At 48.2% G+C, this 115,343-nt stretch carries 97 protein-coding genes, 1 pseudogene and 1 other annotated feature (2 of these 99 only partly in view); of the genes and pseudogenes, 31 read left to right on the top strand and 67 right to left on the bottom strand.

The window, feature by feature from the left end; genetic code table 11:
- From srfAB to hxlR, 3 genes are all read right to left on the bottom strand, one after another.
- Positions 1–520: the 5' end (the start) of a surfactin non-ribosomal peptide synthetase SrfAB gene (gene srfAB, locus J6600_RS19475; protein ID WP_209387869.1), read on the bottom strand. The gene continues 10,241 nt to the left of window position 1, outside the view; 520 of the gene's 10,761 nt are visible here — the first part of the coding sequence; the start codon lies at positions 518–520; the stop codon falls past the left edge of the window.
- 21 nt (positions 521–541) lie between these two features.
- Positions 542–11,296 carry a surfactin non-ribosomal peptide synthetase SrfAA gene (gene srfAA, locus J6600_RS01775; protein ID WP_209387868.1) on the bottom strand — a complete coding sequence of 3,585 codons (10,755 nt, stop codon included), beginning with the start codon at positions 11,294–11,296 and terminating at the stop codon, positions 542–544.
- A gap of 591 nt (positions 11,297–11,887) precedes the next feature.
- Positions 11,888–12,250: a transcriptional activator HxlR gene (gene hxlR, locus J6600_RS01770; protein ID WP_007409352.1), complete on the bottom strand. Its 363-nt coding sequence runs from the start codon at positions 12,248–12,250 to the stop codon at positions 11,888–11,890.
- Positions 12,251–12,481: 231 nt separating this feature from the next.
- On the opposite strand from hxlR, the gene hxlA reads away from it, so the two are divergent.
- From hxlA to comJ, 4 genes are all read left to right on the top strand, one after another.
- Positions 12,482–13,117: a 3-hexulose-6-phosphate synthase gene (hxlA, locus tag J6600_RS01765; RefSeq protein WP_014416875.1), complete on the top strand. Its 636-nt coding sequence runs from the start codon at positions 12,482–12,484 to the stop codon at positions 13,115–13,117.
- Positions 13,114–13,671: a 6-phospho-3-hexuloisomerase gene (gene hxlB / locus J6600_RS01760; RefSeq protein WP_209387867.1), complete on the top strand. Its 558-nt coding sequence runs from the start codon at positions 13,114–13,116 to the stop codon at positions 13,669–13,671. Before hxlA ends, hxlB begins: the two co-directional genes overlap by 4 nt.
- 330 nt (positions 13,672–14,001) lie before the next feature.
- Positions 14,002–14,439, top strand: a complete 438-nt coding sequence (locus J6600_RS01755) for a NucA/NucB deoxyribonuclease domain-containing protein (RefSeq protein WP_003156588.1) — start codon at positions 14,002–14,004, stop codon at positions 14,437–14,439.
- Between the two features lie 20 nt (positions 14,440–14,459).
- Entirely contained in the window at positions 14,460–14,858 is a 399-nt protein-coding gene (gene comJ, locus J6600_RS01750) for a competence protein ComJ (RefSeq protein WP_007609299.1), read from the top strand.
- Between the two features lie 40 nt (positions 14,859–14,898).
- Here the strand turns inward: comJ and J6600_RS01745 are convergent, their stop codons facing one another.
- The 6 genes from J6600_RS01745 to J6600_RS01720 all read right to left on the bottom strand — a co-directional run bounded on the left by J6600_RS01745 (position 14,899) and on the right by J6600_RS01720 (position 21,080).
- The gene (locus J6600_RS01745) at positions 14,899–16,335 is read right to left on the bottom strand and encodes a glycoside hydrolase family 1 protein (RefSeq protein WP_209387866.1); all 1,437 of its coding nucleotides are present in this window, start codon (positions 16,333–16,335) and stop codon (positions 14,899–14,901) included.
- 103 nt (positions 16,336–16,438) lie between these two features.
- Positions 16,439–16,717, bottom strand: coding sequence for a YckD family protein (locus J6600_RS01740; RefSeq protein WP_263612330.1), 279 nt, complete (start codon positions 16,715–16,717; stop codon positions 16,439–16,441).
- A gap of 116 nt (positions 16,718–16,833) precedes the next feature.
- On the bottom strand, positions 16,834–17,268 hold the full coding sequence (locus J6600_RS01735) for an RDD family protein (RefSeq protein WP_021494203.1): 435 nt from the start codon (positions 17,266–17,268) through the stop codon (positions 16,834–16,836).
- Between the two features lie 14 nt (positions 17,269–17,282).
- Positions 17,283–18,419 carry a zinc-dependent alcohol dehydrogenase gene (locus tag J6600_RS01730; protein WP_209387865.1) on the bottom strand — a complete coding sequence of 379 codons (1,137 nt, stop codon included), beginning with the start codon at positions 18,417–18,419 and terminating at the stop codon, positions 17,283–17,285.
- 64 nt (positions 18,420–18,483) lie between these two features.
- A complete protein-coding gene (locus J6600_RS01725; RefSeq protein WP_209387864.1) occupies positions 18,484–19,686 on the bottom strand; it encodes a GTP-binding protein in 1,203 nt (400 codons plus the stop codon).
- 188 nt (positions 19,687–19,874) lie between these two features.
- Entirely contained in the window at positions 19,875–21,080 is a 1,206-nt protein-coding gene (locus J6600_RS01720; RefSeq protein WP_014416869.1) for an MFS transporter, read from the bottom strand.
- 181 nt (positions 21,081–21,261) lie between these two features.
- Here J6600_RS01720 and nirB point away from each other — a divergent pair, with 181 nt between their 5' ends.
- The 5 genes from nirB to cobA all read left to right on the top strand — a co-directional run bounded on the left by nirB (position 21,262) and on the right by cobA (position 30,099).
- Positions 21,262–23,589, top strand: a complete 2,328-nt coding sequence (gene nirB / locus J6600_RS01715) for a nitrite reductase large subunit NirB (protein ID WP_209387863.1) — start codon at positions 21,262–21,264, stop codon at positions 23,587–23,589.
- The gene (gene nasC / locus J6600_RS01710; protein WP_209387862.1) at positions 23,582–25,714 is read left to right on the top strand and encodes an assimilatory nitrate reductase catalytic subunit NasC; all 2,133 of its coding nucleotides are present in this window, start codon (positions 23,582–23,584) and stop codon (positions 25,712–25,714) included. Before nirB ends, nasC begins: the two co-directional genes overlap by 8 nt.
- Before the next feature lie 120 nt (positions 25,715–25,834).
- Positions 25,835–28,252 (top strand): NADPH-nitrite reductase, encoded by a 2,418-nt coding sequence (nasD, locus tag J6600_RS01705; RefSeq protein WP_209387861.1) that lies wholly within the window; start codon positions 25,835–25,837, stop codon positions 28,250–28,252.
- A gap of 20 nt (positions 28,253–28,272) precedes the next feature.
- Complete coding sequence (gene nirD, locus J6600_RS01700) at positions 28,273–28,593, top strand: nitrite reductase small subunit NirD (RefSeq protein WP_007409365.1); 321 nt, start codon at positions 28,273–28,275, stop codon at positions 28,591–28,593.
- 66 nt (positions 28,594–28,659) lie between these two features.
- Complete coding sequence (gene cobA, locus J6600_RS01695) at positions 28,660–30,099, top strand: uroporphyrinogen-III C-methyltransferase (protein WP_022552562.1); 1,440 nt, start codon at positions 28,660–28,662, stop codon at positions 30,097–30,099.
- Positions 30,100–30,153: 54 nt separating this feature from the next.
- Here cobA and J6600_RS01690 read toward each other — a convergent pair.
- From J6600_RS01690 to J6600_RS01650, 9 genes and pseudogenes are all read right to left on the bottom strand, one after another.
- Positions 30,154–31,162: pseudogene (locus tag J6600_RS01690) on the bottom strand (NAD(P)/FAD-dependent oxidoreductase).
- 198 nt (positions 31,163–31,360) lie between these two features.
- Positions 31,361–32,596 (bottom strand): proline utilization transcriptional regulator PutR, encoded by a 1,236-nt coding sequence (putR, locus tag J6600_RS01685; protein WP_021494194.1) that lies wholly within the window; start codon positions 32,594–32,596, stop codon positions 31,361–31,363.
- Positions 32,597–32,753: 157 nt separating this feature from the next.
- Positions 32,754–34,208: a sodium/proline symporter PutP gene (gene putP / locus J6600_RS01680; RefSeq protein ID WP_076983722.1), complete on the bottom strand. Its 1,455-nt coding sequence runs from the start codon at positions 34,206–34,208 to the stop codon at positions 32,754–32,756.
- Between the two features lie 91 nt (positions 34,209–34,299).
- Positions 34,300–35,847, bottom strand: coding sequence for an L-glutamate gamma-semialdehyde dehydrogenase (gene pruA, locus J6600_RS01675; RefSeq protein WP_021494193.1), 1,548 nt, complete (start codon positions 35,845–35,847; stop codon positions 34,300–34,302).
- A 17-nt stretch (positions 35,848–35,864) separates the two neighbouring features.
- Complete coding sequence (locus J6600_RS01670; RefSeq protein WP_087920787.1) at positions 35,865–36,776, bottom strand: proline dehydrogenase family protein; 912 nt, start codon at positions 36,774–36,776, stop codon at positions 35,865–35,867.
- Positions 36,777–36,963: 187 nt separating this feature from the next.
- Positions 36,964–37,749 carry a nucleotidyltransferase domain-containing protein gene (locus tag J6600_RS01665; protein ID WP_021494192.1) on the bottom strand — a complete coding sequence of 262 codons (786 nt, stop codon included), beginning with the start codon at positions 37,747–37,749 and terminating at the stop codon, positions 36,964–36,966.
- A 65-nt stretch (positions 37,750–37,814) separates the two neighbouring features.
- A complete protein-coding gene (cah, locus tag J6600_RS01660; protein ID WP_022552557.1) occupies positions 37,815–38,771 on the bottom strand; it encodes a cephalosporin C deacetylase in 957 nt (318 codons plus the stop codon).
- Positions 38,772–38,910: 139 nt separating this feature from the next.
- Positions 38,911–39,471, bottom strand: a complete 561-nt coding sequence (locus J6600_RS01655) for a shikimate kinase (protein WP_003156609.1) — start codon at positions 39,469–39,471, stop codon at positions 38,911–38,913.
- Positions 39,472–39,596: 125 nt separating this feature from the next.
- Positions 39,597–40,907, bottom strand: a complete 1,311-nt coding sequence (locus tag J6600_RS01650) for an MFS transporter (RefSeq protein WP_007609271.1) — start codon at positions 40,905–40,907, stop codon at positions 39,597–39,599.
- A gap of 217 nt (positions 40,908–41,124) precedes the next feature.
- Between J6600_RS01650 and J6600_RS01645 the strand changes: the two genes are divergently transcribed.
- The 3 genes from J6600_RS01645 (at position 41,125) to J6600_RS01635 (ending at position 43,018) form a co-directional block, all read left to right on the top strand.
- A complete protein-coding gene (locus J6600_RS01645) occupies positions 41,125–41,913 on the top strand; it encodes a sugar phosphate isomerase/epimerase family protein (RefSeq protein ID WP_061861826.1) in 789 nt (262 codons plus the stop codon).
- Positions 41,914–41,966: 53 nt separating this feature from the next.
- A complete protein-coding gene (gene tmrB, locus J6600_RS01640; RefSeq protein WP_061861825.1) occupies positions 41,967–42,560 on the top strand; it encodes a tunicamycin resistance ATP-binding TmrB in 594 nt (197 codons plus the stop codon).
- A gap of 179 nt (positions 42,561–42,739) precedes the next feature.
- Positions 42,740–43,018 (top strand): antimicrobial peptide LCI, encoded by a 279-nt coding sequence (locus tag J6600_RS01635; protein ID WP_007609269.1) that lies wholly within the window; start codon positions 42,740–42,742, stop codon positions 43,016–43,018.
- A 48-nt stretch (positions 43,019–43,066) separates the two neighbouring features.
- Here J6600_RS01635 and nadE read toward each other — a convergent pair whose 3' ends face one another.
- Positions 43,067–43,885, bottom strand: coding sequence for an ammonia-dependent NAD(+) synthetase (nadE, locus tag J6600_RS01630; protein ID WP_014416856.1), 819 nt, complete (start codon positions 43,883–43,885; stop codon positions 43,067–43,069).
- Positions 43,886–44,019: 134 nt separating this feature from the next.
- The gene (locus J6600_RS01625) at positions 44,020–44,616 is read right to left on the bottom strand and encodes a DUF1989 domain-containing protein (protein ID WP_014416855.1); all 597 of its coding nucleotides are present in this window, start codon (positions 44,614–44,616) and stop codon (positions 44,020–44,022) included.
- 124 nt (positions 44,617–44,740) lie between these two features.
- On the opposite strand from J6600_RS01625, the gene J6600_RS01620 reads away from it, so the two are divergent.
- A complete protein-coding gene (locus tag J6600_RS01620) occupies positions 44,741–46,069 on the top strand; it encodes an amino acid permease (protein ID WP_029973917.1) in 1,329 nt (442 codons plus the stop codon).
- A 1-nt stretch (position 46,070) separates the two neighbouring features.
- Here the strand turns inward: J6600_RS01620 and J6600_RS01615 are convergent, their stop codons facing one another.
- From J6600_RS01615 to J6600_RS01605, 3 genes are all read right to left on the bottom strand, one after another.
- On the bottom strand, positions 46,071–46,832 hold the full coding sequence (locus J6600_RS01615) for a YqcI/YcgG family protein (RefSeq protein ID WP_209387860.1): 762 nt from the start codon (positions 46,830–46,832) through the stop codon (positions 46,071–46,073).
- A 67-nt stretch (positions 46,833–46,899) separates the two neighbouring features.
- Entirely contained in the window at positions 46,900–47,529 is a 630-nt protein-coding gene (locus J6600_RS01610; protein ID WP_007409057.1) for a LysE family translocator, read from the bottom strand.
- A gap of 63 nt (positions 47,530–47,592) precedes the next feature.
- Positions 47,593–48,054 carry a MarR family transcriptional regulator gene (locus J6600_RS01605; protein WP_032872770.1) on the bottom strand — a complete coding sequence of 154 codons (462 nt, stop codon included), beginning with the start codon at positions 48,052–48,054 and terminating at the stop codon, positions 47,593–47,595.
- A 113-nt stretch (positions 48,055–48,167) separates the two neighbouring features.
- On the opposite strand from J6600_RS01605, the gene J6600_RS01600 reads away from it, so the two are divergent.
- Positions 48,168–49,700 carry an MDR family MFS transporter gene (locus tag J6600_RS01600; RefSeq protein ID WP_160216714.1) on the top strand — a complete coding sequence of 511 codons (1,533 nt, stop codon included), beginning with the start codon at positions 48,168–48,170 and terminating at the stop codon, positions 49,698–49,700.
- Between the two features lie 41 nt (positions 49,701–49,741).
- Here J6600_RS01600 and J6600_RS01595 read toward each other — a convergent pair whose 3' ends face one another.
- The 4 genes from J6600_RS01595 to J6600_RS01580 form a co-directional block, all read right to left on the bottom strand.
- On the bottom strand, positions 49,742–50,695 hold the full coding sequence (locus J6600_RS01595; RefSeq protein ID WP_021495277.1) for an L-lactate dehydrogenase: 954 nt from the start codon (positions 50,693–50,695) through the stop codon (positions 49,742–49,744).
- 261 nt (positions 50,696–50,956) lie between these two features.
- A complete protein-coding gene (gene amyE, locus J6600_RS01590) occupies positions 50,957–52,936 on the bottom strand; it encodes an alpha-amylase (protein ID WP_209387859.1) in 1,980 nt (659 codons plus the stop codon).
- Positions 52,937–53,168: 232 nt separating this feature from the next.
- Positions 53,169–53,657, bottom strand: coding sequence for a DUF6773 family protein (locus J6600_RS01585; protein WP_014416849.1), 489 nt, complete (start codon positions 53,655–53,657; stop codon positions 53,169–53,171).
- Between the two features lie 91 nt (positions 53,658–53,748).
- Positions 53,749–55,182: a YfcC family protein gene (locus tag J6600_RS01580; protein ID WP_209387858.1), complete on the bottom strand. Its 1,434-nt coding sequence runs from the start codon at positions 55,180–55,182 to the stop codon at positions 53,749–53,751.
- Positions 55,183–55,317: 135 nt separating this feature from the next.
- Here J6600_RS01580 and J6600_RS01575 point away from each other — a divergent pair, with 135 nt between their 5' ends.
- Positions 55,318–56,439, top strand: a complete 1,122-nt coding sequence (locus J6600_RS01575; protein ID WP_209387857.1) for a M20 peptidase aminoacylase family protein — start codon at positions 55,318–55,320, stop codon at positions 56,437–56,439.
- Positions 56,440–56,474: 35 nt separating this feature from the next.
- Here J6600_RS01575 and J6600_RS01570 read toward each other — a convergent pair whose 3' ends face one another.
- From J6600_RS01570 to J6600_RS01525, 10 genes are all read right to left on the bottom strand, one after another.
- The gene (locus J6600_RS01570; protein WP_077721760.1) at positions 56,475–57,356 is read right to left on the bottom strand and encodes a glycine betaine ABC transporter substrate-binding protein; all 882 of its coding nucleotides are present in this window, start codon (positions 57,354–57,356) and stop codon (positions 56,475–56,477) included.
- Positions 57,356–58,204 (bottom strand): glycine/proline betaine ABC transporter permease subunit OpuAB, encoded by an 849-nt coding sequence (opuAB, locus tag J6600_RS01565; protein ID WP_003156639.1) that lies wholly within the window; start codon positions 58,202–58,204, stop codon positions 57,356–57,358. Before opuAB ends, J6600_RS01570 begins: the two co-directional genes overlap by 1 nt.
- Positions 58,205–59,461 carry a glycine/proline betaine ABC transporter ATP-binding protein OpuAA gene (opuAA, locus tag J6600_RS01560; protein ID WP_003156640.1) on the bottom strand — a complete coding sequence of 419 codons (1,257 nt, stop codon included), beginning with the start codon at positions 59,459–59,461 and terminating at the stop codon, positions 58,205–58,207. It abuts the gene before it with no gap.
- Positions 59,462–59,842: 381 nt separating this feature from the next.
- Positions 59,843–61,045: an MFS transporter gene (locus tag J6600_RS01555; protein ID WP_209387856.1), complete on the bottom strand. Its 1,203-nt coding sequence runs from the start codon at positions 61,043–61,045 to the stop codon at positions 59,843–59,845.
- Positions 61,046–61,160: 115 nt separating this feature from the next.
- Entirely contained in the window at positions 61,161–62,249 is a 1,089-nt protein-coding gene (locus J6600_RS01550) for a toxic anion resistance protein (protein ID WP_007609246.1), read from the bottom strand.
- Positions 62,250–62,255: 6 nt separating this feature from the next.
- Positions 62,256–63,878, bottom strand: coding sequence for a YceG family protein (locus tag J6600_RS01545; protein ID WP_159353744.1), 1,623 nt, complete (start codon positions 63,876–63,878; stop codon positions 62,256–62,258).
- Between the two features lie 72 nt (positions 63,879–63,950).
- Positions 63,951–64,724, bottom strand: coding sequence for a TerC family protein (locus tag J6600_RS01540; protein WP_003156644.1), 774 nt, complete (start codon positions 64,722–64,724; stop codon positions 63,951–63,953).
- Positions 64,725–64,762: 38 nt separating this feature from the next.
- Positions 64,763–65,341, bottom strand: coding sequence for a TerD family protein (locus J6600_RS01535; protein WP_003156645.1), 579 nt, complete (start codon positions 65,339–65,341; stop codon positions 64,763–64,765).
- Between the two features lie 32 nt (positions 65,342–65,373).
- A complete protein-coding gene (locus J6600_RS01530) occupies positions 65,374–65,955 on the bottom strand; it encodes a TerD family protein (protein WP_003156648.1) in 582 nt (193 codons plus the stop codon).
- Between the two features lie 23 nt (positions 65,956–65,978).
- Entirely contained in the window at positions 65,979–66,575 is a 597-nt protein-coding gene (locus J6600_RS01525) for a TerD family protein (protein ID WP_015239102.1), read from the bottom strand.
- A gap of 274 nt (positions 66,576–66,849) precedes the next feature.
- Here J6600_RS01525 and J6600_RS01520 point away from each other — a divergent pair, with 274 nt between their 5' ends.
- Positions 66,850–67,845 (top strand): LLM class flavin-dependent oxidoreductase, encoded by a 996-nt coding sequence (locus tag J6600_RS01520; protein WP_209387855.1) that lies wholly within the window; start codon positions 66,850–66,852, stop codon positions 67,843–67,845.
- Between the two features lie 44 nt (positions 67,846–67,889).
- Here J6600_RS01520 and J6600_RS01515 read toward each other — a convergent pair whose 3' ends face one another.
- From J6600_RS01515 to J6600_RS01500, 4 genes are all read right to left on the bottom strand, one after another.
- A complete protein-coding gene (locus J6600_RS01515; RefSeq protein ID WP_007409044.1) occupies positions 67,890–68,729 on the bottom strand; it encodes a metal ABC transporter permease in 840 nt (279 codons plus the stop codon).
- Positions 68,687–69,382, bottom strand: a complete 696-nt coding sequence (locus tag J6600_RS01510; RefSeq protein WP_021495283.1) for a metal ABC transporter ATP-binding protein — start codon at positions 69,380–69,382, stop codon at positions 68,687–68,689. Before J6600_RS01510 ends, J6600_RS01515 begins: the two co-directional genes overlap by 43 nt.
- Before the next feature lie 54 nt (positions 69,383–69,436).
- Positions 69,437–70,396 carry a metal ABC transporter substrate-binding protein gene (locus J6600_RS01505; RefSeq protein WP_029973931.1) on the bottom strand — a complete coding sequence of 320 codons (960 nt, stop codon included), beginning with the start codon at positions 70,394–70,396 and terminating at the stop codon, positions 69,437–69,439.
- Positions 70,397–70,581: 185 nt separating this feature from the next.
- Positions 70,582–72,261, bottom strand: coding sequence for a glycoside hydrolase family 13 protein (locus J6600_RS01500; RefSeq protein WP_209387854.1), 1,680 nt, complete (start codon positions 72,259–72,261; stop codon positions 70,582–70,584).
- A 351-nt stretch (positions 72,262–72,612) separates the two neighbouring features.
- On the opposite strand from J6600_RS01500, the gene J6600_RS01495 reads away from it, so the two are divergent.
- Positions 72,613–73,851 (top strand): MFS transporter, encoded by a 1,239-nt coding sequence (locus J6600_RS01495; RefSeq protein WP_209387853.1) that lies wholly within the window; start codon positions 72,613–72,615, stop codon positions 73,849–73,851.
- Positions 73,852–73,854: 3 nt separating this feature from the next.
- Here J6600_RS01495 and J6600_RS01490 read toward each other — a convergent pair whose 3' ends face one another.
- Both J6600_RS01490 and J6600_RS01485 read right to left on the bottom strand, forming a co-directional pair.
- Positions 73,855–74,631, bottom strand: a complete 777-nt coding sequence (locus tag J6600_RS01490; protein ID WP_017419351.1) for a glucose 1-dehydrogenase — start codon at positions 74,629–74,631, stop codon at positions 73,855–73,857.
- A gap of 116 nt (positions 74,632–74,747) precedes the next feature.
- On the bottom strand, positions 74,748–75,869 hold the full coding sequence (locus tag J6600_RS01485; protein ID WP_014416837.1) for a response regulator aspartate phosphatase: 1,122 nt from the start codon (positions 75,867–75,869) through the stop codon (positions 74,748–74,750).
- Positions 75,870–75,978: 109 nt separating this feature from the next.
- Between J6600_RS01485 and J6600_RS01480 the strand changes: the two genes are divergently transcribed.
- Complete coding sequence (locus J6600_RS01480; protein WP_061861816.1) at positions 75,979–76,482, top strand: peptidoglycan L-alanyl-D-glutamate endopeptidase CwlK; 504 nt, start codon at positions 75,979–75,981, stop codon at positions 76,480–76,482.
- Here J6600_RS01480 and J6600_RS01475 read toward each other — a convergent pair.
- Together J6600_RS01475 and J6600_RS01470 are read right to left on the bottom strand one after the other, a co-directional pair.
- Positions 76,479–77,837, bottom strand: coding sequence for a YcdB/YcdC domain-containing protein (locus J6600_RS01475; protein ID WP_209387852.1), 1,359 nt, complete (start codon positions 77,835–77,837; stop codon positions 76,479–76,481). The two genes, J6600_RS01480 and J6600_RS01475, sit on opposite strands and share 4 nt — an antisense overlap.
- Before the next feature lie 200 nt (positions 77,838–78,037).
- On the bottom strand, positions 78,038–79,438 hold the full coding sequence (locus J6600_RS01470) for a YcdB/YcdC domain-containing protein (RefSeq protein ID WP_209388312.1): 1,401 nt from the start codon (positions 79,436–79,438) through the stop codon (positions 78,038–78,040).
- A 122-nt stretch (positions 79,439–79,560) separates the two neighbouring features.
- On the opposite strand from J6600_RS01470, the gene J6600_RS01465 reads away from it, so the two are divergent.
- A complete protein-coding gene (locus J6600_RS01465) occupies positions 79,561–80,556 on the top strand; it encodes a DUF5105 domain-containing protein (protein WP_209387851.1) in 996 nt (331 codons plus the stop codon).
- A 43-nt stretch (positions 80,557–80,599) separates the two neighbouring features.
- Here J6600_RS01465 and J6600_RS01460 read toward each other — a convergent pair whose 3' ends face one another.
- From J6600_RS01460 to J6600_RS01445, 4 genes are all read right to left on the bottom strand, one after another.
- Entirely contained in the window at positions 80,600–81,532 is a 933-nt protein-coding gene (locus tag J6600_RS01460; protein WP_209387850.1) for an aldo/keto reductase, read from the bottom strand.
- Positions 81,533–81,660: 128 nt separating this feature from the next.
- On the bottom strand, positions 81,661–82,731 hold the full coding sequence (locus tag J6600_RS01455; protein ID WP_095061498.1) for a helix-turn-helix domain-containing protein: 1,071 nt from the start codon (positions 82,729–82,731) through the stop codon (positions 81,661–81,663).
- Between the two features lie 137 nt (positions 82,732–82,868).
- Positions 82,869–83,513, bottom strand: coding sequence for a lipase EstA (estA, locus tag J6600_RS01450; RefSeq protein ID WP_017419343.1), 645 nt, complete (start codon positions 83,511–83,513; stop codon positions 82,869–82,871).
- A gap of 196 nt (positions 83,514–83,709) precedes the next feature.
- The gene (locus tag J6600_RS01445) at positions 83,710–84,420 is read right to left on the bottom strand and encodes an asparaginase domain-containing protein (RefSeq protein ID WP_209387849.1); all 711 of its coding nucleotides are present in this window, start codon (positions 84,418–84,420) and stop codon (positions 83,710–83,712) included.
- 177 nt (positions 84,421–84,597) lie between these two features.
- Between J6600_RS01445 and lmrA the strand changes: the two genes are divergently transcribed.
- Entirely contained in the window at positions 84,598–85,164 is a 567-nt protein-coding gene (gene lmrA / locus J6600_RS01440) for a transcriptional regulator LmrA (protein ID WP_014416828.1), read from the top strand.
- A gap of 36 nt (positions 85,165–85,200) precedes the next feature.
- Complete coding sequence (lmr(B), locus tag J6600_RS01435; protein ID WP_061861808.1) at positions 85,201–86,640, top strand: lincomycin efflux MFS transporter Lmr(B); 1,440 nt, start codon at positions 85,201–85,203, stop codon at positions 86,638–86,640.
- A 34-nt stretch (positions 86,641–86,674) separates the two neighbouring features.
- Here the strand turns inward: lmr(B) and J6600_RS01430 are convergent, their stop codons facing one another.
- A complete protein-coding gene (locus tag J6600_RS01430) occupies positions 86,675–87,802 on the bottom strand; it encodes an aminotransferase class V-fold PLP-dependent enzyme (RefSeq protein WP_209387848.1) in 1,128 nt (375 codons plus the stop codon).
- 71 nt (positions 87,803–87,873) lie between these two features.
- Between J6600_RS01430 and pcp the strand changes: the two genes are divergently transcribed.
- Positions 87,874–88,521 carry a pyroglutamyl-peptidase I gene (gene pcp / locus J6600_RS01425; RefSeq protein ID WP_209387847.1) on the top strand — a complete coding sequence of 216 codons (648 nt, stop codon included), beginning with the start codon at positions 87,874–87,876 and terminating at the stop codon, positions 88,519–88,521.
- Here pcp and tatC read toward each other — a convergent pair.
- The 4 genes from tatC to J6600_RS01405 form a co-directional block, all read right to left on the bottom strand.
- Positions 88,518–89,243 (bottom strand): twin-arginine translocase subunit TatC, encoded by a 726-nt coding sequence (gene tatC, locus J6600_RS01420; protein ID WP_095273282.1) that lies wholly within the window; start codon positions 89,241–89,243, stop codon positions 88,518–88,520. The genes pcp and tatC overlap by 4 nt on opposite strands.
- Before the next feature lie 61 nt (positions 89,244–89,304).
- The gene (locus J6600_RS01415) at positions 89,305–89,502 is read right to left on the bottom strand and encodes a twin-arginine translocase TatA/TatE family subunit (protein ID WP_003156681.1); all 198 of its coding nucleotides are present in this window, start codon (positions 89,500–89,502) and stop codon (positions 89,305–89,307) included.
- A 12-nt stretch (positions 89,503–89,514) separates the two neighbouring features.
- On the bottom strand, positions 89,515–91,266 hold the full coding sequence (locus J6600_RS01410) for an alkaline phosphatase D family protein (RefSeq protein ID WP_014304274.1): 1,752 nt from the start codon (positions 91,264–91,266) through the stop codon (positions 89,515–89,517).
- A 263-nt stretch (positions 91,267–91,529) separates the two neighbouring features.
- Positions 91,530–91,958: a cell wall hydrolase gene (locus J6600_RS01405; protein WP_003156683.1), complete on the bottom strand. Its 429-nt coding sequence runs from the start codon at positions 91,956–91,958 to the stop codon at positions 91,530–91,532.
- A gap of 153 nt (positions 91,959–92,111) precedes the next feature.
- Between J6600_RS01405 and J6600_RS01400 the strand changes: the two genes are divergently transcribed.
- Positions 92,112–92,495 (top strand): DUF2512 family protein, encoded by a 384-nt coding sequence (locus J6600_RS01400; RefSeq protein WP_003156684.1) that lies wholly within the window; start codon positions 92,112–92,114, stop codon positions 92,493–92,495.
- A 38-nt stretch (positions 92,496–92,533) separates the two neighbouring features.
- On the opposite strand, the gene J6600_RS01395 is transcribed toward J6600_RS01400, so the two are convergent.
- The 4 genes from J6600_RS01395 to glnK form a co-directional block, all read right to left on the bottom strand.
- Positions 92,534–92,698, bottom strand: a complete 165-nt coding sequence (locus J6600_RS01395; RefSeq protein ID WP_021495300.1) for a tryptophan RNA-binding attenuator protein inhibitory protein — start codon at positions 92,696–92,698, stop codon at positions 92,534–92,536.
- Positions 92,699–92,786: 88 nt separating this feature from the next.
- Positions 92,787–93,037 (bottom strand) — a binding site (T-box leader).
- A 48-nt stretch (positions 93,038–93,085) separates the two neighbouring features.
- Entirely contained in the window at positions 93,086–94,006 is a 921-nt protein-coding gene (locus J6600_RS01390) for a macrolide 2'-phosphotransferase (protein WP_095061510.1), read from the bottom strand.
- A 295-nt stretch (positions 94,007–94,301) separates the two neighbouring features.
- Positions 94,302–95,249 carry a glutamine utilization two-component system response regulator GlnL gene (gene glnL, locus J6600_RS01385; RefSeq protein WP_007409014.1) on the bottom strand — a complete coding sequence of 316 codons (948 nt, stop codon included), beginning with the start codon at positions 95,247–95,249 and terminating at the stop codon, positions 94,302–94,304.
- A 1-nt stretch (position 95,250) separates the two neighbouring features.
- Positions 95,251–96,543 (bottom strand): two-component system sensor histidine kinase GlnK, encoded by a 1,293-nt coding sequence (glnK, locus tag J6600_RS01380; RefSeq protein ID WP_022552528.1) that lies wholly within the window; start codon positions 96,541–96,543, stop codon positions 95,251–95,253.
- A gap of 243 nt (positions 96,544–96,786) precedes the next feature.
- Between glnK and J6600_RS01375 the strand changes: the two genes are divergently transcribed.
- The 4 genes from J6600_RS01375 to J6600_RS01360 all read left to right on the top strand — a co-directional run bounded on the left by J6600_RS01375 (position 96,787) and on the right by J6600_RS01360 (position 101,811).
- Positions 96,787–97,770 (top strand): glutaminase, encoded by a 984-nt coding sequence (locus J6600_RS01375; protein ID WP_007409011.1) that lies wholly within the window; start codon positions 96,787–96,789, stop codon positions 97,768–97,770.
- A 24-nt stretch (positions 97,771–97,794) separates the two neighbouring features.
- On the top strand, positions 97,795–99,231 hold the full coding sequence (locus tag J6600_RS01370; RefSeq protein WP_022552527.1) for an alanine/glycine:cation symporter family protein: 1,437 nt from the start codon (positions 97,795–97,797) through the stop codon (positions 99,229–99,231).
- A 115-nt stretch (positions 99,232–99,346) separates the two neighbouring features.
- A complete protein-coding gene (gene mmuM / locus J6600_RS01365) occupies positions 99,347–100,294 on the top strand; it encodes a homocysteine S-methyltransferase (protein ID WP_209387846.1) in 948 nt (315 codons plus the stop codon).
- Between the two features lie 113 nt (positions 100,295–100,407).
- Positions 100,408–101,811: an amino acid permease gene (locus J6600_RS01360; protein WP_161512148.1), complete on the top strand. Its 1,404-nt coding sequence runs from the start codon at positions 100,408–100,410 to the stop codon at positions 101,809–101,811.
- A 40-nt stretch (positions 101,812–101,851) separates the two neighbouring features.
- Here J6600_RS01360 and J6600_RS01355 read toward each other — a convergent pair whose 3' ends face one another.
- Positions 101,852–102,919, bottom strand: coding sequence for a branched-chain amino acid aminotransferase (locus J6600_RS01355; RefSeq protein WP_209387845.1), 1,068 nt, complete (start codon positions 102,917–102,919; stop codon positions 101,852–101,854).
- A gap of 370 nt (positions 102,920–103,289) precedes the next feature.
- Between J6600_RS01355 and gltP the strand changes: the two genes are divergently transcribed.
- A complete protein-coding gene (gene gltP / locus J6600_RS01350; protein ID WP_209387844.1) occupies positions 103,290–104,540 on the top strand; it encodes a glutamate-aspartate/proton symporter GltP in 1,251 nt (416 codons plus the stop codon).
- Between the two features lie 36 nt (positions 104,541–104,576).
- Here the strand turns inward: gltP and trhO are convergent, their stop codons facing one another.
- The 8 genes from trhO to J6600_RS01310 form a co-directional block, all read right to left on the bottom strand.
- Positions 104,577–105,545: an oxygen-dependent tRNA uridine(34) hydroxylase TrhO gene (gene trhO / locus J6600_RS01345; protein WP_031378711.1), complete on the bottom strand. Its 969-nt coding sequence runs from the start codon at positions 105,543–105,545 to the stop codon at positions 104,577–104,579.
- A 104-nt stretch (positions 105,546–105,649) separates the two neighbouring features.
- Positions 105,650–105,925 carry a hypothetical protein gene (locus J6600_RS01340; protein ID WP_095273285.1) on the bottom strand — a complete coding sequence of 92 codons (276 nt, stop codon included), beginning with the start codon at positions 105,923–105,925 and terminating at the stop codon, positions 105,650–105,652.
- 42 nt (positions 105,926–105,967) lie between these two features.
- A complete protein-coding gene (locus J6600_RS01335; RefSeq protein WP_015239079.1) occupies positions 105,968–106,783 on the bottom strand; it encodes a phosphatidylserine decarboxylase in 816 nt (271 codons plus the stop codon).
- Complete coding sequence (locus J6600_RS01330; protein ID WP_003156711.1) at positions 106,776–107,264, bottom strand: DedA family protein; 489 nt, start codon at positions 107,262–107,264, stop codon at positions 106,776–106,778. The genes J6600_RS01335 and J6600_RS01330 overlap by 8 nt, the downstream gene beginning before the upstream one ends.
- The gene (pssA, locus tag J6600_RS01325) at positions 107,255–107,788 is read right to left on the bottom strand and encodes a CDP-diacylglycerol--serine O-phosphatidyltransferase (protein WP_007409002.1); all 534 of its coding nucleotides are present in this window, start codon (positions 107,786–107,788) and stop codon (positions 107,255–107,257) included. Before pssA ends, J6600_RS01330 begins: the two co-directional genes overlap by 10 nt.
- Before the next feature lie 481 nt (positions 107,789–108,269).
- A complete protein-coding gene (purT, locus tag J6600_RS01320; RefSeq protein ID WP_011996252.1) occupies positions 108,270–109,424 on the bottom strand; it encodes a phosphoribosylglycinamide formyltransferase 2 in 1,155 nt (384 codons plus the stop codon).
- 81 nt (positions 109,425–109,505) lie between these two features.
- Positions 109,506–110,576, bottom strand: a complete 1,071-nt coding sequence (locus J6600_RS01315; protein ID WP_209387843.1) for an iron-containing alcohol dehydrogenase family protein — start codon at positions 110,574–110,576, stop codon at positions 109,506–109,508.
- A 72-nt stretch (positions 110,577–110,648) separates the two neighbouring features.
- On the bottom strand, positions 110,649–111,119 hold the full coding sequence (locus J6600_RS01310; protein ID WP_003156718.1) for a helix-turn-helix transcriptional regulator: 471 nt from the start codon (positions 111,117–111,119) through the stop codon (positions 110,649–110,651).
- A 471-nt stretch (positions 111,120–111,590) separates the two neighbouring features.
- Between J6600_RS01310 and J6600_RS01305 the strand changes: the two genes are divergently transcribed.
- From J6600_RS01305 to J6600_RS01295, 3 genes are all read left to right on the top strand, one after another.
- Complete coding sequence (locus J6600_RS01305) at positions 111,591–112,418, top strand: AraC family ligand binding domain-containing protein (protein WP_115940389.1); 828 nt, start codon at positions 111,591–111,593, stop codon at positions 112,416–112,418.
- Positions 112,418–113,323, top strand: coding sequence for a DMT family transporter (locus tag J6600_RS01300; RefSeq protein ID WP_395940758.1), 906 nt, complete (start codon positions 112,418–112,420; stop codon positions 113,321–113,323). Before J6600_RS01305 ends, J6600_RS01300 begins: the two co-directional genes overlap by 1 nt.
- Positions 113,324–113,484: 161 nt before the next feature.
- Positions 113,485–115,343, top strand: the 5' portion of a protein-coding gene (locus J6600_RS01295; RefSeq protein WP_209387842.1) for a glycoside hydrolase domain-containing protein. Its footprint extends 349 nt past the window's final position; only the first 1,859 of its 2,208 coding nucleotides appear in the window; it begins with the start codon at positions 113,485–113,487; its stop codon lies beyond the right edge, outside the window.

Below are 115,343 nucleotides of genomic sequence, written 5' to 3'. Positions count from 1 at the left end.
CCCCGGCGGGCCGGCCGGCACGAAGCGCTTCATAGTTGTGAAACAGGCTTTTCATCAAAACGCCCATACTCCAGCCGTCCATGACGATATGATGATTGCTCCAGACGAGATACAGCTCCTTCTCACTGAGTCTGAACACCGCCGCTTTAAAGAGAATATCCTTCGCCAGATGAAAGCCCTGCTGCTGCACGCTGCGTTTATAGCGTTCAATATATTCGGTTTGGCGCGCTTCATCTAATTGACTGATATCTTCATAGTGCACCTTCGTCTTCCGCTCCGCCAATACGACTTGGCGCGGTTTTTGAAGCTGCTGGTGCACGAATACCGTACGCAGGATGTCATATGTCCGGATCAGCTCATTGACGCTTTTTTCAAAAAGCTCCAGCTGAAAGCTTCCGTGGATCCTAAGCTCTAATTGTGTGAAGTAGGAGGAAGAATGCGGATCAAGCAGCGCATGATACAGCATTCCCTCCTGCATCGGTGTGAGTGCATACACCTTTTGAATTGATTTTTTGCTCATATGTCACCTCTGTCTTTTCTGTTAGAGAATTTCCATTAATTTATCAAGTTCATCAAGCGTCAGATCATCATCGCCAAGATCGCTAGGCGTAAGCTCAGGTCCGTCTTGGGCCAGGCAGTGATCTATGATTTTCAAGAGGTGCCCTTTAAAGCTGTCACTGAACGATTGAATGGTTTTTTCATGAAATTCGAGAGAATGATAGGCAAACGTCATCGTCATCTGCCCGTTTTCTATAAATCCGACAATATCAAGCGCATTCGGCTTCTCTGTGTCAGGGCTCAGCGATTGTCCTGACGGCATCCCGGATCTTGTAAATAAGCCGGAATCCGACATCTCATTAAACTGGCCTAAGTAGTTAAAGCTGATATCCGGATCAATCTCAAATGAAAGATTCTCTTTATGCTCAGGCGCCGTTACATAACGCAGAATGCCGTAGCCGACTCCTTTGTTCGGGATGTGTCTGATGTCTTCTTTCATTTGTTTCAGCTGATATGAAAGATCGTCGGCGTGCTTCATCTCAAGGATCATCGGATACATGCTCGTAAACCATCCGACCGTCCGGGTGATATTCAAGCCGTCAAGAATGTCTTCGCGCCCGTGGCCTTCCAAATGAACGCCGATCGTGTTTTCACCCGTCCACTCTTTCAGCGCCAATCCGAGCGCCGTGAGCAGGATGTCGTTCATTTCGGTGTGATAGGCTTCATGTACGTTTGTCGTCAGCTGTTCAGTTTGTTCAGGCGTCAGAGAGAAGCTGACCGTTCTCGTATGTTTCATGCGCTGATCACCAGACTGCCTGTCTTTCGGAAGCTGAGTGCACACCTCTTTTTCCTCAAGCTCTCTCCAGTAATCCGCTTCTTTCAGAAACGCCTTCGTATTTGCGTATTCTTTGATTCTCTCGGCAAATTCGGCGAATGAATGTGTTTTCGGCGGCAGCGCCGGTTCATTGCCTTGCTTCAGCTGCGTATAAACGGACGTGAAGTCCTCCAGTAAAATCCGCCAAGATACACCATCCACGACTAAGTGATGGATTGCGAGAAGAAGGTGGTCTCCATCTTCAGCCCGGAAGAGCCCGGCCTTCAGCAGATGTCCTGTTTCCAGTGAAATACTGCTTTGAAGACGGTCTGCTTCCCTTTCAATACGGTCCTCATGGTCTTCAGCAGGTCCGTTCAGCTCAAAGACGTTCAGTTCAACAGACACATCCTCAAGTCCTCTGTAATACGGTTTTTGTTCACGATAAATCATCCGGAGCGCATCATGGTGCACCGTCAGGACATGTAATGTTTTTTCTGTTATCTCCGGATCAAAGCCGTCTTTTGCATGAAGCATGACGGATTGATTCCAGTGGTGTTTGTCCGTGAAGTTTTTCTCAAAGAACCAGCGCTGGATCGGCGTTAAGTCCGCTTCACCTTCGACAGGGCCCTGGTCGGCCTGCTTTCCTTCCGTCCGCTCCACATAAGAGACGAGTTCTTCGATGGTCGGGTGCTGGAAGAGGTCTTTCATCTCCAATTTATACCCGTGCTGGTTCAGGCGGCTCGCCATTTGGATGCCTTTGATCGAGTCGCCGCCGAGCGTGAAGAAATTATCGCTTACGCCGATCTGGTCAAGACCGAGCACTTCCTGCCAAATGTCAGAAAGCAGCGTCTCCATCTCCGTTTCCGGCGCTTTGTACGCGGCGCTTCCCGCTTCAATGTCCGGTTCCGGCAGGGCTTTTTTGTCAATCTTTCCGTTTGCGGTGACCGGAAGCTCGTCCATCTCCACCCAGAACGCCGGCACCATGTAGTCAGGCAGCGTGTCTTTCAGCGCGGCTTTGAGCGTTTCGATATCGTCCTGCTGAGGCGCGACATAGGCGCAAAGCGCGGTATTGCCCGCTTTGTCTTCCACGGCCGTCACCGCTGCGTCATGAACGTCCGCAAGCCGGGCGAGGCGGACTTCGATTTCTGAAAGCTCGATCCGGTAGCCCCGCACTTTGACCTGCTGGTCAATACGCCCGATGTATTCGATCCCGCACTGCGCGTTCCATTTGACGAGGTCGCCGGTCCGGTACATGCGCTCGCCGGGCACGAACGGATCTGCGGTAAACCGCTTCGCCGTTTCTTCTTCACGGTTCAGGTATCCGCGCGCAAGTCCGCGGCCGGCCACGCACAATTCACCGGCAATGCCTTCCGGCTGCACCTGATCTCCGTCGCCGAGAATATAAACTCTCGTATTGGCAATCGCCCGTCCGATCGAAAGCGACCCTTCCTCCGGATTGATGACGCCGCTTGTCGCGACGACGGTGTTTTCCGTCGGGCCGTAGTTGTTGACGATCGTGTACGGCTGTTTCACCGCCCGCTTCAGCTTATCGCCGCCGACGAGAAGCATGCGGAGAGAGGTATTTTCCAGCTCCATAAATTGTTCGGCCAGCTGCGTCGGCAGGAAGGTGATGGTCACGCCGTGCTCTTCGAAATAGTGATTTAAGCGGGTGATATCCAGCCGGATCGCTTCGTCAATGACGTGAAGCTCCGCGCCGATGGTCCATGCCGGGAACATTTCCCAAATGGAGGCGTCAAAACCGAAGCCCGCGTATTTGGCGCTTTTATCATCCGCCGTCATGGCGAATGCGTCGTGATGCCAGAAGCACAGGTTCACCAGCGCATGGTGTTCGACCATGACACCCTTCGGCTGTCCGGTCGTTCCTGACGTGTAAATCATATAAGCGAGATGATCCGCCGTTGTTTCCGTCTGCGGGTTCGCTTCATCGTTTTCATCAAGCGGCAGGCTCAGAATGGAGCGTCCGCCGTCAAGCAGAATCGTTTCTCCGTTGTAGCTGTCCGGCACGTCCAGCGCTTCCTGTGTGAGAAGAAGCTCGGCGCCGCTGTCCTGCAGAATGTAGCTGATCCGCTCTTCCGGGTAGTCAGGGTCAATCGGCACAAATGCCGCGCCCGCTTTCAAGACGCCGAGTACGCCCGCGGCCATTTCCAAGGACGGTTTCGTCAAAATGCCGACACGCTCGTCAGCCGTGACGCCGCAGTCCATGAGAATGCGCGCGATGCGATTCGCCCTTGCGTTCAGCTCGCCGTACGTCCATTTCGCGCCGTTGTATGCCGCGGCCGGCCGGTCCGCGTAGCGGGCGGCCGTTTCTTCAAAGAGACGGTGAACCGTTTTGTCCCGCGGCACAGAGAGTGTTTTTCCTTTCCATGTGTTGAGGAGGGCTTGTTTTTCTGTTTTATTCACCAATGAAAGCTCAGAAAGTTTCGCGGCCGGATTTTCCGCTGCGGCTTCTAACAGATGAAGCCAGTAATGCTTCCATGTCTCTGCCGTTTCCGGTTTAAACAGCGCGGTGTTATATTCAAGCACAAACGTTAAGCCTTCGTCTGTGTCCTCAGCCGTCATTGTCAGGTCAAACTTGGCTGTTTTTCTGTCAAACGGATGGTGCTTCAGCTCAATTCCTTCCATGACCAGATTTTCCGCATTTGCATTTTGCATTGAGAATACCGCATCAAACAGCGGATTTCTGCTCGTATCACGCTGCACCTCAACCTTTTGCAGAAGGTCTTCAAGCGGATAATCCTGCGCGTCAAATGCATGTAAAGCGGTTTGTTTCACTTCTTTAAGATAGTCCGTGAACGTTTTGTCCGCTTCCGGATACGTACGAAGCGCGAGTGTATTCACAAAAACACCGATGACGTTTGCGAGATCCGCATGTGACCGTCCCGCAACCGGCGAGCCGACAATGATGTCATGCTGTCCGCTAAGTTTTGAGAGAAAGGCGCTGTATGACGCCAGCAGCACCATGTACATGGTAGAATCCGTTTGTTTCGCAAGACTGCGAAGAGCCGACGTCTGTTCCTCAGTCAGAGAAAAGACCAGCTTGTCTCCTTCAAAGGTTTGCACGGCCGGACGGCTGTAATCAGCCGGCAGCGTTAATACCGGAAGCTCGCCGTCAAGCTCCCGAAGCCAATGCTCCTCCTGCTTGCGGTACTGCTCTGATTGAATAAATTTCTGCTGCCATACCGCATAGTCTTTATAATGAATCCGCAGCGGCTCAAGCGTTTCGCCGCCATATAAGCGGGACAGTTCATCTATCAGCACGCCGACTGAAGCGCCGTCCGAAATGATATGGTGCATATCAAACAGCAGCAGGTGGTCATGTTCAGCCAGCTTGACCAGTCCCGTTCTGACGAGAGGAAGCTGATCCAGGCGGAACGGCCGGATAAAGCTCTGAATAATCCGTTCAGCATCTTCTTCAGAGGCTTCATAATATTCCATGTCGATATCAGCTTCCGCCCATATGCGCTGAACCGTTTCTCCATCCTTTATGTCAAATGTCGTTCTGAAGGCTTCATGGCGTTCTGTCAGCTGTTTCATGACGGATTTCAGCTTTTCTGCATCAAGCTTTCCTTTTAAGCGGAGCACAGACGGCATGTTATAGCTTGTTTCAGCGCCCTCCAGCTGCTGAAGCACGAACATACGCTTCTGCGGTGAAGAAACCGGATACGTTTCCCGCTCGGCCGCCGGTGTGATGCTCTCAGCCGCCTTCCGCTCAGCCCCTTCAATCAGCTGCGCCAGCCCCGCAGCCGTCGGAGAAGTGAACAGATCCTTTAAGGTAAGCTGCACGCCGAATGTCTTCTGGATAAGGGCCAGCAGTTTCATCCCCGCTAACGAGTGGCCCCCGATCTCAAAGAACTGATCATGGACGCCGACACGTTCCATTTGCAGCACCTCAGCCCAAATATCCGCCAGTTTTTGTTCTGTTTCATTGCGCGGCGCCGTATATGCCACGGCATTCGCTGCGGTCACATCCGGCATCGGCAGCGCCCGTCTGTCGATTTTTCCGTTCCCTGTAAGAGGCAGTTCATCCAATTGAATAAAGACGGACGGAATCATATAAGCCGGAAGATCCTTCGCCGTATGCTCCCTCAGCTCCCGGGAAGAGATTTCTCGGAGGCCGACAACATACGCGCAAAGAAGTTTGTCACCCGCGCCCTGATCCACAGCGAGCACAATGCATTCCTGAATCTGGTCATGGCTTTGGAGCTGATGCTCAATTTCGCCAAGCTCAATCCGCTGACCGCGGATTTTCACCTGATGGTCGATACGTCCGATAAACTCGATATCACCATTCGGCAGCCATCTGGCCAAGTCGCCCGTTTTATACATCCGTTCACCTTCCTTAAACGGATGCTTTACAAATTTTTCTTCCGTCAGTTCAGGACGGTTGTAGTACCCTTCTACGAGACCTTCCCCGCTGACGCACAGCTCTCCCGCGATACCCGCCGGCTGAATGCGTCCGGCTGAGTTCATAATAAAGACTTCCGTATTGCTGACCGGTTTCCCGATCGGAACGGAGAGCGTATCCTCTTCAATGACATCCACCGGATGGTATGTCGCAAACACCGTGCTTTCCGACGGGCCGTACATATGAAGCAGTCTTCCTTTTCCGACTGCCGCCAGCGCCTTTTTGACATGTTCTACAGACGCTCTTTCGCCCCCGAACATGATTTTCCGAAGCGTCGTCAGACAGGACGGCTCCATATCAACAAGCAGGTGGAACAGGGCCGTCGTAATCATCAGAATGCTGACGTTCTCCCGTTTGATCACACGGGACAGACGTGACATATCCAGCACCGTATCTTTCGGGACGATCACAAGCTTTGCACCGTTTAACAGCGAACCGAACATATCAAACATAAAAGCGTCAAAGACGTAGTTTGACAGACCGAGCACTGTGTCCTCTTCAGAAACGGTCAAATAGTTCGTGTTTTTTACCGTCCGCAAAATGTTGGCATGTGTGACGATGTTTCCTTTCGGCGTTCCCGTCGTGCCCGATGTATAAGTGAGATTGGCAATCGTTTTGGAATCAAACGGCAATGCTGGATTGCGAGAGTCCTTTTCATAGCTCGCCTCATCATCAGCAAGCACAATGACGCCTTGAAAACCGGCCTTTTCCGCAAGCGGCTTGAGGCTTTGCTGAGTCAGGAGCACATTCGCCCCGCTGTCGCGGAAGAAATGCTGAATCCGCTGAACCGGATGCTCAGGATCAATCGGCACATAGGCGGACCCCGCTTTTAACACAGCCATAATGGAAACAATCATATCCATTGACCGTTCACACAGAACAGCCGCGGTTTTTCCGCCTCCTCCGACCGAAAGAATATGCCGCGCAAGTCTGTTGGCGCGTTCATTCAGCTGCTGATACGACAGGGTTTCCCCTTCGAACTGAAGAGCCGTCCGGCCAGGGTTCTTTCGGGCCTGTTCTTCAAAGATCTGCACGATCGTTTGCTCTTTCGGGTATACCGTGCGTTCCGGGTTGAACTGCTGTAATTGAGTCAAAGCCTCCCGTTCAGAAAGCAGATCATATTCGCTGATTTTCGCATCCGGCTGAGCTGCCGCGCTCTCCAGCAGACGGACATAGTGCGCAAGCATGCGATCCGCAGTTGAGCGCTTAAACAGCTTCGTGCAATAATCCAAATCAAGCGCAAGGCCTTCCGCTGTTTCCCGGGCCTGCATGGTCAGGTCGAATTTGGCGATATTGAAGTTTGTTTCATGAAGAGCCAGCGTCAGATTACCGATCTCCGGAATTCCGTCCGAAGCATTTTGCAGACTGAACATCGTGTCAAATATCGGATGCCTGCTCATGTCCCGGGGCACGTTCAGCTCCTCGGTCAGCCACTCAAACGGATAATCCTGGTGGGAAAACGCATCCAGCACCTGCTTGCGCACATGACCTAACAAGCCGGCAAATGTCTGATCCTGCTTCACGGAGCTTCGCAGCGCGAGCGTGTTGACAAACATCCCGATAAGCCCCTCGGTATCAGAGTGATTTCTTCCCGCTGACGGTGTTCCCACGATGATGTCTTCCTGTCCCGAATACTTAGAAAGCAGCGTATAGTATGCCGATAACAGCACCATGTAAAGGGTGGCTCCGTTTTTCTCGGCAAGCTTCTGCAGCCGTTCCCGCAGCATTTTCGGCAGCTTGGCGGACACGCGGTCACCTTCAAAGCTTTGCACCTGCGGCCGCGGATAATCAGGGAGCAGCTGAAGCACCGGCAGTTCCCCGCTGAAGACTTCTTTCCAGTACGCCCGCTCCTTCTTGTAGCCTTCTTTCGCCCGTTCCGCCTGCCATACGGCATAATCTTTATATTGAATGCGCAATTCAGGCAGCTGATTTCCCCCGTAGATGTCAGCCAGTTCCTTCAGCATGATGGAAATAGACACCCCGTCAGAAATCAGGTGATGCATATCAAACAGCAGCAGATGGCGATTGTGACCGAGCGTTTGCAGGCCGATTCTGAACAGCGGCGCCTCAGATAAATCAAAACGGCGCACAAAGTCCTTCATGACCTGTTCATTCGTTCTTCCGCGCGCTTCGATCATTTCAATATGAAACGGAACATGCTCGCCAATCACCTGTCTCGGCGTGCCGTCCTCTGATTGAAACGATGTTCTGAGCGCTTCATGCCTGCTGATTAAGGCAGAAAATGCACGCTCAAGCTTTTCACGGTCTAAAGCGCCCTCAATCATGGCCGCAGCCGGCATGTTATATCCGACTCCCGCGTCTTCAAATTGGCTCGCGATATAAGTCCGCTGCTGAGCGAGCGAAAGCGGATAGCTCGCCTGCTTCTCAGCCGGCTCAATTGCACTGAATGCCGGTCCTTCGTTTCGGTTTTCCGCATAATCGGCAAGCGCCGCAATCGTCGGATGCTCAAATAAGTATTGCAGCGGAATTTCAACGCCCATTTGCTTATGAATTTTCGTCAGAAGCGTCATTGCCTTTAATGAATGACCGCCTGACTCGAAGAAATGATCATAAATGCCCGCCTTGTCCATTCCGAGGACTTCCTGCCAGATGACGGTGAGCATTTCCTCCGTTTCATTTCTCGGCGCGGCATATTCAGATGAGCTGACAGCCTGCACATCAAGCGCAAACAGCTTTTTGCGGTCCGCCTTCCCGCTCGGCGTGAGCGGAATTTCGTCCGTTTTTGTAAAGTAAGCGGGCACCATGTAATCAGGAAGGTGCTTGGACACATACTCCCTGTACTCGGCAGGGTGAAACTCGGTTCCTTTTTCCTGAACGATATATGCGCAGACATCTAAGCTGCCCTGCTGATCCGGCCGTGCCAGCACGACGGCCTGCGCCGCGCCCGGAGCTTTTCTGAGCACCGTTTCAATTTCTCCCAGCTCAATACGGTAGCCGCGGACTTTCACCTGATCATCTTCACGGCCGATATATTCGATCGTCCCGTCCGGCAGCCAGCGCGCCATATCACCCGTGCGGTACATGCGGCCGCTTCCGTTAAACGGGTCCTGCAAAAACTTCTCTGCGGTCAAATCCGGAAGATTTAAATAGCCGCGGCCTACACCGTCACCCGCGATATACAGCTCACCGGCCGTGCCGTCGGGCTGAAGCCGCTGGTGCTTATCCAATATATACAGACGGGCGTTGCCGAGCGGTTTTCCGATCGGAACGTACGCCGCCTGTTGATTCATTCCGTTATCGGCTGACACCTGATGCACGGACGCATCTACGCACGTTTCTGTCGGCCCGTATACATTCGTCAGACGCGGCGTCCTGCCCGATTGATGAAAGAGCGTCATCAGCTGTTCAGCAACAGCCGCGGACAGGCCCTCTCCCCCAATGAGCATGTGGCGCAATTCAATTCCGCTGACATCTCCCGCCGCAACCATCATCTGCAGATGTGCAGGCGTTCCGTCAGTGGCTTCAATCCGGTTTTGACGATAATAGTCCAGCAGTGCCGAGCCATTCGTCACAGTCGTTTTCGGCACGATATAAAGCGTCTGTCCCAAAAGAAGCGAAGCGAATATCTGTTTGACGGACGCATCAAAATGAAACGGAGCCAAAAGCGCCATTCTTAACGTCTGCTCACCGCATTGATAAATCTCCTGCTGCAGTGATTGCACCAGATGATGAACTTGCCGGTGCTCAATCATCACGCCTTTCGGCCGCCCCGTTGTACCTGACGTGTAGATGATGTAAGCCAGCCGGTCTGATTGAATGCCGACACCGTCCGCAGCCGTCTCATACTGAACAGCCTCGTCAAAATCAATCCGTTCGGCATCCGCTGCAGGCGCCTGTATTCCGGCTTCCGTCAGAACAGCCTTCGCTCCGCTGTCCTCCAAAATGTACTGAATCCGATCCGCCGGAAAGTCAGGATCTATCGGCACATAGGCGCCGCCCGCTTTCAAAATTCCCAATATTGCCGCAATGACACGCTCAGAACGGCCAAGCAGCACCGCGACAGGAGAATCGGCTGATATCCCGGCTTGAAGAAGACGTCCGGCAATACGTCCTGACTGTTCATGCAATGTGCGATAGGACAATGTTCGGCCTTCATACACAACCGCGGGTTTGTCAGACAGTGACTTCACTTTCTCTTCAAACAGCCCCGGAATCGTCATCTCCTTGCGGTAATTCACCGGATTGCCGGAGGCCCGTTTCAGAAGCCGCTCTTTCTCGGATTCAGAAAGAAGAGTAAGTTCATCAATTATGCGATCAGGAGATGAAATCGCATCTTCAATCAGCGTGATCAAACGTTCAGAAACAGATTCAATCTCTTCCCCCTTGAAAATGTCGCTGCGATAGTCAAAATCAATTGTCAATTTCCCGGTGTCCCATCGTTCCTTCACATGAATTGAAATATCATTTGTACCGCTTCCGCTGAAAATAGGGTCTGTCAGGAAGGACAGATTCTCTTTTTTCTGCCACTGCATCACCTGGTACTCCAGAGCCACCGTAAACAATCTGCTCAGCGAACTTTTCGAAGCGCGCAAATCATTGACAAGCAGGTTATACGGATACTTTTGGTGGCGGAGAATTTTCATCAGATCCTTCATCCGGCCTTTAACGAATTCCAAGAACGACTGTCCTCCGTCAACGCTTGTCCGCACAGGCACCGTAGATACGAACATCCCGAGCATCTGCTTTTCTTTCGCATTCGTCCGGTTTCCCATAAACGTACCCGTGACAACGTCATCACGACCGGTCACTTTGTAGAGATAAGTGATCAGAGCTGACTGGAACAGAGATAGTACGCTGACTTTATGCTCCTCGCAGAATGAATGAATGCGGCCATATAAGTCGTGAGGAATTTCTTGAGAAAACCGTTTCGCATTAAGACCCGCATCTGCCTGGCTCCGTTTCAGGGACACAAGCTCCGGCACGGTCTCAAACTGCCCGTTCCAAAAATCCCGATCCTTTTTAAACCGCTTCGACTGCACATATTCCTGCTCTGTCAGCACGTGCTCAATAAAAGAAGGAATCTCCGTCTGTTCCTCACTTGTCCCGCCTGAAAGCTCCAAATAAATATCAGTAATCGCATTGCCCAGAATCGTCATGGAAATCCCGTCTGAAATAATGTGATGCACATTAGCGTAAAACCAGACCTCATTTTCACTGATCGTGTGCACGGAAAAACGGAATAAATCCTGATCATATAACGCCAGAGGCTTGCCGGCTTCTTCACGCCCCCATTTAGACAGCTCGTCCGCAGAGCAGCCGGCTTGCCTGATATCCGTGTGCCCGATAGAGAGCGGACGGTATTCGCTCACATATTGAACGGGCTCCCCCTCATCATCAAGCCGCAGACGGATTCTCATCGACTCATACCGCCGGACGAATTCCTGTATCGCTTTCTCAACGTAATGAGCCTGTACGCCGTCTTCAGAAATGAGTTTCCCGAAACCGGCTAGATTTGAAATGCTTGTGTTCGGATAGAATTTTTCTGTATACCAGATACGTTTTTGAGCATTTGTTAAAGGATAAAAAGTTATTTCCATATGTGTGCGCCTCCCCTTTTTAAGATAAAGTTGTCAATTCTCCCTTAGAAACAGCCTCCCTCTATGTCCCTAACTCATTCTCAAGCCAAAAGAACCACTTACCTCCAAAAACGATCCCGATTCAATCACCGCCGAAATCCGTCATCCGTTCACCCGCGCAGTCCGAAATGCGGCATCAAATTTATGAGAAATCAAGACAAAAAGCCATTGATTGTAAGCACGAAAGGTTTACCTATTTCTGCATGTATTTCTATATATCTACTTACGTTCACTTTATATGAAAATATTGTTTTTATCACCGAAAAATGGGTGAAAAGTTTCATGCGGCACACCGAAAAAAAATCCGACGAATCCAGAGGGTATTTTGCGGCATCCCGCAATTTATTTTCAAAAATATTATTTACGTAAAATTAAAAATCTTTAAACTATAATGAAAATCTGTCGAATATCCAGTTATGGCAGAATGAAAAAAATTTACGTACGTAAGCTGACCCGGAAAAAACAGCGCAAGAACCGAAACAGACGGCCCGAATGTTCGCAATATGATTTCATTAAACCGCAAAAAAAGCACTCTATTTTACATAGAGCACTTCAAAAAGATTCCTTTATTGCAGTTTTATCAATGTTGATTAATTCCATATAATCTTTTCCCCACTTATACATGGCGTCCAGAATCGGCATAAGGCTTTCTCCTTGCGCCGTTAAAGAATACTCCACTTTCGGAGGGACGACAGGGTAAACTTCCCTGTGAACGATCAGATCCTGCTCCAGCTCCCTGAGCTGATTCACAAGAATTTTGTGCGTAATATCCGGAATTAAAGCTTTCAGCTCATTAAACCGCTTCGTCCCTTCTTTTCCCAAGTGCCACATAATCAGCATTTTCCACTTCCCGCCTATCACGGCAAGCGTCAATTCCTTTTCGCAATTAAACGTTTTCTCATCCATTCGGCTCACGGACAATTCTCCTTCCTCTTACTTTTTGTACGGTCATCATCTATTCATACACGCTTACTTTTTCACACAACTTTCGTCAGTTTATACTACCACGCAGTTTTGCTGAAACAAAGCGCATTGCCTGCGGGTACAGTATCCTCAAAGTAACTATTAGACTTCAAAGTGCGTACTTCTCAACATGCGGGGCACTCTATAGAATGGAAATACATGAAAAAGAGGAGTGGATATAAAGTGGAATTACAGCTGGCATTAGACTTAGTAAATATCCCGGAAGCAATTGAACTTGTGAAAGAGGTCGAACAATATATAGATGTTGTAGAAATCGGCACTCCCGTTGTCATTAATGAAGGACTGAAAGCCGTGCAGGAAATGAAAACAGCCTTTCCTCACTTGAAAGTGCTTGCCGATCTTAAAATCATGGATGCAGGCGGTTACGAGATTATGAAAGCGGCAGAAGCGGGAGCCGACATCATCACCGTTTTAGGGGCGACAGACGACTCAACGATCAAAGGGGCGGTTGCCGAAGCAAAAAAACAGCAGAAAAAAATCCTCGTCGACATGATTAACGTAAAAAACCTTGAAACACGGGCAAAAGAAATTGACCAACTCGGTGTTGATTATATTTGTGTTCACACAGGTTATGATCTTCAAGCAGAAGGAAAAAATTCATTCGAGGAACTGACGGCGATTAAAAAAGCGGTCAAGAGCGCTAAAACCGCAATTGCCGGAGGCATCAAACTTGATACGCTTCCTGAAGCCATCAAACAAAACCCAGATTTAATCATTGTCGGCGGAGGCATTACGGGAGCTGACAATAAAGCGGATGCTGCTGCTAAAATGAAACAGCTGATCACACAAGGATCATGAAAACGACTGAATACTTACATGAAATACTAAATGAAATATCCCGCACCGCAGCATTAATATCCGACAGTGAAACTGACAAGCTTGCGGATCAGATTTTATCGGCAGATCAAATCTTCACGTCCGGAGCGGGACGTTCCGGCTTTATGGCTAAAGCGTTCGCCATGAGGATGATGCACATCGGCCTGAACGCTTACATCGTCGGTGAGACGCTTACCCCTCCCCTCCAAGAAGGCGGTCTCGTCATCATCGGCTCAGGCTCAGGCGAAACAAAAAGTCTGCTTCATACGGCTGAAAAAGCCAAAAACCTTAACGGCATCATCACTGCATTAACGATTAACCCCGCTTCAAGTCTCGGCAAACTTGCGGATCTTACAATAACGATTCCCGGCTCTCCTAAGGAAGAGACCGGCGGAGACAGAAAGACGATTCAGCCGATGGGTTCTTTATTCGAACAAACTCTTCTGCTGTTCTACGATGCGGTTATTCTAAAAATCATGGAGAAAAAAGAATTGAATTCAGCAGACATGTTTACAAAGCATGCGAATCTGGAATGATTTGCTGACGGCCTTCTTATCAGATGGCCGTCTTTTTATCGTCCTGTTTCGCACGACACTCGCAGACGAAGATACCTCGCCGGTGAGCTTATCGCTATAATAAGTCAATTGACGATACGGCCGCAACCGTTCATTTCTGAATAGGGAAACGGCAAAAAACACTTTCTGATCGAATTTTTAATGAATAAAGTTGATTTGTGCGGATGGTTTTACAGATATTCAGCTGAATTGCGGCTGAGAAATATATTTTAACAGCTTTACAGCCGGCCGATTCTGCTTTATTCTTGGACCAGCTTAACAGCAATTTATAACTGGAGGTGATTGATACTCTTGAAAACATTAAAAGCACTGCTGCTTGTTCTTATCATCATTGCCGGAGCAGTCGCGGCCCTGATCAAGGGTGATCTTTTCTCAGATAACGAGCAGACCGTTCAGAAGAGTGATTACGACAAGGTAATCCTATTTCCGTCCGATCGATATCCGGAAACAGCAAAGCATATTAAGGACGCGATAAAAGAAGGGCATTCCAGCATATGCACCATTGACAGAGACGGAGTACATAAGCGGCGTGAGCAATCTCTTAAACATGTGCCTGTCAAAACGGGATACGATAGGGATGAATGGCCGATGGCGGTTTGTAAACAGGGCGGAAACAACGCCTCCGTAGAATATATTTCTCCGGCAGACAACCGCGGAGCCGGCTCTTGGGTCGGACACCAGCTTACCAATGATCCCGACGGAACGAGAGTATTATTTAAAATCAAGTAAAAAACAGGAGGAACAGCGCATTGATTAAATCATGGAAACCGCAAGAACTGGCCATTTCTTATCATCAATTTACAATCTTCCAAAAAGATTCAGAACCGCCTGTTATCGATTGGACCGATGAAGCTATTGAAAAAGGATATGCGGAAGCTGACGGAGCTGTTTCATTTGAAGCAAGGAGAAATACGAGGGCATTTATCGTCCTCAGGCTTAACACAAGTGAACCGGTACCATCCTATGAGAAAAAAGCGACTGTTCCCTTTGAGGCTGTAAAAGATGGAATTGAGATTGAAAGCGTGATGTCAAAGCGGCTTTTCTTTCATATTCCGAAAGGCCGATACAGCCTTACCTGTTATTCAGTGCCTGCCGAAATATCCGATCTTCATGCGGATACGTATATTATTGATGCAGCCGCAATGTAAAAGAAATCCCTGAGAGAATCATATTTCTCTCAGGGAACTTTTATAAACTTTTACCGTTTGTTTCAATTACATTCTGATACCAATAAAAACTTTTTTTCCTGATCCGTTTCAAATCTTTTTCATCTTCTTCATCTCGATTGATATAGACAAAACCGTAGCGTTTTTGATAGCCGTTCAGCCAGCTTAACAGATCCGTGAATGACCAGCTGCAGTAGCCGATGAGATGAACTCCATCACTAATGGCCTCTTTGCACTGTTCAAGATGGGAGCGTAAATAGTCAATTCTGTAGTCATCCTGAATTGAGCCGTCTTCTTCTATTTTATCGAATTCCCCCAGCCCGTTTTCTGTTATAAAAACCGGCAGCTCATAGCGGCTCGTTATACGCCGGAGGCCGATGCGCAGACCTATCGGGTCAATCGTCCAATCCCAATTACTCGTCACGAGATTAGGATTCTTTTTCGTTTTAAACAGCCCCGGTATACCGGTATCCTGGTTTGTCCCTTTCTGACCAGTCGTGTTCATTTTCCCCTCCGATACACCGTCAAGAGGATTTCTTTCGTACGTAATCGTCTGATAATAATTAACACCGATAAAATCCGGCTTGCCTTTCGCAAGCAATTCCATATCCCCGGCTTCAATGGCGGGCGCCCAGCCCCTTTCCTTTAAATAATTGAAAGGAATTTGCGGATAAGTCCCCCGGCAATACATATCAAGCCACCAATGGTTCATAAATTCCTCTGCGTTTTCAAATGCAGTTATGTCTTCAGGGTGACTTGTAAGCGGATAAGCCGGTGAATAAGCGAAGCTCGGGCCGATCAAACCGTCAGGAACATATTGTCTGAAGGAGTCAATCGCTTTGGCATTAGCTAAAAATGCGATATGATTCGCTGCATAAAATCGTTTTCTGTCCTTTACGCCGGGCGGATGTGCAGCTGTAATAAACCCGTTATGAAAATTATAATTCTGCTCATTTAACGTGACCCAGTATTTCACCTTGCCGGCAAATCTTTTGTATAACGCAATGCAGTAATCATTGAAATCATCAATAATTTTTCTTGATTCAAAGCCGCCGTATTCATCCATCAGCGCCTGAGGCAAGTCCCAATGATAAAGAGTCAGCACCGGCTCAATATCGTTAGAAATCAATTCATCGATCAGGTCTTCGTAAAATGCGACCCCTGATTCGTTAATTTCCCCTCTGCCATTCGGAAAAATTCTCGGCCAGCTGACAGAAAATCGGTAAGCTTTCAAACCCATTTCTGCCATCAAGGCGATATCTTCTTTATAGCGCTCATAATGGCCGACTGCTGTATCGCCATTTGAGCCTTTAAACGTTTTACCCGGTATTTTCGTGAATAAGTCCCATACTGAAGGTCCTTTACCGTCTTTATTCCAGGCTCCTTCAACCTGATAGGCAGCCGAGGCTGACCCCCATAGAAATGTATCAGGGAACAGGCCCTGTTTTTTATGTATCATGTGTTTCATCCTCCTGATGCGTATGATATTGATATCATACGTTATGAAACGCGTTTCAGAGCAATCCCGATAAAAACAAAAAAGCATCCGGCTTGCCGGATGCTTAAGAATGATGATGCCGCTTTTCCAATTTATGAGGCGGAGGCTTCGGGACAAACCCATTTTGTTTCATCATGTTAAAGCGCCTGTCCATATGCTGTTTAATATGTTCTGCTTTTTCTTTCGGCAGGACCCCGTACTCAACATATTTGGATATGACATGTTTTCGTTTTTCGAGCACTTCTTTTTCAAGTGATTCAATTTCTTTTTTCTGCTGTTCCGTGAGTGACATTGTTGAAGGCATTTTTGTTCCGGCGGCGTGTGCCGGCATTGTGAAAACCATTGCTGTAATGAAAAACGCAGCTAAAGACAATGCAGCTTTTTTCATGACTCTTTCCTCCTTTAACGTTTGTTATATGTTGCTCCCCCATCCATTTTTTATGCAAAAAAAGAGCGAAATTATTCGCTCTTTTCAATCGATTCGTCCGGCAGCGCGTATGTGACATACGTTCCCGCTACAAAATCGTGGATTGACCGTTTGTCTTCTCTCATTCCGACCATGAATGCGCTCACGATCACACCGATTCCAAACGTCACGCCATATATCAGGCCGCCCACAAGCACTCTCAAAATCATAGTGAGAAAGCCTACCTGAGTTCCGTCTTTTTTGACGATGCGGATACCGCAGATCTTTTTGCCGATAACATAACCGTTCCAGTATACAGGGAGCAAAATACCATAAAGAGTCAAAATAATGCTGATCATTGCGCTCTCATTCGGATCTTTTCCTGTTGCCAGCATAAAAATAATCGCCAAAGGCACTGAAGTAATTAAATAGTCGAGTACCACGGCTCCCAATCTGATCCAAAATCCCGCCGGTCTGTAAATATTCATCGTGTTTCTCCTCGCTATGGCTTCAAAATCACTTTAATGTTGCCATCTTCTTTTTTGTCAAATATATCATATGCAGCAGGAGCTTCCGCAAGACTCATTTTGTGTGTAATGATATCCGTCGGATCAATTTCATTTTGTTCGATCATTTGATACAGCATCGGCATCAGATGAATAACGGGTGCCTGGCCCATTTTTAAAGAAACGTTGCGTGTGAAAAAATCGCCGAGCGGAAAGCCGTCCGCTTCAGAAATGTATGCGCCCGTGAGCTGCACGGTTCCGAACTTCTTAACGGCTTCTGATGCTGTAAGAATCGGACTGATCGTTCCGAACTGATTCGGTTTTTGCTCTGCTTTTTCTTTTAAAAGCGGCGTGCCGTCCATTCCGACACAATCAATCACTACATCCGCGCCCCCTGACGTTTGTTCATGCAGCAGTTTCCCGATCTCATCATGTTCTGAAAAATTGAAGGTCTCTGCTCCGTTTATGCGTCTCGCATGTTCAAGCCGGTGCGGGACTTGATCAACTGCAATAACCCGTTTAGCTCCTTTTTTCCACGCGAATTTTTGCGCCATTAAGCCGATCGGACCTGATCCCAGAATCACGACTGTATCTCCTTTTTTCACTCCGCTGTGCTGGACGCTCCAAAAGGCGGTCGGCATGACATCTGACAGAAGCAGCACCTGCTCATCTTCAAGCTCACTGTCTGCCGGAACCAGAAAAGAAGAGAAATCAGCATAAGGAACACGTAAATATTCAGCCTGCCCGCCGGGATAATTACCGTTAAACTCCGAAAAACCGAATAAGCCGCCGGCATCTGTATGAGGATTTGGATTAGATTCATCACACTGGCTTTCCATCTGGTGCTTGCAATAATGACATTCTCCGCAGCCTATATTAAAAGGAATCACGACCCGGTCGCCTTTTTTCAGCTTTTTGACTTGACTGCCCGTTTCTTCAACGATTCCCATCGGCTCATGCCCGACGATATAACCCGGATCGGCGGGTATTCCGTTTTTATATAAATGAAGGTCTGAACCGCATATCCCGGTTGCGGTGATTCGAACGATGACATCTCTCTCATCTTGAATGGCGGGTGCCGGGACTTCTTTCACTTCCATATGTTCTTTTCCTTGGTATGTCAGTGCTTTCACACTTGGTCAGCTCCTTTTTCATCACTCCTTCCCTTTTCACCTGCTTCTAAACTTGGCCGGTATGTTATTCGGCCCGCTGAATATCCCATTGAAAAGGATCTTCAAGCTGCGACCAATCGGAATCGAACTCAGACGGCGTGAGCAGGCACTGATCCAATTCCTTTGTAATGGCTGCTTCATCTAAATCTGTTCCGATAAACACCAGGTTCGTATGACGGTCTCCGAATTGGTCGTCCCAATCTTCCAGAATCTCCGGTTCCTGCTGTTTGATCTGCTCCTGCTCAAGTTTCGGCATTGCCGCCACCCAATAAGAAACAGGCTCAATCGAAACCGCCGGACCCGCCTGAGACATCAGCAGCGCAAGGCTGTTGCGGGTTGCGCACCAAGCAATTCCTTTTGCACGCACAATGTTGTCAGGCATTGATTGATGCAGCCAGCTGTCAAAACGAGCGGTATGAAACGGCCGACGCCGCGAGTACACAAACGAAGTGATGCCGTACTCTTCCGTTTCCGGCGTGTGCGCTTCATGACCTGCCGTCAGTTCCTTTATCCATCCTGCTGATGAACTCGCTTCCTCAAACTCAAATAAACCGGTATTCAATATGTATTCGGCGGGCACTTCTCCGCGGACGGACCGGATCAGTCTGGCACGGGGCTGTAACACGCGAAGGACCGTTTCCAGCTGTTCAAGCTCTTTTTCGCCCACCATGTCGCATTTATTTAAAATGAGCACATCACAAAACTCGATTTGGTCAATTAATAAATCGGCAACCACCCGTTCATCCTCTTCGCCCGCCGCTTCCTTCCGGTCAAGAAGGCTGTCACCGGACTGGAAATCATGCCAGAAGCGGTTTGCATCCACCACGGTCACCATTGTGTCCAGCCTGCAGAATGTTGTCAGATCAATGCCCATTTCTTCATCTATATAAGAAAATGTCTGGGCAACGGGAATCGGTTCGCTGATCCCTGTTGATTCAATCACAATATAATCAAATCTGCCGTCTTTCGCGAGTTTCTCAACTTCGACTAATAGATCCTCACGCAGCGTGCAGCAGATACAGCCGTTGGATAATTCTACGAGTTTCTCATCCGTCCTTGACAAGCCGCCTCCCTGCTTCACCAATCCCGCGTCTATATTTACTTCGCTCATGTCATTGACGATGACGGCAATTTTTAAACCGTTGCGGTTTTGTAAAATATGATTCAAAACGGTCGTCTTTCCGGCACCAAGATAGCCGCTCAATACTGTAACCGGAATTTTTTTCATATAAATAGCCTCCTGACAAAATAGAATGATTACGATTTACATTCCGCACCTGCCCCTTTTTCATCATGATGTACATTGTTATAAATCGTAACTGTTACTATTTATTCTGATATATTCTCCGTTGAAAATCAAGTGAAAATAATCAATCATAAAAAAGACACGCTGTCATACGTGTCTTCCGCCCAAACTTAAACATCCGCAGGACTGTTTTCAGTGCCATAGCTTTTTCTCCAAAAATAGCCTGCGGCCAGAACAAGCACAAATGCGAGCAATGCGATACATGAAAAAGAGATAAAACCGATCGCATAAGTTCCCGTCATCTGCTTCAATGATCCTAAAATATTGGGAAGGAAAAAACCTCCTATGCCGCCGGCCGCTCCGACAATCCCCGTCACCATTCCGATTTCTTTTGCAAAGTGCTGAGGGACAAGCTGAAATACCGCTCCGTTGCCCATACCGAGCGCCATCATTCCGATAAACAACAGAACGATCACCGTTGAAAGCGGAGGCAGGCTGCTGACTCCCGCCATACACAGAGCCGCGATGACAAACAGTACAGCGAGAACTTTCGCACCTCCCGCACGGTCTGAAATCCAGCCTCCTGCAGGGCGAAAAAAACTGCCCGCTGCAACACATATTGTGACGAAATCACCGGCATGGATTTTTGACAATTGATATTGATCAACGAAAAAAATCGCCAAAAAACTTGATAATCCCACAAAACCTCCGAAAGTGACGCCGTACAAAAGACAGAAACACCATGTCTCCTTCTGCCTGAAAACGTGAAGGTAGTTTTTAAGCGGCTGCGGTGCGGGCTGTGCAGGAGAGTCCTTCGCCATGACGATAAACAGTATAAAAACGATCATCAACGGAAGAAGCGCAATTCCCATTACACTGTGCCACCCAAACTGTTCCGCAAGGCGGGGACCGAACAATGTCGCAAACAAAGTGCCGCTGTTGCCGGCACCTGCTATCCCCATCGCAAGCCCCTGCAAGTGAGGCGGATACCACCGGCTCGCCATCGGAAGCGCGACAGCAAAACTTGCGCCCGCCACGCCCAGCAGAATGCCGATCGCATACAGCTCAGTCAAAGAACGGCCGCCGAATGCCCCCCAAAGCAGCGGGATCATCGTGATCAGCATCCCGATCACGGCTGTTTTCTTCGGCCCGATCCTGTCCGTTAACACGCCTAAAATGATCCGAAACACAGATCCTGATAAGATCGGCAGAGCCACGACAAATCCTTTTTCAAAAGAAGATAACCCGAAATCCTGAGAAATATAAACGCCGAGCGCCCCCAGCATGACCCAAATCATAAAACTCACATCAAAATATAAGAAGGAACAGAGCAGAGTGAGCGGATGGCCGCTTGTTTTTAATTCCGACAGCTTCATAACATTCTCCTTTCCGGTCTTCTATCATTTCAAATTGCTGAATCAAGAATATATGACCGGCATTCACCGGAAAAGACATGTGTAAGATAATGCGACACATTTAATGCGTTAATCAGGCAATGTGCCATAATTTCTCATAGAGAAGCAAAACTTACAGGCAGCTGCAAAGGAGGTTTGGCGAATGAAGAAACAACGATTAATTGCAGCAGGGAACGGAATGGCCGGAATCCGCTGTATTGAACACATTTTAAAGATGAACCGTGACATGTTTGAGATTGTTATTTTCGGAACCGAACCTCATCCCAATTACAATCGCATTCTCTTATCCTCCGTTTTACAAGGTGAGGTTTCGCTTGATGACATTACGCTGAATAGCCGCGAATGGTACGAAAAAAACGGAATTACGCTTTACACGGGAGAAACGGTTGTACACATTGATACAGAACGGCAGGTTGTCACAACGGATCGGAAGCGCAGCATGACTTACGATCATTTCATCGCGGCAACTGGCTCCTCTCCTTATATTCTCCCCATACCCGGAGCAGAGAAAGAAGGTGTGTACGGCTTTCGGACAATAGAAGACTGCCAATCCCTTATCAATGCGGCCGGCCGGTATCAAAAGGCGGCGGTCATCGGCGCCGGTTTATTAGGTCTTGAAGCGGCCGTCGGCTTACGGCAGCTCGGCATGGACGTCAGCGTCATTCACCACTCTTCCGCCATTATGCAAAAACAGCTTGATCAAACGGCATCCCATCTGCTGCAGAAAGAACTGGAGCGAAAAGGCTTAGTCTTTCTTTTAGAGAAAGACACGGCATCCATTACAGGAAACTCACGGGCGGAAGGCATCCGTTTCAAAGACGGTTCTTCCATAGAAGCAGACCTGATTGTCATGGCCGCCGGTGTGAGGCCCAATATCCGATTGGCTGCATCTGCCGGACTTTCAGTGAACCGAGGAATCATCGTCAATCAATTCATGCAGACGAACAAACCGAATGTGTATGCCGTCGGTGAATGCGCGGAGCATGACGGGATTGTATACGGATTGGCTGCACCGCTTTATGAACAGGGAAAAGTGCTCGCACAGCATCTATGCGGCGTTCCGTGTGAAGGGTTTCAAGGCTTTGCACAATCTGCGGCCTTAAAAATAGCCGGTATTGATGTATGGTCGGCAGGAAAGGTGCACGAGGATGAACACACAGCCGGCATATTGTTCCATGACGATCATGCAGGCATCTACAAAAAAGCGCTCTTTGAGGACGATAAACCGGCCGGCTTTATTTTATTCGGGGACACGCGCGGTAAACAGCGGCTTCTCGACAGTCTTGTGAAGCAAAGAGACATTTCCATCGTGAAAAAACAGCTCATAGAACCGGATCAAGGCGGCATATCCTTTGAATCCATGCCTCCCCATGAAACCATTTGCCAATGCAGCTCAGTGACCAAGGGCTCCATTGAAGAAGCGGTGAACAAATATGGCTTAAAAACCGCGGAGGAAGTGAAGCACATGACAAAAGCGTCCGGGTCTTGCGGGGGATGCAGGCCGCTCGTCGAAGACTTGCTGACGTATATGGCGAGCGATGATTACACAAAACCTTCCCGCCAGCCTTCGTTTTGCGGCTGCACCGATTTGACGGAAGAAGAAGTCATCGCCGAACTTCGGCGCCGTCCATTCACTGATGCCGCCGAGGTGATGGAAGTGATCGGCTGGAAAACAGAAAACGGCTGCCGCATTTGTATTCCGGCGCTTCACTACTACCTGGAAAGGATGCGGCCTGATTTTATGCAGTTCAATGAAATATCGGCAGAAGAGACATGCACCCTGATTCCGCAAATGTACGGCGGACTGACAAGTGCGGGAGAGCTCAAAAACATCGCAAACGTCATTGAAACATACGGCATCCCCGGCGTTTCAATTACTGACAGTCACCGGCTGAAGCTTTCCGGAATCAGGCCAAATGACCTTGCAAGCATCAGAAAAGCACTGAACATGCCGGTTTTCTCCCCCCGGCACCGCTGGACGATTCAAATCAAAGCATGTACGTGCGGACAGCATCGCTCCTTTCAAGAGCTGGCAAGCAGGATTGAACGAGATACCGACACACTTGCCGTCCCCGCTTATGTATCCGTCAGCTTGTCATGTGAAAACAATTGCAGCGATGCTTACATTCAGGATATCGGCGTGCTTCAGACACAAACTTGCTGGGAAATTTATATCGGGGGCGTCCGCGGAAAACAAGCCCGCGCCGGCAGCCTTTTTTGTGTGACGAATAACGAAGACAGTACCGCCGCTATGGTGAAAGGCCTTATTCAATATTATCGCGAAACGGCTCACTACAACGAAGCGATTTATCAATGGGTTGACAGACTCGGCCTCGTCCATATCAGAGAAATGCTGTTTGAAGAAGATATGCGGACACAGCTTCTGAAAAATCTCCGTTCAGACATATCCCTGCTGCAAAAACTGTCTGCCGGGAAAACGCCATACGAAAGGATGAAGCTTTTTGACTGAACCGATGCTCCGTTATTTCCGTGACAAACTGCAAAATGTCCAATCGGAAAAAACATATGAGACGCAATGCCCGTTCTGCAGCATGCAATGCAAGATGCAGCTTACGGAACAAACCTTCGCGGCACGGAAGAAATACACTGCAATCGGCATTGATAATCCGACGACACATGGCCGTTTATGTACAAAAGGCATGAATGCCCATCAGCATGCCGTGCACTCTTCCCGCATTACACGCCCCCTGCTTAAAAAAAACGGTGAATTTGTGCCTGTCTCTTGGGCTGAAGCACTGAAACGCATAAAGGAACAAATCAATCTGATCCAAACCGAACACGGCAATGATGCGATGGCCGTCTATGGGAGCGCCTCAATTACAAATGAAGAAGCCTATCTGCTTGGAAAGTTCGCACGGGTCGGCTTACAGACGAAATACATCGATTACAACGGGCGGCTCTGTATGTCTGCCGCAGCAACGGCGGCCGGCCAGACATTCGGCGCGGACAGGGGCCTGACGAATCCATTATCGGACATTCCGCATACACGTGTCATCATCCTGGCAGGCACCAATATCGCGGAATGCCAGCCGACAATCATGCCGTATTTTGATAAAGCGAAAGAAAACGGGGCTTACATTATCGCCATTGATCCCCGGGAAACGGCGACGACCAAAATAGCCGATCTTCACCTGAAAATCAAGCCCGGCACAGACGCCGCTCTGGCAAACGGACTCGTCAAAATCTGCATTGACGAACAGCTTACAGACAAAGACTTTATCCGCACACGCACAAACGGATTCGATAAGCTCAAACGGCATACCGACGCTTTGGATCTGGAAGAGATCTCCGAGCAGACAAGTGTTCCTTTGGAGCATATGCGAAAGGCCGCCGTGAAGTTTGCCAAGGAAACATCCGGCATGCTATTTACAGCGCGGGGGATCGAACAGCAGACTGACGGTACCGCGGCGGTGAAAGCTTTCTTAAATACGGTGCTGATCACCGGAAAAATCGGCAAGCCCTTCTCAGGTTACGGGGCGATTACCGGTCAAGGCAACGGACAAGGCGCGAGAGAACACGGCCAAAAAGCGGATCAGCTTCCGGGCTACCGTTCTATCGAAATTGAAGAACACCGGGGGCATATTGCGAAGGTGTGGGGGATTCATCAGGATGAGCTGCCGCGAAAAGGCGTCTCAGCCTATGAAATGATAGAAAAAATAGATAGCGGCGACATCAAAGGACTGTTTCTCATGTGTTCCAATCCGGCTGTTTCCGGCCCAAATGCGAATTTCGTCAAGCAGGCAATCAAGAAACTGAGATTCTTTGTCGCAGTTGACTTATTTATTTCTGAGACCGCGGCATTCGCGGATGTGATTTTACCCGCGTCCTCTTATTTGGAAGACGAAGGCACGATGACAAATGCAGAAGGCCGCGTGACATTAAGAGAAGCGAGCCGGCCATGTCCCGGAGAAGCGAAACATGATTGGCAGATTATCTGTGACATTGCCTCGGCTCTTGGTAAAGGGCATTATTTTCCCTATACGTCGGCGGAGGAAATCTTTAACGAACTGAGAGAAGCGAGCCGCGGCGGAATTGCTGATTACTCTGGCATCACCTATGACAGGCTCAGGCGGGAAGGCGGCATTCATTGGCCGTGTCCGGAATCTGATCATCCCGGAACTGCGCGCTTGTTTACAGAATCATTTGCTCATCCGGATCAAAAAGCGGCATTAAGCGTGATTCTAAATGAACCGGCCGTCCCGAAAGAGAAACCGAGCGCCGATTATCCGCTTTATTTAACGACAGGCAGAGTCATGTCTCACTACTTAACAGGCGTCCAAACAAGAAAAAGCGCCGCCCTTGCCGCGAGACATTTTGAATCGTTTATGGAAATCCATCCGCAAACAGCAGCGACCTACAATATCGAGGACCGTGTGCTGGTAAAAATAGAATCCCCCCGGGGCAGCATCACGGTGCGGAGCAGATGGTCGGAGAACGTACGAAAAGACACGTTGTTTGTCCCCATCCATTGGTCTGACACGCAAAACGTCAACGATTTAATTGGTGAAGCCTTGGACCCGGACTGTAAAATGCCCGGTTTTAAGATGTGCGCGGTACGAATCAGCCCTATATAATTTTTCATAAAATTTTTAGATTTTTTAGTATTTTTTGTTACATTTCATAACATGCATCTTAAATATTTGTTTTTGCTGTGCTACGCTAAAAAAAAACAAAGATAAGGAGCGGATCATCTGATGGGAAAAAAACAGCTAGTCCTTGTTGGAAATGGAATGGCCGGGGTAAGAGCGATTGAAGAAATACTGCGTGTTTCAAAAGACGAATTTGAGATTACAATATTCGGGGCCGAACCTCATCCCAACTATAACCGAATCCTTCTGTCAAAAGTGCTGCAAGGCGATACCGACATTCAAGACATCACGTTAAACGATTGGAACTGGTACAAAGAAAACAACATTCAGCTGTATACCGGTGAAACAGTCATCAAAGTCGACACGGAAAACAAAACCCTCATCACCGATGCAGACAGAATCCAGCCTTACGATGAACTCATCCTGGCGACAGGCTCTGTCCCTTTTATCCTTCCGATTCCGGGCGCAGACAAACAAGGCGTCACGGCATTCCGGGACATAAAAGATACAGACACGATGCTCGCCGCGTCAAAACAATATAAAAAAGCAGCCGTCATCGGCGGAGGACTGCTGGGTTTGGAAGCCGCACGCGGACTGCTGAATCTCGGAATGGACGTGTCTGTCATCCACCTCGCCCCATTCCTGATGGAGCGCCAGCTTGACGCAGCGGCGGGACGCCTGCTGCAAAACGAATTAGAAAAACAAGGCATGACCTTTTTCCTTGAAAAGCAAACCGAAGAAATTCTCGGTACTGACCGTGTCGAAGGCGTACGCTTCAAAGACGGCACAAGCATCGAAGCTGACCTGGTCGTCATGGCGGTCGGCATCCGCCCGAATACACAGCTTGGCACAGAAAGCGGCATTCCGGTAAACCGCGGAATCATTGTCAATGATTATATGCAGACTGACATCCCGCACATTTACGCGGTCGGTGAATGTGCCGAGCACCGCGGAATCGCATACGGTCTTGTGGCGCCGCTCTATGAACAGGCAAAAGTGCTCGCAAAGCATATTTGCGGCATTGAAACAAAACCGTATGAAGGCTCCGTTCTCTCCACTCAATTAAAGGTATCAGGCGTCGAAGTCTTCTCTGCGGGTGACTTTAACGAATCAGAGGACAAAAAAGCGATTAAAGTGTTCGATGAGCAGGACGGCATTTATAAAAAAATCGTCCTGAGGGGCAATCAAATTGTCGGCGCTGTTTTGTTCGGAGACAGCAGCGAGGGCAGCCGCCTGTTTTCAATGATTCAAAAAGAAGCCGATATCTCTGAAACCTCCAAAATATCAATCTTACAGCCTCTTGATCAGGAAGCAGGCGCAAGCATGACCGCGGCGATGAGCGACGATGAAATCATCTGCGGATGCAACGGCGTTTCAAAAGGCGCGATTATTCAAGCCATTCAGGAAAAAGGCTGCACATCTACGGACGAAATCAAAGCATGCACCGGGGCATCCCGTTCCTGCGGAGGCTGTAAACCGCTCGTGGAAGACATTCTTCAATATACACTGGGCTCAGAATTTGACGCGTCCGCGCAAAAAGAAGCGATTTGCGGCTGCACCTCACTGTCGAGAGATGAAGTCGTAGAAGAAATCAAAGCCAAAGGGCTGTCCCATACAAGAGAAATCATGAACGTGCTCGGCTGGAAAACGCCGGAGGGCTGCTCCAAATGCCGTCCTGCCCTCAACTACTACTTAGGCATGATTAATCCGGCTACATACGAGGATGACAGAACATCCCGTTTTGTGAACGAACGGATGCACGCCAATATTCAAAAAGACGGAACATACTCAGTCGTGCCCCGGATGTACGGCGGCGTGACCAACTCTCAGGATCTCCGCAAGATCGCCGATGTCGTCGACAAATATGAGATCCCGCTCGTTAAAATGACCGGCGGCCAGCGGATTGATCTCATCGGCGTCAAAAAAGAAGACCTGCCGAAAGTATGGGCCGAGCTTGATATGCCGTCAGGCTACGCGTACGGAAAAACACTCCGCACGGTAAAAACGTGCGTAGGCGAACAATTCTGCCGCTTCGGCACGCAAGACTCCATGGCACTGGGCATTGCGCTTGAGAAAAAATTCGAAGGGCTCAATACGCCTCATAAGGTTAAAATGGCCGTGTCCGCCTGCCCTCGGAACTGTGCGGAATCAGGCATTAAGGACCTTGGCGTTGTCGGCATCGACGGAGGCTGGGAGCTTTATGTCGGCGGAAACGGCGGAACCCATTTGCGCGCCGGTGATTTGCTGATGAAAGTAAAAACGAATGAAGAAGTCTTAGAATATGCGGGGGCTTACCTTCAGTACTACAGAGAAACGGCAAACTATCTGGAGCGGACATCCGCATGGCTTGAGCGCGTCGGTTTATCTCATGTCCAATCCGTATTAAACGATCCGGAAAAACGGCAGGAGCTCAACGACAGAATGAATGAGACACTCTCTGTCCACAAAGATCCGTGGCAATACTTCCTTAAAGATAAAAAAGCATCTAAAGATCTATTCGAAAATGTCGTCACGACTTCATAAAACAGTAAGGGGGAACGGACATGGTTAATAAAGATATGACAAAGGTTTGCATAGGCAAAGTAAACGAATTACCGGAGGAGTTAGGAAAAACCGTATATATAGAAGATAAAGAGCTTGCCGTATTTAAGCTTTCTGACGGGAGCGTCCGCGCCGTCGAAAACCGCTGTCCCCATAAAGGGGGCGTCCTGGCTGAAGGCATCGTCAGCGGAGAATACGTCTTCTGCCCGATGCATGACTGGAAAATCTCCTTAGAAGACGGAAAAGTCCAAGAGCCGGATCATGGCTGTGTCAAAACATACGAAACACTGATTGAAGGAGAGAATGTATACCTCCTGTATTGAGCAAAGACCGGATCACTTTTTCAAGTGGTCCTTCATTTTTTAAATTGCTGAAGGGATGACGCCATCATGAAAAACGGAATCGTATATTTTGTCGGTGCCGGACCAGGAGACCCGGGGCTGATCACCGTAAAAGGAAAACAGGCTCTGGAGAAAGCGGATATTATTTTGTATGACCGGCTCGCAAACCCAAAGTTTCTTGAATATGCCTCACCGGACTGCCGGTTCATTTATTGCGGAAAGCTGCCCGACCGTCATTTTATGAAACAGTCTGAGATAAATGCCCTGCTGATTGAAAAAGCGGCGGAGGGCTGCACCGTCGTCCGCTTGAAAGGCGGAGACCCAAGTGTGTTCGGCAGAGTCGGCGAAGAAGCAGAGGCGCTTCATCGGCACGGCATCCGCTACGAAATGGTGCCCGGCATCACCTCGGGTATCGCAGCGCCGCTGTATGCGGGAGTCCCTGTCACCCATCGTGATTTCGCTTCGTCCTTCGCGATGATCACCGCTCATGATACATCATTGCAAGGCAGGCCGAATCTCGACTGGGAAGGGCTTGCCCGAAGCGTTCAAACGCTTGTGTTTTACATGGGCGTTAAAAATCTGTCATTTATATGCCGGCAGCTTACGGAGTACGGAAAATCCCCTTCCGTTCCCGTACTCGTCATTCAATGGGGGACGTGGGGGCGGCAGCGGAGCGTTAAAGGGACGCTTCAGGATATCCATGAAAAAGTTCAAAGCCAAAACATCACCAACCCTGCCATTATCGTCATCGGTGATATTGTCAATTTTCAAACACACAGCTGGTTTGAAAGCAAACCGTTCATCGGGCGGCATATCATGGTTGTCACTCATGGCGATGAAGAACATACATTGACAGACAAGCTGCGCGAGTATGGCGCCGATGTTATTGAATGGCCGAAGCGGATCGTTAAAAAAATGCCCGCAAACGAAAACATCCTGAAACAGATCAGCACCTTTGAACAACTATTTTTCACATCACGCCTTGCGGTATGCGAATTCTTTGACACACTGGCTTTCAAGCAGATCGACATCCGCCGGGTGACCGCAAGCCTGAATGCAGCGACTGAAGCCGCAAAGACGGAACTGACAAAACGGGGCTTTCTCCTATCCGAATGTCAAATTGATTCTCCGCATTCACTCATTGTAGGAAGCCGTCAAGCAGCAGAAAACTTGTCAGACTCAAAATCATGCCCGCTTTATATCACCCATGAACATATCGCGGATGAGCGGTTCACTTCCATGATCGAACGCACGATCAGTGAGTCTCCTCTGCAAATGATTATCTGTACGGGCAAAGAATCCGCTCAGCATTTGATCAGCGCCGGAAAACAAATCGGCATATCACCGGATCCGTCAGCAAACCGCCCTCCCGTCATCTGCATGGGCGAAGACGTCCCCGCCGGCTGCGGGTTTACCGCCGTGAAAAACCAGGAGCAGTTATTTGCGTTTATACGAAATGAAATGAAAGACATGCTCGTTCACAGCTGATACGCCGGAATGCTTTTCTGACCCCCCAGACTCAACATCGGGGGTCAGCCTTTTTTATTGTGTCACCAATTTTTTATGGTGAGTCGAATACATCGCCATCTGATCCGCCTGCGGGTCCAAATAGGCTTTGGCGCTGTTCACGGCGGTCGGCCCCTCCGTGAAACCGCCTGCAATCAATCTGAGCTTGCTTTCATAATGGGCGGCGTCACCGGCGACAAACACGCCCGGAAGATTCGTCCGCATATGTCTGTCAGCTTTAATCCTGCCTTCTTCTATCTCAAGCCCCCAGTCCTTCATCGGACCGAGATCAATTTTAAACCCGTGGTTGATAATGAGCTCATCAAGCTTGATGACTTCAGAAAGTCCGGACTCAGTTTGGCAAATGGTGACGCTCTCGATCCGTTCCCCTGTGCCGTTGAGATGCTTCAGACGATACGGCGCAAGCACCCGCACGGAAGACCGCTTCATTTTCGCCACACTGCTTTCCAAACCGCCGAACTCCTCCCTGCGGTGCAAGACGGTAACAGACGCCGCAATCGGTTCCAGCTCATTCGCCCAGTCAACCGCGGTATCTCCTCCTCCTGAAATCACGACATGCTTCCCCTGAAACGCATCAAGCTTCTCCACCTTATAATGAAGGTTCTTTCCTGAATACCGGCTCGCATCCGCGCTGTCAAGTTCATTGACCTCAAGCGTTCCCATGCCGACGGCCAAAATCACCGTGCGTGTATAGTGCTTTTCCCCTTTGGAACTTTCCAGCACAATGGTTCCGTCATCCAGCCGTTCAAATCCGGTCACCCGCTGATTCAACACGATATCCGGCTCAAATGTCGCAGCCTGTTCCTTCAGCTGCTTAATCAGCTGTTCTCCGGCAATCCCGGGTATTCCGCCGATATCACGGATGATTTTTTCGGGGAAAAACATAGACACTTTCCCTCCGAGCCGCGGCAGAAACTCGATCACTTTCGTTTTCAGCTCGCGCATCCCGCAATAAAAAGCCGCAAACAGGCCGATCGGGCCTCCGCCTATACGTGACGTCGTACACCTCATGATTTTCCGCCATCGTTCTGCCTCCCGTTTATATCTATACTTCATATATCTTTAATTGAGAATCAATATCAATGAAAGTATAACACATATTGAGGATCAGTGTTTATTCATTTCTCATCTTGCGGGAAAGGAGTGATTCAGAAGTGAGGTTCTGAGACTGATAAGCGGGAAGGTATTAAAACTGAAACCAGTACGGCGACTGGTTTCTTTTTTATCTCTTTTTCATCAGCATAATATCGAGATACAGCTGGCACCTTGTCCTGAAGTCGTTTAAATTAATTGATGTCATGTCAAGAATCTGTTTGATACGGTAGTTCAATGTGTTTTGATGAATAAAAAGCTGTTCTGCGGCTGGTTTTGTTTTGCAGTTATTGAGGAGATAGATTTCTAACGTTTTCAGCAGTTCTGTACTGCTTTCTCTGTCTTTGGCTTTTAATAACGCTAAATCATTGTTTACATATTCCAGTGAGGCGTTTTTTTCTTCGATACTTTCAAGATAGCGGTAAATCCCGAGCTTACTGTATTCGTACGGGATATTTTCCTGGTTTCCGGTAATTTCGGCGGCCTTTATGACTTCAAGGGCCTCTATATAACTTTTGCCGAGCTTCAGGATGCTGCTGTATTCATTGCCGATTCCGATATAGATGGGAGTGGGGATCTTCTGAAAGTGAAAATGAGTCAGCAGTTTGTGGATGAATTCAGATGCTGCCGAAGTGCCGGAGCTTTTTTGCGAGAAGCTTGCGACGACGATGACAATATTGGAATCAATGGTTAAGACGTGACTGACTTTATCCCGCAAATTCAAGTACGATTTGATGTTTTCCTTCACATCTTCGACTGCCTCCCCATCCCCATTTGCGGCGTGCAGGACGACTACTGAAAAAACCGACGGCAGCACGGCGTTCATCTTTTCCGCTTCCCGCCTGAACTCCTTTTCAGAGGAGAATTGCTGAAAGATCGCCCGTTTCACCAGGTCTTCCGCTCTCTCTTCTTTTTCCTGTTTCAGCCGGTTCGTTTTATAGATGATTTTTCCGACATGGAATGAAGTTTCATATAAAAAATCGAGCTCCTCGTCCGTCAAGTTTCGGTCGAGCTCCTGAATCCAGATGTAGCCCATCACTTCCCCTTTATGTTTTGCGCTTACAACCACTCTCTGATTCAGTCCGATACTGTCTATTTTTTCGACACGGAACGGTTCAGGAACGGTTTTCAGCTTTTCGATCACCCCGTCTTTCAGAAACCTTTCAAAAATCTGCACGGGGCATTTTTTTGAAAATATCGTCTGCTGGTTGGCGGAGTCGAAGTGATTAATGTAATAAGAATTATAGGCAAGCAAAAAGAAATCCGCGCTTTCCAGAATAACGGGCTTCTGCAATTCATAACTGATGAAATCAATTAATTTATCAATGTCCGTAAATGAAAAAACTCTCTCTAAAAGCTCTTCCATACCTATTTCTCCTATGCTCTTTTTATCTTTATCATACTCTGCGGGGTGACTTTTTGTATAGAAAAAAATTCACATATTCCCAAAACGGAATAATCCGAAAGCCTGTATCGTGAAAAGAGGAAAAAGGGCGGTCCCTTCTTCCTCTCGTTCCTTGCTTTTATTGAGAAAGTGTATCACGGTACTCATGAAACTGATCTGTGACATCTTTTGACGGAGCCTGTGTCAATAAGCTGACGACAAATACAGCGGCAAGGCTTACAGCAAAGCCCGGAATGATTTCGTACAAAAAGTCTGAAAGACCGGCATTCGCCCAAATGATTACGGTAATCGCTCCCGCAATCATGCCGGCGAGTGCCCCCCATTTCGTCATCCGTTTCCAAAATAAACTGAGCAGTACGACCGGCCCGAATGACGCGCCGAATCCCGCCCATGCATAGCTGACAAGACCAAGTATCGTGTTGTTTTTCTCCCAGGCGAGCACCAAAGCGATGATTGACACCGCAAGCACTGCCATTCTCCCCAGAAATACGAGTTCCTTATCAGAAGCCGAACGCCTGAACATGGACTTATACAAATCCTCTACTAAAGAACTGGACGTAACGAGCAGTTGAGACGAAATCGTACTCATAATGGCCGCTAAAATCGCAGAAATGAGAAATCCCGTAATAATCGGGTGGAACAGAATGTTGCCGAGCTGAATAAAAATGGTTTCCGGATCAGCCAGCTTCAGTCCGTGCTGGTGGTAATACGCGATTCCCGCAAGACCCGTAAACAGCGCGCCTAGTGCAGACAAAATCATCCATCCCATTCCGATTCGTCTGGCGCGTTTGATTTCTTTCACAGATGTGATCGCCATAAAGCGCACAATAATATGCGGCTGCCCGAAATAGCCGAGCCCCCACGCAAATAAAGAAATAATGCCAAGGACGGTCGTCCCTTTGAACATATTAAACAGTTCCGGGTTGACGGAACGGATATCGGCAACGGTTTCTCCCGGGCCGCCCGTATGGAAAATCGTCACAATCGGCACGAGAATAAGCGCCGCAAACATAATGATCCCTTGAACAAAGTCCGTCCAGCTTACCGCCAAAAAGCCCCCGAACAAGGTGTAGGCGACAACGACGCCTGTCACGACCCACAGTCCCGTGTGGTAATTCAACCCTAAAATGCTGTTGAATAAGACGCCTCCGGATACCATGCCGGATGATACGTAAAATGTGAAAAAGACGAGAATGACAAGACCCGAAAACAGTCTGAGAAGCTTCGTATGATCACCGAAACGATTTTCAAGGAAACCCGGAATGGTGATGGAATTCCCCGCTTTTTCAGTATACGTTCTCAGCCTCGGCGCCACGAAAAGCCAGTTCGCCCATGCCCCGAGCACAAGCCCGATCACAATCCAAGCGCCGCTTAATCCTGTCGAGAACATGGCGCCCGGAAGCCCCATCAAGAGCCATCCGCTCATATCCGCCGCTCCCGCGCTGAGCGCTGTGACGGCAGGGCCTAAAGAACGCCCCCCGAGCATGTAATCCGTCAGATTTGACGTCCGTCTGTAGGCGAAATAACCGATAAACAGCATGCCCGCCATATAAATACAAATGGAAATAATCAACTGAATGTTTGCTATGGCATTTCCTCCTCCGCTTTATATGTTTATGGTGAAATGGACACCCCCCGCGAGGAGGATGCCCATTCAGTCCCTCTTAAAACGTTTCACTGATTGTTTTCGCCTGCATGTGGAGGGCCAAATAATCCGGGCCGCCCGCTTTTGAATCAGTGCCGGACATTTTGAAGCCTCCGAACGGATGGTAGCCGACAATCGCTCCCGTACAATTGCGGTTGAAGTACAGGTTGCCGACATGGAATTCCTGTTTCGCCCGTTCAATATGTTTGCGGTTGTTTGTAATGACGGCGCCTGTCAGACCATATTCAGTATTATTTGCCACTTCTAAAGCTTCATCAAAGTTTGACACTTTAGAAAATGCAACGACAGGCCCGAAAATTTCTTCCTGCATGAGTCTGGCTTTCGGATCAAGGTCAGCGAAGATCGTCGGCTTAATAAAGTAGCCTTTTGAATCATCTCCGGTGCCGCCGCTTACTAAACGGCCTTCTTCTTTTCCGATTTCAATGTAGCTCATGATCTTGTCGTAAGAACCTTGGTCGATGACAGGTCCCATATACACGTCAGCGCTGTCAGGGCTTGCCGTCACTTTTGATTCAGTGATTTCGATGACGCGCTCTAATACTTGATCATACACTTTTTCATGGACAACTGCACGTGAACCTGCAGAACATTTTTGTCCCGCGAAGCCGAATGCTGATGTAAAGATGGATTGAGCCGCCAATTCAATGTCCGCATCTTCGTCAACGACAACCGTATCTTTACCGCCCATTTCTGCAATGACGCGTTTCAGATGCTGCTGTCCCGGCTGCACTTTCGCCGCGCGTTCGAAAATTCTCGTACCGACTTCACGTGATCCCGTAAACGTAATGATGCTTGTTTTCGGGTGATCGACGAGGTAGTCTCCCACTTCCGCTCCGCTTCCCGGCACAAAGTTGACAACGCCCTTCGGAAGACCTGATTCCTCAAGCACTTCTACGAATTTCGCCGCGATGACCGGTGTCGCGCTTGCCGGTTTAAGAACGACCGTGTTGCCCGTTACGATCGGTGCCACCGTCGTTCCCGCCATAATCGCAAAGAGGAAGTTCCATGGCGGAATGACGACCGTTACGCCGGTCGGTGTGTAGACATATTGGTTTTTCTCGCCTTCGCGGCTGTTGACCGGCTTGCCTTTTGCCAATTCAACCATTTGGCGCGCGTAGTATTCCATAAAGTCGATGGCTTCCGCCGTATCCGCATCAGCTTCGTTCCAAGGTTTTCCCGCTTCTTTGACGAGCAGGGCGGAGAATTCGTGCTTTCTGCGGCGGACTTTGGCAGCTGCGCGGAACAAAACGGCCGCTCTTTCTTCAGGGGAGGTGTATCTCCACTCTTCGAACGCTTTCGCAGCTGCTTCAATCGCTTGCTCAGCGTGCTCCTGGGACGCCTTTGACACTTTTCCGACGACTTCTTCTTTATCAGCCGGATTGATTGAAACGATTTTCGCTTCCGTCTCTACCTTTTCACCGTTGATGACGAGCGGATAATCTTTTCCCAGATACTCATTTACCGTCGCAAGCGCTTTCTTAAATTCTTCAACGTTCGATTGATCTTGGAAATTCGTGAATGGTTCGTGTTTATAAGGTGTAGTCATTGTCATCTCTCCCTTTTTTACTTCTTAGTCATCCCTTTAAAGGCGAATGCGATGTTTGAGGGGCGTTCGGCGAGCCGTCTCATGAAATAGCCGTACCAGTCATCCCCGTAAGGCAGGTAGACTCTCATGCGGTATCCTTCTTCCACCAGGCTGAGCTGGGTTTGCGAGCGCATGCCGTACAGCATCTGAAACTCAAAACGGTCGTTTGGAATGCCGTGCTCTTTGGCAAGCTGTTTTGTAAACTCGATCATTTTGTCATCATGCGTGGCAACTGCCGTATAATGTCCTTTTAAAAGCTGTTTGCGGATGAGTCTTTTATAATTTTCATCGACGTCGCTTTTTTCAGGATAGGCCACCTTTTCCGATTCTTTATAGGCCCCTTTGACAAGCCGCAGAAACGGATTCAGCGGGCTGAGGTCATCAAGATCCTTCTCCGTTCTGTACAGATAAGCCTGCACCACGGTGCTAACATATTCATACCGGCTCCGGAAGTCTTTAAAGATATCCAGCGTCTTCTGGCATCTCGTTTCATCTTCCATGTCAATCGTCACCATGACTTTATGTTTTTCAGCCGTTTGGAGGATTTTCGTCATATTTTCATAGACGAGATCGAGATCTATATCAAGACCTAAAGACGTCATTTTTAATGACACTTGGGAATTCAGCTGTTCATCAGCGATTAAGGCGATGGTCTGCATGCACTCCTCGGTGCGTTCTTTCGCGACATCACCGCTGTTGACAAATTCCCCCAAATGATCGACAGTAACTGACAGCCCTTGGCTGTTCAAATGTCGGATTGTCGGGATAGAACTGCGGAAATCCATTCCTCCGATGATTTTGCCGGCTGCCACACGGCTTCCCCAGCTTCGCGCCATCTTATTGAGAAAGCTGCTCTTGGATAAAAATAAGAAAAAATCTCTTGTAATCACTTCCAACCTTAACACCCCGCAATCTAAGAAGTATTTGTATGAGTCTATTGTAAATGGACAAAACATCCTCTCACAATATTCTAAAAATACAAAGATTCTGATAAATTTTTGTGGTTTTACCACAATCAGCTTCTTAGATAGCAGGCGGATTATGCCGAAAAAAGGCGGACGGAAATGACGGCAATCGTCAATTTCCGCCTTTTTCCCCCCACGCCTCTTCGACGGTCTGAATCAATAGCCGATTCAATTCCTCCGTTATGTCAGGTTTCGGCGTTTTGATCGTTTTGACATAGTGCCCGATGCGTTCTATTTCTTCTTCTATAAATGCATGAATGATCGTATTTCTCGGTTCCGGAGCCAGCTCCTGACCGCTTTTTTTCCTTGTAAGCAGTGTATTGATTTCAGAAATGAGCGCTTCATCCGTCAATAAGGCATCGGCCAGTACGGGAAATGACATCGGCGGTACGGAGCCGAATGTTTCAATCCATCTGCAGGCAAGGAGAGGACGCAGAACGTAAAAATACTTTTTAATCTTCACTTCACTGCCCCGCAGTTCCGTTTTTTCATTCCGTTTTGCCATATTGAGATAATGATAGATGCCGGCTTCAGGCGAAAAGGCGCGGATTTTCAGTTTTCGAAGCTTTTCAGCCGCTGAGAAAGCTTCATAATAGATCATCTCAGAAGAGAGCCATTCCAAAAGAGGCGGATTTGATTTTTTAAAAAGCCTTAGCGCTTTTCTCAGTTCCCACCCGCTGATGTCAAGCATGTCATGAATCGGCTCTTCTATGACATCCCTATGCGGTTCGATCGAAAAGTACCATTCTTTTTTCGGCACATAGAGAAACCGTACATCGTAGTCGCTGTCGCTTGACGGAAAACCCCATGCGCGGCTCCCTGATTCTACGGCGTAAAGCACCTTGACGCCGTGCTGTGCTTCAATTCGTTTTAATTCTTCGATGATCCTTTGTTCCATCTGTATCCGTCCTTTTCCGTGATCATTCCTGAAAAAAGCCCAAGTACTTGGGCTTTTCGCTGTCGTCAGCCTTTCAGATGCGCTTTCAGAAAGGCCAGCTTTTCCGTATGGAAAGAAGGTATGTATTCATGTCCGAAATACCGGTAAACCTTCAATTCTTTTTCCGTTTCCAGATGATTGTAAGCGGCAAACACCGTCGACGGCGGGGTCACGCGGTCAATCAGCCCGATGGACATGAGCACCGGAACTTTTACGCGGTCCGCCAGATTCATGATATCAAAATAGGCCAGTGTATTCATCGCGGTCTTCTCCGTTTCAGGGCTGCCGTTCTTTCTGAAAAAGGAGTTAATCTCAAGATACGGCTCATCAAGAGCGACATCAATGGCCCGCTCAAAATTGCTTAAATAAGGATAATCGGCCGCAACCGCTCTCGGAATGTCAGATAGTGCCGCCGCGGCGATTGAAAGTCCGCCTCCCTGGCTCCCGCCGATGACGGCGATCCTCGTTTCATCCACTTCATCAAAGCCGCTGATGACTTCCAAAGCCCGGACGGCGTCTAAGTACACGCCGCGGTAATAATATGTATCTTTATCTAAAATCCCTTTCGTCATCCAGCCGGGAACGTGTCCGTGCGGTGAGACGCTTGTATCTGTGCTGCTGTGCTGGCCGCGGACAAGCATGCCGAACGCGGCATATCCGTGAAGCGCCCAATTTACGATGTCATGTATATCCCCGTCATAGCTCGCGTTATAGCCGTGATATTTCACGATGGCCGGATGCGGTCCTTGCCGGTCGGGAACGGCGTACCATCCCTCAATTTCCGCCTTGCCGAAGCTACGGTATGTCAGCCGGAATACTTTCACGCCGTCAGCCGGGTAGCTTTCAGCCTTCAATTCAGGCTTTGCCTCTTCCTTTGCAAGCTCATGTAATGATGATGCCCAAAAATCCGAAAAGTCATGAGGAGCGGTTTTATTTGGTTTATAGGTTTGCAGTTGGTCGAGCGGCAAGTCGTATAATTGCATATCCGATTATTCTCCTTTGTTTTATAAGATTTAATTTTCTGACTCTATCTTAACACGATTTACACTCATTTTCTAAACATTTTAATAAACGTTTGTTTAAAAACAAAAAAGCCGTGCGCTCACAGCGTCACGGCTCTTTTTACATCGGCTGATACAGGTCCCAGCCGATTTTTAACGTTTCTACGATATAATCGGCTATTTCTTCTGGTTCCAGATTATCCGTCGCCACTTTTGAATTATGTTTATCATAGATGCTTTGGCGCTCGTTAAAGAGCTGCTGCATTTCATCCATGGAACGGTTATGCAGAACGGGACGGCTTTCAATCAGCAGATCAGCCCGCTGCTTCCAATTCTCCCATGATAGATCAAGATGGAGCACGAGACAGTTTTCAAGGCAGCACTGTCTGATTTCCTCTTGTTTAAACGAACCGCCCCCAAGAGACACAATCTTGAATTTCGTATTGCGGCAGATATCTAATATATAGTCCTTTTCAGTCTGACGGAAAAAGGCTTCACCTTTTTTCTCAAACATTTCAGGGATGGACATATTGAAATCTTTCTCAATCTGCAGATCAATATCAATGAAGTCTCTGTATAATTTCTTAGCGACCAGCTGGCCGATTGTTGTCTTTCCGACACCCATGAATCCGATCAGTACGATATTTCTTTCTCTTACGGGAATGGCACGTTTTGCGTTCATCTTCGGCGAAATCCTCCTAAGAAATGAAAAAGTTATGTTTATTATATGATAACTCAATATTGAAATATAGAGATAATGCAATGAAAGAAAACCCATCCTTTATAAGAAGAGATGAGTTTTTCTTTCTATCGGAGCGTAATGCGTTCCACCTTTCCGACAATGAAAATATAAGAAAATGCCCCGATAAATGCGACAGCGCCGACAAACAGAATCGCTCCGTTATATGAACCGGTCGCAGAAACGATAAACCCGATGATAAGCGGGGTGATAATACCGGCCATATTGGCGAAAAAGTTAAACACGCCTCCTGCCAATCCGATTGTCTCGCTTGGCGCCACCTCACTCAGCATCGTCCAGGAAATATTGGACATGCCCTGCGCAAAAGAAGCAATGGATAAGATCGTCAAAACCGCAGGAGCAGAATCCGTAACATTCGCGAGCACGATGGAGCCTGTCAGCAGAAGACCGAGGATGACGGGCGTTTTCCGGGCAACGTTCACCGAGACGCCCCGTTTCATCATTCCGTCAGACCAATATCCGCCGAACAATACGCCGAAAAAGGCGGCGATATACGGAATTGATGCGGCGAAGCCGACTTTTAAGAAAGCCATGTGCTTTGCCTCCGCCAGATAAGTCGGAAACCATGTCAAAAAGAAGAACAGCGTGGAGGCTACGGCGAATTGGCCGATATACAAGCCGACAAGCTTGCGGTATTTAAGAAGCTGGACGAAATCCGGCCACGTGATCCTGCCGGCTGATTCTGACACCTCTGTCAGTCCGCCGCCTTCTCTAATATAATCAAGCTCTTCCCGGTTCACTTTCCGGCACCGATTCGGCTCGTGATACATTTTGAACCAGAAAATGGAGAAAACAAGCCCGAGCACCCCTGAGGAAATAAAGACGGCGCGCCAGTCAAATGCCGTTAACACCCAGAATAAAACCGGTGTGGCGAACGCCAGCCCCACATATTCCCCCGCCGTATAAGCACCCGTCGCAAAGGCGCGTTCCCGCCTTGGAAACCATGTCGTGACAATCCGGTTGTTTGCCGGAAACGCAGGCGATTCAGCCAGCCCGATAATCAGGCGGCAGCCGAATAAAAATCCGAAACTGGCCGCAAAAGCCTGCACTCCGGTGAAAACCGACCAGATCAATAAAGAAACGCCGTACGTCCGTTTTGACCCGAATTTGTCCAAAATGAGCCCGCCGGGAATCTGCATTCCCGTATAAGTCCAGCTGAATGCGGAAAAGACGACGCCCAAAAGCGCGGGGCTTATGTTCAGCGATGTCTGAATGGACGGGGCGGCGATGGATACACTGGCACGGTCTATATAATTAATCGCAGTGATAAAAAACAAAAGAATCAGTATCACATAACGAGCGCGAGTCGGTTTATTGCGGACGGGACTGAAGTCCGTCAGCTCCGTTTCATTTTTCAATGGCTTCTCCCCCCTTACTCGAATGAAATTAATTGTACAACACTTCGGTCAATTATTTAATACTTTGACGCAAAAAAGCGCTAAACAATTTGTGTGCCGCACTGACCGGATGCAGACACACCCCGCTTATAAAAGTGTCTGCCCTTTTCACCTGTTTATCCGTATCGCACCCGGGGAAAAAGTACACATATGATAGACAGTTACGGGAGGATTACCGATGAAACTGAGTTTTTGCACGACAGGATTTAAAAAAAAGCATATTTTCGACATCATTTCTTTCGCGAAGGAGCACTCCTTTGACGGAATCGAACTGTGGTACGGACACACTAAACAATATATAGAGGAAATCGGCCCGCTCGACAGGCTTGATCAGCAGCTTCAGGAGGAAGGCATCGGGGTGCCTGCCGTCAGTTTGTACACTGACTTCGCCACTCAGGATGAAAAGCAGGCGTTAAAGGATGTTCAAAGGGCATTAAGCGCGGCACGACAGCTGCACAGTCCCTTGATCAGAGTCTTTGCCGGCAATCTTCCTTCGCATCGGACGTCACCGGAAAAGTGGCAACGTGCGGTTGATCAATTTCAGCAGGCGGCACGGCTCGCAGATGACTATGAAGTCGATATCGGGCTTGAGATTCATTACGATACGTACGCGGATACACCGGAGGCGGCGCTGGCATTTTTGGAGGATGTCGGACATCCGCGGGTCCGCACCATTTTTGACGGCTCCAACCTACACGTCAATCACGTTGACCAAATGCCCGCTTTAGAAAAACTGTATCATACCGTCAGCCACATTCATCTGAAAAACTATCACTGGAATTTTGACAACTGGTATCTCAGCAAGCCAACTCCGATTTTTCAAGGAGATCTCGATCAAAAAGCATTTTTAAAAGAGCTGATGAACAGACAATATGACGGTTTTGTTTCTCTTGAGTATTTTGGAGAACATGCCTTTACGCATATAAAGGAATCGCTCCGCGAATATACGTCTGTTTTTTCCCGCTGACTCTTCGATCGAAGGGTCTTTTTTTGTATCATATAGAAAAAGGGGGATACATGATGATCATTTGGATAAATGGGGCTTTCGGTTCCGGAAAAACACAAACAGCGTTTGAACTGCACAGAAGACTGAAACCGTCTTACGTATATGATCCTGAAAAGATGGGGTTTGCGATGCGTTCGATGATACCGCCGGATATCGCTGAAGATGACTTTCAAAGCTACCCTCTGTGGCGGGAATTCAATTACAGCATGCTTTCCTATTTGTCAGATACATATCAGGGCATCATCATTGTGCCCATGACCATTACGAACGATCAATACTTCCATGACATGATCAGCAGGCTGAGACAGGATGGCCGGACCATTCACCACTTTACCCTGCTGGCTTCAAAGGAAACATTGCTGAAACGCCTGCGCACCAGAGCGGAAGGAAAAAACTCCTGGGCCGCAAAACAAATCGACCGCTGCATCAACAGCCTGTCTCATAGCCTCTTCACAGAACATCTCCATACAGACCAAATGTCTATTCAGCAGGTCGCAGAAACGATCGCTGCCCAAGCAAATCTGCCTCTTGAGCCTGATTCGAGAGGCAGCCTTCGAAGATTCACCGACAGATTGATGGTGAAGCTGAATCATATCCGTATCAAATAAAAAAACGTTTTGAAAACATGTCCCTGATCCATGCAAATGGATCAATAAATAAAAAGCCCCTCTGAAGGGATGTTTTTTCAAATGAAGAAAAAAATTTCAGAAACATAGAAGGTATTTTATGGATAATCATCTAATTATTAACACTGTAATACATTTCATTTGAAAAGGGAGTGTTCGAAATGAAATTCAAAAAAGTGTTAACCGGTTCTGCGCTGTCTCTTGCCTTACTGATGTCTGCCGCTCCTGCCTTTGCCGCATCACCAACAGCATCCGTGGAAAATAGCCCAATCTCAACGAAAGCAGATGCCGGCATTAATGCCATCAAACTCGTTCAAAGCCCTAACGGCAACTTCGCTGCTTCTTTCGTTTTAGATGGAACAAAATGGATTTTCAAAAGCAAATACTATGACAGCAGCAAAGGGTATTGGGTAGGGATTTATGAAAGTGTAGATAAATAAAAATGAGATAAACAAAAACCTCCCTTTCAAAAGGGAGGTTTTTTCATTCTATTTCCACCAATCATCAAACATTGATGCCGGCACCTGGCGCTTATGCTCCGTACTGAGGTAGCGTTTTTCCAGCGCCTCAATCACTTCGGAAGAAACGTCCTTGCCTTCTAAATAATCATCAATGTCATTGTATGTGATGCCGAGTTCGGTCTCATCAGTCTGCTGCGGTTTTTCATCAAGCAGATCGGCCGTCGGTAATTTCAAATACAGGCGTTCCGGCGCGCCTAGCTCTTCTAATAAACGTCTGCCCTGGCGTTTCGTTAATCCGGTCAGCGGCAGCAGATCAGCTCCGCCGTCACCGTATTTCGTGAAGAAACCGGTCACCGCCTCGGCCGCATGGTCGGTTCCGATGACAAGCAGCCCCTCTTGTCCGCCGATGGCATATTGAGCGATCATTCTCATTCTGGCCTTTACATTTCCTTTGTTAAAGTCAGACAGCTGATCGCCCGTGTCTTTTTTGTACTGATCGGCGAACGCGCTGACAGCGGACTTAATATCAAACGTCCAAGATTTATCAGGCTTAATGAATTTGAGCGCCATTTGGGCGTCATCCTCATCCTGCTGTGTGCCGTGCGGAAGGCGGACGGCGATAAATTCCGCGTTTCCGCCTTCTTCTCTGATGCTTTCAGCCGCCAATTGGGCGAGGCGTCCCGCAAGCGTGGAATCCTGCCCCCCGCTGATGCCGAGCACAAAGCCTTTGGCACCTGTTTTTTTCAAATATTGTTTCAGAAAGTTCACTCTGTCCTCAATTTCTTGTTTCGGATCAATTGAGGGCTTTACATGGAGATCATTCATAATTTGTTTCTGGATGCTCATCCCAATCACTCCTCCTGCATTGTTTCTTTATGATTCATTTCCCGTTCATGCTGAAAATGAATCATGCCACTATGTACGACTCTCTGTTAAATATAGCACAGGTGCGGATTTTAAGTGAATCAAATACACCGGGATCAGCTGATTTCCACCCGCAGCGCCGTGATGCTGTCTCCGTTGCATTTTCCTTTTTCGATCGGACAGGATGAAAACGCGACGAGGAGATCCATTTCCGCACGGAGCCGTACATAATCACCCGCGTCAGAAAGAGGCGTTTCGACTGATAAGTTCCCCTTCTCATCGAGCACCGTGTTCATAAAGATGGCAAATGGGTAATGCATATGCGGCCGCGGCACCCCGAACGGCTCAAGCGCCCCGCTCATATTGTCATAGCACGTATCCTGGAGCTCGTCTTTATGCTTTCCGTATAAAAGCCTGTTCATATCCGGACGGCAGGCGGGAAGCAGCAGGTCATGCTTGCCGACTGTATCCTCAATCAGCGTCAGCATCGGCTTGTATAAATTCGAATAAATATGATCACCCGTTTTTACATGAATGGACTGGTTGGCATCAATCGTCGCGCCCTGATCAAGATGTTCATAAAAGTCCTTGGCATGATACGCCGTGAAGTCAGCCACCTGCTGTCCTTCCACATCGACAACTTTTATAATCTGCCCTTTGTGAACCTTTAGACCAAGCCCTTTTTTCGGCGGTACGATAAATTGCTGTGTCATCAGACTGCTCCTTTTTTTCTTCTATTATGAACTCCGGCCGTTTGTTTCATGTAAAGCAATTTATTGGATGTATATTCCCCTTCTGACGGCCGCAATCTAAGCTTTGATAAAGGGGTTGAACTTCATGGGTAAATCACAGGACCAGCCTAAAGGAAATCTCGCTTGGTGGCAGCTCTCCTTAATCGGCGTCGGCTGCACAATCGGGACGGGCTTTTTTCTCGGGTCCAGCATCGCTATTGTCAAAAGCGGATATTCCGCGCTGATCTCATTTCTTATTGCAGGGCTTGGCACCTATTTTGTCTTTGAGCAGCTCGCCAAGCTTTCGGCTAAACAGCCCGAAAAGGGGTCTTTTTGCGCTTATGCGAGAAAGGCTTTCGGCACTTGGGCCGGTTTCAGCAACGGATGGGTGTACTGGTCGTCCGAGATGCTGATCACGGGAAGCCAGCTGACAGCGATCTCGCTGTTTACGAAGCATTGGTTTCCGAATGTGCCGCTGTGGATTTTCGCCTCCATCTATGCGGTGCTCGGTCTTTTGATTATATTTACGGGGCTGTCCGTTTTTCAAAAAACGGAAAATGTGCTCGCTGTTGTCAAGACGGCGGCGATTTTTATGTTTATCGTGATCGCCATATTGGCGCTGTGCGGTATATTTTCTCATAAACCGGATGTGCAGGTGCCGAACGAATCAAAGGATTTGTTCCCGCACGGAGCGATGGGGTTATGGACGGGATTGATTTATGCGTTTTACGCCTTCGGAGGAATTGAAGTCTTGGGGCTGATGACCGTACACTTGAAAAAACCGGAGGAAGCCTCAAAATCAGGCCGGCTGATGCTTGCCGTACTTGCGGTCATTTACGTCATTTCTCTCGGCCTGGCGCTGCTGTTAGTGCCGCTGGGCAAATTCACCGAACAGGACAGCCCGTTTATTACATCGCTGAAGGGTTTTCATTTAGATATCATTCTTGATATTTTTAACGGGATTTTTATTATTGCGGGATTTTCCACGCTCGTCGCCTCGCTGTTTGCCGTGACGACACTGCTTTGTACAATGGCCGATGACGGGGATGCGCCGAAATGCTTCAGGTTAAAGGAAAACAAAAAAATCTGCTGGCCTGCGCTCGGATTGACGTTTGCCGGACTCATCGTCTCCATCATCCTGTCACTGGTGCTGCCGAAAAACATATATGAACACATGACAACCGCGGCGGGCCTCATGCTTCTTTATACGTGGCTGTTCATTTTGTTCTCGGGCAAGAAACTGCTCGAAACGACAAAGATGGGAACTGCACAGATTGTTATCGCCCTTGTGCTGATTGTCGCGGCTGTCTCCGGGACGCTGTTTGAGAAATCGAGCCGGCCCGGTTTTCTGGTCAGCCTTTGTTTTCTCGCCGTCATTGCGATCGTGACATGGATCGTACAAAAAAAGCAGGGACACAGCCCTGCCGGATCATAGCTTATTTCGTCGGTTTAAACAGTCTTTTCAAATAAGAAAAGGGACACTTTGACACTTGCGTCTCATCATCACGGAGGAAATATTGCTTCCATTCTAAATTGTCTTTTCCTCCGTACCACCCCAATCGGGGATGAAGAGGGGCTTCATCATACGCCTCTAAGCGTTTTCTGATCAGCCGGCTCATGTTTCGTCCGAACGCGATTGAATCATTTAATCCTTCGAAAATCCATCTCGGCTGAAACGCCAGCATAAAAAAAGGGAAGCTTCTGCTTTGTCTCGCTTCATGCGCAGGCGTCGCGCACAGAATAAAGTACGGCTCGCCGTCAAAGCAGAACTCCCATTTATAATGTTCAGGGTCTTCCGGCATATCTTCCGGCCAGTCATTCGGGTCGCAGCCGCTCAGCCGGTTTAAAAAAGACCAGAACAGCTCTTCATACGCCTCAATGGAATAATGCTCAGCTAAATCCTCAGGCGTATCAAAAATCACAAGCAGCGACGCGTATCTTCCGGTATCCCTTGAGATCTTTCCGTACTCTGACAGCAGCATCCCCACTTCCTCCGGGGTTCCCTCTTCGCGGGGATCACCCGCAAAGGATATCCGGAGCTGATCTGTCAAAAATCCCTGACGTCCGGGAATGCACGGAAACGTATCCGCTTTATCGCCTACTTTTTCTGATAGAAGCTCAAAAGCGATTCTCTGCCAATTTGGCAGATCCAATAACTTTTCCTCAAGGCAACTTTTTGTGTACAGCCCGCTTGCCATCGGCCCACCTCCAGTATCGTCATGATACGTTATGACGGAGATAGGCGATGGGTGACTCTTCTTCGATTTATGAGATGAGCATTTGAATCCCCTGCCATCCGAAATAAAACCCGAAAACGATCAAAGACACACCCGCCGCTCCCGTCAGCCAGCGGAGCGCTTTTTCATGAAGGAGATTTCTGAAAGTGCTCGCGGCGACCGCCATGCAGAAATCCCAGATCAAAATGCCGAGAAGAATGCCGGAGCTGTAAATCAAAAGCTGATTTGCATCGAAGGATTCAGCGGTTTTGGCGAGAATGCTCCCGTATATGCCGAGCCAGAATAAAATGCTCAGCGGATTGGAAAGAGAAATAAAAAATCCCGCGCCGAATGTTTTGTAAAAAGCCGGTTTTCCTTTTCCGCTTCTGACATTCATCGCTTCCCTGATATTTTTTAACGTTTCGACTCCCGTATAGGTCAGCACGAAAAAACCGAAGAGCCACAAAAACGTTTTAACGAAAGGTGCCGTCAAAAATTGAGACAGCCCGAAATAGATCAGAATCATATACAGCCCGTCCGCGGCCATGGCGCCAAGACCGAAAATCCATGCATGCCAAAAGCCGTTTTTGATGCCTTTGTCAATTTGCGCCGCATTGACCGGGCCGACAGGTGCTGACAATGACAGCCCGAGAACGATGTAGCTTAAAAAGATGTTCATTGGCTTCCCCCTCATTCATGCAACTTGTACAAGTTATTCATGAATGGGCCGTGCTATGATACATTATTTTAATTTCTCAAGCTCGTCTTCCATCATGTCCGTCGCTTTTCCTAAAAAATCGAATATCAGCTGCAGTTCTTCTTCTTTATATTGCCGGCAAAGGCTGATCGTAGACTGGGATAAGGAGCTGAACAATTGCTTCACATTCGCTTTTCCTGCTGTCAGCGGCACGATGATCACCCGCCGTTTGTCTTCGGGGTCTTTTTTCCTCATGACATATCCCGCTTTTTCGAGCCGGTCAATGAGCGCCGTTACCGAACCTGTGCTGAGGCCGGTTTTTTTCCCAAGCTCGCCTGCGGTCATCGGGCCTGCTTCATTTAAGATATCAGCTGATTTCAAATCGGTCGGAAACAGACCGAGAGATTGAGCGGCCGCCTGATGAAAAAGGATCGTCCTTGTGGCCATCTTCCGGAATAACTGTATGGCGGTTTCCTCCGTCTCGCTTCTGGTATTTCTTGTTGACAACTGACAGGCCTCCCTATAAAATCAATTTATCTTGACGATCAAGATAATTTTCGGCAAATCTAATATGATCATAGCAAATTTAATGATCAAAAGTAAGTATGGGAGGAAAAAGCATGGAACAAACAGCCGCGAAGGACGCCTCGACGAAGTTTGTCGTCATCGGTCTTTTGCTGGGCATTTTAATGTCGGCTATGGATAATACAATCGTTGCCACTGCGATGGGAAATATCGTGGCGGACCTCGGAAGTTTCGATAAGTTCGCGTGGGTGACGGCATCATACATGGTAGCCGTTATGGCCGGTATGCCGATTTACGGAAAACTGTCCGATATGTACGGACGCAAGCGTTTCTTTTTATTCGGTCTTATTCTTTTCTTAATCGGATCTGCATTATGCGGAATCGCCCAAACAATGGATCAGCTCATTATTTACCGCGTCATTCAGGGAATCGGCGGAGGCGCGCTGATGCCGATCGCCTTCACGATCATTTTTGATTTATTTCCGCCGGAAAAACGCGGAAAAATGTCGGGCATGTTCGGTGCCGTTTTCGGCCTGTCCAGCGTTCTCGGGCCGCTTTTAGGCGCGCTCATTACCGACTCCATCAGCTGGCACTGGGTGTTTTACATCAACGTGCCGATCGGTATTTTATCATTGTTTTTCATTCTGCGTTATTATAAAGAGTCCCTTGAACACAAGAAGCAGAAAATCGACTGGGCCGGCGCAATCACGCTGGTGGTTTCCATTGTCGGTCTGATGTTCGCTCTTGAGCTCGGCGGAAAAACGTATGATTGGAACTCCGTGCAGATCATCGGTCTGTTCGCTGTGTTCGCCGTGTTCTTTATCGCCTTTTTTATTGTGGAAAGAAAAGCGGAAGAACCGATTATCTCATTTTGGATGTTTAAAAACCGTTTATTTGCTACGGCACAGATTCTGGCGTTCCTTTACGGAGCCACGTTCGTCATTTTAGCGGTGTTTATCCCGATCTTCGTTCAGGCTGTGTACGGAAGCACCGCGACAAGCGCGGGCTTTATTTTGACGCCGATGATGATCGGTTCTGTTATCGGAAGTATGATCGGCGGAATTTTCCAGACGAAAGTGCGGTTCCGCAATTTAATGCTGATTTCCGTGGTCGCTTTCTTTATCGGAATGCTGCTGCTTTCCAATATGACACCGGATACGGCGCGTACGATGCTGACGGTATTCATGCTGATCTCCGGATTCGGCGTCGGCTTCAACTTCTCACTGCTGCCGGCCGCGTCCATGAACGATCTGGAGCCGCGTTACCGCGGAAGCGCCAACTCAACAAACTCGTTTTTGAGATCATTCGGCATGACGCTCGGTGTGACGATTTTCGGAACCGTCCAGACGAATGTGTTTACCAATAAGCTCACAGATTCATTCAGCGGCATGAAAGGAGCGGGCGGCGCGATGCAGAACATCGGAAATCCGCAGGAGATCTTCCAGGCCGGCACGCGCGCTCATATTCCGCCGTACATTCTGGATCGCATTATTGACGCCATGTCGCAAAGCATCACATATGTATTTACGCTTGCGCTGGCGCCGATCGTCATTGCGGCCGTTACCATTTTGTTTATGGGAAAAGCGAGAGTAAAAACCTCTCAGGAAATGGCGAAAAAAGCGAATTAAAAAAAGCAGTACATGGCGTTTGTCATGTACTGCTTTTTTGTTTACTCTGCGAAATGCGGAGCGAGAATATCTTTCAGCACGTTTGCGCTGCGGCTGAATTGAGCCTGTTCTGTTTCATTCAGCTCAAGTTCCGTCACACCTGCGATGCCGTTCCGATTGACGACGGCCGGAACGCCGATAAAGACGTCGTTTACACCGTATTGGCCGTCCAGATATGTGCTGACGGTTAAAATGCTGTTTTCATTACGCAAAATCGCTTTTGTGATGCGGGCGAGACTCATCGCCACTCCGTAATATGTCGCGCCTTTTTTCTCGATAATATGGTAGGCCGCGTTTTTCACATCGTCAACGATCTGATCCAGCTCGTCCTGTTTGTAAGCTGCATTTTTCTCCAGCAATTGCTGCACCGGCACTCCGCCGATATTGGCGTGACTCCATACAGGAAGCTCGGTATCGCCGTGCTCGCCGATAATGTGGGCGTGTACGTTTTGCGGAGCGGCTCCGAAGTATTCACTCAGCATATAACGGAATCGCGCAGAATCCAGTGTCGTGCCGCTGCCGATGACGCGTTCTTTCGGAAGGCCGCTGAATGCCCATGTCGCATAAGTGAGAATGTCGACCGGGTTTGTGGCAACGAGGAAGATGCCGTCAAATCCGCTTGCCATTACTTCACCGACAATGCTTTTAAAAATGGCGAGATTTTTTTCGACCAGCTCAAGTCTCGTTTCGCCCGGTTTTTGATTGGCCCCTGCACAGATGCACACGATATCGGCATCCTTGCAATCCTCATATGTGCCGTAAGACGTTTTGACCGGATGAGGCGCAAATGCCTTTCCGTGATTTAAATCCATGACATCTCCCATGGCTTTTTCTCTATTTACATCAATGATCACAAGCTCGTCTGTGATCCCTTGGTTAATTAACGCAAATGCATAACTGCTTCCAACAAAACCTGCTCCGATTAATGCTACTTTGTTCACTCGTTCGTTCATCATGTATGCTCATCCTCCAGTGTTTCGTGGTGTCTGTTTTTATCTTGTGAAGTATTTCACATTTATATTGTGCAACACTTCACAAACTTTTGCAAGAGAAAAGTTTGATTTTTGGACAAAAAATACCGGTGATGGTTTCCAGATTGTTGACAACATCCTAAAACGGAACCGTTTTAGGATGTTGTCATCTTTTCAGCGTGATTGAAGACGCGCTGTCCCTTTCCTAACCGAAGCAAGGGTTTGATGTAATGATGTCTCTATTCATTAATTCGGAAGATAACCATTCAAACCAGAGTTGTTATACAAACCATTCTGCACATAATCAAAGCCGGGATGGTTCTGTCCGGGCACTTGGGCGCTGCCATTGTTAAAAATCACTTTGGCGTCGGCCGTATCCGCATTCGCAGGCAGCGTCAGCGTGTAAATTCCATCTGCATTCTTAGTCATGGCTTTCCCCGGCCACGATCCGGTTAATTCTATGGCCCCGCCTCCATCATGTTTGTAAATATAAGCATTTACATTGCCCCAATGATCCGGATTTTGATAGCCAATGATGTTGGTTTGGGACGGGTCTTTTTTGACAAACGTGTATTCTTGGGTTCTCGATGCACCCTCGCCGTTCGTTCCGGTTAACTTGACGTTGTATGTCGTGCCGATTGGATCTTCTTTCCCGATCGTTAATCGGTCTCCATCCTTAAATGCTGTCTCCTGCCCATTATTGATTTGGTAAACGGCTTTTGCTGTTTTCGCATTTGCACGCAGGGTGACCGTCAGCTGATCATTGAAAGAATGGACTGCCTCTGTTTGGTAATTCTCAAGAAAGACATGAGGCGCATTTCCAATATCATCAGGATAAAGGACAGCCGCGGATCTGGCATTGATCGTACCTGTCAGTTTGCCGTTCGATACTTGAAATGAACCGGCGCCGGCCCTATTATCATACCTGCCGTCAGGTAATTTCGTTGAAGTATTGATGGTGACAGAAGATGATCCTGCATTTGCCAGCACAACGCCTTTTGAGCCGCGCTGATTCATAAATATTTGATTGTTCCCATTCGGATTTGAGAGTTCCTCAGGCTGCCCGGCCATTTCATTGTGAAATTGATTGACCGCAGTGATCGCCTGATCTTTAAATAAGGCGCTCCCGCGATCTCCTATTTGACTTTTTCCGGGAAATCTTACACCATTTCCTCCGCCCTCAGGCCTGGAAAAGAAAAGAGGCGTGCTTCCTGAGCGCGAACCAATCACTGCCCAGCCTAAACGAATATCGTCATCACTCATCCATGTAGACTCTTCATCATCATTGGCATACGTATCATGTGATTCCACCCATGTGACTAACTTGTCCGCAGACACGTCAGATGCATAATGGGAGATATTCGACACACTCAGATTACGGTTCTTTAAAGCGGATCTGATGGAATGCCCATAGTTAGAAGCCGTCACATTCATATAATTCGCATAAGCAGTATCTCTGGACGCGCTGTCTTGCAGGATTTCTCCGTATTGGAACTCCGCCGATGTATTTGTGATATTCGGCCAAAATTGGCTGCCGTAATTCCCATCATCCGGAAGCTCTATATGCTTGGCGGCATCATAGCGGAACCCGTCTGCTCCGTCATTCAATGCTCTTTCCAAGAAACCTTTCAGGTAGGCTTGCACCTCAGTATTCTGAGTATTCCAATCATACAGCCCAAGCAATGCATTTTGAGTGATGTCCCATCGGTCCGACCAATTTTTAATTTGTGTGTTTCCATGGGTCCAGTTTGGAATACGCTTAATCTCATCAGAAATCGCGCCATAATCGCTGGTGGTATGATTGACAACCGCATCGACAATGACTTTTACGCCATATTTTTCCGCGGCTGCACACATGTCCTTAAATTCTTGTTCAGTGCCTAAGTAACGGTTGCCGATTTGGTACGATGTCGGCTGATACAGCCAGTACCAGTTCCTCATGCTTTTATCTCCTTGGTTCCCTTCCTTTACTTGGTTAATCGGAGACGTCTGAATGGCTGCATAACCTGCATCACGAATCTCTTTCATATTTTGTGTTAACGTATTGAATGACCAATTCCATGCATGAAGGATGGTCCCGTTTTTGACCGATGAATCGGTCACCTCATTCGATTTGTGTGCAGTTTCAGCGTTTGCAGCCGCCGGGCCTGACAAAACCAAATGAAACAGCAATAAAAATCCGGCGAATAACGGCAGTAAAGAGGTTTTGAATCGTTTTTTAAACATTTTTGACACTCCTTATTTGATTTTTGAAGACTGACTGCGGAGTCAAAAATTCCTCTTACTCTTTCTTCAGCTTCCTCCTTTCAATTGTTGTGAAGACTGGAGAATTCTGTTAACGCTTACATTTGAACTTATCACACACTCTCTATCAAAGCAACGCGGCAGAGTGAATTCAAATCTTTATTCCTATCAAATAAAAAGACTTTTCTCTTATAAACAAAAAAAGAAACCACCATCAAGATGATTTCTTTTTTATTTCTTTTATCGCTCTTCTGTAAGACAGCTTCACAATGACATACCGAAGCAGAAACAGAATGCCTCCGCAGACGATAAAAAGAAAGATCATTTTCAGCCAAGCAAAGAATGTATGGGGAAACCCCCTGTCGTACATCGTAAGCGCCGCTGCCGCAAAAGTGACTGCAATTGAATCTATCCGCTGCTGCTTCACCCGCTTTTTCAGTTCTTCTTTGGTGTCTATTCTCGGCATGAGCATTCCCGACGCTCCCGCCCTGATACAATAATAAACAATTATAATGAAGAAAACCGCCAAGCTTCCGGCCCATTCCCTAAACGGACAGTTCAGAACAAGTCCGCGTACGATGATATCAAGCAAAGACAGTGTGCCCACAAGCATTCCGACTTCTGACCAAATCATTCGTTCTTTCTCTTTCACACTCTCACTCTTTCCATTCACGTTTGAAAGTCCGTTCCGACGCTGATTCATGACTTCCTCCCGTACTATTAAGAATGGCTTACAACTCCCATTATATCTTGCCGATTCATAATGATAAACCGAAATATCATTGACAAAAATGTTAATAAGGACCCCAATTGATCAGGACGCCTATGCAAATAAACACAAGGCCGATGACAAACCAAATCAGCGCCAGCGGAATCATAAAACGAAGCCACTTTACGTACGGAATGCCGCTGGCAGCCAGTACGGCCATCAGCACGCCGGAAGTCGGATTGACACAGTTTACAACACCTTCTCCGAGCATGACCGCTTCAACCGCGACCTGTCTCGTGATGCCCATCAGATCGGCAAGCGGCGCCAAGATCGGAATAAATACGACCGCCTCCCCTGAGCCCGATGAAATCAGAAAATGAAGCAGGGCGCTGGAAATATACATTCCGATGGCGCCTGCCATCGGGCTGAAACCGTGCAGCAGTGACGCAAGTCCATTGACTACCGTATCAAGCAGCTTTCCATGTTCCAGGATAACGGAAATGCTTCTCGCCATTCCGACGATCAGCGCGCCGTAAACGAGCCCCTGACAGCCTGTAATAAACGTTTTTGCGATATCATTTGCCGCCATTCCCGCAATCAGGCCGGACACGATTGAGATAAAAATGAACACGGCGGCCATCTCTGAATCAGACCAGCCAAGAGTAAGCGCGCCGTATAAAAAGCCGGCAAGCGACAAAGCCGCGACAGCCAGAATCAATTTATGGCGGACGGTAAACGGGACATGCTTGTCCTCCGGCTCAGAAACCTGCGGGAGTGAACCTGCCGCCGGAAACCAATCGTTCCCCAGCAGACTGGCGTCCTTTGCTTTTCTGAGTTTTCTCGTATACCGATAAATATATAAAATAGATGATAACAGAAAACAAATGTAGACGGCAATCCGCAGGCCGATACCGGAAAACAGCGGCAGCTCCGCGATGCTTTGTGATAACCCGAGCGGTGAAGGCGATAAAATCGTCGCGTTAAATCCGGCATAACAGCCGATATAAATGACGGCCGCTCCGGCCACGGTGTCCCATTTCAGCGAACGGGCGACAATCAGGCCGATCGGAATAAAGCCGATCACGGAATTAACGACGATGCCGGTTGTGCCGAGGATCGAAAATAGAGATCCGACAATCGCAATAAACAGCAGCTGTTTTGTGCGGAACGTACTGATGACATTATTGATCAATCCATTGATGGCGCCCGTTTTCTCCAAAATCGCAATGGTGCCGCCCGTAAACAGGATTAAAAAAATAATCGGCGCGGAACTTGTCATCCCTTCCTGAATCGCGGTAAAAAAAGCGATCGGGCTGACAGGAGACTGGTCTAAAGAATGATAGCTTCCCGGGACGGCGGACGTCACACTGCCCTTTGTCACCCTGTCAAATTCCCCCGCGGGAACGATGTACGACGCTATCGCGCATAGTAAAGCGACAATGAACAGCAGCACATAAGCATCAGGCATCAAAAACAATTTCTTCTTTTTCAATACAGGTTCGGCCTTGGGAACAGCCATACCATCACCATCCCGCTTTAAATTTATAAACTATTCAGAAAATACAGATATGTGTGCTATATTATATACAGACCGATTGCCTGTTTTCAATATCAAAAATAAAAAACAGACAGCTTTTGAAGGAGGACTTACGGCATGAACAGACTCACAGAGCATGAAAAGCAAGTCATTATGGATATTTTTGACCACCTGCACGCCAATCCCGAAGTAAGCTGGAAAGAATATCAAACAACTGAATATCTGACTGAAAAACTGAAAGCGGCCGGCTGCCGGACCCGCACGTTTGATGATTGTACCGGTGTTGTCGGCGAAATCGGAGAAGGCTCGCCCGTTGTGGCTGTCCGGGCGGATATTGACGCGCTGTGGCAGGAAGTGGACGGTGTCTTTCAGGCGAACCATTCATGCGGACATGATTCACATATGACGATGGCGCTCGGCACGATGATGCTTTTAAAAAGTCAGCCGCAGCTTCCGAAGGGCACCATCCGCTTTATTTTTCAGCCGGCTGAAGAAAAAGGCGGCGGAGCGCTGAAAATGATTGAAAAAGGCGTACTGGATGATGTTGACTTCTTATACGGCGTGCACGTGCGCCCCGTACAGGAAACGGCAAACGGCCGATGCGCACCGTCCATTCTGCATGGCTCAAGCCAGCATATAGAAGGCCTGATTATCGGAGAAGAAGCCCACGGCGCGAGACCGCATCTCGGCCTTAACAGTATCGAAATCGCCGCTCTTCTCGTCCAAAAACTCAGCTTCATTCATCTTGATCCCGGCATCCCGCATTCCGTGAAGATGACAAAGCTTCAGGCAGGCGGAGAGAGTTCCAATATCATTCCGGGAAAAGCATCGTTCAGCCTTGATCTCCGCGCACAAACCAATGCCGCCATGGAGAAATTAACCGTCGAAACCGAAAGAGCCTGTGAGGCGGCTGCTGCCGCATTCGGCGCAAAAATTGAACTGCAAAAAGAACACAGCCTCCCGGCAGCCGAGCGAAACAAGGAGGCGGAAGCCATCATGGCATCTGCGATCAGCGGCATTCTCGGAGAAGAACATGTGGATGAACCTCTTGTGACAACCGGTGGAGAGGATTTTCATTTTTACGGGTTAAAGGTGCCGAACTTGAAAACGACGATGCTCGGCCTGGGATGCGGTCTGGAGCCGGGACTTCACCATCCCCAAATGACATTTGACCGAAGCGCCATCTTTACTGGCGTTGAGATATTAACGGCCGCCGTCCTCAAATCGTTTGAAGCATAAAAAAAAGCAGCCCGTTACAGGGCTGCTTTTCTTCATTACTTCTTCAGATCTTCAATTGAATTGACGTTTTTCATATACTGAGGAACGACCAGACCCATCTTGACGCCTGTCAGACTCGTTCCTACATCTTCATATTTGCCTTTATATTTAGACGCATATGCCTTATGGGTATTCGGAAGCCAAGCAGACAATGACGCATCCGCGCTGCCTGTCGCAATCGCAGTCCACATCGGTCCTGCCTCCACTTGCGTCAGCTTCACGTCATAGCCGAGGTCTTGAAATACTTTTCCGATTACATTCGTACTTGCGATTTCACTGTCCCACGCCACATAAGCCAGGTTGATTTTATCACCTTTTACTTTATGAGCGCCTTTTGTCCATTGAGCTACTTGATCTTTATGTTTTTTCACATATTCAGCAGCGGCTTTGGCCGGCTTTTCGCCTTCCTCAACGGCAATCATGACTTCTCCCATATCGTCCTGCGTCCATTTGAACTGGCTGAGAACTTTGGCCGCGTTAGGCTGTTCCTTACTGAAGCCGGTTCTTGTAATCGTATGAATCTGCTCGGCAGTTCCGTACGTTTTTTTCGGATCATCAAGGAACTTCAGCTTGTATCTGGAGAACATCCAGTGCGGCGTCCAGCCCGTTACGATGATCGGCTTTTTCCGGTCATATGATTTCTTCAATGTTGCCGTCATGGCAGCACTTGACGCCGTGACGACATTCCAGTCTTTCAATCCGTAATCGTTCACGGCCTCATCCGTCAGGGCCATGATCCCCGATCCCGGATCAATACCGATAATGGTTTTGTTCACCTGGTCCGCAGCCGTTGCCTTACCATCAGTCTGCGAACCGCAGGCAGCCAAAGAAAGAGCCAGCGCAGCGGTAACGCCGACACCGATGATTTTCTTAAGCATCAGGCATTCCCCCTGCTCTTCTTCTTCACTTTAATGTTTTGCGTGATACGGTCGAGTGTAATCGCTACGATAACGATCGCGATACCCGCTTCCACTCCGACACCGGTTTTCAACTGTGTCACGGCGCTGTATACTTCAGAACCGAGGCCCGGCGCACCGACCATGGCCGCGATAACGACCATTGACAAAGCAAGCATGATGCTTTGGTTAATACCGGCAAGAATCGTTTTTGTGGCAAGCGGAAGCTGGACCTTGAACAGACGCTGAGACGTCGTTGAACCGAATGCTTCCGTCGCTTCGATCAAATCAGCCGGAACTTGTTTAATACCGAGAACCGTCATGCGGATCGTCGGAGGCATCGCGAAAATAACAGATGCCACGACGCCTGGCACAACCCCGATATTAAAGAAGAAAATTGCAGGCAGCAGATATACGAAAGCCGGCATGGTCTGCATTAAATCCAGAATCGGTGTGACAATGCGGCGGACCGTTTCTTTCTGAGACGCCCATATGCCGATCGGAACCCCGATAATAATGGAAATCAAAACAGATGTGACGACAAGCGCCAACGTTTGCAGCATCGGCGACCAATAACCCAAATAATCAATAACAAGGAATCCGATTAACGTAAAGAGTGCAATTCCTCTCGTACTGATCCACCAAGCGAGAGCTGCAAAAATAACAGTCAATAAAATAGACGGGATGAAACCCAAACCGCTCACAATCGCGTTTACGAAAGCGGCCAAACCGTTTGAGATTCCGTCAAAGAAACCTCCGAACGTCATGGTAAGCCAGTCAACAAACCGGTCAACGATATCTGCTAACGGAATTCTAGGCAATCTGTCCATTTACTTCACCCCCTGAACAGAAGAATCCTGAGCTTGTTCAGCAGAATCTTCAACATTTATATAATCGTTATTTCCTGAAAGCGCGCCGATTAATGCGCCTTTCACGACAATGCCTTTCATGCGGTCCTTATCGTCCGTGACGGCGATCGGAATATTCGCATCAGACACGACATCGAAAATTTCCGTCAAGTACGTGCTTTCGTGCACAGTCGTAAATTCAGTATTTAAAATATCCTGAAGCGATAAGTCGGATTCCACCGCTTTTTTCGCATCCGCCGCGTGAATGACGCCAAGAAGCTGTTTCTGTTTATCAACGGCGTAAATAGAAGAAATACCGAGATTCTTCATGAGCTGCAGCGCTACACGAGGCCCTTTGTCAATCCGCACGGTTTCAGCGCGCTTCATGATGTGGCCCGCTGTCAGAACTTTGGATAAATCAACGTCCTCAACGAATTTCTCAACGTATTCATTGGACGGGCTCATCAGAATTTCTTCAGGCGTCCCGATCTGAACGATGTTACCGTCTTTCATCAGCACGATTCTGTCGCCGATGCGCAATGCTTCATCAAGGTCATGCGTGATGAAGATGATCGTCTTGCCGACAGAGTCATGAAGGTCTAAAAGCTCATCCTGCATGTCTTTGCGGATCAGCGGATCAAGCGCACTGAAAGCTTCATCCATCAGAAGAATGTCAGGATCATTCGTCAATGCGCGGGCAAGTCCGACACGCTGCTGCATTCCTCCGCTGAGCTGATCTGGGAATTGGTGTTCAAAGCCTTCAAGACCGACAAGTTTAAGCGAATCAAGCGCTTTTTGCTCACGCTCTTTTTTGTCGACGCCTTGAAGCTCCAGGCCGTATTCCGTATTTTCAAGAATTGTTCTGTGCGGAAACAGCGCAAATTTTTGAAAGACCATGCTGATTTTTTTCCGGCGCACTTCCCGGAGCTGGTCTTTTGACATATTTGTTATCATGTCACCATCAATATAAATATTCCCGGCAGTCGGTTCAATAAGCCGGTTTAACAGCCGAACTAAAGTTGATTTACCGCTCCCCGATAGACCCATGATGACAAATATCTCCCCATCATATACATCAAAGTTTGCTTGATTGACACCAACGGTTGATCCGGTCGCTTTCAGGATCTCTTTTTTGTTTTTTCCGCTGGACAGCATCTGAATGGCTTTTTTTGTCTGTTTTCCGAAAACCTTAGATACATTTTCGACTTTTATCTTAATTGGTTTCTCATCCAAATTCATATTTTCCCTCCATAATAAGCAATCTTTAATACCGTAACACGTTTGTAATAAGTCAAACAAACATCATAATCCCTTTTATTTTGTATCATTACTTTAAAAACATCCCTGTGTCTTATTTTCCTCTGGTATGCTTCTAAATACTCTCTAATCCTCCTTATTGAGGATAAATTATAAAGGAAACCGGGCTTTTATCAGGCTTGAGAACGTTTCCATCGAATGTGCTGCAAACTGATTTCCTATCCTTTTTTTACAAATACAAGAATTTTTTTGCGACATTGTCCCGGAAAAAGAAGTTTTCCCCTCCTAAAAATAAGGGATATTAAGGAAAAATATAGGTCTGCCAACAGACAGCTCACTAAAAAAAGCACCTCAAAAGGGTGCTCATTGCGCAAGCTCAGTCTGTTTCGTTTCTTTTCCGAGAATAATAATGGTGATGACAGCAACCAGGATGGCCGCACAAAAGACGGCGAAAATTGCTGTAAACGAAACGTTCCGGGCTGCAAGCGATCCGACGAGAAGCGGACCGAAAATGCCGCCGATTCTGCCGACCGCCGCCGTTGTTCCGGAACCGGTCGCACGGATCGCCGCAGGATACTGCTCCGGTGTATAGGCGTAAAGCACGCCCCATGCGCCGAGATTGAAGAAGGACAGCAGCATGCCCGCTGTGAGCAGCATGGCCAATGAATCCGCGGCACCGAAGAAATAAGCGCTGCCCGCCGTTCCGAGCAAATAGATGACTAAGATGGTCTTCCGCCCCGCTTTTTCGATCAGCCACGCCGCAGAGAAATATCCGGGAAGCTGGGCAAGTGTCATCAGAAGGACGTATTCGAAGCTCTCAATCATGCTGTAGCCTTTCATCAGCATCACGCTCGGCAGCCATAAAAACATGCCGTAATATGAAAAGACGACGCAGAACCAAACGACAGACAGCAGCACCGTCGGCCGGATATACGGTTTCATCCAGACACTTCCTGCCTGCCCGCGTATGCTTTTTTTCTGCGGCAATGCCTGATGCGCCGGTGATTCCGGAAGGCTTTTCCGCAAGTACAGCGCATAAAATGCGGCCAGCGCCGTTAAGAGCAGCGCGGCCTGCCAGCCGAATGACGGTATGACAAAGTAGGAAATCACCGCCGCAAGAAGCCAGCCCGCGGCCCAAAAGCTCTCAAGCAGCACGATAGTCCGTCCCCGCTTTTCGGGAGCGGACGCTTCTGACACGAGCGTCGAGGCGACAGGCAGTTCCCCGCCAAGCCCCATTCCGATCAGAAAACGCAATATGAGAAAAACCGTCAATCCCGTTGCGAAAGCGGATATGCCGCTTCCGACAGAAAAGAATAACAGCGTGATCATAAACACTTTTTTCCGGCCGATCCTGTCGGCCAGCATTCCGAATACAAAGGCGCCCGCTGCCATACCGATGGAATTGACGCTTCCGATCCATTTCATTTGATCGGGTGTTAAATTCCAATCAGTGTGAAGCGCGGCGATAATAAACGATAAAATTCCGACATCCATCGCATCAAACAGCCAGCCCATTCCGGCAATCGCCAGAAGTTTTCGCGGAGTGACGGCAGGTTGTTTGTTCATAAGCAGCACCTCAAATCGAAAATGATTACCGTATAAGTTTACACCTGTCTTTACACATTGTCATTATCTTTTTTCGCAAAAAAATCCCGCTTGCCGTAAGCAAGCGGGGTGTTCGTTAATTCTTTAAGACTGCGTTTTTAATATTATCCTGAAGCTGTTGAATCCGTTTCGCGCCGTCTTCTCTGATACGTCTGTTCTCTTCTTCGATCTGTTTCGTTTCCTGCATACCGCTGACAATCGTATTCCAAGACGTTTCAATCGTCTCAATGTCAATGCTCGGACGGCCTGCCATACGGGCAATTTCCACGCTTTGGTTTGAGATATTTTCAGCGTTTCGCTTCAGCATTTCATTCGTGCGGCGGTCCAGCTCGCTCATTGAATCAGCCACAAGCTTTTGCCGTTTGACTGTGACAGCCTGAATGATGCCGTTTTTAAAAATCGGAATCGTAATGACGAAAGCGGAATTGATTTTCCCGATGAGCTTCGTATTTCCGCGCTGAAGGAGGCGGATCTGCGGCGCCGTTTGCAGCGCCACCATCCGCGCCATATCTAAATCATACACACGCTCCTCAAGCGCCTGAAGCCCGTCACGAAGCGTATCGAGCTGCATTTGCGCAAGCTGGTTTCCGCCTGCCGCTTTTTCTTCATAAGAAGGAATGAGCGCCTGCATTTCCTCAAGCTTCATCTGCCCGGCAACGACATATTTTTCAAGCTCCATGTAGTAGTTAATGTTGTTTTCATACATCTCTTCAAGCGTATGGTTCGTCTTTGCCATTTCATCTTTGTATTTTGAAATTTCGACGTGGATTTTTTCAATTTCTCCGCCCAGGGTGCGGTACTTTTGAAAAATCTTTTCAATCATGCTGTTGCCGCGTTTGAACATTTTAGCGAGAAATCCTTTTGGTTCATCGAAATCATTTTTGTCGAAACGGTCCATGATTTTTCCGAGCTGCGTCAGCATTGTGCCTGAATCCGTGACACTTGTTGTTTTCATCATATTTAAGATGCGGTCTGAGAACTTCGAGATTTCAACTGCCGGTTCTTTTCCGTACTCAAGCAGCTCCATTTGGTTTTTCACGTCAATCTGCTGCGAAATGCGCTGCACCTCAGGGTCTTGGCGCAGCTGCACCCTGATGTCATCTGCTTTCTGTTCAGAAATCTCTTCATTTTTATCAAGAACAAGCGGATTTTGATTTTCTGTCATGTTTATTTACTCTCCCTGCTTTTGCGTAATGGTTCTAAACAGCTTTCTTACGAGTGACGGCTCCTTATATTCCTGCCGAAACACCATATCCTCCAGCCAATGGACATCAAATTGGCTTTCTTCAATATAATGCTCAATGTCCTGATGGCCCGGCGGATTATACAGGATGATATCGACGCCGAATTTATTTAAAAACAACAGAGCGGCGGCGTCAGAACGTGTGAGTTCGCCATTTTGTTCCGTATGATATAAAACGAGTTTCGGAACGGTTTGGGCGTAATCAAACGTCTGAATCAATTGCAGCAGCGAAGCGGGCAGGTTCGTCGCCTGGCGGAACAAATAGATTGCGGCATCCCTTGCCTGCTCGCCGGGCAAAGCCTTCAGCCCGGGGTTTCTGCACATGTCAGAAATCACATTGGCGATGGCGCTCTGCACACCTGAAGGCAGATGCTTGTACTGCCAGATGTTGCTTCTTTTCAGCCTGTCCGCGTCAATCGCTCCTTCTTCGTTCAAAACCTGACTGTAGTGATACTGGTAGTTGGCTTTCAGCTCTTCCGTAAACGGAAAACTGCGGATCATGTGTGTCTCCTGATAGTCTGCGGCGGTATGGAGTCTGTTCCAATATTCTTTCGTATCTTTGGAAACCCCCATCACTTTCGCAAAAAGGTTCGGAACGGCCACCCGCTCCCTGTCCGCTTTAAATTGCGGCCGGATAAACGCCCGCTCCTTCGCAATGAGAAATAACTCATCATACGTCGTTTTTAATGTCACGGACTGCGGGGTATGATCCCTGAACTGCCAAGGCTTATACATCATAGATTCCTCATGATTCAGCACATGCTCAATTTCTTTCGTTGACCGGTAGGCCGTCGTGGACGTTCTGTCCGGCTTTTCTTTCGGGAATGGCTCAAGGCCGCCTGTTGCGGGGAGCTTTATCACAAAGCTGAGTTCCTCATCCGGATCAATCAAGCTGAACGGATCTTCCGCAGCCGGATGAAACAATAGGACGTCACAGCCGATCAGCATTATATAATAGAGAAAATAGAGCTGGCTTTTGGTAGCGTCTCCATACCACACCACCTTCGGCATCTCACGCTCTATATCGGCTTGTTCGAGCCATGGATTCAGGTGGTTCAGCGAAAACTTTGACACATCCAAGAGCACACGCCGGAAATCGGGATGATTCAGCCCGTTTTCATGCCGGTCCGCAAAGGTTTCCAAAAGCGTCATAAACGCGGTTCTCAGCCGGCGGTGCATAAGCGGATCAGCGTGTTTGGCAAGCAGCCTGCCTCCATCGAGAAACGCGACAAACCTGGAAACCGAAAGCCCTTTCTCCTTTTGATTGACGGAATGAATGTGCTGGAGCGCCTGAAACGTTTCAGGCGCGATAGTCTTATCCAGCGTCTCGCTTAACACATGGATGTTTTCATGAGAAGACAGCTCGAAAAGCTTATTGTAATACTCCGTCTCATCATAAGGAGTGCCCAAAATCCGGACGGCAAGCCGGGTAAACGCCAGCCCGTTTTCCCGCTCATAACCGGGACGTTCCGGCAGCGGCCGCATCAGAAACGTTTCCCAGTCATCGTTTTCCGGCTCGGCCTTTCGGATCACCAATTCTTCCTGCTTCATCATTTTCCTCCTTTCTCTTCATGATTATCGGTACAAAAAAGGAAGGAAATGAACTCTCCCTCCTTTTTTGTTTTATTCTTCTTTAGATGCAGCCGTTTGCTCTTGAACCTGCTTTTGTTTGTTGAAATAGTGGATAATAAACGTTACCACAAACGCAGCGATGATGATTCCGAAGAACACCACGTGCGGCATTTCATAATCAAAGGCGCTCGCCGCCATTTTCACGGCGATAATCCCGATCAGCACAAAAGCCGTATTTTCAAGCTCAGGGATTTTATCAATTAAAACAAGGAATACTTTTGCGACTGTACGCATCATGAGAATGCCAAGCATACCGCCGATCAAGAGCACCCACACTTTTTCCGATACCGCAAACGCGGCCAGAATGCTGTCAACAGAGAAGGCCAGATCCATTAACTCAACTGAAACGACAGTGGCCCAGAAAATTCCGAACGTACGGACCATCCATGAATTTTTCTTCATGCCTTCTGTATCGTCATCACCTTCTCCGATCCAGAAATGCTTAATGACGAGCCAAGCCAGGTACAGCGCGCCAAGCACTTTGATCCACCAGAACTTAATGAGCAGCATTCCGATCCCGATAAAGATAAAACGGAAAATATATGCCCCGAACAATCCGTATGTTAATGCTTTCTTCCGCTGTTTTTCAGGCAGATGCCTTACCATAACCGCAAGCACTAACGCATTGTCGGCCGACAGCAGCCCTTCCAGCAGAACCAAGGAACCGATCAGCCCCCATGATACAGGGTCAGTCAGCACCTCACCCCACATTTTCCAATCAAAAAAGGAAGCGTAGGTCGACATAATATGATGTAGAAAATCCAAGTTTTTTCCTCCTATTTAGTAAAACGGTAATTTCCTGCTTACACCTGCAAGCCGTAATTCCGGCAAAGTGATGCCAGACCGCCGGAAAACCCGCTGCCGATGGCGTTAAACTTCCACTCAGCCCCATGGCGGTAAAGCTCACAAACGACAACCGCCGTTTCAATCGAGAAGTCTTCCCCTAAATCGAAACGAAGCAGTTCATTCTGGCTGTTTTCATCGACGACGCGCACGAACGCGTTAGACACTTGTCCGAAATTTTGGCCGCGCGCTTCCGCATCATGAATCGTGACGGTGATGCCGATCTTTTCAATATTTGCGGGTATTTTTGAGAAGTCGACGATAATTTGTTCATCGTCTCCCTCGCCCTCGCCCGTCCGGTTGTCTCCCGTATGGATGACGCCCCCGCTCGGGTGTTCCAGGTTATTGTAGAAAACAAAATCAAGATCATTTACACAGTTGTCATGGGCATCGACAAGAAAAGCCGACGCGTCAAGGTCAAAGTCATGCCCTCCGGAGTACTTGTTCGTATCCCAGCCTAAGCCGATCACCGCTTTTGTAAGACCGGGGTTCGTTTTTGTCAGATCAACACGCTGTCCTTTCGCCAATTGAATAGCCATGTGCTGTCTCTCCCTTCTGTGTTTGATATGGTTCAGCCGATTTGCAGGCCGTAATCTGTCGCAATACGGGCCAGTCCGCCTTGGTAGCCTGAGCCGATCGCGGAAAATTTCCATTCGCCGTTATGTCTGTAAAGCTCCCCTGCGATAATGGCTGTTTCAATTGAGAAATCTTCAGCCAGATCATAACGGATCAGCTCTTCATTTGTTTCTTCATTGACAATGCGCACGAACGCGTTGGAAACTTGTCCGAAGTTTTGGCCGCGCGCTTCCGCTTCATGAATCGTGATGACGAATGAAATTTTGTCAATAGCGGCAGGCACCGCGCTCAGGTTGACCCTTACGCTTTCGTCATCGCCTTCGCCCTGGCCTGTCAGGTTGTCGCCTGAATGTGCGACAGAGCCGTTTCCGCCTTCAAGCTGATTATAGAAAATGAAATCATCGGGCGACGCGCATCTTCCTGCTTCATTTAATAGAAAGACGCTGGAATCTAAATCAAAGTCATGTCCGCCGTCGTATTTGTTTGTATCCCAGCCAAGGCCGACAACGACTTTAGAAAGACCCGGATTTGTTTTAGTCAAATCTACTTTTTGTCCTTTTGCCAATGAAATTGCCATGAGTGCACTCTCCTTTTTATCGTTTAGGCGTATCGGTTAACGATATCGCCGATTTTTGTATCGTTTGTGCCTTCTCCTACTGCGGCGAATTTCCACTCGCCGTCCTGGCGGTAGATTTCAGCCGCGATCAGGCTCGTTCTGCCTGAATAGTTATCTCTTAAATTGTAAGTCACCAGTTCTTCGCGATTAGCCTGATCAACAACGCGGATGAACGCGTTTTGAATCATGCCGAAGTCCTGTTTTCGTCTGACGCAGTCGTAAATATTGACGACAAACACAAGTTTATTAATCTGAGCGGGCACTTTCGCTAAATCGATGAGAATTTGTTCATCATCGCCGTCGCCTTCACCCGTCAGGTTGTCACCCGTATGTACGACACCGCCGCACCGGCTTTTCAGATTGCCGAAATAGATGACGTTTTTGCTGTCTGTCATTTTATCATTTTCAAGCATCAGTACGGAAGCGTCACAGTCGATATTGGCACCGCCTCCGCCGAACAGCTTTCCGAAAAAGCCCCCGGATGATACAGGGTCCCAGCCGAGTCCGACCAGCAGTTTTGACAGGCCGGCTTTTCCTTTAGTTAAATCAATCCGCTGTCCTTTTTGTAAAGAGATCGCCATATGATTCACTCCTATTCTGTAAGGGTGCCGCTAAGCACGCCGCAAGTGCGCATTTTTACTAAATTCCGGGACAAGAATCCCGGTGTTTATTAAGATATACGTCTTTTATTATATCAAAGTTTCATAAAACATAAGAATTTTTGGCGAAAAACGGCGAAAAATCACTTCCTATATTCTCCTTCGTCCGGAGAGAATAGAGAAAACAAAGAAATTGACGGGGACTGAACATTTTTCCTATCCTTGTATCAATACATGTCAGGAAAGGGGCAGACGAGTGATTGATTTAAGCATACTTGATCAGGCGCCCGTATCCAAAGGAAACGGGCCGCACGAGACGCTCCGCCATTCAGCGGAACTCGCCCGCCTCAGTGAAGGATGGGGCTATAAGCGGTACTGGTTTGCCGAGCATCACGGCACAAGAGGACTCGCAAGCGTTTCGCCGGAAATTATGATCGCTCATACCGCCGCAGCCACAACGTCCATCCGTGTCGGATCAGGCGGCGTGCTGCTGCCGCAGTACAGCCCCTATAAAGTCGCAGAAACTTTCCGTCAGCTTGAGGCGCTGCATCCGAACCGGATTGACCTCGGGGTCGGACGCTCACCGGGCGGCACAACGAAAATCCGGCTCGCCCTCACAGACGGGGTAAAGAAAAGCATGACCGAGTTTAACAGGCAGCTTGAGGATTTATCATCCTTTCTGACAGATTCGATTCCCTCGGACCACGCTTATGCAGGAATAAAAACAGCGCCTTTGATTGAAACAGCCCCGCAGCTTTGGGTGCTCGGACTCGGGGAAAACAGCGCCAGACGCGCCGCTCTTCAAGGTGCGGGCTATGTCTTCGGCCATTTCATTAATCCGGAACGCGGGGAAAAAGCTTTTCAGATCTATCGGGACCATTTCCGGGCCTCCGCCCATTTTTCCGCTCCCGCCTCGCTCTGTGCCATTTTCGTCATATGCGCGGCTACGGATGAGAAAGCGGAAGAACTCGCGTTAAGCCAGGATTTATGGCTTCTTCGTGTCGGAAAAGGCGCCGACAGCCGCGTGCCGAGTGTGGAAGAAGCGAAGGCTTATCCGTATTCGCCGGAGGACCGTAAACAGATAGAAGAAAACAGGAAGCGGATGGTGATCGGCTCTCCTGCCGCAGTGAAACGCCGTCTGCTTGAACTTTCCGAGCGGTATCAGACAAAAGAGATAATGGTGCTGTGCAACGTCTTTGATTTCGAAGCAAAAAAAGAGTCATATGAGCGTCTTGCTGATATATTTCTGTAAAAAAAAGCCGTAAAACGGAGCAGCAGATGAGACTGCTGCACCGCTTAACGGCGGTTTTTTCGTTCTTTTCCTTTTTTAAACGCATTCCAAATCCCCTGCAGCGTAAACCCGAGCAGAAGCAGAATGATTAACAGTAAAGTGATTGACGGCCCCGGAGGCGTTCCGAGCTGGTACGAAGACGTCAGCCCCATGAACACACTGAAAAGAGAAATAATAATGGCCGCCGCAAACACCCATTTAAACCCTTTGGCAATACGGATTGCAAAAGCCGCGGGCAGTACGAGGAGCGCGGAAACGAGCAGCACGCCGATAATCGGAATAATGACCGAAATCGCCAGCCCCGTCACGATGCTGAATGACATTGACAGGAGGTTTGTGTTAATGCCTGATGTCTTCGCCGTCGCCTCGTCAAAGGTAAGCAGATAGAGCGGTCTGTTTAATATAATGAAATAAAGCAGAATCAGCAGGGTAATACCTCCGATAATATAGACCTGCTGCTGGCTGACCGTGACAAGCGATCCAAATAAATATTGATCGATGCTCATCGATGCGCCGCCTTTTGACAGGCTGATCAGAAACATCGCAAACGACAGCCCGGCCGCCATTAAGATTGCGATAGATACCTCTGAATATGTACGGTACGCCCGCCGCATGTATTCAATGCCGATCGCTCCGATCGTGACGACAACAATGCTCGCCGCCGTAATATTGGTACTGAGAAAAAAACCGATGGCCACGCCCGACAATGAAATATGAGACAGCGTATCCGCCATCAGCGCCTGTCTTCTCAGCACGAGATATACGCCTAATATCGGCGCCATAATTCCGATCATGCTTCCCGCTAGAAAAGCTCGTCGCATGAATTCCAAGTCAAACATTTCCATCCGCCTTTTTCCCCCCTCTCAAGCCGTATAACTTTATCCAGATACTGCTGTACTTCGTTTTGTTCGTGTGTCACCATGACGACGGTGCGGTTGTGATTTTTCACCTGATGGTGCATAAATTCGTAGAAACCCTGTCTGCTTTCATAATCAACCGCGGTTGTCGGCTCATCAAGCATCAGCAGGTCCGGATTGCTCGCAAGCATTCTCGCAATGCAGATTTTCTGCTTCTGTCCGCCGGATAAATCGCCGATTTTCCGGTGGCGGAAATCCCACATTTCCACCATCTTCAGCGCGTTTTCCACCTCGTGGTGATCCGTTTCGTTCAATCGTTTAAACCATTTTCCTTTCGTATAACGGCCTGATTGCACAAGCTCCAGAACCGTGCTTGGGAATCCTGCGTTAAATGAAGAAATCTGCTGCGGAACATAGCCGATTGTCAGGCGTTTTCCGGCTGCGTTTTTTTTACTGATCTCGGCCGTTCCTTCCCAAGGTCTGAGCATGCCGAGCATGACTTTCATCAGCGTCGATTTTGACGCGCCGTTCGGTCCTGTAATGCCGACGAATTCGCCGCTTTTGATTTCCAGCGACACGCCGTCAAGCACCGGTGTATGCGAATAACCAAAAACGATATCTTTTAATGTAACGAGATTCATGCTGACCTTCCTTTCCCGCATAGAAATAGTGTGCACCCCGCGGCGCACACTATGTTATTTAACCAATAGCGAATCTTTCAGTGCATCAAGGTTTTTCTCCATAATGTCGATATAACCGATGCCTTTATCCCGTTCTTTTTGGCTTAAACCTTCCAGTGTATTGAGCACTTCCGTTTTCGCGCCGATTTCACCGGCAAGCGTATCTGCAACTTTAGGCGATGCAACTTCTTCAAAGTAGATGATCTTCACATCATGCTTTTTGGCAAACGTTTTGAGATCCGCCAGTTTGGCCGCACTCGGCTCTTCTTCAGGAGAAAGGCCTGCAATCGCGACTTGTTTTAAGCCGTATTCTTTGGCGAGATAGCTGAATGCCGCGTGCTGTGTGATCAATTCTTTTTTCGCCGCTTTATTTAATGTTGTACGGTATAGTTTATCAAGATCCTGCAGTTTTGCAATATATTCTTTACTATTTTTCTCATAGTATGCTTTATTCTTCGGGTCCTGTTTTACGATCTGCGCCGTAATGGTTTTGACCTCTTTTTGCGCAAGAACCGGGCTGAGCCACACGTGAGGGTCCATGCTGTGGCTGTGGTCATGACCGCCGTGTCCATGTTCCTCTTCCTCTTCATCCGAACCTTCGAGTAAGTCAATTCCTTTTGACGCCTTTACAAACTTCGCATGATCAGAGCTCATGCTTTTTTCCGCTGAAGGAACCCATGTCTCCATATATTCGCTGTTGTATACGAAAAGATCGGCGTTTTGAATGCCGGCGATATCCTTCGGCGTCGGCTCCCAATCATGGGGTTCGACCGAAGACGGGATGAGAATGTCTACATCGCCTTTGTCTTTGACAATTTGTTTCGTGAATTCGTACATAGGATAAAAGGTCGTCACGACGTGCAGTTTGCCGCTTTTCGAAGAACCTGACGAACCTTTTGAAGATGAATTGCCGCAGCCCGCCGCGATTAAAAAGCATGCCGCAATGACAATGATTCCGCTCCATTTTTTAAACAAGCCGTTTCCCCCTGTTCTGTAAATCAGAATGATGACGATTTCCAAAGCGTACTTTCTCGTTCATTTGTTACCTATACCATAATAAAACGAAGTAATTACGTTTTGCAAGATATTTTTTTCTAAATTGATATCCGATTTACCTAAAAAGCCCCCGCCATGTATGGACGGGGGCGTCGTATCACATATCAGGCTAGCAGATAAACTCTTGTTTCATAAGGGCGGAATGTGATGCGGGATTCCGTGCCGCCATCATTTTCATAGTTGCTGAGAAGCAGCTCGGCCCTTTCAGGTTCGGAGCCGTCCGGCCAATAAAAGGCGGCCTCTTCTTTCGATACGTTGCTGATGGACATGAGTTTTTGTCCGTTTGCCTGTCTTTCATACACAAACAGCTGCGGGTCATCAGGAAGCAGCAGCGTGTAGCTGCCTTTTATGATATCAGCATACTGTTTTCGCAGGCGGATCAGTTTTTTGTAAAAGTTCAATATAGAATCGGGATCATCCTGAGCCTCGGCCGCATTGACGGTTTTGTAATTGGGATTGACCGTGAGCCACGGTTCGCCCTCCGTAAATCCGGCATTCTTGCTGCCGTCCCACTGCATCGGTGTACGGGCATGGTCCCGGCTTTTCGCCATAATGGACGCCATGACTTCTTCTCTGTTGCGGCCCATTTCAAATACCCTTTTATGATACATATTGACGGTCTGAATATCTTGATAATCCTCTATTCTGTCAAACGGAGCGTTTGTCATGCCGATTTCTTCCCCCTGGTAAATGTACGGCGTGCCTTTCATGAAATAAAGCAGGGCGGCAAGCATTTTGGCGGATGATTTGCGGTATGTGCCTTCGTCTCCGAAACGGGATACGATCCGGGGCTGGTCATGATTGCACCAATACAGCGTATTCCAGCCTTGATGTTCCAGTTTTTCCTGCCAGTCTGTGAGCACTTTCTTTAAATCGGACAGCTCAAGCGGTTTTACATCCCAATGCTCTTGGCCCGGCTTTTGATCAAGCTCCATATGCTGAAAATGAAAAATCATATTCAGTTCATGCTCATCGGTTCCCGTGTAGACGAGCCCTTCCTCAGGCGTCACTGATCCGGCCTCGCCGACCGACATCACGTCATATTTGGAAAATACCTCTTTCGTCATTTCTTTTAAGTAATCATGTATCCGTGCCCCGTTTGGCCGGAAAGGCTTCGGATCGGCTCGGCGGGCGATGTAATCTTCATATGGCGGCAAATATTCTTTTTTTGACAGAAGATGAAGCTGGTCTATTCGCAATCCGTCCACGCCTTTATCGAGCCAAAATCTCATCATCTCGTATACTGATTGCCGAACCTCGGGATTTTCCCAATTCAGATCGGCTTGTTTGACGGCGTTCATATGCAGGTAATATTCGCCCGTATGTTCTTCGTACTGCCAGACGGATTGTCCGTAATCCGACACCCAATCGGTCGGCGGGCCGTCCGCGGTGCCCGGCCGCCAAATATAATAATCGCGGTATTTGCTGTCCGGATTCATTTCCGCCTCTTTGAACCAAGGATGCTCCGTGGAGGTATGATTTAAGACGAAATCCATCACAAGCTTTAATCCGCGGCTGCGGCATTCTGTAAGCAGATCGTGAAAATCCTCCATCGTTCCGTAGGATTCCATAACCGCTTGATGATCCGTCACATCGTAGCCGTTATCAACGTTTGGCGACGGGTAAATCGGGCAGATCCATATCACATCAGCGCCAAGTTCTTTTATATAATCGAGACGCGCGATAACCCCCCGCAGGTCGCCTATGCCGTCGCCGTTCGTATCTTGAAAGCTTCGCGGATAGATTTGATAGACAACGGCGTCTTTCCACCAGTCATTCGCCATAAAGTTTAATCTCCTTTATTTTTAATAGATTATTTCCTTGTTTTTATTAAATGTAAACAAGGTCTTCCCTATATTCCCCAAACGCAATATGACCACTTGAGCCACAGACCGAAAAATAAAAAAATCCAATTATTACAAGATATATTTACAAAATTGCAATAATTGGTTATTATTTGATTATTCTGAGTTATGAGAAGGCACTGCCTCAATTGAAGCAAAAAGCGCCAAAGACTTACTGGAAGAAATAGGGGACAATTACGAAGTTACGATTGAGTAGAGTAATCGAGAAGAACTTAGCTGTCCTAAGTTCTTCTCTTTATTGTATTTAACATTATCGGAAAGGATTAAATCATGATTAAAAACAGAGCGCTTCTTTTTGTTGTCAGCAGTAATTTTATACACAAATTAACTGAAAATATATATGACCTCGTTCTCCCCTTATTAATACTTTATTTCACAAACTCTCCAATTTTAATGGGGGTTTGCTACGCTTTAGGTTTTTTGGCGGATTTTCTTGCAGCATATTTTGGCGGTGCCGTTATAGATTCATATAATAGAAAAAAGGTACTTATCTTCATTTCAATATCCCAGGCATTCCTCATTTCTTTCATTCCGATCTTCCATGAATTTCAGATCCTAACGGCACCCCTTGTCTTATTTATTGCTTTTTTTATTGATCTGCTGATCGCGATGTATGGTTTAACTGACATATCTATCATTCCTGAAATCGTGAAAAAGAGTGATCTGCCCTCAGCTAATTCTTTTTCTCAGATCGCTTTATCAATAGCTACTTCAATCGGCCCTTCAATAGCCGGTTTATCATTAACCATATTTGGTTTATTTAACAGCCTATGGTTTACGTTTTCAGGTTTTTTGATCCTTACCTTCTCGCTTAGATTAATAAACTACTCAGATAAAGAGATAACAGCTGCTGCAACTCCTAAGGAAATTCTCAGGAAAAGTTTTGAGGGTCTTAAATATACCCTCTCGATTAAAGTCTACAAGCTGCTGACGTTATGGAACCTATTTATAAATTTAGGGTTAACAGGTGCGGTTCTCATGATTATGTTCAAACTCAAAGAAGAGCTTCATATCACGGAAACACAAATCGGTTTCATTTATACGCTAAGTGCTGCAGGCGGAATCATTAGCGGTCTTATTCTTCCCTACGTGCACCGTTTTTTCAAGTCAGCACATGCATTGTTTATTTCATCTTTCATGACTGCATTGTCTTTACTGATTCTTGCACACAGCGATCATTGGCTGACAATCGGAATTCTTAATTCCATTTTAATGGGGAGCATAGGTTTGAATTCCAGACTTGTAAGTTTGCTTTTTCAGACTCATGTCCCTGCTGATTATTTAGGACGAGTTTTTAGCGGTTCAAGGCTCATCTCAACATTACTGGCTCCCCTTAGTGTTTTAGCCGCAGGCTATTTTTCTCATAAACTTGGTACTTTGCATGTGTTCCAGGCAGGCTCATTTATTATAATATTGACAAATATTGTTTTTCTGTTCACTTCACTTCGACACGAAGACTGGCGTCTCCTAAAGGAAGAAAGTGACGTTAAAAATGAGAAATTAGTATAATTTTCACTCCAGCTGAGACGGATAAAGCGTCATGCCTCCGTCGACGAAAAGTGTCGTTCCGGTTACGTAACTCGCTTCTTCCGACACCATCCATGCGGCGGCCGCGGCGACTTCTTCCGGTTTTCCGAAGGCGTTCATCGGAATTTTTTTCAGCTGGGCCTGTTTATGTGTTTCATCTTCCAGATCCTTATTGGACTCCGTGGCGATCGTGCCGGGAGCGATGGCATTCACCCGGATGCCTTTGTCTGCATAATTGAGCGCCATCGTTTCCGTCATCATTTTGATTCCGCCTTTGGATGCCGAGTACTGCACGTTTTCAGGGCGGGGTATTTGCTGATGAACGCTCGATATGTTTAAGACCGTTCCTTTTTTGCCGCGCTCGAGCATATGTTTCAGTGCCGCTTTCGCCCCCAAAAAGGTGCCGGTCACGTTGACGTCGATGACCCTTTGCCAATCCTCCAGGCTCATTTCATGGGGCATCGCTTCGGCTCCGTTAAAGCCCGAATTGTTGACCATCACGTCCACGCCCCCGAAATGCTCCTGCGCGGCATGAAACAGCGCCTGAATCCCTTCTTCTGAGGATACATCGGCTTTTACGGTGACGGCTCGGCCTCCCGCTTTCTCAATGATGTCCGCCGCTTCTTCCGCTCCGGCGGAATCACCGAGGTAGTTCACAACCACATTCATCCGCTCCTTGCCGAAGCGTTCGGCAATGGCCTTTCCGATTCCTTTCGAAGAACCTGTTACGATTGCTGTTTTTCCCTGTAAATCCTGATACATTGTCTCTTTTCCTCCCTGATGTTAATACAGAGCATGTACCCGGTTTTGATCGGCTGAAAACAAAAGAGATCATAAAAAGAACGATGAAACCGAAGCTCCCTCGTTCTTTTTTTTCATTATGCGTAGTTGTTCATTTGCAGCCTTTTTTGCACGCCGACAAGCCTGCTGAAAAAATAAGATGCCGCTTTGTAGTTCTCCCGTTGATGAAAGAAATGAGCCGCGTCCTGAAGCAGTTCCTCTGTGTCAGCCAACAGCTCTTTTGATTCCAGAATGTCAAAATACTCTTTGAGCGAATCCTGTCCGCCTTCCCCCTGATAAAGCTCTTTAATCAGACGGAATTTCGTCAGATAGATCTCATCTTCCCATTCCGCCGCGCTTCTCATGCCCCGCGCGCAGCTGGCGGCGGCTTCACTGTATTTTTCCGTTTTAAAGTAGATATGCGTGAGTGAAAAAACAGCCTGGATGACCTGCCGGAAGCTGTGTGCTTCAAATCCGGCAGCCGCCCGTTCAAAATCCTCCGCCGCTTTGCAAAAGTCACCCAGACTGTACATACAGTGCCCGATATTATAATAGGCCGCAGCAATCATATATTGATCATCAAGCCGCTCCGCGTGCTCCAAGGCGCATTCGAGGTATTCCAGCGCTTTTTTATGCTGCTGGGCGTCCATCAGATTTCCGGCAATGATAAATTTGCACTGCACCCTTCTCATTCCGTATAATTCATATTTCTTGTAAATATCAAGCGCCTGTCCCGCGTAATTCATCGAAAAGAAAGTCTGCTTGATATGATAGTACACCTCAGAAATTTTATACAAAAACTCGGCTTTCTCTATGTCATCTTCCACATATTCAAGCTTTTCCTCAGCCCGCTTATAATGAGAAATCGCTGAGATGAAGTTTTTCTGCTTAAATTCATACATTCCCCTGAAATAGTAAAAATAATATTCCAGTAAGCCGGTCAGCTTTTGCTGGTTCATCTCAATCTCAGTGAGCATTTCAGAGAACGGAGGCTGGCAGTCGCCGTCTTTCATGGGTTTTAATTTATCCAGCATGATGCGGTGCCGAAATTCCATCAATGAAAAATACAACAATAAATCCTGGTTCTCTTCCATATCTTCGAGTTCAAATTGAATCTCCCGCTTCAGCGCTTCAGCTTTATCGGCTTCAAACGCGCGGATCAGCTTATACCATTCATTCATCTTTACGGCCACTTCTTCAGATGGAATCTTGGATTTCATAGATTTGCCTCCTTCCTCCGGCTACTAATTATGTTATATTTTATCATAGCAAATTTATGGCAGTGAGCAAACAAAGATTTTAACCAATTAAAGAAAGAGAGAATTCACCATGAAACTATCAGTCAGAATTGCGCTGCTTTTGATCCTCTTCTTTTCCGCAGACCTATGTTTTTCCTATGTGCAGAAAGAATTGAGGCCGCAGACGGCATTACAAGACAGAGCCATTCCAAGCGCTCTTCATCCGCTCGTGAAACAGAATGCGGAGCTATTGCAGACGGCCGCTCTGAAAAAAGGCATCACCGTCGTTATCACAGAGGGTTTCAGATCAATTGAGGAACAAAACGAATTGTACCGTCAAGGACGTTCAAAAAAAGGAAATATCGTCACCTACGCAAAAGGCGGGGAATCTTACCACAATTACGGCCTTGCGATCGACTTCGCCCTGCAAAAAAAGGATGGAAGCCTGATTTGGGATATGACGTACGACGGAAACCGAAACGGCACGCCCGATTGGCTTGAGGTCGTATCGATTGCCAAAACGCTCGGTTTTGATTGGGGAGGCGATTGGAGAGGCTTTAAAGATTATCCTCATTTACAAATGATCCCTGGCTAATAAAACCTTTTCTTTTTTCGCTTTTGCGCATCAATGTACGGAGGATAGACAGGCCTGTACACAAGCTTATATCCTTCATTGCCGGACGGCGTAAAATCGCGCTGCCACTCCAGCCGCAGATGGAAATCGGATAAAAAAGCGGCCTTTGCTTCTTCGGGAGTAACGGCCGGCACCGGATTGATCTTCTCCAGCTGCTCCGGGTCAATGTCAGGCGCCATGTAAGCTTCCACAAGCCCCGTTACGGGACTGACAAGTATTCTCGCAGCGCCGAACCGCAGCGGAATATCCTGATGCCATATGGAAAAATGGAAGCGGAACCTGCCCCTTCCGTCCGTTTTCACCGGGTTCATTTTAAAAAACTCGTCCGCTCTCGGATAAAGCTTGTATAAAAATTGAAGCGCGGCGGCCTCACACTCTTCCGCAGAATAAAAGGCCGGGCCCTGATGCTCAATAAAAGATTTAAAGGCTGTCATTTTCCCTGTCTTTTTGTCCGTTTTCATCTTCATTGTATTTTTGTTGCTGCTTTCAAAATAGCTTTCGATACTCAAATCTTTCCGTTCCGGAACCGATCCTTTCCGCCATGTCGTTCCGATCTCATCCCCGAGATCGCGCCGGCGCGTCTGAACCATATCCGCGGTAAACCCCATTAATTCATCCAGGCTGATTTCCCGTTTATGTTCAAACGCGGGAAGCGGTTTTGCCGGCTCATTCCTGTCTTCGCAAAGCTGCTGATCCGGCACGATATCATCTTCACCGGCCGGATAGCTGTAAGCCGGCAGAATCGGTTCATAGACGAGACGCGGTATTTTCTCAAAATTGACCACATCATAGACGAGACTGAATGTCAGCACACTCATATAATGCGAGACGACTTTTTCCCGATCGACGAATGTTTCCGGAACGGGCGCTTCACCCTTATCCCCGTAATAGATAAACTGCACGACGAAGCCGCTCCTGGTTACATCAACGAAAAAACCTGAATCGGGAAGCGGCCGGCCGAGCACTTTTTTTGTATAGATAAATCGGATGCACCCATTGCGTTCTTCCTTCGCCTGAAAGATGAAATTCATAAAAGTAAGCGGGCGGTGTCTCGCCGCAAACCGAAGAGCCGTCAGCTTTAATTCGGCGTCTGACAGCTGCATGTCTGAACCCGGACAGTCGTTGCGTGAATAAGTAAGCAAAGATCCGTCGTCGCCCAGCTCAATCGTGACCGTTTTATCCGGCTGGTTACGATCTTTCCATATATAATAGGCTTTCGTTTTTTGTTTTTCATCATAATCTTCTATTTCAAGCTCATAGTGCGGCGGTATGTTCCCGATTTCCAGCGCTTTTTTTCTCAGATGTTCTTTCAGCAATGGGGTCATCCTTTCAGAAGAGTGTATAAAAAAGAACTGTTTTTTATTATATAAAAACGCCCTTATCCTTTTAAAGGGAAGAAAGTGCCTTTTATGTGTCTATTTTTAGCAAAGAGGGAAAAGAGCCGTATTCAGAGCGGCTCTTTTTCATACAAATGTCACATTCCCCGTGAAAGACCCGGGACGAACGCCCATGACCTTCAGCCTATTAAACTCGTGATCGCTTCTCCCGTATGAGCCTCAATAAACCGCGGGAAAACCGGCTTGTATACGAGCCTGTACACTTTTCCGCAGCTGTCGTCATCGTAACAATGGTCCCAAGCGAGCTCTGCTTTGATGGCCCGGCGGATCGCATCCTTCGCCTCTTCCATTGTCAATGAAGGAACGGGATCGATTTCCTGGAGCTCTTTCGGATCAATTTCCGGCGGCATATAAAAAGTGACAAGACCCGTCTTTTTGCTGACACAGATTCTCCCCTCTCCGAATCGCAAATCAACGCCGCCCGAACAAGCCTTATATGTAAGTCCCACGTTTTCTCCTTCATCATCCGGCTCATCATATTGAACCCGGAAATACTGATCCGCTTCCGGAAACATGGCGAATAAAAAGCGGATGGCCGTGTGATGGCATTCTTCCTCGGAAAACACCGGTTCGCCTTCAACTTTTATAAATGACATCACCCCGGTGAGCCGGTCCGATTCTTTATCATACCTTGTTTTCAATACGTGTTCATTCCGTTCTTTAAACAGACTTTCAAAGCTTTTATCTTCCCGTACGGATTTTGTTTTTTCAGGACGCCAGGCAATGCCGATACAGCCCTCTCCAAGATCGCTTTCCCTCTCTTTATAAAAACCGTCGTGCAGCCCGATCATGTCATTGATGCTCATCTTTTCCGCTTCAGGTGCAGGGCGTGAAATCGGGACATACGGCAGCGTGTCGTCTTCCAGCTCTTCATATTCATCTATTTCTTCATTCTCTTCCTTCAGATCGGCCGATATCGGCCGCGTCGGAGACACGATTTCATAGACGAGATGGGGCTTGTCATCCCCCTGCACATAGACGGACTGATGCAGTACGGTGAACAACAGCTCTGCTTCAATATGTTTGACAAAGTGAGCCAATGCTTCCCGCTTGTCCGCAATTGTTCCGGGTCTTACAAGATCATCGGCCTTCCCATGGTAACAAAAGCCGGTTACTTCCCCTGTCAAAGACAGGTCGACGTAAAACCCGGTCAGCGGGAGCGGCAGACCGTCAGCCATCTGAACATAGGAATATCTCACATCACCATCATTGGCGGAGCCGCTGTTTTCCAATTCGAACTCAGCCAATGCCCCAGGACGATGGGTTTCTAAAAACGCCCGCATCCGTTTTTCTATGTCCGATTCCGAAAGAGCCGGCAGATCAGTCTGGAAAGCCGGACGGGATAAGTATTTCAGTTTTCCGTCCCGGTCTAATTCGACCATGATGCCGGCTTCCGGATCATTCTTATCTTCCCACCAAAACAAAACCTCATCTTCCTGGTATTCTTCCACATTACTCTCGTAGCGGGCAGGTACGTTACCGATCCGGAGAGCGAGCTGTTTTAATTCTTCTTTTTTCATCATAACACTTCCTTTTCTTCCAAAAAAATTGATGATTACCAAGACTCTTTTATACAAAACTAGTATAATTAACCTGTCTATCTTCATGACTATCGAATTAATAACAACAGGGGGTAAACCAGATGTCCATCAAAAAAATGAGCGCCGTGTTTTTCATTCTGCTTCTCACGGCATTTACCGCCGCATGCAGCAGCGAAACGAGCGGCGGCCAGGAAAGCAGCACGGCGAAAGTGAAAATAAAAGATACGGCATGGGCCGCTTCAGACGATACTGAACATTCGCCCGCGCTGAAAGTAACGGTCACCGTCAAAAATACGGGCAAAGACCCGCTTACCGTCAAAAGCAGCGACTTCTCGCTTTATCAGGATGACGCGAAAACAGCCAAGGCCGATAAGGAAGACTTGTTGCAGAGCGGCACGCTTCATGCGGGTAAGACAGCGACGGGCAATCTGTACTTCACTGCTGACGAAGGCAAATCCTATGAATTGGTATATCAGCCGCAGGCAAAAGACGCGAAGCCTTTATCTTATAAACTGAAAGTCAAAGGCACAGCCTCAAACGCAAAACCTGACCCGGCAGACGCATTATCCGCATACATTGATGTGATGCTGTACGGCAAGCACAATAAAGATTTCACCCGCTTGACCGGTGTAAATGAAAAAATGACGGCCGCCGCATATCAGGAATCGGCGAAAGCCAGCTTTATCACCTCAGCAGGCATTTCACAAGAACAGGCGGATTCAAAAGCCATTACCGCTATTATTGACGCCATGTCATCAGCGCTTCGGGATAACACAGAGCTCAAGGTGCATACCAAATCCATGTCAGGCAAAAAAGCCGTCCTTGAAGCAAAAGTGACGCCGCTTGATATGTCTCCGCTTGCGGGCCAGCTGCAAGACCGCGTGCAAGACTATGCCGGAAAGCACCCTGATGCTGATGAAAACGAAATTGTCAGCCACCTGCTTTCTGTCTATCCGGAAGAGTTTATGCGCCTGAAACCGGCTCCTTCTTCCGTTACAAGAGAAATCGAGATGAAGAAAAACGCCCGCGGCCAGTGGTATCTGGATACAGACGCCGATCTGGAAGGATTGACAGAAGCGTTTTTGAAAACGTCCTGACAACAAGAAAGGAAATAGCGCAGGCTATTTCCTTTTTTTATTTTCACTTAAAGATGTCACTGATAAATTGAACCTCATCCTCGGTTAACTGCACATGAAGCGCGTCCAGATTGTGTTTCAGCTGGTCGGGGCGCTTGGCTCCGGGAATGATCGCATCCACCGCCGGCTGCGACAGAAGCCATGCGAGTGCGATATGGGCTGTCTGCGCCCCTTTTTCTTCCGCAACGGCCCGAAGCTTATCCACTCGCTCCAGGTTTTGGTGAAAAGCTTCTCCCTGAAACGGCAGCCTGTTCTTTCGGCTGTCCTCAAAGACTGTGTCTTTTGTAAACTTTCCCGTCAGCAAGCCGGAAGCAAGCGGGAAATAAGGAATAAAGGAAATGCCGTTCTTTTCACAATAAGGCAGCAGATCATGCTCCGCCTCACGCTGAATCAGTGAATATTCCGATTGAAAAACCTCTAAATAGCCGTCCGCGTTAAACTCCTGCAATTGCCGAAAGCTGAGATTGGACGCGCCGATTGCTCTGATTTTCCCTTCGTCCTTCAGTTCTTTTAACGTGCCCGCCACTTCGGAGAGCGGTGTTTTGCCGTCAGGGAAGTGGACGTAATACAAATCAATCACGTCTGTTTTCAGCCGCTTCAGGCTGTTTTCCGCCTCACTCCGGAGAAATTCACGGCTGTTGTCCAGCTCGATCTGTCCGTTGACCTCTTTGTGCGCGCCTTTTGACGCAATCACGAGGCTGTCCCGCACGCCGCGCTCTGCGACAACTTCACCGATTAACTCTTCGGAACGCCCCAAACCGTATATAAACGCCGTATCAATAAAATTGACGCCGCCGTCCAGCGCTGTGCGGATGAGTTCTTTTCCCGTTTCATCATTAAGATTCGGAAACAGATTATGTCCTCCGACCGCATTAGCGCCAAAGCCGATACGCTTTACCCGTAAATCCGTCCTGCCCAGCGTACGTGTCTCATCCATGGCTCAGGCTCCCTTCCTTTTATCGCTCTGTTTAGTATTAGATAACCGGTAAGAATTATCCTGCCTGAGAGCCTATCTATAGAAAAAACCTTGAAAAGCGTTTGCCCTTCAAGGTTTTTTGCTGTGTATTAAGATGTCAGAGCTGCGGCGAAGCGTTCGGCTTCATCCGTGAGAGCACCCTCGATTTCCTTATAGCGGCTGGAAATCGTTGAGGCGCTGACGCCGTACTTCTTCGCCAGCTTGGCTTGAGAAACGGACGCGCCGTTCAGAGAAATGCTGTTCACGTAATATTCGACCGCCGCTGCGAAAGCTTCAGGCTTTCTGATCGTCGGTGTTTTTTTGACACAGAACGTTTTCCACAGATCAATCACGGCCGGAACCAGCTCAGCCGGGTATTCATCCCCGCTCAGGCCTTTTTCAATGGCGTCTGCCGTTTCCTTCTCCATGTCGTTGGCCCACTCTGTCTGTTTTTCTTCAGCAGCCTGCTCAGGCTCTTCCGCCGTTGTTAAAAGAGCGGCCAGCACAGTGTCGAAGTTTTCCTGCATAAAGCGCTCAGGCGATTTTCCTTCCGCAAGGGCCGGGGCCGCCGCCTTTTTCACTTTGCTGATTAGAGCTTCGGTCCGCTTCACAGGGAAGATCGTAAATTGCATGAAGAACTCCGCTTTTTCCGCTTCGTGGATCGGATAGCCGAGAATCAGGCTTCCCGCCGGCGGAAGATCCTGCTGGCTGACGTCCATTTCCACTTTGAATTGTTTCTTCGTCATCACATCTTCAAAGTGAATCATTCCTTCTTTCACATCTTCAAGCACCATAACGGCAGGTGTCATGCTTGTCCATGATTCAACGATTTCCCGTGTTTTCGGGCGGTTGATGCCGCCGGCTTTTTTCTGAAGATATTCTTCAAAAATCGTCTTGCCGCCTGCCAGCGGACGGAAGAAAATTCCCCAGATGCCGAGGTTGAAGACTCCGATGTCTTTTGTCTGTCTGTCCAGCTCCGTAATGAACGCGTGCTGGTTAATAAATGATGATATGCCGTCTCTATGTGCTGTAAAGGCGTACTCCATTAGGCTTTCCTGAATCTGTTTCGCTTCTTTTGCCGCGATGTCTGCCGGAATGGCAGCTTCTTTGCTTCCGCAGCATTTTTTATATTTCTTCCCGCTGCCGCATGGGCAAGGGGCATTTCTTTTCACTTTTCCCACAATAAACCCTCCGAATTCTGATATAACTTTATTATTTTAACAAAAATAACTTCAGAGGGCTTGGTTTACGGCGAAAAAAGAATATGGAAGAAAAAAAAGACCCCGGGATATTCTCATTCTCCGGGGCTTTGAAACTGTTAATTTGTATTTTGTCCGCCGCCGTTCAGACCTTCTTTAATCAGCCCGTTTACTTGGCTGTTCATCAAAAGTCCGATGTGTCCGACACCGTGAATCTGCACGTTTTTCCCGCCGATCAGCCGTGACAGCGGGTTCATGACGATTAAGTCCGCTGAGCTGTAAATCGATGTATATAAAATCTTTTGGTTCGGATCAGTCCCCGGAAGCGCCCGGTTGGTCACAAGGCCGTTCGCTCCGCCCAGTGTTACGACGTTTGCGATTTTGTCTCCGCCGTCAAGATTTTTAATGTAATAGAGCGTGTTGGCGCCCCCCATGCTGTGCGCGACGATATCGACTTTACTCGCACCTGTTTCGCTGAGCACTTTTTTCACGTAATTGGACAGTCTCGGCGCATTGTGTCTGTTGTTTCCGGTTTTGTCTAAGAAATCAATGGCGTACATCTCTTTTCTTGACCAGCCTTGGGATGCCAAGTATGTTTTGATTCCCGCGAAGTTAAAGGACGCCCCGCCGATTCCGTGGACCATGACAACAGGGTTATGCCCTGAGGAGGCTTTCGATACGGTCGGCTGGAAGGCAAATACGGAAATGACGGACAGCATACAAACTGTAAGGATGACTAGGATTTTGCTTTTTATATGTTTCATGAACTTTCCTCCTGCTATGTAATATTTTTGCAGTTTTCATTCTATTAGAGGAGAAAAGGAAAAAATAGTGTATTTTTTACTGTTTTCAACAATTAAAAAAAGAGCGGAAAAATGAGAAAGACGCCCCTTTCCCGAAAGCACGCTTATGCTTTAATACGGCATACCAACAAAGGAGAGAACACCCGGTTCTCTACTCCTAGTACTCATTGAAATAGGTTTGAATCCGCTTAGGATCATGCGTTTTTGTCAGCGCAAGCATCAGAAGAATCCGCGCTTTTTGAGGGTTGAGAGAGTTTGAAGCTGTCAAATGGTCTTTTTCATACTCTCGATTAGGTGTTACCGTTCCGTTTCCCGTCCTTGTGGAGCGGACGACCGCCAGCCCGCTTTTGACCGACTTTACGGCGCCTTTTTGGGCCTCATCAGACATTGAGCCGTTTCCCGGGCCTGCAAAAATAATGCCTTGAGCCCCTGAGTAGGCGGTTTCCTCAAGTGTGTCTGTTCCATGTGTAATGACAATGCCGTCTGTATCATCAGACTTGAGCAGCTTGTTTACCCGTTTTGCAAGTTTCAGCAGTGTCTCGTTATTCATATTCTGGCTGCCGATATTCACAACCTGTTCTCCGCTCACATGCGCGACCTCTTTTATCTCCGGAACGGCCTGAATCAGGGCATCAACTCCGATTGCCCCCGCCGTGTACTCCGTAGCGGACGTCTTTGAAGGAGCAGCGCCTGCAATTGTGCCGCCGGCGGCAAGAATTTTAATATTCGGAAGTCCGTCTTTTTTCGCTGGGGCTGCGGCTGCCATCCCGGGCGGTGTTTCTTTCGCTTGAGGAGATTGGGAGCAGCCGGCCGCGATGAAGAGCAGAGCCGTGATAAATGTAATGAAGGGCATGAATTGTTTTTTCATTCTTTTCTCTCCTTTTCTTTATTTATGAAGATTTTCCTCTCACCGGTCAACGCGCTTGTCAGGCAACCTCCCGAAGAAAATAACCGTTAAAAAACCTTGACACCGTCATGCGAAATCAAGATAATAGACCAGTCACTATATTTTAAATTTGTCAAAAATCAGTAAGGTGGGAACATTATGAGCTATGGAGATTCTCGTGAAAAAATCCTCGCCGCGGCAACCAGGCTGTTTCAGCTTCAGGGGTATTACGGCACGGGGCTGAATCAGATTATTAAAGAAAGCGGTGCGCCGAAAGGTTCTCTTTACTATCATTTTCCGGACGGCAAAGAGCAGCTCGCCATTGAGGCTGTCAATGAAATGAGCCATTATATCCGTATGAAAATAAAAGAAAGCCTTGATGCCCATCCTGATCCTGCGGAAAGCATTCAAGCGTTTTTACAGGACTTATCAAGCCAATTCACATGTCCGGAGAACTTTGAAGGGTTTCCTGTCGGTTTACTGGCTGCCGAGACGGCTTTAAAGAGCGAAAAGCTCCGGCAGGCCTGTCAATGCGCTTATCAGGAATGGGAGAATCTGTTCGCGGGCAAATTGAGATCAGCCGGTTTTTCTGATGAGAAAGCGGCGGAAATCAGCACTGTTTTAAATGCCATGATAGAAGGCGGCATCATTGTGTCCTTAGCCAAAAAAGACAAAATGCCGATCCTCCATATTTCTAAACAAATCCCGAACCTGCTGAAGACATAAAATACGAGAGACATGTACGTATAGAAAGAGAGGAGAATGATTTTGGAAAACGCTCAGCCTTCCAAACAATATAAAGTCATGCCGATCATGATTTCTTTACTGACGGCAGGGTTTATCGGCATGTTCAGTGAAACGGCGCTGAATATCGCCCTGACTGACCTGATGAAGGAGTTACATATCACTCCTGCGACCGTCCAGTGGCTGACGACGGGCTATCTGCTCGTTCTCGGTATTCTTGTCCCGGTATCGGGTCTGCTTTTGCAATGGTTTACGACGAGACAGCTGTTTATCGTTTCACTCGCTTTTTCCATTATCGGCACGCTGATTGCAGCGCTTGCGCCGAGCTTTCCGTTTCTTTTGGCGGCAAGAATCGTGCAGGCTTTAGGAACCGGGCTGCTGCTGCCGCTGATGTTTAATACAATCCTCGTCATCTTCCCGCCGCATAAGCGCGGAGCGGCGATGGGGACGATCGGGCTGGTCATCATGTTCGCTCCTGCGATCGGTCCGACATTTTCAGGGCTTGTGTTAGAGCATTTGAACTGGCATTGGATTTTCTGGATTTCCCTGCCGTTTCTTGTGTTGGCTCTTTTATTCGGCATCGCCTACATGCAGAACGTGTCTGACATTACAAAACCGAAAATTGACGTGCTTTCCATTATTCTGTCTACGATCGGGTTTGGCGGCATCGTATTCGGATTCAGCAATGCCGGCGAAGGATCAGACGGCTGGTCAAGCCCGACGGTTATCGGTTCGCTCACTGTCGGTGCGATCGCGCTCATCTTATTTTCCATCAGGCAGCTGACAATGAAACAGCCGATGATGAATCTGCGCGCTTTCCGCTATCCGATGTTTATTCTCGGTGTCGTGATTGTATTTATCTGTATGATGGTTATCTTATCAACAATGCTCCTATTGCCTATGTATTTACAAAGCGGACTGATGCTGACGGCGTTTACGTCCGGGCTCATCCTGCTGCCGGGCGGTATTTTAAACGGCTTTATGTCTCCGGTGACGGGGCGCCTGTTTGATAAATACGGACCGAAGTGGCTTGTCATTCCCGGGTTTGTCATCACAGCCGCCGTACTTTGGTTTTTCTCAAACATTACCGGCGCTTCAACGGCCATTCTCATCGTCGTGCTCCACACATGCCTGATGATCGGCATTTCCATGATCATGATGCCGGCGCAAACGAATGGCTTAAACCAGCTGCCGCCGGAATTTTATCCGGACGGAACGGCCATTATGAATACGCTCCAGCAGATGGCCGGCGCAATCGGCACTGCGGTGGCGGTCAGCATCATGGCAGCCGGGCAGAAGAATTATATGAGCACCGTGAAAAACCCGAATGATCCTTCCGCATACTCTCACGCGCTGATTGCGGGCGTCCAGCACGCCTTTATCTTCGCGATGATTGTCGCAGTTATCGGCTTGATCAGCGCTTTCTTTATGAAACGGGTCAAAGTGAATCACTCATAAGAAAACAGCAGACTCCCCGTGAGTCTGCTGTTTTTTATATACCGCGCGCTTCAGCCAGTTCATCAATCGCATAGATCAGATCATCGGCCGTGTTATAGAAATGAGGCGCCAGCCGGATGATTTGTCCGCTGGGTGCGCATACGATGTTTTTCCGCCTCAACAGCGCAGCCGTTTCCGCCGCTTTTTCATCCCGTATGGAAATCATGCCGGGTCTGTCATCGGCAGACGGCGGCCCTATGAGATTCAGTCCTTTTTCAGAAGCGTATTCATACGCAAATGCGCTGAGTTTTTTTACTTCTTGGTGAATGCGGTCTGTGCCGGCATCGTTTAATAGAGATAAAGCCGCCTGTGCCGCATATATGCTGATAAATGCCGGGGTTCCGGTCTCAAAGCGTTTGGCTCCGTCCGCATAAGAAAAACGGGTTAAATCCAGCATCGACGCCCGCTGCTGCCCGAACCACCCGGTGACTTTCGGCTTCAGCCGTTCGGCAAGTTCCTTTCTGACATAAAGAAACGCCGTTCCCGGTATGCCGAGCATATACTTTCTCGCACCCGCGGCCAGCATATCAACTCCCCATTCTTTTACATCAATCGGGATGTGCCCCGCCGATTGATAAGCATCGACAAAAAGAAGCGATCCCTTCTTTGCGGATATCTCGGCAATGCGCTTCATATCCTGGACAAAACCGGACGTATATGACACATGGGGCACACAGGTGAAAAGCGTCTGTTCCGATATGTATGTCTCATACCGCTCTAACGGGATCATTCCATCTTCAGACGGCACGACTGAAAGCTCCATCTCAGTCTGCGCCTTCAAAATGTGGGCGATCGCCGGAAAATCCAATTCCGTATACACCGCCTGTTTCTTTCGGCAATCCGGTAAAGCAGAAACGACGGCAGAGACAGCAGCCGTTACTGAAGGTAAAACGGCGATTTCTTCAGGATGGGCGCCGATCAATTTCGCAAATTCACACCTTGCCTGCTCCGTTCGTCCAATGGCTTCTTCCCAGTTTCCGCCATGCTGAAGCAGGCTTTCCTGGTAGTCATTGATCGCTTTTGAAACCGGCAGGGCAAGAGCGCTTTGAGAGCAGCTGGCGAGCATCGTATGTGTGCGGAGCGCCGGAAATAAAGATCGGTATTGCATCAGAGGCGAATTCAAGACATGTTTCCCCCTTCGGCAGGAATATATGTCCATTATAGAGTATGGTAAAAAGAAAAGGAGGGTTTTATATGGAGAAAAAAGTATTGCTGACAGGCTTTGACCCCTTTGGCGGGGAAACGGTCAATCCTTCATGGGAAGCGGTCAAACGGCTGAACGGTGCCGCTGAGGGCCCCGCCTCTATCGTATCTGAACAAGTGCCGACCGTTTTTTATAAGTCCCTTGCCGTGCTGCGCGAGGCGATCAAAAAGCATCAGCCTGACATTATCATCTGTGTCGGACAGGCAGGCGGCAGAATGCAGATCACGCCGGAACGGGTCGCGATCAATCTCAATGAGGCGCGCATACCGGATAACGAAGGAAACCAGCCTGTCGGGGAAAACATTTCTCAAGACGGTCCCGCGGCCTATTGGACCGGCCTTCCGATCAAACGGATCGTTGAGGAAATCAAAAAGGAAGGCATTCCCGCGGCTGTATCCTACACGGCGGGGACGTTTGTATGCAATCACCTCTTTTACGGCCTGATGGATGAAATCGCCTGCTATCATCCCCACATCCACGGCGGGTTTATACACATCCCGTACATTCCGGAGCAAACTTTGCAGAAGTCTGCGCCGAGCCTCAGCCTGGATCTCGTGACAAAAGCGCTCAAAATCGCCGCGGTGACCGCCGCGGCGCATGAGGACGATATTGAGACCGGCGGAGGCGAACTTCACTAAGCTGCAGACGGCGCCTCGGCCCATTTCTTCCGGTAAACGATGCGGGACAGCGTCACACTGATTTCATAGAGGACAAGCAGCGGAATCATAACGAGAAAGTCAGACATAAAATCCGGAGGCGTAATCAGCACAGAGACGACGATCAGCACAAAATACGAAAGCTTCCGCGCCTTTGCCAGCCGGGTTGGATTCACGATTCCGAGCCGTGTCAGAAACATGACGGCCAGAGGCATTTCAAATAAAAATCCGAACGGCAATGTAAGATTCAGCATAAAGGTAAAATACTTGTCCGCCGTAAATACCATGTCAAAATGGCCGGCGGATAATTGTGTTAAAAATCCGAGCACAATCGGAAACAGCACAAAATACCCGAAGGAAATTCCGATGATAAACAAAACCGAAAGCCCCGGAATGTAAAGCAAAGCGGCGCGGCGTTCAAACGGGGTCAAGGCCGGCGCCGTAAAACGCCAGAGCTGAAAGGCCGCAACCGGAATCGTTGCCGTAAGGGCGCATATTCCCGCAATCATCATATACACCCATAAAATCTCGCTCGGCCCTAAAACGGCCAGTCTTCCATGCAAATCCTTGATCAGCCAGTCATAAATATCCTGCACAAACCAGCAGGCGCCGATAAAAAACATGAGAAAGGCGATAACGGTTTTAATGAGACGCTGCCGGACTTCCTCTAAATGCCCGATCAAGTGGGTTTCTTTTTTATCCAATCGTACATCCTCCTTATAGAGAAAGAGGCAGAAGCGGATTCGTCTGCCCCCATGTCAGGATTCAGCCTGCTGTTTTGTCTTTCTCAGCCGTCTGCTTGTCCGGCTCTTCATTTGAGACCAATGTTTTTGCGGCGCTTTTAAATTCAAGCAGCGTGCGGCCGGCGGCACGGCCGATTTCCGGAAGCTTTGAAGGTCCGAAAATGATGAGAGCGATGACGAAAATCAGGATCAACCCGGGAATGCCGATATTTGAAAACATGAGTGTGCCTCCTTATTGTGAGATTTTGGCCCGTTTCTTTCTCATTTGCTTTTCATGCGCATTGTTATGGGCGAAGAAACGATCCTCTTCCACCTCGTTTGACTGCTTTAAACCGCCTGCAACCGCAGCTTGAGAGACCTTCCGAATCCCCGTCTGGTCTTTCTGATAAATGAATGAAGCCCGCGTGGATACCTCAGCCCCCGGCTCCGTCACGTACGGCACCACTCTGTAATCCGCTCTCCATTGGGCAGGGGTCACCGTACAGCGGACATAGCCTCGGTAATCGTTGAAAAACTTAATATGCGGGTTTTGTTTTAAGATCTGATCCGTATCGGCCCGTTTATCCGCCCCGTTTCCTCCAGATGTAATGGAGGTCCCGACGAATTCGGCTCCGAAAATCTTTGAATTCGTTTGGTTAAAATCGGTATGCAGGTTTGACGCCCAGCTTGCGTGAACATCACCCGTCAGCACGATGACATTGTTCAGGTTTTTGCTTTTTATAAAATTGATGACCCGCTCCCGCTGCGCCGGGTAGCCGTCCCATGAATCCATGCTGTATATCGGATTGGCGGTTGTTCCGAAATTCCATTGCGCGAAAAAGATTTGCTGCGCCAGCACATTCCACTTCGCTTTTGAGGCGGCTAAATTTCCGAAGAGCCATTGCTCCTGTTCTGTCCCCATCAATGTGCGCTTCGGGTCTCTCCACTCATCAGAAGGCGGCTTATTCCCGTCGCCGTTGGCCTGATCATCTCTGTACTGTCTTGTATCAAGCACATTGAACGATGCCAAATTGCCATAAGAAAATTGCCTGTACAGCCGCATATCAGGACCGTTCGGCAATGACATGCGCCTGAGCGGCATGTGTTCATAATAAGCCTGATAAGCGGCGGCCCTCCTGAGCACAAACGCTTCAACGGATTGGCCTTTTTCAGGGATAACATTGGCATAATTGTTTTCCACCTCATGATCGTCCCACGTCACGACCCACGGAAATGCGGCGTGGGCGGCTTTCAGATTGGCATCAGAGCGGTATTGGGCATGACGGTTGCGGTAATCTGACAGTGTATACACTTCAGCGCTGCTGTGCGTCCTGACATTTCCCGTTTTTGACACATATTCGTTCGGTCCGTATTCATAAATGTAATCTCCGAGATGGAACACGAGATCAAGCTTTTCCTTCGCCATATGTTTATACGCCGTATAATAGCCGTGTTCATACTGCTGGCATGAGGCAAACGCAAACGTCATGGCGGATACGTCAGCGCCGGGAGCGGGCAGCGTTTTCGTCCGGCCGACGGGACTGAGCTCATGCCCGCTTTTAAACCGGTAATAGTACACTTTATTGGGCTTGAGCCCGTCCGCCTCGACATGAACGGAGTGCCCGAGATTCGGCTTGGCCATTTCCGTTCCGCGTTTGACGATGTGACGGAAATGTTCATCAGCGGCGATTTCCCATTTTACCGGCACGGCCTGCTTCGGCATGCCGCCCCCATTCAGCGGGTCAGGGGCAAGACGCGTCCAGAGAATGACGCTGTCAGACAGCGGGTCGCCGGAGGCTACGCCGAGGGTGAACGGATAGTTTGAAAATTTCGGAGCGGCATTCACTTCAAACGCGCCGATGGATTGCGCGATCGCTAACCCGAGGGAAAGACCGGCGATTTTCCCGGCGCCTTGTATAAATGCGCGGCGGTCAAACGTATTGTTCTGAAAACTTTTGTTCTCCAATTCCTTGATCCATTCATCTAAACGGCCGTCATGTGTCATGTCAGTTCCCCTTTCGTCTCATTGATCGCCCTTATTATAAAAAAGAAATGTTAAACCGCTATGAAGAAGTGTGAAGGGTTTGTAAGGCTGAAAAATGGACGGCGGGAGACATTTTTCACATTGTTTCGACAAACCTTGCCCCGCCGGGAGAAAACCCCCTCTGTTTCTTTTTGGCTTGTCATCCGTCAAGCACACTTTTTTCCTATTTTTCTTCACAAAAAATTAAAAAAACACCGTTCATTCTAAGAACGGTGCGCCCGGGATTAAAATGTATTGTACACGTTTTCGCACGTCTCACCTGTCGGCTGATAGAAGCAGTGGGATCTGAATCTGGCGACGAACGGCTGGCCATACCAAGTCTGCGGGCAGTTGCCCGGCGGCTTAAAATACCACAGGCTGAATTTAGCCGGCCAAAACCGTTCTCCATTAATGTTCCTGCGGGCAAGCCTCCGCTCGGATTCACGCGGTCTCTGGTAAAAGTATCCGTGAGTCACCGCTTCAAACGCGTGCGGCTGAAACACCATCTGCCTGATGGTGCGCAGGCCTTTAAAATCAGAACAATTCGCCCGCACCCTATTGATTCCCACATTGCCGACCAAAAGCATTCCCTGCTTCCCTTCGCCTTCCGCTTCCGCCCTGAGCAGCCTTGCCATTAGATCGACATCGGCGCTCGACGCTTTTACGACTGCCATCATGACACCTCCCGTATTTTCTCCTTTCATCATATTCAGCAGCGGCCCAGTGATGACAGCCAAAAGCCAGAAAACAAATGTTCACGAAAAAAGGGTTTATATTTCACGTTATGAGGAAACATACTAACATGATTTCCATAAGGAGGAATTCGCATGGAACACATTAAAGCGCTTGCCATTAAAGGCATTATGACCATCATTATTCTGTATCTGATACTCGGCTTAGGTTTTCGCTTTACATTCGGCGACGTGCTGCTGATGACCATTGTGCTGGGAGCCGTTTCCTACTTTACGGGCGACCTGTACGTGCTTCCGAGATGGAATAATATCACGGCGGCGTCCGCTGATTTCGGAATCGCGTTTCTTGTTGTCTGGCTGATGGGAATGCCGCTGTCCATGGGCATTTCCGGGGGAAGACTGGCGTTTGCCGCTCTTATTTCCGCCGTCATCATCGCCGTCGGAGAATATTTTTTCCATATTTATCTGATGAGAAAAGACTTGGGCGGGTCCCGTTTTTTAGAACCCCGGTCCGAATAACGTAAAAAAGGCCGGATAACGGCCTTTTTCGTTTGATTTCACTGATCAATATGCTTTCTGATAAAATGCAGCAGCGTGTTTCCTTGAGCGGTCAATATGACGCCCTTCGCGCCGCACTTCGGACAGGGCGTCCCTTCCTGCTCCTGGCCGGTTCCTTCACAATGCGGACACGTGAGCTCAAGATCGTCGGTTGCGATCACCATGAATATCCCTCCTTTTTTGATTGTTTGTCCGTCTCCAGTCACTTTCCATGGCCATCACCTCCTTAACAATACAAAAAAACCCCGTCCATCAAAGGACGAGGTTTTCGCGGTGCCACCTTTATTAACGGCTGAAGAGCCATTCTCTCAAAAAGTACAGAAACACACGGTTTCAATACTCCTTTCTTGATAACGGGGAAAGAATCCCGGCACCGCCTACTGTCATTTCAGCGCAGCAATTCAGAAGCCCATTCGGCACCGGACGGGGATCGGTTCACAGCGGCCACCGACTCTCTGAACCCCGCGCGCTGATGCGTACTTACTCTTCCTCAGCATTGTTCATCCGTTCTTTTATTTTAAAATGTATCATACGCTGTCATCCGGCGGAAGTCAATAACCTTTCGGATCGGACAGGCCGAGCATGTCCCGCGCCATTTGCATATGCTCCTCTTGCCCCGTCTGAAGCGCGAATTTCGCCGTTTCCACGGGATAAGCGGCCTGCCATTCTGTCACATGCTCCTGCATTTTCGGCCAGACGCGCCCGCCTTCAGCTTCGTAGCTCTTCATCAGCCGTTTTGTTTCTTTTTCTCCTAATATCACTTGATAAAGGACAAAATCCTTGGCCGGATCGGCAACCTTTGCCTCCGTCCAATCGAGGAGACCCGTCACACGCTGATTTTCGCCGATCAAAATATGCGGAGGATGCAAGTCGCCATGGATCAGCGCGGAAAAATCAGGCCAGTACGAACTGTCATTTATCCACGTTTGCCATCTTTTCCAAAGCGGCTCTGAGACCCCGATTTCTTTTTTTATGTGATCCATTGATTCCGCCGCCCTTTGCCTGACGTCATCCGGTTTTATGATTTCAATTCCGGATCTGGAGGCCGCATCCGGGTCTGCCCCGTGCAGCTCGGCTAATGCCGCGGCAAGCGAGCCGACAAAACCGTCTGAAGGCGGCTCGTGTTCCATATTCCAGACATACTGTTTCTTATCCAGATCAATTGCGGCAGCTGGTATTCCGTCCAGTTTTGGATAAGCGATCAGTTCCGGTGTATGAATCCGCCAATCGGGCACTGCTACCGCGGCATGGCTGCGGAGAAACGCGAGAACGCCGCTTTCTGCAGCCGCTCTTTCGATAACATCGGGACGGCGCGGCTTTCGGAGCACCCATGTCATGCCGCTGTCATCTTCAGCAAATACGACTTGGAAGTCCATACCCGTTTCATTTATGTCCGCCCCTTCATACTTTAACCGTAAGCCATTTTCCTTTGCGATGTTCAGAACGGTTTCTATTTCCCTTTGTTTTGTCATTTCGTTTCCCCATTTCCCTTATTTACTGACACAGAGCTTCGCCTGAGGCGGGGGAGAAAGAGATATGTGAAGACGCCAAAAAGAGGGCGGCATAATCGCCGCCCCCTCACTATTACTTCAGGTTCCTTTATTCAGGCAGACAATCCCGGTTTCCTCCGCGCTCAAGGCAGAGACATTGACACTATTTTATTAGTGCGAAAACCGGATTTTGACTTGCCATCAGGACCCCTCCGTTCTTTCTTAGTTAACATTATTTTACACAAAAACCCTATATATGTACACCCTATTTATCAGCTTACCGGCTGCCTCCGCTGACAAATTTTGATCCTTCGCGTAAATCTTTCGCCTCCAAAAAGAAGACGTGAATGAATTTTTTCATATTCACTTTAACCGGAGAAAGCGGCACGGTTTCCTTAGCCTGCATTTCTTTCATTCTCTTGCTGACAGCGGGGAAATCAAAGAATTTCGAGGCGTAATATTCAAATTTGGGGTTTGAAAAATCAGTTGTGCCCAATGAAGCGAAGTGGTTTAACGAATGAATGACGGCCCTTCTGATCCGCTGTTCCGAGGCCTTGATTTCTCTGTTAACCTCGGCTTGTGCCGCCGCAGGCCCCAGCTTCCGGATGGCGACGTTTGTAAACATCTGCTTTAAAGACGGGATGTTTCTTTCCGCCTGTTCATCCTCAAATAAATAGTGAAGGACGGCCATGAGGTCATGCGCCCCGCTTTCTCCCACGATGCCTAATTCCGATAAAAGAAATTTTCCTGTTTCTTTGATTGATTTCTCGTGCATCCCCCCCGGCCCGCTTTTTTTCGGCTCATTCCGCTGAATAAGACGGCTTAACGAGTGTTGGATATCGCCGATCGAGGTTTCCAGTTCAATCCGCTCTTTTACTTTTCGCAAAACGGTGACGATCTCGATTTTGTTGATCGGTTTGTGGATAAAGTATTCGATGCCGAGAGAATAAGCTTCTCCCACCATTTCCTTTGCCTCCACCTGCGATATCATCACCGCTTTTCCGTTGTACGATCCCTGAAGATGCCGGATCGTCTCAATCCCGTCCCGACCCGGCATCAGCAGATCAATTAATAAAATATCGACTTGTTTAAAATGGAGATAATGCCCTTCAATCTGGCTTCCGTCCTCTGCCTCACCGACGACTTCGCCTAAGTCCTCGTCCTCGATCATCTGTTTTAAAATGGAACGGATCGCCCGGTCATCATCAGCTATAAAAAAACGCATATTATGAGTTCATCCTTTCTGCAATCAAATGCTTCACCGGCAGTTTAATCGTAAATATGACGCCTTTTGGCTTGTTATGAAAGGAAATGTCTCCGTCAAGTTCAGTTACGATTTCCTTCACGTAAGTAAGCCCGATGCCCGTTGAAGGTGTGCCGAATTCATCGTATTTGGACGTAAATCCGGGATCATAAACGACCTCTCCGATTTTTTCCGGAATGCCGGGACCGTCATCTTCCGCCTCAAATTCGGCCATCTCCCTCTCCGCCCTGCGCAGCGCGAGGCGGATCTCACCCCTGTCACCCATGGCTTCGACGGCATTGGCGGTCAGATTATTTAAGATCGACAAGACGGTAAAGACGTGATAATCGGGATGCTCTCCTTCAATCACGCTCCGGAATTGAATGTCCTTGCCTAAAGATTCGGCGTATTTTTCATTGATTCGGATGACGATGCCGACCAGAGCGGCGGCATTCATGTAATCCCGGAATCTCTCATTGGAAATCAGCTTCGACAGGCCGGCGAATATTCGCTGATTGTCTTTTTTCACTTCATGAATTTCTCCCGCAAGGCGCAGCATTCGGCTCCCGAGCTCCCGGTCGTTCCCGCTCATTTCCCGATATAGCTGATAGGATTCTTTCGTCACATGCTCCGTCGTTTTCAGCGTTTTTTTCAAATGAATCGTTTCTTCATATAAGTTAGACACAATCATCAGCATGTGCTCATGCTGCTTTCTCGTTTGTTTTTCCCTGACCTGAGATTCGTGCAGCTTCATCACGTTGAAAAAACTCAGCACAATAAATGTGTGAGAAACAGCGATAACCGCAATATCCGCCAGCTTGTCCGGCATCATAATCTGCCGGCCGCCGGAAAACTGAACCGTCATTTCAACGGCATCGGACGCAATTTCAATGAGAAAACCGAGAAACCCGATCATCAGCGGCCGATCCCAAAAAAGCCTGACCTTCAGCACATAAAACAAGCAGGCATATGTAAAGTAAAAAAAGAAACTGGGATATTGGCTGAAAAAAGCCTCCGTAAAGCCGGCATGCTCTCCTCCCCAGCACGCCAGGCCGATCCGGAATGCCACAACGGCTGCACCTGTCAACAGCCCTGACAATACTGCCGGCACATGCCGAAGCAGCAGCAGAAAAAAGAAAAAAGCCGGGGCGCCGAAGCTGATCCGATATACCTCATTCAGGGGGTAAAATTTCAGTTCCCCCGCCAGCGGCACGGTGATCAGCATAAGGGCGAAAAGATAGCCGTCTTTTTTCAGTAAATAGTCGAGCCTGATCATAATCACTTCCTTCTTCTGTCTATTTTGAACAAGACCGATACAGTCCGCAAATTTCTTTAGACCCGAATGGCGGGACACTCCGGCTGATTTATAAATCTATCGGCTTATTTTAAGAATGATTTTGTCGTATTTTGTATGATTCTGTAGATGTCATTATACATTAACATGGAACACGCTATTTTTGAAAACGTTTTCCAAGACCGGTTTCCGCTTCGGACAGGCTTGCAATAGAGGAGGAATGTTATGAAAGATATGGTCAGAGAGCGCCTTGAAAAAGAGGAACTGGCTTCACTTTTACAAGATTGGGTCGAGCATTACCGACCGTTTTCCGTCAATGGAAAAAGCGCAAATTATATACCCGCCCTCGGAGAAATCAACGACTCTCAGCTGGGCATTTGCATATTAGAGCCGGATGGCTCAATGATTCATGCCGGTGAATGGAATGTCCCGTTCACATTGCAGAGCATCTCAAAAGTCATCAGCTTTATTGCCGCCTGCATGAACAGAGGCATTTCTTACGTGCTGGATCGTGTGGACGTGGAACCGACGGGTGATGCGTTTAATTCTATCATTCGGCTTGAAATCCATAAACCCGGGAAGCCCTTCAACCCGATGATCAATGCCGGCGCCATTACCGTCGCCTCGCTGCTTCCGGGTGAAACGGCGCATGATAAATTAGAATATCTCTTTTCCGTTTTTGAAAAATTAATAGGAAAACGCCCTCACATTCACGAGGAGGTCTTCCGTTCTGAATGGCAGACCGCGCATCGGAACAGAGCGCTCGCCTACTATTTAAAAGAAACGAACTTTCTCGAGGCGGATGTGGAAGAAACGCTTGAAGTGTATTTAAAGCAGTGCGCCATGGAGGGTACAACCGAGGACATCGCTTTAATCGGATTGATACTTGCGCATGACGGCTACCATCCGATCCGACGGGAACAGGTCATTCCGAAAGATGTCGCGAAACTCGCCAAAGCCCTGATGCTGACATGCGGGATGTACAATGCGTCAGGCAAATATGCGGCTTTCGTCGGCGTCCCGGCCAAAAGCGGGGTATCCGGCGGCATTATGGCATTGGTTCCCCCAAGCGCCAGAAGAGAACAGCCTTTTCATAACGGCTGCGGCATCGGCATTTACGGTCCGGCCATTGATGAATACGGCAACAGCCTGACCGGCGGCATGCTGCTGAAACATATCGCACAGGAGTGGGAGCTCAGTATTTTTTAATCAAACGAACCAAGAGGTGATTGGATGCAGGAATTCCTTGAAAATGTAATCGGCTCGGCAAATGATTTTTTATGGTCAAAACTGTTAATCGTACTGCTTCTTTCTCTGGGACTGTTTTTTACGTTCAGATCAAAGGGTCTGCAAGTCCGCATGCTGAAGGAAATGATCCGGGTTTTGAAGGAAGGCGCGGCCGCCCGGACAAAAAACAGCATTTCCCCGTTTCAGGCATTTTGCATCAGTATGGCGGCGCGTGTCGGAACCGGGAATATTACCGGAATCGCCATTGCGATCGCACTCGGCGGTCCGGGCGCTATTTTCTGGATGTGGATTATCGCAGTCATCGGTTCGGCTTCAAGCTTTGTTGAAAGCACGCTGGCCCAAATTTATAAAGTAAAAGATCAAAACGGATTCCGCGGGGGCCCGGCCTATTACATGGAAAAGGGCCTGAAGAAACGCTGGATGGGCGCGCTGTTCGCCGTATTAATCACACTGTCATTCGGAGTTGTTTTTAATTCCGTTCAATCCAATACGATCAGCGTCGCCTTTCAAAACGCATTCGGCACCAGCCGGCTTACATTGGGCATTATGTTAATCTTGGTTTTCGGCGGCGTAATCTTCGGCGGCGTCAAACGAATTGCGAAAATGGCGGAATACATCGTAGTCGTTTTGGCCGTTTTATATATCGGTGTCGCTTTCTTTGTCATTCTGACGAACATCACCCAATTGCCCGGCGTTCTGTCGCTAATCGTAAAAAATGCGTTCGGCATTGATCAGGCAGCGGGCGGCGCTTTAGGTGCGGCCTTGATGCAAGGTGTAAGACGCGGGATTTTCTCAAATGAAGCAGGTATGGGAAGCGCTCCGAACGCGGCGGCGACAGCTACGACGAGCCACCCGGTGAAACAGGGGCTCATTCAGGCATTCGGCGTCCTGACGGATACGCTCGTCATTTGTACAAGCACGGCGCTTATCATTTTATTTTCAGACGCTTATCACCAGCCGGGACTGAGCGGCATCGCGCTTTCTCAGGCCGCCTTGAGCGACCATGTCGGCGCGTGGGCGTCAGGTTTCCTTGCCGTCTTAATGCTTTTGTTCGGCTTCAGCGCTCTGATGGGCAACTATTATTACGGAGAAACCAATATCGGATTTTTAAGCCAGAACAAAAAATGGCTGTTCATTTACCGCATCTGCGTGCTCGGAATGGTACTGTTCGGCTGTATTTCCAAAGTCCAGCTTGTGTGGGATATGGCTGACTTGTTCATGGGCTTAATGGTGGTCGTGAACTTAATCGCGATTTTCCTTCTGTCAAAAAAAGCGTTTGCCGCTTTAAGCGATTATGTCCGGCAAAAGAAAGCCGGAAAGGACCCCGTCTTTTACAGAGATGTGCTCCCTGATGATGACGGGATCGAATGCTGGGAGTATTCAGACATCGCGAAAAGTGCGAAAGGCAAACACATTTCCTAAACAAAAGGTGTTCGGGCAGCGTCCTGAACACCTTTTTTCTGCCGGTTCATTGACAAAGAGAAAAGCGTCCATTACCCTTTTTATATATTTTCAGTAAAGTCAGAAAGGAAGGCCTATGAATCCCATTACACAAATATTAAATGAATACCCGGTGATGATCATAGACGGCGCGATGGCAACCGAGCTTGAGCGGATGGGCTGTGATTTACATGACGATCTGTGGTCGGCCAAAATTCTTTTGGAGAGACCAGAACTGATCAAACAGGTGCATGCAGAATATTTTGCCGCCGGCGCTGATTGCGCGATCACCGCCAGTTATCAATCGACAATCGAAGGATTTGCAGCGCGCGGCATCCCGGAAACCGATGCGATACGTCTCATTCAGACATCTGTTGAACTTGCCGCACAAGCACGCGATGAATTTTGGGCGCATGAAGAAAACCGTTTACACCGGCCCAAACCTTTGGTCGCCGCTTCTATCGGACCTTACGGCGCGAGCCTCGCTGACGGCTCAGAATATCGCGGGCATTACGGACTGACGGAGGATGAGCTGATCAGCTTTCACCGCCCCCGGATGAAAGCCCTCATACAATCCGGCGCCGATCTTTTGGCCTGCGAGACCATTCCGTGCCTGTCAGAAGCAAAAGCGATCACAAGGCTGCTGGAGGAATTCCCCGGCACTTATGCATGGATCAGCTTCAGCGCCAAAGACGGACGGCATATCAGCGAAGGCACTCCTATTTCCGAATGCGCGGCCCTGCTTGACTCCTGCAGCCAAATCGCAGCGATCGGCATCAACTGCACACCGATTGAACATATTCCGCCGCTGATAGAAGAAATCAAACGGTCAGCAACCAAACCGATTATCGCCTATCCGAACTCCGGCGAACAATATGACCCAGTGACAAAAACCTGGAAAGGCGCAGCGTGCGAAAACCATTTCGGAAAAAGCGCGCAAAGCTGGTACGAAAACGGCGTGAGCCTGATCGGAGGCTGCTGCCGGACGAAACCTGCGGACATTCAGGCCATTGCCGATTGGGCCAAGACCTTAAAAACAACTTGACTAATCGGAATAGTTTGTATATTCTATTCAAAAAGCCGGTTCGCCGGAATCTCGTGCCGTTCGCCGGCATGAGATTTTTTATTAGAACGGCCCTCGCAGAAAGTTGGAAAACAATGAACAACAAGAATGAGACGAATTTTCAGAGAAGTATGAAAAGCAGACACCTCTTTATGCTATCACTCGGAGGTGTGATCGGAACGGGGCTGTTTTTAAGCTCTGGGTATACCATTCATCAGGCGGGTCCGGCGGGCACCATTTTCGCTTACCTTTTGGGCGCGGGCATCGTCTATCTTGTCATGCTTTGCCTCGGTGAACTGTCAGTGGCCATGCCGGTGACGGGCGCATTCCACACCTATGCGAAAACCTATATCGGGCCCGCGACGGGCTTTACGGTCGCATGGCTGTACTGGCTGACGTGGGCGGTGGCGCTGGGCTCTGAATTCACGGCGGCCGGGCTTTTCATGCAGCGCTGGTTCCCGCATACTTCAGTTTGGATGTGGAGTGCGGTATTCGCTCTTCTCATCTTTTTATTAAACGCCTTCTCCGTGAAATTTTTTGCTGAATCGGAGTTTTGGTTCTCAAGCATTAAAGTCTTAGCCATCTTACTGTTTATTTTATTGGGCGGAGCGGCGATGTTCGGCATCGTCCCGATGAAAAGCGGTGAGGCCGCACCTATGCTGTCGAACTTTACGGATGGCGGCAGCCTTTTTCCAAATGGCTTTTTCCCGATACTGATGACAATGCTTTCAGTAAACTTCGCTTTTTCAGGGACGGAATTGATCGGAATCGCCGCCGGGGAAAGCGCCGATCCGGAAAAAACCGTTCCGCGCGCCATTAAAACCACAGTCTGGCGGCTGGCGCTTTTCTTTATCGGAACGATTTTTGTGCTGTCAGGGATGATCTCCATCAAGGAAGCCGGTGTGATTGAAAGCCCGTTCGTCACGGTATTTGACAGAGTCGGCGTGCCTTATGCGGCCGATCTGATGAATTTCGTCATTTTAACAGCGCTTCTGTCTGCGGCCAATTCAGGGCTGTACGCGTCATCACGTATGCTGTGGTCCCTGTCTAAAGAAGGGGAGCTTCATCCCGCCTTTGCCAGACTGACTTCTAGAGGCATTCCTTTTAACGCTCTGATCTTCAGTATGATCGGCGGCATTCTGTCGTTGTTGTCAAGCGTGGTTGCAGCGGATACAGTCTATCTTGTTCTCGTCTCCGTCTCAGGATTTGCGGTAGTGGCTGTGTGGATGAGCATCGCCGCATCGCAATTTTTGTTCAGAAGACGGTTTCTTACAGAAGGGCATCAGCTTTCAGACTTGAAATACAGGACGCCGGGATATCCGGCCGTACCGATAGCGGCCTTTCTCCTGTGCCTCGCCTCCTGTATCGGCATCGCTTTTGATCCGAACCAGGCCATCGCCCTTTATTGCGGAATTGCATTTATGGCCGTTTGCTACAGCGCTTATTACTTGAAAAACCGGAAAAGCAGAGCCCGCGTGCAAGCCGTAAAATCCCAATAACCGAAAAAAGAACCCTGCAGCGCAAGGGTTCTTTTTTCATTTATACTTCAACCACCCATCTGAACGAATCCCGCACCTTCCCGACTTGGATGCCGGCAATCGTTTCATAGAGCCTTTCTGACACTTCACCGATCAAACCGTTATTCAGCTCAATCGTTTCTCCGTGAATGTGCAGCGCGCCGACCGGCGAGATGACGGCCGCGGTTCCCGTACCGAATACCTCTGACACCCCGCCTCTCATCGCAGCCTCATAGATGTCATCAATGGCGACCTGTTCTTCCCTGACACGGATGCCCCAGCTTTTTAACAGCTCTATCACAGATGCGCGTGTGATGCCCCCGAGAATGCTTCCGTTTAATGACGGCGTTACGGCCTCTCCGTTTATGATGAAAAAGATATTCATACTTCCTACCTCTTCGGCATATTTCTTTTCCACCCCGTCGAGCCAAAGCACCTGATCATACCCCAGTTCTTCGGCTTTCCGCTGAGCCTGTAAGCTGGCCGCATAATTTCCGGACGTTTTGACGTCGCCCACTCCGCCGGTGACGGCACGCACATACTCATCCTCCACATAAATCCGGATCGGTTTCAGCTGATCGCCGTAGTACGAACCGACAGGCGTCAGAACAACCATGAACTTGTAACGCTTTGAAGGCCGGACGCCTAAAGAAGGCTCAGTCGCAATTACAAACGGCCGGATATATAAAGAGGTTCCTTTTTCTATCGGTATCCATTCCTGCTCCAGCTCCACCAATTGTATCAATGCTTCCAGCGCCAGCTTCTCGTCAAGAGGCGGCATGCTCATCCGCCGTAACGATTTATTCAGCCGTTTTATATTTTGGTCAGGACGGAACATCAACACCCGGCCGTCTTCTGACCTGTAAGCCTTCAGCCCTTCAAATACGGCCTGCCCGTAATGGAAAACCGATGCGGAAGGATCCAGATGGACCGGTTCATAAGGTGTGATTCTCGGATCATGCCACCCTCTCTCCTCTTCGTAATCCATGACAAACATGTAATCTGTGAAGTACTTGCCAAATCCCAATGAAGCGGAATCCGGTTTTTCTTTTCTTGCTGTGACCTTACGTCTTTCAATCAGTTGATTCAACAAAAGCACACCTTTCTTGTAATTGTTTAAATTTTCAGTCTTTTATAAGCTGCCTGTTTTCTCTGTCCCGAATCTTGTATGCACAGATATATGAGAATGCAGTTGACCGTATCATATCAAATATACCACTTATAAGAGGATAATTATCACAATTTTTGATATTTTCAAGCGAAAATCTAACTTTATTTTATTCTCCTTCATTTTTTTCAATGCGGACTTTCTGTCATATTAAATGATTGCGCTTACATAATGTAAAGCAATCCTTTCTTTCGCACAGTCAATAATGTGACAAATTTATGGCGGATAGGAAGGTGGTTGCCGCCTGCTTCACGAATTACGTATGAAATGCGCAAGTAAAAGGGGGATTCGCTTGAAAAAATTTATCGCATTCCAGATTTTGATCGCTTTAGCCATCGGAGCATTGATCGGCCATTTCTTCCCGGATTTCGGGATGGCGCTGCGGCCCGTCGGAGACGGATTTATCCGCCTGATTAAAATGATTGTCGTGCCGATCGTGTTTTCAACCATTGTCATCGGAGCCGCCGGCAGCGGCAGTATGAAAAAAATGGGCAGTCTCGGCATCAAAACGATTATTTGGTTCGAAGTGATTACGACGCTTGTTCTGGCGCTCGGTCTGTTATTGGCGAACGTGCTGAAGCCGGGAGTCGGCCTTAACCTCTCTCATCTTGCTAAAAAAGATATTCACGAGCTTTCCGGCTATACGGAAAAAGTAGTCGACCTGAAACAAATGCTTCTTGATATTATCCCCGTTAACATCATTGACGTCATGGCGAAAAACGATCTTCTCGCCGTCATTTTTTTCGCGATTTTATTCGGTGTTGCCGCAGCCGGCATCGGCAAAGCCTCCGCACCTGTCATGAGTTTCTTCGAATCCACGGCAAATATTATGTTCAAACTGACGCAGATGGTGATGGTCACCGCTCCGATCGGCGTTCTCGCCCTGATGGCCGCCTCCGTCGGGCAATTCGGAATCGCGCTTTTGCTTCCGATGCTGAAGCTGATCGGCACTGTGTTCCTCGGGCTGTTCCTGATACTCTTCGTTCTGTTTCCGATCGTGGGGCTTATCTTTAAAATCAAGTACTTTGAAGTGCTGAAAATGATTTGGGATCTGTTTTTGATCGCTTTCTCCACGACAAGCACAGAAACCATTCTGCCTCAGCTGATGGATCGGATGGAGAAATACGGCTGTCCGAAGCGGGTCGTCTCCTTTGTGGTTCCGTCAGGTTTATCGCTGAACTGTGACGGCTCAAGCCTCTATTTATCGGTGTCCTGTATTTTCCTGGCGCAGGCGTTTCGTGTGGAGATGCCGCTTTCTCAGCAGCTTCTGATGATGCTTGTCCTCGTGATGACAAGCAAAGGCATTGCCGCCGTCCCGTCAGGCTCACTCGTCGTGCTTCTGGCGACAGCGAATGCCGTCGGTCTCCCCGCGGAAGGTGTGGCCATCATTGCCGGTGTCGACCGCGTCATGGACATGGCGCGGACCGGCGTCAACGTGCCCGGCCATGCGGTCGCCTGCATCGTCGTGTCCAAGTGGGAAAAAGCATTCAAATATAAAGGACCCGTCACGGCAGACCAGACCGCCCGGACAGAAAGTATGTAAACACAAAAAAGACCACCTCATTGGTGGTCTTTTCTATTAATCAATCGCCGCATGATCCTCTTTTTCAATCAAAGCAAGGCGTTCATTGATTTCTTCCTGAGTCATTTCGTGCTCTTTCACATACATGTTGCGTTCGTTCGTACGGCATTCGTGACTGCAGCTGCGCATGTATTTGTATTCATTCTCAGGTGTGCAGATCATTTTTTTATTACATGCCGGATTTGCGCAGTTCACATAACGCTCGCACGGCTCGCCCGTGAAATAATCTTTTCCGATGATGACGTGCTCTACGCGGTTGACCGGTACGCTGATTCTTTCGTCAAACACGTAGCACTGTCCGTCCCACAGCTGCCCTTTCACTTCAGGATCTTTACCGTAAGTGACGATACCGCCGTCAAGCTGGGACACGTCTTCAAAGCCCTTCTTCAGCAGCCAGCCGGAAAATTTCTCACAGCGTACGCCGCCTGTGCAGTACGTGAGGATTTTTTTGCCTTCAAGCATGTCTTTGTGCTCTTCAATCCAGTCCGGCAGCTCACGGAACGCCTCAATATCAGGTCTGACCGCTCCGCGGAAATGACCGAGATCATACTCATAGTCGTTTCTGGCGTCGATCACGATCGTGTCAGGGTCCTGCATTTGCTCATAAAAGTCTTTCGGTTTCAAATGCTTGCCCGTCGTGACATTCGGATCAACATCATCTTCGAGACGAAGCGTCACCAATTCTTTTTTATGGCGCACAAACATTTTGCGGAATGCATGTCCGTCAGCCTCGTCAATTTTGATCGGCATGTCGGCAAAGCGCGGATCAGCTTTCAGCGCATTCATGTATTGATCCGTCTGTTCAACCGTTCCGGACACCGTACCGTTAATGCCTTCCTCAGAAATCAAAATACGGCCTAACAGACCGAGCTCCTTACAAAACTTCAAATGCTGAGCCGTGAACTCCTCAGGCTCATCAATCTTTACATATTTATAATAAAGTAAAACTCTATATTGTTTTTCCATGATTTATACACCCTGTTCAATTATATTAATGATCGCACACTCTACTATATCATACAGGAAAACGGGCGAAAGATGAACATTTCCGTCCGTACTCTTTCTTCCAGTCACGCTTCGCCTTTTAAAACCTGCTGAAAATAAAACCGATACGTATTGCGCAAAAAGGTCTCAAGCGAAAGGCCGGCCGCGGTCTGATACTTGCCGATAATAAACGGAAAACGTTCACGGCCTTTTGTCCGCAGAAGATCGGCGCTGTCTTCAGCCAGTTCTGAGATGAGCGCCTCAACGACAGGCCGGCATGCGTCCCGCACGGCTTCAAGAATTTGCTGATCGCCTGTATGCTGGTACTGTTCTATCAGCTTTGCCAAATCCTTTTCTTCCATAATGTTCACTTCCTTACACCATATAAAAAAGAGGAGCAGCTTTTATAAAGCGGACGCCTCCTCCTGTGACTCCGCATAACCGATGATCTGGCCGACCTGTAATTCACGGCCTTCAGTCAGGTTATCCGAAGGGGTAAACATATCTTTCTCGAATACTAAAATAACGGTCGATCCAAATGAAAAATAGCCCAGCTCTTCCCCCGTCTCAAGCCTGTTTCCGGTGTTTGTCTGAACGATCGAGTTAATATTCATCGCACCTACCGGAATCATGAGCATCTGCTGATCAGCACGGGTCAGCTCGTACACATAACGGTAATTTTTTGAGAGCACATCTTTCCCGTACTTTAACCCCATCGTATTAACGGGATAGGAGCGTTTCCCCAGCTCGGCCAGCTTCTGATACGTGCAGCTGACGGGAGAATGGAAGCGGTGGTAATGTCTCGGGCTCAGGTAAAGCACGGCAAAACACCCGCCGTTATACTTGTGATCGGCGCTTTTAAACCCCGTCAGTTCAGCGAACGAATAATCCTTCCCTTTTACCATGAAAGTTTGATTGGGATTAATCATGCCCACCGTCTGAACGACGCCGTCCACCGGGCTGACGATGGCGTTCTTCTCTTTTGCCACGGGGCGGAGATTCAAATTAATATCACGAATAAAAAATGACGCCAGTGAATCAAAGTCAGAAGCCGTGCGTTCCGTTTCATTCCAGTTGATGCGATAGTGTTTGGAAAACAGCGGAATCATCGGCTTGCTCAGTTTCGATTCACAGAAGTTTTTAATGAGATAAGACGTCAATCGATTATTAGTCAGTTCAATCAAAGAACGGTAAAGAACTTTAGCGGCAGTATTAAACATTGATTACTCCTATGAATTTTCCTATAGTAATAAAAATAAAACACCATAAAAACGCTCCGATGGCGGCGAAGCATAAGTAGGTTTTGAATTCCATTCTGCCGATTCCGGAAAAGTAGCAGGTCACGTGTCTGATGCCGGGGATGAAATAACCTAAAATAATGGTGTACGGCCCGTACTTCTTCATCCACCTGTCTACTTTCTCCATCCTCTTTTCCTTCAGGCCGACCCATTTTCCGAACTTATTAATAAACGGCCGGCCGGCTTTTCTGCCGATGAAGTAGCTGATAATCATCCCAAGGAGCGCTCCGATAAAGCTGATCAGAATGGAGAGCCCGTAATTCAGCACGTTTAAATGAGCGAAGTAGCCCACAAGCGTCATCATGACTTCATCCGGAATAGGCAATCCGATAATACCGAGTGTCAGCATAAGAAAAATTGCGATATATCCGTAATCAGATATTAATTGCTGAACTAATTCCATCTTCTGCTCTCCAGGTTTTCAGGCGCCTGTTTTTTAAAGTGCGGAAATTTAATGTTGCTGACCATTAAATAACCGAGCGCGATCGTTCCCGCCCCCAGAAGAAAAGCGTTATTGATAAAGCTCAAAATGACAAGACACATACCCGCAAACGGAATCGGCATCCCGATAAACGTCGGCAGCTTGCTTTGTTCAATATTAAATCTGGAAAGACGGATCATCCCGCAGATGCTGTAGGAAAGCGCGATTAAAATTCCGATAAACGGAATCGTATATAGTGAAACACTGTAAGCGAGCATGGACGGCGCTACGCCGAACGTCACGAGATCAGCAAAGGAGTCAAGCTCTCTTCCCATCTCCGATACCGCGTTCAGCTTACGGGCGGCCAAACCGTCAAAGAAATCAAGAAACATCCCGGTGAAAATAAAGATCACCGCAGAGTGTATATTATGATACAAAAGGGAATGAATCGATAAGAGCCCGCAAATAAAATTTCCAATTGTAATCATACTAGGTATATAATTCACAGTTTACACAAACCTCCAATTAAAACCATATCAAATCGGACTGCGTATGAATAAAGAATTCATTTTACGGAAACATAAAATGGAATTCTTTCAATGCTATCATTCAAATTCTTTTATTATACAGCATTTGGTGTTATTTGATCAATCTAATCTGGTGATTTTTGTTTTTTCGCCGTTCATATTAAGGTAAGCAATCATGGTTTCCTCTATTCCGGATTACCCTGCTTAAATATTCCATGCCGCGATCCGGATTGTCCGTTCTTGATGAATGAAAAGCCGTATGATGTATTGTTATTTCCTTCTCAGTGAAATGAGAACATTACATATAACGATTGCGGACATAAAAAGTTTCAAGAGTTGAAAAGTCTGACTGATACAAAGCGGCCCATACATTATCTCACAACCCCGTTTTCCAGTATATAGTCTGTCCAAACAAAAAAGGCGCCTTACCATTACGGTAAAAACGCCTTTTAAGATCATTTTATGTAATTGATAAATGACTGAGTGCTTCGGCCGCTCTTTCTCTGGCCTCTTCAACGGTCTCAGCTGCAGAAAGCGCAACAGCCATACGGCGTCCTACTTTCGTGACGGGTTTACCGAATACGCGGACCTGAGTGCTTTTTACCGCCAAAGCCTTCTCCAAACCTTCAACCGCATAATCAGCAAGCTCTTTTGGCGCCTTCAGCGGACGGCTTGCCCCCGGCGACAGCTGAGTGATTTCCGGAATCGGGAATCCCAATACCGCGCGGACATGCAGCGCAAACTCCGACAAATTTTGCGTCACAAGCGTAACGAGTCCCGTATCATGCGGACGGGGAGACACCTCGCTGAAATATACTTTATCTTCAGTAAGGAAAAGCTCCACCCCGAACAAACCGTATCCGCCGAGCTCGTCCGTTATGCTTTTCGCAATGTGTTTCGCCTCTTTGATCTGCTGTTCCGTCATATGATGAGGCTGCCATGATTCAATATAGTCACCGTCTTTTTGTTCATGTCCGATCGGCGCGCAAAAGGACGTACCGTTCGCCGCGCGCACTGTCAGAAGAGTGATTTCTGATTCAAACGGAATGAATTCCTCAACGATGACCCGGCCGTTTTTCACCCGGCCGCCTTCCATCGCCATGTCCCAGCAGCTTTTCAGCCCGGAAGCCGAGCGGCACACGCTTTGCCCTTTTCCGGAAGAGCTCATCAGCGGTTTTACCACGCACGGAAAGCCGATTGTTTCCGCCGCTTCTTTAAATTCTTCATATGTATTCGCGAATTCATAGCCGGCAGTCGGAAGATGAAGCGTCTCTGCCGCAAGCCGTCTGATGCCTTCACGATCCATCGTCAGCTTTGCCGCACGCGCATTCGGAATGACGTGAAACCCTTCTTCCTCAAGCTTCAGCAGCTCATCCGTCGCAATGGCTTCCACTTCCGGCACAATCAAGTCCGGTTTTTCTTTCTCAATGACTTCTCTGACCTGCGCTTTATCAAGCATATCAATCACATAGCTTTTGTGCGCGGCCTGCATGGCGGGAGCATGCTCATAGCTGTCAACGGCTACAGTGACAACCCCGAGCCGCTGCGCTTCAATGACGACTTCTTTCCCCAGCTCGCCTGATCCTAATAACAACATCTTCTTCGCCTGATACATGTCCTTTGGCCCCTCCCTTTCTATACCCCACTCATTATAACGGAAATATTCAAAAAATAAAGACAAGATAGATGACAAGCTCTATCCTGTCTTTTGTTCTGATTCGAGCGATTCAATCGCCGCTGACACGTCCTTCTCGCTATACTGCCCCATTAAGCATAACGATTCTTCCGCCCGGCAGGCGTGAGAAGCAATGCGGCGCTTGGCTTCCTCATGGTTGTCAAGGATGCCGAGATCACAGAGGCTGACGGGGAAACCGAGCCGGCGGTAAAACGGAAGCAGCTCTTCAATCTCAGGTCTCCGATTCTCGAGCGCGAGCTGCACCAATATGCCGTAAGCAACCTTCTGGCCATGCAGCACCTGATGTGTCTCTTGAAGAAAACTGAGTCCGTTGTGGACCGCATGCGCCCCTGCCATCCTGCACAAACGGCCGCCATACCCGCCGACCGTTCCCGCAAGCATAATGATCGTTTCCGCCGTATGGATGAACGGCACGGACAGCTCGCCTTTCTCCATGCTTCCGACGGCCGCTTCACTGTAACGCAATAACAGATTACGGATATATTCCGCCTGTCTCAGCCCCGCCTGCGCCATCAGCGGCGCCGCCTCCTCCGTATTTCTGATGACCGCCTCAGCCTCATACCATTTCGCCAGCGTATCACCGATCCCGCTTTTCATATATTCAATGGGAGAGGAAAGCAAAAACAGCGGATCAACAAGCGTCAAATAGCTTGAACGCTTATGATAATCCACTCTGATAAAATTGCCGCTCTCATCATATATGACACTCAACGGCGTACTTGCCGCACACGTCCCCGCAATGGAAGGAACCATCACAGCCTCTATATCAAGCCGGTCTGCCGCCGCTTTTGCCAAATCCAAAATCGTGCCGCCTCCGATACCGATGATCACATCCGCGTCTTCCGCCTGCTCACAGACCTTACGCACCGCCTCAGGTGAACAGTATCCTTTATGCTGAATCACATCCCAGGAAGAACCGCCGCTGTAATCGGAGAACGCCTGATAGGATTTGATTCCGGTCACAATAACGGGTTTTCTGAATGTCTCCAGCAGCCCCGGAAGCTCTTTTGCGATTCCTTCCTTGCATATGTACTGATTCGGGCCGCTTCGGACGATATCTTCAGGCTTCATTCGAATCTCTCCTTTGGCTGGAATTTATATATATTTTCCCACTTGTCAGAAAATACATCAACCGGAGGTGCGTCAGCGCTTCGCTTCTTCCGCCTCCAAAAACAGCTCATCAAGCCGTTCCAAAGCCTCTGCCTTTTCAAAACTGCTGAACCACAGATCATCATAGGAATCAAGGATGCGGTAATGGTGGGAAATCAAATGCTGCTGCAAGCGGAACTCGCCTTTTTTCTCGATGGCTTTCCACCACACCTTGCCGCCCATCGTCTTCCCCTTCGGCCTGTCAATTGTGCGGTGAGCAACCGTTTCAATGACCTCCAGCGGATCATCTCCTAATACGGATTGCAGTGTTTCACTTGATCTGAAAAGCGCGCAAACCGCCACAACGTGCGGCCATTCCGCAAGCGCCCGCCCTTTCTCAATCTGCACCAGCGACTTTTTAGAAAGGCCGATCACATCCGCCATTTTCTCCTGTGTGTAGCCTCTCTCCGACCGGATTTTCTTCAGCTGGACTGAGACAAGCTCAGTCATATAATCTTGATCCATCTCAACCTCCATATTTATCAATATAGCCATTTTACACCGCGGCACGCCTTTTTTATATCAGAACATTTTCAAACGAAACAAAAGAATCGGTTTTCCTCTTCTTCTCACAAGCCCCACTTCCAGCAAGTCATGTTGGACGAAATCCGCCTGTTCTATTTCTCCCGGTTGCTTTTGAAAAAGTTAATTATTAAGCTACAGAGATCAAGCCACAACTCGGTTCCGAATTGGCGGTTATGTTGCCGACGCAGAGGATGCAGCAAATAGACGGATGTATGATGATGCAGTTGGATATTCACGTTTAGATTATGCTTTCCTGGCGGGACAAGGCCTTTTCCTGAAGCTTTAAAGAACCATGGATGGTATCAGTCGCGGTTTGATCATATCACTCACCCGCACAGCAACATCATACAAGAAACCCCCGCTCCCCATGTTACACTTAACATATCAACCACCACCGACAGGAGGCCCCCGATGCAAAACGAAACCCGCTCATTATTTTTAGATCCCTATCTCAATGTTGAGGCATACCGCTTTAAAGGCATTATGCAAAAGTTTCCCAATCATTTTCATGACTATTATGTCATCGGTTTTATTGAAAAGGGTCAGCGCCTGCTTGTTTGTCAAGGTCAGGAGTTTACCATCAGCCCCGGTGATCTTTTGCTTTTTAATCCTAGGGACACGCATAGCTGTGAACAGATTGACGGGCGGACGCTGGATTATCGGTGCATCAATGTGATGCCGGACGTAATGGAAAGAGCGGTGAAGGAAATGACAGGGGCAAACAATCTGCCGTACTTCACTCAGCATGTGTTATACCGGCATGAGCTGACATCGAGTTTACAGGAACTGCATGTGCTCATATCTCAAGGGGAACGGGCTTTACGGAAGGAAGAACTGTTTTTTTATCTTTTGGAGGAGCTGATTTGTGAATACTCTGACGTCACATTTCTCCGCACTGCACCGGAGCCGTCCGATGAAGTGAAAAAAGCGTGTGAATATATAGAAACACATTATACAGGCAACATCATGCTTGATGATTTGAGTAAAGTTACGGGCTGGAGCAAATATCATCTCTTACGGTCATTCACAAAGCAGAAAGGAATTTCTCCTTACAGCTATCTGGAGACGATCCGTATTAATCATGTGAAAAAGCTCCTTGAGAAAGGTGTAATGCCTGTTGACGCGGCTTTGATCACTGGGTTCAGTGATCAAAGCCACATGACGAAATTCTTCAAACGGCAGGTGGGCCTGACACCGAAGCAATATATGAAAATTTATGAAAAGGAGTTTCATAGATAATGACACGACAAGAAACCGCCGGACATGCGGCTGCTATCATCACCATTCTGATTTGGGGCACCACCTTTATTTCTACAAAAGTGCTGCTGGCTGATTTTTCACCGATTGCCATCTTGTTTTATCGTTTTTTACTGGGTTTTTTCGTCCTTTTGGCCGTCCGTCCGCGTCTGATCCCCGTTAAAAGCTGGCGGGAGGAGCTGTTGTTTGCGGGCGCAGGACTTTCCGGCGTCACGCTTTATTTCCTGTTAGAAAACATCGCATTAACTTATACTTACGCATCCAACGTCGGCATTATTGTTTCTATCATCCCTATGATTACCGCGGTTCTCGCTCATTTTATACTCGAAGGGGAATCGCTCCGCCTCTCCTTTTTCACTGGATTTGCAACGGCGCTTATCGGGCTTTTGTGCATTACCTTTAACGGCAATGCGGCGCTTCATTTAAATCCGCTGGGCGATATACTCGCAACAGCAGCGGCTATCGTATTCGCGTTTTATTCTATTTTTATGAAATCTCTCGGCACCCGGCGTTACCATACCATCGAAGTGACACAGCGGGTGTTTTTGTACGGACTGGTGTTTATGATTCCTTTTTTGTATCTCTTTGATTTCAGACAGGGGTATCATGCCTTCGCATCACTTTCTAATATATTCAATATGTTATACCTCGGCATCGGAGCCTCTGCTGTCTGCTTTGTGACATGGAATTATTCCGTCTCGGTACTGGGCGCTGTCAAAACGAGCGCTTACATTTATATCGTTCCCGTAGTGACAATCGCATCATCTGTCGTGTTCCTTCAGGAAAAAATGACTTGGATCGCACTTGCGGGGGGAGCGCTTATTTTATGCGGCCTTTATATGTCAGAAATGAAACCGAAGCCAAAGCAGAAGACTGAAAATGTGTAAATAAAGCAAGCGATTCCGATTGGTGCGGGATCGCTTGCTGTCTTTTTTGAAGGCATCCCGCTTGCCTGCCCTGACGTTCCGAAGTTTTATAGGCGCAGACAAACTGTCATACGTTTGCCACCTATGAATGAACGCACACTACACGCAATGGAGGGATTGCAATGGACGAAATGGTCCTGGAAACACAACAATGGCTGAATGAGACGTACAAAGGCAGACACGGGTACAACAAGGTGCCGGAAAACGGAAAAACGGGCTGGGATACCATTTACGGTCTGACACGGGCGCTTCAAATTGAGCTTGGTATTTCAGAACCTGCCGATAACTTCGGACCGACGACACAAAGATTGTTTAAGCCGTTGAAAAAGCAGGCTCCCGATTCTAAGCCGACAAACATGAATTACATTCTGCAAGGGGCGCTGTGGTGTAAAGGTTTTAACCCCGGCGGATTTTCAGGCGTTTTCTATGAAAATACCGAAAACGCTGTAAAAGAGTTTCAAAAAGCGGCCGGGCTCACTAAGCAAGACGGCATCGTCACGGCACTCATTATGAAGGCCTTGCTGGATATGAGCGCTTTTCGGTTAGTAGAGGGAGGCGACAAAAGAATCCGCCAAATCCAGCAGAACCTGAACCGGGATTACAATGACTACATCGGCTTGATGCCTTGTGACGGCTTATATGCCCGCGATACAAACAAGGCTCTCATTTATGCCCTGCAAAAAGAAGAAGGCATGAGCACAAGCGTCGCCAATGGATTTTTCGGAAACGGAACGACCAGCTTATGTCCTACCTTGACTCCCGGCGATTCACGGACAGGCTTTGTTTTGATTGTTCAATACGCGCTTTACTGTAATGGGGAAGCGTTTGATCCCGGTGAATTCGACGGAAAATACGGCGTCGGAGTTGTATCGGCAGTGAAAGCTTTCCAAAAGTTTATGTGCCTGCCGCAGACTGGTTATGCGGACATGCCGACGATTAAAGCTTTATTATCAAGCTCAGGCGACACAACCCGTGCTGCTTCAGCTTGTGACACCGCTGCCATTTTGACGGCAGATACGGCTAAAACTTTGCGTGAGAATGGCTATAAGATCGTGGGAAGATATCTGACCGGGAATGTGCGGACAAGCAGCGGACTGACATCGAAAGCGTTAACGTCAAAAGAACTTTCCACGATTTTCAATGCCGGCTTAAGCGTGTTTCCGATTTATCAGGACGGCGGCTATGAATCTTCTTATTTTGTAAAAGACCAAGGAACGAGAGATGCGTACAGCGCTGCATCAGCCGCCCGAAGATTAGGCTTTCCGTCAGGAACGACCATTTACTTTGCCGTCGATTTCGATGCGTATGATTATGAAGTCACAGATAAAATCATCCCTTACTTTCAAGAAATCAAGTCAGCTTTTATGAAAATGCAGGCGTTCTCAACTGCGCCGAAATATGAAATCGGGGTATACGGACCGAGAAACATTTGTATCCGGACGTCAGAAGCAGGTCTGACCAAATATAGCTTTACGGCTAACATGTCGACCGGATTCAGCGGCAACCTCGGATACCCGATGCCGAAAAACTGGGCTTTTGATCAATTTTATGAAGGAACGATCGGAAGCGGAGCGGGAAAAGTCGCCATTGACAAAGACGGATACTCCGGAAAAGACTCGGGTGCAAGCAGCGTCCATCCGCCTTCTGATCCTGTGTATGATGCAAGACTAAACACATTAACCAATATCCTGTCAACAATTCCAGATTTAGAGAATTCATCCGGTCTTGCCAATATGATGTTCGAATTCGATACAACCGAAACCATTTTAACTTCCCCAACTTTAGATATCTTATTGTCTACTTCAATTCTGTATACGATCCCAAGTGAGGGGTCTGCTAATACAATGACAATAACGAATGGAAAGCCCGGGGCATATGTTACTGGTTTACTGGGAGATACACAAACAATACTTACGGCTTCAGACATCCGTTCTTATCAAAATTTATTAGACAATCTGAGCCTATCTGTAAGAAACGGTTA

The sequence above is a fragment of the Bacillus sp. LJBV19 genome (assembly GCF_017797845.1).
Lineage (GTDB): Bacteria > Bacillota > Bacilli > Bacillales > Bacillaceae > Bacillus > Bacillus velezensis.
Note: the sequence above shows the minus strand (reverse complement) of the source record. Positions and strands in the feature narration are given on the sequence as shown.

Coding starts and splice junctions, on each gene's coding strand:
- srfAA (WP_209387868.1), bottom strand. CDS start 11,296: ATGGAAATAACTTTTTATCCTTTAACAAATGCTCAAAAACGTATCTGG.
- hxlB (WP_209387867.1), top strand. CDS start 13,114: ATGAAAACGACTGAATACTTACATGAAATACTAAATGAAATATCCCGC.
- J6600_RS01745 (WP_209387866.1), bottom strand. CDS start 16,335: ATGATACATAAAAAACAGGGCCTGTTCCCTGATACATTTCTATGGGGG.
- J6600_RS01740 (WP_263612330.1), bottom strand. CDS start 16,717: ATGGTTTTCACAATGCCGGCACACGCCGCCGGAACAAAAATGCCTTCA.
- J6600_RS01735 (WP_021494203.1), bottom strand. CDS start 17,268: ATGAATATTTACAGACCGGCGGGATTTTGGATCAGATTGGGAGCCGTG.
- J6600_RS01725 (WP_209387864.1), bottom strand. CDS start 19,686: ATGAAAAAAATTCCGGTTACAGTATTGAGCGGCTATCTTGGTGCCGGA.
- J6600_RS01720 (WP_014416869.1), bottom strand. CDS start 21,080: ATGAAGCTGTCGGAATTAAAAACAAGCGGCCATCCGCTCACTCTGCTC.
- nirB (WP_209387863.1), top strand. CDS start 21,262: ATGAAGAAACAACGATTAATTGCAGCAGGGAACGGAATGGCCGGAATC.
- nasD (WP_209387861.1), top strand. CDS start 25,835: ATGGGAAAAAAACAGCTAGTCCTTGTTGGAAATGGAATGGCCGGGGTA.
- nirD (WP_007409365.1), top strand. CDS start 28,273: ATGGTTAATAAAGATATGACAAAGGTTTGCATAGGCAAAGTAAACGAA.
- cobA (WP_022552562.1), top strand. CDS start 28,660: ATGAAAAACGGAATCGTATATTTTGTCGGTGCCGGACCAGGAGACCCG.
- putR (WP_021494194.1), bottom strand. CDS start 32,596: ATGGAAGAGCTTTTAGAGAGAGTTTTTTCATTTACGGACATTGATAAA.
- pruA (WP_021494193.1), bottom strand. CDS start 35,847: ATGACTACACCTTATAAACACGAACCATTCACGAATTTCCAAGATCAA.
- J6600_RS01665 (WP_021494192.1), bottom strand. CDS start 37,749: ATGGAACAAAGGATCATCGAAGAATTAAAACGAATTGAAGCACAGCAC.
- cah (WP_022552557.1), bottom strand. CDS start 38,771: ATGCAATTATACGACTTGCCGCTCGACCAACTGCAAACCTATAAACCA.
- J6600_RS01655 (WP_003156609.1), bottom strand. CDS start 39,471: ATGAACGCAAAACGTGCCATTCCCGTAAGAGAAAGAAATATCGTACTG.
- J6600_RS01645 (WP_061861826.1), top strand. CDS start 41,125: ATGAAACTGAGTTTTTGCACGACAGGATTTAAAAAAAAGCATATTTTC.
- tmrB (WP_061861825.1), top strand. CDS start 41,967: ATGATCATTTGGATAAATGGGGCTTTCGGTTCCGGAAAAACACAAACA.
- J6600_RS01635 (WP_007609269.1), top strand. CDS start 42,740: ATGAAATTCAAAAAAGTGTTAACCGGTTCTGCGCTGTCTCTTGCCTTA.
- nadE (WP_014416856.1), bottom strand. CDS start 43,885: ATGAGCATCCAGAAACAAATTATGAATGATCTCCATGTAAAGCCCTCA.
- J6600_RS01625 (WP_014416855.1), bottom strand. CDS start 44,616: ATGACACAGCAATTTATCGTACCGCCGAAAAAAGGGCTTGGTCTAAAG.
- J6600_RS01620 (WP_029973917.1), top strand. CDS start 44,741: ATGGGTAAATCACAGGACCAGCCTAAAGGAAATCTCGCTTGGTGGCAG.
- J6600_RS01615 (WP_209387860.1), bottom strand. CDS start 46,832: ATGGCAAGCGGGCTGTACACAAAAAGTTGCCTTGAGGAAAAGTTATTG.
- J6600_RS01610 (WP_007409057.1), bottom strand. CDS start 47,529: ATGAACATCTTTTTAAGCTACATCGTTCTCGGGCTGTCATTGTCAGCA.
- J6600_RS01600 (WP_160216714.1), top strand. CDS start 48,168: ATGGAACAAACAGCCGCGAAGGACGCCTCGACGAAGTTTGTCGTCATC.
- J6600_RS01595 (WP_021495277.1), bottom strand. CDS start 50,695: ATGATGAACGAACGAGTGAACAAAGTAGCATTAATCGGAGCAGGTTTT.
- amyE (WP_209387859.1), bottom strand. CDS start 52,936: ATGTTTAAAAAACGATTCAAAACCTCTTTACTGCCGTTATTCGCCGGA.
- J6600_RS01585 (WP_014416849.1), bottom strand. CDS start 53,657: ATGAATCAGCGTCGGAACGGACTTTCAAACGTGAATGGAAAGAGTGAG.
- J6600_RS01580 (WP_209387858.1), bottom strand. CDS start 55,182: ATGGCTGTTCCCAAGGCCGAACCTGTATTGAAAAAGAAGAAATTGTTT.
- J6600_RS01575 (WP_209387857.1), top strand. CDS start 55,318: ATGAACAGACTCACAGAGCATGAAAAGCAAGTCATTATGGATATTTTT.
- J6600_RS01570 (WP_077721760.1), bottom strand. CDS start 57,356: ATGCTTAAGAAAATCATCGGTGTCGGCGTTACCGCTGCGCTGGCTCTT.
- opuAB (WP_003156639.1), bottom strand. CDS start 58,204: ATGGACAGATTGCCTAGAATTCCGTTAGCAGATATCGTTGACCGGTTT.
- opuAA (WP_003156640.1), bottom strand. CDS start 59,461: ATGAATTTGGATGAGAAACCAATTAAGATAAAAGTCGAAAATGTATCT.
- J6600_RS01555 (WP_209387856.1), bottom strand. CDS start 61,045: ATGAACAAACAACCTGCCGTCACTCCGCGAAAACTTCTGGCGATTGCC.
- J6600_RS01550 (WP_007609246.1), bottom strand. CDS start 62,249: ATGACAGAAAATCAAAATCCGCTTGTTCTTGATAAAAATGAAGAGATT.
- J6600_RS01545 (WP_159353744.1), bottom strand. CDS start 63,878: ATGAAGCAGGAAGAATTGGTGATCCGAAAGGCCGAGCCGGAAAACGAT.
- J6600_RS01535 (WP_003156645.1), bottom strand. CDS start 65,341: ATGGCTATTCAATTGGCGAAAGGACAGCGTGTTGATCTGACAAAAACG.
- J6600_RS01530 (WP_003156648.1), bottom strand. CDS start 65,955: ATGGCAATTTCATTGGCAAAAGGACAAAAAGTAGATTTGACTAAAACA.
- J6600_RS01525 (WP_015239102.1), bottom strand. CDS start 66,575: ATGGCGATCTCTTTACAAAAAGGACAGCGGATTGATTTAACTAAAGGA.
- J6600_RS01515 (WP_007409044.1), bottom strand. CDS start 68,729: ATGGAAATGTTTGACTTGGAATTCATGCGACGAGCTTTTCTAGCGGGA.
- J6600_RS01510 (WP_021495283.1), bottom strand. CDS start 69,382: ATGAATCTCGTTACATTAAAAGATATCGTTTTTGGTTATTCGCATACA.
- J6600_RS01500 (WP_209387854.1), bottom strand. CDS start 72,261: ATGGCGAATGACTGGTGGAAAGACGCCGTTGTCTATCAAATCTATCCG.
- J6600_RS01495 (WP_209387853.1), top strand. CDS start 72,613: ATGATTAAAAACAGAGCGCTTCTTTTTGTTGTCAGCAGTAATTTTATA.
- J6600_RS01490 (WP_017419351.1), bottom strand. CDS start 74,631: ATGTATCAGGATTTACAGGGAAAAACAGCAATCGTAACAGGTTCTTCG.
- J6600_RS01485 (WP_014416837.1), bottom strand. CDS start 75,869: ATGAAATCCAAGATTCCATCTGAAGAAGTGGCCGTAAAGATGAATGAA.
- J6600_RS01480 (WP_061861816.1), top strand. CDS start 75,979: ATGAAACTATCAGTCAGAATTGCGCTGCTTTTGATCCTCTTCTTTTCC.
- J6600_RS01470 (WP_209388312.1), bottom strand. CDS start 79,438: ATGAAAAAAGAAGAATTAAAACAGCTCGCTCTCCGGATCGGTAACGTA.
- J6600_RS01465 (WP_209387851.1), top strand. CDS start 79,561: ATGTCCATCAAAAAAATGAGCGCCGTGTTTTTCATTCTGCTTCTCACG.
- J6600_RS01460 (WP_209387850.1), bottom strand. CDS start 81,532: ATGGATGAGACACGTACGCTGGGCAGGACGGATTTACGGGTAAAGCGT.
- estA (WP_017419343.1), bottom strand. CDS start 83,513: ATGAAACATATAAAAAGCAAAATCCTAGTCATCCTTACAGTTTGTATG.
- J6600_RS01445 (WP_209387849.1), bottom strand. CDS start 84,420: ATGAAAAAACAATTCATGCCCTTCATTACATTTATCACGGCTCTGCTC.
- lmrA (WP_014416828.1), top strand. CDS start 84,598: ATGAGCTATGGAGATTCTCGTGAAAAAATCCTCGCCGCGGCAACCAGG.
- pcp (WP_209387847.1), top strand. CDS start 87,874: ATGGAGAAAAAAGTATTGCTGACAGGCTTTGACCCCTTTGGCGGGGAA.
- J6600_RS01415 (WP_003156681.1), bottom strand. CDS start 89,502: ATGTTTTCAAATATCGGCATTCCCGGGTTGATCCTGATTTTCGTCATC.
- J6600_RS01410 (WP_014304274.1), bottom strand. CDS start 91,266: ATGACACATGACGGCCGTTTAGATGAATGGATCAAGGAATTGGAGAAC.
- J6600_RS01405 (WP_003156683.1), bottom strand. CDS start 91,958: ATGGCAGTCGTAAAAGCGTCGAGCGCCGATGTCGATCTAATGGCAAGG.
- J6600_RS01400 (WP_003156684.1), top strand. CDS start 92,112: ATGGAACACATTAAAGCGCTTGCCATTAAAGGCATTATGACCATCATT.
- J6600_RS01395 (WP_021495300.1), bottom strand. CDS start 92,698: ATGGTGATCGCAACCGACGATCTTGAGCTCACGTGTCCGCATTGTGAA.
- J6600_RS01390 (WP_095061510.1), bottom strand. CDS start 94,006: ATGACAAAACAAAGGGAAATAGAAACCGTTCTGAACATCGCAAAGGAA.
- glnL (WP_007409014.1), bottom strand. CDS start 95,249: ATGCGTTTTTTTATAGCTGATGATGACCGGGCGATCCGTTCCATTTTA.
- glnK (WP_022552528.1), bottom strand. CDS start 96,543: ATGATCAGGCTCGACTATTTACTGAAAAAAGACGGCTATCTTTTCGCC.
- J6600_RS01375 (WP_007409011.1), top strand. CDS start 96,787: ATGAAAGATATGGTCAGAGAGCGCCTTGAAAAAGAGGAACTGGCTTCA.
- J6600_RS01370 (WP_022552527.1), top strand. CDS start 97,795: ATGCAGGAATTCCTTGAAAATGTAATCGGCTCGGCAAATGATTTTTTA.
- mmuM (WP_209387846.1), top strand. CDS start 99,347: ATGAATCCCATTACACAAATATTAAATGAATACCCGGTGATGATCATA.
- J6600_RS01360 (WP_161512148.1), top strand. CDS start 100,408: ATGAACAACAAGAATGAGACGAATTTTCAGAGAAGTATGAAAAGCAGA.
- trhO (WP_031378711.1), bottom strand. CDS start 105,545: ATGGAAAAACAATATAGAGTTTTACTTTATTATAAATATGTAAAGATT.
- J6600_RS01340 (WP_095273285.1), bottom strand. CDS start 105,925: ATGGAAGAAAAGGATTTGGCAAAGCTGATAGAACAGTACCAGCATACA.
- J6600_RS01335 (WP_015239079.1), bottom strand. CDS start 106,783: ATGTTTAATACTGCCGCTAAAGTTCTTTACCGTTCTTTGATTGAACTG.
- J6600_RS01330 (WP_003156711.1), bottom strand. CDS start 107,264: ATGGAATTAGTTCAGCAATTAATATCTGATTACGGATATATCGCAATT.
- purT (WP_011996252.1), bottom strand. CDS start 109,424: ATGTATCAGGCGAAGAAGATGTTGTTATTAGGATCAGGCGAGCTGGGG.
- J6600_RS01315 (WP_209387843.1), bottom strand. CDS start 110,576: ATGAAGCCTGAAGATATCGTCCGAAGCGGCCCGAATCAGTACATATGC.
- J6600_RS01310 (WP_003156718.1), bottom strand. CDS start 111,119: ATGGATCAAGATTATATGACTGAGCTTGTCTCAGTCCAGCTGAAGAAA.
- J6600_RS01305 (WP_115940389.1), top strand. CDS start 111,591: ATGCAAAACGAAACCCGCTCATTATTTTTAGATCCCTATCTCAATGTT.
- J6600_RS01300 (WP_395940758.1), top strand. CDS start 112,418: ATGACACGACAAGAAACCGCCGGACATGCGGCTGCTATCATCACCATT.